96 protein-coding genes, 1 riboswitch and 1 other annotated feature (2 of these 98 cut by a window edge) are annotated in these 115343 nt (G+C 55.2%); of the genes, 36 read left to right on the top strand and 60 right to left on the bottom strand.

Going from position 1 to position 115343, the window contains the following annotated elements:
• The 3 genes in view from HZZ01_RS12370 to HZZ01_RS12360 are tightly spaced (at most 1 nt apart) and all read left to right on the top strand, a layout consistent with a single transcriptional unit that may run on beyond the window.
• Window positions 1–52 carry the 3' portion of a sodium:solute symporter family protein gene (locus HZZ01_RS12370; RefSeq protein WP_179897853.1) on the top strand. It extends 1364 nt beyond the left edge of the window, so 52 of the gene's 1416 nt are visible here — the last part of the coding sequence; the start codon falls outside the window, past its left edge; the stop codon is at window positions 50–52.
• A gap of 1 nt (window position 53) precedes the next feature.
• Window positions 54–1250, top strand: a complete 1197-nt coding sequence (locus tag HZZ01_RS12365; RefSeq protein WP_179897704.1) for an exo-alpha-sialidase — start codon at window positions 54–56, stop codon at window positions 1248–1250.
• Complete coding sequence (locus tag HZZ01_RS12360; protein WP_179897702.1) at window positions 1247–1930, top strand: SDR family oxidoreductase; 684 nt, start codon at window positions 1247–1249, stop codon at window positions 1928–1930. Before HZZ01_RS12365 ends, HZZ01_RS12360 begins: the two co-directional genes overlap by 4 nt.
• A 46-nt stretch (window positions 1931–1976) precedes the next feature.
• Here HZZ01_RS12360 and yacL read toward each other — a convergent pair whose 3' ends face one another.
• From yacL to HZZ01_RS12340, 4 genes are all read right to left on the bottom strand, one after another.
• On the bottom strand, window positions 1977–2354 hold the full coding sequence (yacL, locus tag HZZ01_RS12355) for a protein YacL (RefSeq protein ID WP_179897700.1): 378 nt from the start codon (window positions 2352–2354) through the stop codon (window positions 1977–1979).
• A gap of 188 nt (window positions 2355–2542) precedes the next feature.
• Window positions 2543–5140 (bottom strand): bifunctional aconitate hydratase 2/2-methylisocitrate dehydratase, encoded by a 2598-nt coding sequence (gene acnB / locus HZZ01_RS12350; protein ID WP_136196999.1) that lies wholly within the window; start codon window positions 5138–5140, stop codon window positions 2543–2545.
• A gap of 424 nt (window positions 5141–5564) precedes the next feature.
• A complete protein-coding gene (locus HZZ01_RS12345) occupies window positions 5565–6083 on the bottom strand; it encodes a hypothetical protein (protein WP_179897698.1) in 519 nt (172 codons plus the stop codon).
• A gap of 118 nt (window positions 6084–6201) precedes the next feature.
• Complete coding sequence (locus HZZ01_RS12340) at window positions 6202–6711, bottom strand: phenolic acid decarboxylase (RefSeq protein ID WP_179897696.1); 510 nt, start codon at window positions 6709–6711, stop codon at window positions 6202–6204.
• 105 nt (window positions 6712–6816) lie between these two features.
• Between HZZ01_RS12340 and HZZ01_RS12335 the strand changes: the two genes are divergently transcribed.
• Window positions 6817–7776, top strand: coding sequence for a LysR family transcriptional regulator (locus HZZ01_RS12335; protein ID WP_255434217.1), 960 nt, complete (start codon window positions 6817–6819; stop codon window positions 7774–7776).
• Between the two features lie 144 nt (window positions 7777–7920).
• Here the strand turns inward: HZZ01_RS12335 and lpdA are convergent, their stop codons facing one another.
• The 4 genes from lpdA to pdhR form a co-directional block, all read right to left on the bottom strand.
• A complete protein-coding gene (gene lpdA / locus HZZ01_RS12330; protein WP_010253950.1) occupies window positions 7921–9345 on the bottom strand; it encodes a dihydrolipoyl dehydrogenase in 1425 nt (474 codons plus the stop codon).
• A 160-nt stretch (window positions 9346–9505) separates the two neighbouring features.
• Window positions 9506–11407, bottom strand: coding sequence for a pyruvate dehydrogenase complex dihydrolipoyllysine-residue acetyltransferase (aceF, locus tag HZZ01_RS12325; RefSeq protein ID WP_179897694.1), 1902 nt, complete (start codon window positions 11405–11407; stop codon window positions 9506–9508).
• A 14-nt stretch (window positions 11408–11421) separates the two neighbouring features.
• Complete coding sequence (aceE, locus tag HZZ01_RS12320; protein ID WP_179897692.1) at window positions 11422–14088, bottom strand: pyruvate dehydrogenase (acetyl-transferring), homodimeric type; 2667 nt, start codon at window positions 14086–14088, stop codon at window positions 11422–11424.
• Between the two features lie 101 nt (window positions 14089–14189).
• Window positions 14190–14954, bottom strand: a complete 765-nt coding sequence (gene pdhR / locus HZZ01_RS12315) for a pyruvate dehydrogenase complex transcriptional repressor PdhR (protein ID WP_179897851.1) — start codon at window positions 14952–14954, stop codon at window positions 14190–14192.
• A 515-nt stretch (window positions 14955–15469) separates the two neighbouring features.
• On the opposite strand from pdhR, the gene aroP reads away from it, so the two are divergent.
• The 3 genes from aroP to HZZ01_RS12300 all read left to right on the top strand — a co-directional run bounded on the left by aroP (window position 15470) and on the right by HZZ01_RS12300 (window position 19392).
• Window positions 15470–16825 (top strand): aromatic amino acid transporter AroP, encoded by a 1356-nt coding sequence (gene aroP, locus HZZ01_RS12310; RefSeq protein WP_179897691.1) that lies wholly within the window; start codon window positions 15470–15472, stop codon window positions 16823–16825.
• Window positions 16826–17023: 198 nt separating this feature from the next.
• Entirely contained in the window at window positions 17024–18436 is a 1413-nt protein-coding gene (locus tag HZZ01_RS12305; RefSeq protein WP_179897689.1) for a glycoside-pentoside-hexuronide (GPH):cation symporter, read from the top strand.
• The gene (locus tag HZZ01_RS12300) at window positions 18433–19392 is read left to right on the top strand and encodes a family 43 glycosylhydrolase (protein WP_179897687.1); all 960 of its coding nucleotides are present in this window, start codon (window positions 18433–18435) and stop codon (window positions 19390–19392) included. Before HZZ01_RS12305 ends, HZZ01_RS12300 begins: the two co-directional genes overlap by 4 nt.
• Here the strand turns inward: HZZ01_RS12300 and ampE are convergent.
• Window positions 19374–20228: a beta-lactamase regulator AmpE gene (gene ampE, locus HZZ01_RS12295; RefSeq protein ID WP_179897685.1), complete on the bottom strand. Its 855-nt coding sequence runs from the start codon at window positions 20226–20228 to the stop codon at window positions 19374–19376. The genes HZZ01_RS12300 and ampE overlap by 19 nt on opposite strands.
• 16 nt (window positions 20229–20244) lie before the next feature.
• Window positions 20245–20796, bottom strand: coding sequence for a 1,6-anhydro-N-acetylmuramyl-L-alanine amidase AmpD (gene ampD, locus HZZ01_RS12290; RefSeq protein WP_136196549.1), 552 nt, complete (start codon window positions 20794–20796; stop codon window positions 20245–20247).
• A gap of 196 nt (window positions 20797–20992) precedes the next feature.
• Here ampD and nadC point away from each other — a divergent pair, with 196 nt between their 5' ends.
• The 4 genes from nadC to hofC all read left to right on the top strand — a co-directional run bounded on the left by nadC (window position 20993) and on the right by hofC (window position 25084).
• Window positions 20993–21889: a carboxylating nicotinate-nucleotide diphosphorylase gene (gene nadC / locus HZZ01_RS12285; protein ID WP_179897683.1), complete on the top strand. Its 897-nt coding sequence runs from the start codon at window positions 20993–20995 to the stop codon at window positions 21887–21889.
• Between the two features lie 175 nt (window positions 21890–22064).
• On the top strand, window positions 22065–22520 hold the full coding sequence (gene ppdD, locus HZZ01_RS12280; protein WP_179897682.1) for a prepilin peptidase-dependent pilin: 456 nt from the start codon (window positions 22065–22067) through the stop codon (window positions 22518–22520).
• Complete coding sequence (gene gspE / locus HZZ01_RS12275; RefSeq protein WP_179897680.1) at window positions 22507–23892, top strand: type II secretion system protein GspE; 1386 nt, start codon at window positions 22507–22509, stop codon at window positions 23890–23892. Before ppdD ends, gspE begins: the two co-directional genes overlap by 14 nt.
• On the top strand, window positions 23885–25084 hold the full coding sequence (gene hofC, locus HZZ01_RS12270; RefSeq protein ID WP_179897678.1) for a protein transport protein HofC: 1200 nt from the start codon (window positions 23885–23887) through the stop codon (window positions 25082–25084). The genes gspE and hofC overlap by 8 nt, the downstream gene beginning before the upstream one ends.
• A 25-nt stretch (window positions 25085–25109) precedes the next feature.
• On the opposite strand, the gene HZZ01_RS12265 is transcribed toward hofC, so the two are convergent.
• Entirely contained in the window at window positions 25110–26150 is a 1041-nt protein-coding gene (locus tag HZZ01_RS12265; RefSeq protein ID WP_179897676.1) for a GMP reductase, read from the bottom strand.
• A 233-nt stretch (window positions 26151–26383) separates the two neighbouring features.
• On the opposite strand from HZZ01_RS12265, the gene coaE reads away from it, so the two are divergent.
• The 3 genes from coaE to yacG are packed head-to-tail and all read left to right on the top strand — an operon-like array spanning window position 26384 to window position 27946.
• On the top strand, window positions 26384–26992 hold the full coding sequence (gene coaE, locus HZZ01_RS12260; RefSeq protein ID WP_179897674.1) for a dephospho-CoA kinase: 609 nt from the start codon (window positions 26384–26386) through the stop codon (window positions 26990–26992).
• Window positions 26993–26996: 4 nt separating this feature from the next.
• Window positions 26997–27740, top strand: coding sequence for a cell division protein ZapD (zapD, locus tag HZZ01_RS12255; protein WP_179897672.1), 744 nt, complete (start codon window positions 26997–26999; stop codon window positions 27738–27740).
• A gap of 8 nt (window positions 27741–27748) precedes the next feature.
• Entirely contained in the window at window positions 27749–27946 is a 198-nt protein-coding gene (gene yacG, locus HZZ01_RS12250; RefSeq protein ID WP_136196541.1) for a DNA gyrase inhibitor YacG, read from the top strand.
• A 30-nt stretch (window positions 27947–27976) separates the two neighbouring features.
• On the opposite strand, the gene mutT is transcribed toward yacG, so the two are convergent.
• From mutT to ilvI, 22 genes are all read right to left on the bottom strand, one after another.
• A complete protein-coding gene (gene mutT / locus HZZ01_RS12245) occupies window positions 27977–28372 on the bottom strand; it encodes an 8-oxo-dGTP diphosphatase MutT (protein WP_179897670.1) in 396 nt (131 codons plus the stop codon).
• Between the two features lie 154 nt (window positions 28373–28526).
• Window positions 28527–31232, bottom strand: coding sequence for a preprotein translocase subunit SecA (secA, locus tag HZZ01_RS12240; RefSeq protein ID WP_179897668.1), 2706 nt, complete (start codon window positions 31230–31232; stop codon window positions 28527–28529).
• Between the two features lie 74 nt (window positions 31233–31306).
• Window positions 31307–31813: a secA translation cis-regulator SecM gene (secM, locus tag HZZ01_RS12235; RefSeq protein ID WP_313697536.1), complete on the bottom strand. Its 507-nt coding sequence runs from the start codon at window positions 31811–31813 to the stop codon at window positions 31307–31309.
• Between the two features lie 301 nt (window positions 31814–32114).
• On the bottom strand, window positions 32115–33032 hold the full coding sequence (gene lpxC / locus HZZ01_RS12230; protein ID WP_013356769.1) for a UDP-3-O-acyl-N-acetylglucosamine deacetylase: 918 nt from the start codon (window positions 33030–33032) through the stop codon (window positions 32115–32117).
• 101 nt (window positions 33033–33133) lie between these two features.
• Window positions 33134–34288 carry a cell division protein FtsZ gene (gene ftsZ, locus HZZ01_RS12225; RefSeq protein WP_003854738.1) on the bottom strand — a complete coding sequence of 385 codons (1155 nt, stop codon included), beginning with the start codon at window positions 34286–34288 and terminating at the stop codon, window positions 33134–33136.
• A gap of 71 nt (window positions 34289–34359) precedes the next feature.
• Window positions 34360–35616, bottom strand: a complete 1257-nt coding sequence (gene ftsA, locus HZZ01_RS12220) for a cell division protein FtsA (protein WP_003854739.1) — start codon at window positions 35614–35616, stop codon at window positions 34360–34362.
• Complete coding sequence (gene ftsQ, locus HZZ01_RS12215) at window positions 35613–36452, bottom strand: cell division protein FtsQ (protein ID WP_003854740.1); 840 nt, start codon at window positions 36450–36452, stop codon at window positions 35613–35615. The genes ftsA and ftsQ overlap by 4 nt, the downstream gene beginning before the upstream one ends.
• 1 nt (window position 36453) lies before the next feature.
• On the bottom strand, window positions 36454–37374 hold the full coding sequence (locus tag HZZ01_RS12210; RefSeq protein ID WP_179897664.1) for a D-alanine--D-alanine ligase: 921 nt from the start codon (window positions 37372–37374) through the stop codon (window positions 36454–36456).
• Window positions 37364–38842, bottom strand: coding sequence for a UDP-N-acetylmuramate--L-alanine ligase (gene murC / locus HZZ01_RS12205; protein ID WP_136196535.1), 1479 nt, complete (start codon window positions 38840–38842; stop codon window positions 37364–37366). Before murC ends, HZZ01_RS12210 begins: the two co-directional genes overlap by 11 nt.
• 70 nt (window positions 38843–38912) lie before the next feature.
• The gene (gene murG, locus HZZ01_RS12200; protein ID WP_179897662.1) at window positions 38913–39971 is read right to left on the bottom strand and encodes an undecaprenyldiphospho-muramoylpentapeptide beta-N-acetylglucosaminyltransferase; all 1059 of its coding nucleotides are present in this window, start codon (window positions 39969–39971) and stop codon (window positions 38913–38915) included.
• The gene (ftsW, locus tag HZZ01_RS12195) at window positions 39968–41182 is read right to left on the bottom strand and encodes a cell division protein FtsW (protein ID WP_179897660.1); all 1215 of its coding nucleotides are present in this window, start codon (window positions 41180–41182) and stop codon (window positions 39968–39970) included. The genes murG and ftsW overlap by 4 nt, the downstream gene beginning before the upstream one ends.
• Entirely contained in the window at window positions 41182–42498 is a 1317-nt protein-coding gene (murD, locus tag HZZ01_RS12190; RefSeq protein WP_179897658.1) for a UDP-N-acetylmuramoyl-L-alanine--D-glutamate ligase, read from the bottom strand. Before murD ends, ftsW begins: the two co-directional genes overlap by 1 nt.
• Window positions 42499–42500: 2 nt before the next feature.
• The gene (gene mraY, locus HZZ01_RS12185) at window positions 42501–43583 is read right to left on the bottom strand and encodes a phospho-N-acetylmuramoyl-pentapeptide-transferase (RefSeq protein WP_003854755.1); all 1083 of its coding nucleotides are present in this window, start codon (window positions 43581–43583) and stop codon (window positions 42501–42503) included.
• On the bottom strand, window positions 43577–44935 hold the full coding sequence (gene murF / locus HZZ01_RS12180) for a UDP-N-acetylmuramoyl-tripeptide--D-alanyl-D-alanine ligase (protein ID WP_179897656.1): 1359 nt from the start codon (window positions 44933–44935) through the stop codon (window positions 43577–43579). The genes mraY and murF overlap by 7 nt, the downstream gene beginning before the upstream one ends.
• Window positions 44932–46419, bottom strand: coding sequence for a UDP-N-acetylmuramoyl-L-alanyl-D-glutamate--2,6-diaminopimelate ligase (gene murE / locus HZZ01_RS12175; RefSeq protein ID WP_179897654.1), 1488 nt, complete (start codon window positions 46417–46419; stop codon window positions 44932–44934). Before murE ends, murF begins: the two co-directional genes overlap by 4 nt.
• Entirely contained in the window at window positions 46406–48175 is a 1770-nt protein-coding gene (locus tag HZZ01_RS12170; protein WP_179897652.1) for a peptidoglycan glycosyltransferase FtsI, read from the bottom strand. Before HZZ01_RS12170 ends, murE begins: the two co-directional genes overlap by 14 nt.
• Window positions 48176–48191: 16 nt before the next feature.
• Entirely contained in the window at window positions 48192–48512 is a 321-nt protein-coding gene (gene ftsL, locus HZZ01_RS12165; protein WP_003854764.1) for a cell division protein FtsL, read from the bottom strand.
• Window positions 48509–49450: a 16S rRNA (cytosine(1402)-N(4))-methyltransferase RsmH gene (gene rsmH / locus HZZ01_RS12160; protein ID WP_179897650.1), complete on the bottom strand. Its 942-nt coding sequence runs from the start codon at window positions 49448–49450 to the stop codon at window positions 48509–48511. Before rsmH ends, ftsL begins: the two co-directional genes overlap by 4 nt.
• 2 nt (window positions 49451–49452) lie before the next feature.
• Window positions 49453–49911 carry a division/cell wall cluster transcriptional repressor MraZ gene (gene mraZ, locus HZZ01_RS12155; protein WP_009092149.1) on the bottom strand — a complete coding sequence of 153 codons (459 nt, stop codon included), beginning with the start codon at window positions 49909–49911 and terminating at the stop codon, window positions 49453–49455.
• Window positions 49912–50405: 494 nt separating this feature from the next.
• Entirely contained in the window at window positions 50406–51416 is a 1011-nt protein-coding gene (gene cra, locus HZZ01_RS12150; protein WP_179897648.1) for a catabolite repressor/activator, read from the bottom strand.
• Between the two features lie 196 nt (window positions 51417–51612).
• Complete coding sequence (gene ilvN / locus HZZ01_RS12145) at window positions 51613–52104, bottom strand: acetolactate synthase small subunit (RefSeq protein WP_003854770.1); 492 nt, start codon at window positions 52102–52104, stop codon at window positions 51613–51615.
• A 2-nt stretch (window positions 52105–52106) separates the two neighbouring features.
• Window positions 52107–53831 carry an acetolactate synthase 3 large subunit gene (gene ilvI, locus HZZ01_RS12140; protein ID WP_179897646.1) on the bottom strand — a complete coding sequence of 575 codons (1725 nt, stop codon included), beginning with the start codon at window positions 53829–53831 and terminating at the stop codon, window positions 52107–52109.
• 731 nt (window positions 53832–54562) lie between these two features.
• Between ilvI and leuL the strand changes: the two genes are divergently transcribed.
• The 5 genes from leuL (at window position 54563) to leuD (ending at window position 59412) form a co-directional block, all read left to right on the top strand.
• Entirely contained in the window at window positions 54563–54646 is an 84-nt protein-coding gene (gene leuL, locus HZZ01_RS21185) for a leu operon leader peptide (RefSeq protein ID WP_099257765.1), read from the top strand.
• Between the two features lie 89 nt (window positions 54647–54735).
• Window positions 54736–56298, top strand: coding sequence for a 2-isopropylmalate synthase (gene leuA / locus HZZ01_RS12130; protein ID WP_179897644.1), 1563 nt, complete (start codon window positions 54736–54738; stop codon window positions 56296–56298).
• A 2-nt stretch (window positions 56299–56300) separates the two neighbouring features.
• A complete protein-coding gene (leuB, locus tag HZZ01_RS12125; protein ID WP_179897642.1) occupies window positions 56301–57392 on the top strand; it encodes a 3-isopropylmalate dehydrogenase in 1092 nt (363 codons plus the stop codon).
• Window positions 57393–57396: 4 nt separating this feature from the next.
• Window positions 57397–58803 carry a 3-isopropylmalate dehydratase large subunit gene (gene leuC, locus HZZ01_RS12120; protein ID WP_136196402.1) on the top strand — a complete coding sequence of 469 codons (1407 nt, stop codon included), beginning with the start codon at window positions 57397–57399 and terminating at the stop codon, window positions 58801–58803.
• A 3-nt stretch (window positions 58804–58806) separates the two neighbouring features.
• Complete coding sequence (gene leuD / locus HZZ01_RS12115) at window positions 58807–59412, top strand: 3-isopropylmalate dehydratase small subunit (RefSeq protein ID WP_008925570.1); 606 nt, start codon at window positions 58807–58809, stop codon at window positions 59410–59412.
• 39 nt (window positions 59413–59451) lie between these two features.
• On the opposite strand, the gene HZZ01_RS12110 is transcribed toward leuD, so the two are convergent.
• Complete coding sequence (locus HZZ01_RS12110; protein WP_179897640.1) at window positions 59452–60630, bottom strand: MFS transporter; 1179 nt, start codon at window positions 60628–60630, stop codon at window positions 59452–59454.
• A gap of 253 nt (window positions 60631–60883) precedes the next feature.
• On the opposite strand from HZZ01_RS12110, the gene sgrR reads away from it, so the two are divergent.
• From sgrR to thiQ, 4 genes are all read left to right on the top strand, one after another.
• The gene (gene sgrR, locus HZZ01_RS12105; protein WP_179897639.1) at window positions 60884–62545 is read left to right on the top strand and encodes an HTH-type transcriptional regulator SgrR; all 1662 of its coding nucleotides are present in this window, start codon (window positions 60884–60886) and stop codon (window positions 62543–62545) included.
• 35 nt (window positions 62546–62580) lie between these two features.
• Window positions 62581–62683: riboswitch (TPP riboswitch) on the top strand.
• Window positions 62684–62729: 46 nt separating this feature from the next.
• A complete protein-coding gene (gene thiB, locus HZZ01_RS12100; protein WP_179897637.1) occupies window positions 62730–63716 on the top strand; it encodes a thiamine ABC transporter substrate binding subunit in 987 nt (328 codons plus the stop codon).
• A complete protein-coding gene (thiP, locus tag HZZ01_RS12095; protein WP_179897635.1) occupies window positions 63692–65299 on the top strand; it encodes a thiamine/thiamine pyrophosphate ABC transporter permease ThiP in 1608 nt (535 codons plus the stop codon). Before thiB ends, thiP begins: the two co-directional genes overlap by 25 nt.
• Window positions 65286–65987 carry a thiamine ABC transporter ATP-binding protein ThiQ gene (gene thiQ / locus HZZ01_RS12090; protein ID WP_179897633.1) on the top strand — a complete coding sequence of 234 codons (702 nt, stop codon included), beginning with the start codon at window positions 65286–65288 and terminating at the stop codon, window positions 65985–65987. The genes thiP and thiQ overlap by 14 nt, the downstream gene beginning before the upstream one ends.
• Window positions 65988–65990: 3 nt before the next feature.
• On the opposite strand, the gene HZZ01_RS12085 is transcribed toward thiQ, so the two are convergent.
• On the bottom strand, window positions 65991–66755 hold the full coding sequence (locus HZZ01_RS12085; RefSeq protein ID WP_179897631.1) for a DedA family protein: 765 nt from the start codon (window positions 66753–66755) through the stop codon (window positions 65991–65993).
• A gap of 169 nt (window positions 66756–66924) precedes the next feature.
• Here HZZ01_RS12085 and polB point away from each other — a divergent pair, with 169 nt between their 5' ends.
• The 3 genes from polB to rluA all read left to right on the top strand — a co-directional run bounded on the left by polB (window position 66925) and on the right by rluA (window position 73037).
• Entirely contained in the window at window positions 66925–69285 is a 2361-nt protein-coding gene (gene polB / locus HZZ01_RS12080) for a DNA polymerase II (RefSeq protein ID WP_179897848.1), read from the top strand.
• Window positions 69286–69437: 152 nt separating this feature from the next.
• Window positions 69438–72344 (top strand): RNA polymerase-associated protein RapA, encoded by a 2907-nt coding sequence (gene rapA / locus HZZ01_RS12075; RefSeq protein ID WP_179897630.1) that lies wholly within the window; start codon window positions 69438–69440, stop codon window positions 72342–72344.
• 39 nt (window positions 72345–72383) lie between these two features.
• Window positions 72384–73037 (top strand): bifunctional tRNA pseudouridine(32) synthase/23S rRNA pseudouridine(746) synthase RluA, encoded by a 654-nt coding sequence (rluA, locus tag HZZ01_RS12070; RefSeq protein WP_179897628.1) that lies wholly within the window; start codon window positions 72384–72386, stop codon window positions 73035–73037.
• A gap of 63 nt (window positions 73038–73100) precedes the next feature.
• Here rluA and djlA read toward each other — a convergent pair whose 3' ends face one another.
• Entirely contained in the window at window positions 73101–73910 is an 810-nt protein-coding gene (djlA, locus tag HZZ01_RS12065) for a co-chaperone DjlA (RefSeq protein WP_090964219.1), read from the bottom strand.
• Between the two features lie 182 nt (window positions 73911–74092).
• Between djlA and lptD the strand changes: the two genes are divergently transcribed.
• The 6 genes from lptD to apaH are packed head-to-tail and all read left to right on the top strand — an operon-like array spanning window position 74093 to window position 80921.
• Window positions 74093–76483 (top strand): LPS assembly protein LptD, encoded by a 2391-nt coding sequence (gene lptD / locus HZZ01_RS12060; protein WP_255434216.1) that lies wholly within the window; start codon window positions 74093–74095, stop codon window positions 76481–76483.
• Window positions 76484–76537: 54 nt separating this feature from the next.
• Window positions 76538–77833, top strand: a complete 1296-nt coding sequence (gene surA, locus HZZ01_RS12055; protein ID WP_179897624.1) for a peptidylprolyl isomerase SurA — start codon at window positions 76538–76540, stop codon at window positions 77831–77833.
• Window positions 77823–78815, top strand: a complete 993-nt coding sequence (pdxA, locus tag HZZ01_RS12050) for a 4-hydroxythreonine-4-phosphate dehydrogenase PdxA (protein ID WP_179897622.1) — start codon at window positions 77823–77825, stop codon at window positions 78813–78815. The genes surA and pdxA overlap by 11 nt, the downstream gene beginning before the upstream one ends.
• Window positions 78808–79629 (top strand): 16S rRNA (adenine(1518)-N(6)/adenine(1519)-N(6))-dimethyltransferase RsmA, encoded by an 822-nt coding sequence (rsmA, locus tag HZZ01_RS12045; RefSeq protein WP_179897621.1) that lies wholly within the window; start codon window positions 78808–78810, stop codon window positions 79627–79629. The genes pdxA and rsmA overlap by 8 nt, the downstream gene beginning before the upstream one ends.
• A gap of 3 nt (window positions 79630–79632) precedes the next feature.
• Window positions 79633–80010, top strand: a complete 378-nt coding sequence (apaG, locus tag HZZ01_RS12040) for a Co2+/Mg2+ efflux protein ApaG (RefSeq protein ID WP_179897619.1) — start codon at window positions 79633–79635, stop codon at window positions 80008–80010.
• 53 nt (window positions 80011–80063) lie between these two features.
• Window positions 80064–80921 (top strand): bis(5'-nucleosyl)-tetraphosphatase (symmetrical) ApaH, encoded by an 858-nt coding sequence (apaH, locus tag HZZ01_RS12035; protein ID WP_179897617.1) that lies wholly within the window; start codon window positions 80064–80066, stop codon window positions 80919–80921.
• 34 nt (window positions 80922–80955) lie between these two features.
• On the opposite strand, the gene HZZ01_RS12030 is transcribed toward apaH, so the two are convergent.
• The 11 genes from HZZ01_RS12030 to ribF all read right to left on the bottom strand — a co-directional run bounded on the left by HZZ01_RS12030 (window position 80956) and on the right by ribF (window position 96625).
• The gene (locus HZZ01_RS12030) at window positions 80956–82839 is read right to left on the bottom strand and encodes a PhoX family phosphatase (RefSeq protein ID WP_179897615.1); all 1884 of its coding nucleotides are present in this window, start codon (window positions 82837–82839) and stop codon (window positions 80956–80958) included.
• A 90-nt stretch (window positions 82840–82929) separates the two neighbouring features.
• Window positions 82930–83412: a type 3 dihydrofolate reductase gene (folA, locus tag HZZ01_RS12025; protein ID WP_179897614.1), complete on the bottom strand. Its 483-nt coding sequence runs from the start codon at window positions 83410–83412 to the stop codon at window positions 82930–82932.
• 234 nt (window positions 83413–83646) lie between these two features.
• On the bottom strand, window positions 83647–84786 hold the full coding sequence (locus HZZ01_RS12020) for a porin (protein WP_179897612.1): 1140 nt from the start codon (window positions 84784–84786) through the stop codon (window positions 83647–83649).
• A gap of 251 nt (window positions 84787–85037) precedes the next feature.
• A complete protein-coding gene (gene carB, locus HZZ01_RS12015; protein ID WP_179897610.1) occupies window positions 85038–88265 on the bottom strand; it encodes a carbamoyl-phosphate synthase large subunit in 3228 nt (1075 codons plus the stop codon).
• A gap of 14 nt (window positions 88266–88279) precedes the next feature.
• Window positions 88280–89428 carry a glutamine-hydrolyzing carbamoyl-phosphate synthase small subunit gene (gene carA / locus HZZ01_RS12010; RefSeq protein WP_179897608.1) on the bottom strand — a complete coding sequence of 383 codons (1149 nt, stop codon included), beginning with the start codon at window positions 89426–89428 and terminating at the stop codon, window positions 88280–88282.
• A gap of 469 nt (window positions 89429–89897) precedes the next feature.
• Window positions 89898–90713 (bottom strand): 4-hydroxy-tetrahydrodipicolinate reductase, encoded by an 816-nt coding sequence (gene dapB, locus HZZ01_RS12005; protein WP_179897606.1) that lies wholly within the window; start codon window positions 90711–90713, stop codon window positions 89898–89900.
• Window positions 90714–90935: 222 nt separating this feature from the next.
• Window positions 90936–91889 (bottom strand): 4-hydroxy-3-methylbut-2-enyl diphosphate reductase, encoded by a 954-nt coding sequence (gene ispH, locus HZZ01_RS12000; protein ID WP_179897604.1) that lies wholly within the window; start codon window positions 91887–91889, stop codon window positions 90936–90938.
• Window positions 91870–92340: an FKBP-type peptidyl-prolyl cis-trans isomerase gene (gene fkpB / locus HZZ01_RS11995; RefSeq protein WP_136196733.1), complete on the bottom strand. Its 471-nt coding sequence runs from the start codon at window positions 92338–92340 to the stop codon at window positions 91870–91872. The genes ispH and fkpB overlap by 20 nt, the downstream gene beginning before the upstream one ends.
• A 3-nt stretch (window positions 92341–92343) precedes the next feature.
• Window positions 92344–92850 (bottom strand): signal peptidase II, encoded by a 507-nt coding sequence (gene lspA / locus HZZ01_RS11990; RefSeq protein WP_179897602.1) that lies wholly within the window; start codon window positions 92848–92850, stop codon window positions 92344–92346.
• Window positions 92850–95666, bottom strand: a complete 2817-nt coding sequence (ileS, locus tag HZZ01_RS11985; RefSeq protein ID WP_179897600.1) for an isoleucine--tRNA ligase — start codon at window positions 95664–95666, stop codon at window positions 92850–92852. The genes lspA and ileS overlap by 1 nt, the downstream gene beginning before the upstream one ends.
• 29 nt (window positions 95667–95695) lie before the next feature.
• Window positions 95696–96625: a bifunctional riboflavin kinase/FAD synthetase gene (gene ribF / locus HZZ01_RS11980; RefSeq protein WP_179897598.1), complete on the bottom strand. Its 930-nt coding sequence runs from the start codon at window positions 96623–96625 to the stop codon at window positions 95696–95698.
• Window positions 96626–96931: 306 nt separating this feature from the next.
• Here ribF and rpsT point away from each other — a divergent pair, with 306 nt between their 5' ends.
• Complete coding sequence (gene rpsT / locus HZZ01_RS11975) at window positions 96932–97195, top strand: 30S ribosomal protein S20 (RefSeq protein ID WP_008925553.1); 264 nt, start codon at window positions 96932–96934, stop codon at window positions 97193–97195.
• A gap of 36 nt (window positions 97196–97231) precedes the next feature.
• Here rpsT and nhaR read toward each other — a convergent pair whose 3' ends face one another.
• The 7 genes from nhaR to tal all read right to left on the bottom strand — a co-directional run bounded on the left by nhaR (window position 97232) and on the right by tal (window position 106107).
• The gene (nhaR, locus tag HZZ01_RS11970) at window positions 97232–98140 is read right to left on the bottom strand and encodes a transcriptional activator NhaR (RefSeq protein ID WP_179897596.1); all 909 of its coding nucleotides are present in this window, start codon (window positions 98138–98140) and stop codon (window positions 97232–97234) included.
• A 31-nt stretch (window positions 98141–98171) separates the two neighbouring features.
• Complete coding sequence (gene nhaA / locus HZZ01_RS11965) at window positions 98172–99350, bottom strand: Na+/H+ antiporter NhaA (RefSeq protein WP_179897594.1); 1179 nt, start codon at window positions 99348–99350, stop codon at window positions 98172–98174.
• A gap of 202 nt (window positions 99351–99552) precedes the next feature.
• Window positions 99553–100698 (bottom strand): molecular chaperone DnaJ, encoded by a 1146-nt coding sequence (gene dnaJ / locus HZZ01_RS11960; protein ID WP_179897592.1) that lies wholly within the window; start codon window positions 100696–100698, stop codon window positions 99553–99555.
• A gap of 104 nt (window positions 100699–100802) precedes the next feature.
• Window positions 100803–102713 (bottom strand): molecular chaperone DnaK, encoded by a 1911-nt coding sequence (gene dnaK, locus HZZ01_RS11955; protein WP_179897590.1) that lies wholly within the window; start codon window positions 102711–102713, stop codon window positions 100803–100805.
• Between the two features lie 315 nt (window positions 102714–103028).
• Window positions 103029–104336 (bottom strand): MFS transporter, encoded by a 1308-nt coding sequence (locus tag HZZ01_RS11950; protein ID WP_179897588.1) that lies wholly within the window; start codon window positions 104334–104336, stop codon window positions 103029–103031.
• Between the two features lie 104 nt (window positions 104337–104440).
• Window positions 104441–105028 carry a molybdopterin adenylyltransferase gene (gene mog / locus HZZ01_RS11945; RefSeq protein ID WP_179897586.1) on the bottom strand — a complete coding sequence of 196 codons (588 nt, stop codon included), beginning with the start codon at window positions 105026–105028 and terminating at the stop codon, window positions 104441–104443.
• Between the two features lie 125 nt (window positions 105029–105153).
• On the bottom strand, window positions 105154–106107 hold the full coding sequence (gene tal / locus HZZ01_RS11940) for a transaldolase (protein WP_003854842.1): 954 nt from the start codon (window positions 106105–106107) through the stop codon (window positions 105154–105156).
• Between the two features lie 209 nt (window positions 106108–106316).
• Between tal and yaaA the strand changes: the two genes are divergently transcribed.
• Window positions 106317–107090 (top strand): peroxide stress protein YaaA, encoded by a 774-nt coding sequence (yaaA, locus tag HZZ01_RS11935; RefSeq protein ID WP_179897584.1) that lies wholly within the window; start codon window positions 106317–106319, stop codon window positions 107088–107090.
• Window positions 107091–107159: 69 nt separating this feature from the next.
• Here the strand turns inward: yaaA and thrC are convergent, their stop codons facing one another.
• The 5 genes from thrC to HZZ01_RS11910 form a co-directional block, all read right to left on the bottom strand.
• Window positions 107160–108443 carry a threonine synthase gene (gene thrC, locus HZZ01_RS11930; RefSeq protein WP_179897582.1) on the bottom strand — a complete coding sequence of 428 codons (1284 nt, stop codon included), beginning with the start codon at window positions 108441–108443 and terminating at the stop codon, window positions 107160–107162.
• A 3-nt stretch (window positions 108444–108446) separates the two neighbouring features.
• Window positions 108447–109376, bottom strand: a complete 930-nt coding sequence (gene thrB, locus HZZ01_RS11925; RefSeq protein ID WP_179897580.1) for a homoserine kinase — start codon at window positions 109374–109376, stop codon at window positions 108447–108449.
• 2 nt (window positions 109377–109378) lie between these two features.
• Window positions 109379–111841 (bottom strand): bifunctional aspartate kinase/homoserine dehydrogenase I, encoded by a 2463-nt coding sequence (thrA, locus tag HZZ01_RS11920; protein WP_179897578.1) that lies wholly within the window; start codon window positions 111839–111841, stop codon window positions 109379–109381.
• 26 nt (window positions 111842–111867) lie between these two features.
• Window positions 111868–111986 (bottom strand) — a sequence feature (Thr leader region).
• Window positions 111925–111993 carry a thr operon leader peptide gene (gene thrL / locus HZZ01_RS11915; RefSeq protein ID WP_071591720.1) on the bottom strand — a complete coding sequence of 23 codons (69 nt, stop codon included), beginning with the start codon at window positions 111991–111993 and terminating at the stop codon, window positions 111925–111927. (Overlaps the previous feature by 62 nt.)
• Window positions 111994–112181: 188 nt before the next feature.
• On the bottom strand, window positions 112182–112886 hold the full coding sequence (locus HZZ01_RS11910; RefSeq protein WP_179897576.1) for a tRNA/rRNA methyltransferase: 705 nt from the start codon (window positions 112884–112886) through the stop codon (window positions 112182–112184).
• 611 nt (window positions 112887–113497) lie between these two features.
• Between HZZ01_RS11910 and arcA the strand changes: the two genes are divergently transcribed.
• Window positions 113498–114214: a two-component system response regulator ArcA gene (gene arcA / locus HZZ01_RS11905; RefSeq protein WP_090964164.1), complete on the top strand. Its 717-nt coding sequence runs from the start codon at window positions 113498–113500 to the stop codon at window positions 114212–114214.
• Window positions 114215–114285: 71 nt separating this feature from the next.
• Here arcA and creA read toward each other — a convergent pair whose 3' ends face one another.
• Window positions 114286–114759: a protein CreA gene (gene creA, locus HZZ01_RS11900; RefSeq protein WP_090964162.1), complete on the bottom strand. Its 474-nt coding sequence runs from the start codon at window positions 114757–114759 to the stop codon at window positions 114286–114288.
• A 194-nt stretch (window positions 114760–114953) separates the two neighbouring features.
• On the opposite strand from creA, the gene robA reads away from it, so the two are divergent.
• A protein-coding gene (gene robA, locus HZZ01_RS11895) for an MDR efflux pump AcrAB transcriptional activator RobA (RefSeq protein ID WP_179897574.1) crosses the window boundary here: on the top strand, window positions 114954–115343 show its beginning. The gene runs 492 nt beyond the window's last position; 390 of the gene's 882 nt are visible here — the first part of the coding sequence; the start codon lies at window positions 114954–114956; its stop codon lies off the right edge, out of view.

The raw sequence follows: 115343 nt of genomic DNA, 5'->3' as shown, positions 1-115343 counted from the left end.
ACGCCAGTCTCAGCCTCAATCGCAACACAATGCACAAAACAGTGGAGCCTAATATGACTCAGGAAACCGTCACCGCAGAACGTACCGGCCTGCTTGCGCCTCACCCGCAGGACAGCGCGCAGCAGGTTGCGATGCTGCCCTCTTCCTGCCCGCAAAACCACGCGGCTAACCTGCTCCCGCTGCCCGATGGCGATCTGCTTTGCGTCTGGTTTGGCGGCACGCAGGAAGGGATCGCTGATATCTCTGTCTGGTGTTCACGGCTGCAAAAAGGCCTCGTTCGCTGGAGTGAAGCCCAAAAACTCTCCGACGATCCGGGGCGTTCAGAACAGAATCCGGTGCTGTTTCTCGATCCCGACCAGGTGCTGTGGCTGCTGTGGACGGCGCAGAAAGCGGGCAATCAGGACACCGCGATTGTGCGCTATCGCCAGTCTCACGATCTGGGTAAAAGCTGGGGCGAGATTAAAACCCTGCTGGATAAGCCTGGCACTTTTATTCGCCAGCCGATTGTGGTGCTGCCCAACGGTAACTGGTTACTGCCGGTGTTTTACTGCCTGACACAGCCCGGCGAAAAGTGGGTTGGCAGCTATGACATCAGCGCGGTAAAAATCTCAGAAGATAAAGGCCAGAGCTGGCGCGACGTCAGCGTGCCCGACAGCACCGGCTGCGTCCATATGAACGTTACCCTGCTGGATGATGGTTCGCTGCTGGCGCTCTATCGCAGTCGCTGGGCCGACCACATCTACCAGAGTCGCTCATTTGATCAGGGTGAAAGCTGGAGCGCGCCCGAGCCGCTGTCGCTGCCTAACAATAACTCCTCGATCCAGGTCACGACGCTGCGGAATGGTCATCTGGCGCTGGTGTTCAATGCCATGAGCGCCGAAGGTGCCAGCGAACGTCGGTTGTCGCTGTATGACGAAATTGAAGATGAGGAAGAGGACAGTGACGTTGCGGTCGTCGCCGAACCGGTCGTGCACAACGGTCGCACCGCCTTCTGGGGTGCGCCACGCGCGCCGATGACGCTGGCTATCTCCACGGATGGCGGCAAAAGCTGGCCGCTGCAGCGTAATCTGGACGAAGGCGACGGCTACTGCATGACCAATAACTCCCAGCAGAAATTAAACCGTGAGTTCTCTTATCCCAGCATTAAACAGGGCGTGAACGGCGAACTGCATATCGCCTACACGTGGTATCGCCAGGCGATTAAATATGTGCGGGTCGAGGAGTCATGGGTACAGGGAGGTGATGCGTGATTGAACGCACGGCGCTGGTGACCGGGGCCAGTTCCGGCATCGGTCAGGCGATTGTGGATCGCCTGCTGAATGAAGGCTGGCAGGTTACCGGCCTGAGCCGCTCGGCGATAAACCGGCCAGAAGCGGGCTGGCAGAGCCATCAGATCGATATCAGCGACAGCGCGGCACTGCAGGCTTTACTGGACGAACTGCCGGTGCCGCAGGCCGTGATCCATGCAGCGGGAATGATGCAGGCCGCGCCGCTGGGGGCGCTGGATCTAAGCGCCAGCGCACGTCTGTGGCAACTGCATGTGGCCGCCGCAGAACAGCTGGCGAATCATTTTGCGCCCCGAATGAATGCAGGCGGCAGACTTGTGCTGCTGGGCAGCCGGACATCAGGGGGAGCGGCAGGCCGCAGTCAGTATGTGGCCACCAAATCGGCGATGATCGGCATGGTGCGCAGCTGGGCGGCGGAACTCGCTCCGCGCGGCATTACTGCCAATATTGTGGCGCCAGGCGCCACCGAAACGCCGATGCTGCAACAGCCGGGCCGGGCCAGTTCACCGCCAAAATTGCCGCCGATAGGTCGCTACATTCAGCCACAGGAAGTGGCCGGGCTGGTCGACTTCCTGCTGTCGCCTGCGGCGGCGGCGATTACCGGTCAGCAGCTGGTGATGTGTGGGGGAGCGTCGCTAAGTTAGTAAACTGGCCGGGCGGAGAAAATCGCCCGGCTTTAACCGTAAGGGCTTACCGTACGGGTTTGCCGTACTGGTTCACAAACTGACGCCAGGCGGTGATCACCAGCTGAAAATCTTCAATGCCGCAGAACGAGAGGCTCTCTTCATCGTAATAGTTCATCCCCTCTTCCATGCCGTCATCTTCCAGCGCCAGCAGGTTGGCGCGAATCATCACCTCTTCCTCATCCAGCAGGATGGTATATTCGCTGCCGACGCGCTGCCACTGACGCACGCTACCTTTGACGTCTTCGATTGCGGCTTCAACTTCATCCAGTAATCCCGGATCGTTTTTCACCTCTTCGTTGAACCAGTGGCCGACTACTTCATGACCCATCGACATGCGAACCTTAATCTGTCCGGTCACATCGCGTAAAAATTCATATTCCATCGCCCGTCCTCTCAACGTCGTCGCGTCATCTAATGAGTGTCAGTGCTGCCTGTGCAGCAAAGTGTGACACGTCGCGCATTATTACAGGCTGTCTGCCGAAATCCAGCTTTTGATGGTCTCTCTGCTCAATGCTGAGACGAAAAAAAGGGGCGAATCGTCGCCCCTTTCTGTGACTGCCCGGTGAAAAATCAGACCGCAGTCTGGAAAATCACGCCGTCAGCTTTGTCGGTGTACTGCGTCAGCTGGTCGAAGTTGAGATAGCGATAAGTGTCGCTGGCCGTTTTATCGACCTGCGCCATAAATTGCTGATACTCATCCGGCGTTGGCAGTTTGCCAAGCAGAGACGCGACCGCAGCCAGCTCCGCTGACGCCAGGTAGACATTAGCGCCGTTACCCAGACGGTTCGGGAAGTTACGCGTCGAGGTAGAAACTACCGTCGAACCATCTGCGACACGTGCCTGGTTACCCATGCAGAGTGAACAGCCCGGGATCTCGATACGGGCACCGCTTTTGCCGAACACGCTGTAGTAGCCCTCTTCGGTCAGCTGTGCCGCATCCATCTTGGTTGGCGGCGCCACCCACAGACGGGTTGGCAGCTGGCCTTTGTGGCTATCCAGCAGTTTACCAGCAGCACGGAAGTGACCAATGTTGGTCATGCACGAGCCGATAAACACTTCGTCGATCTTCTCGCCCTGAACGTCAGAGAGCAGACGGGCATCGTCCGGATCGTTTGGCGCACAGAGGATCGGCTCTTTAATGTCGGCCAGATCGATTTCGATCACGGCGGCATATTCAGCATCGGCATCCGGCTCAAGCAGCTGAGGATCGGCCAGCCATTTTTCCATCCCTTCAATGCGGCGCTCCAGCGTACGACGATCGCCGTAGCCTTCTGCGATCATCCACTTCAGCAGCACGATGTTGGAGCTGAGGTATTCGATAATCGGCGCTTTATCCAGCTTGATGGTACAGCCCGCAGCGGAACGTTCTGCTGACGCATCGGACAGCTCAAACGCCTGCTCGACTTTCAGATCCGGCAGACCTTCAATCTCCAGGATACGACCAGAGAAGATGTTTTTCTTACCTTTCTTCTCAACGGTCAGCAGACCCTGTTTGATAGCATACAGCGGAATGGCGTGAACCAGATCGCGCAGCGTAATGCCTGGCTCCATCTTACCTTTGAAGCGCACCAGCACTGATTCCGGCATGTCGAGTGGCATGACGCCCGTCGCTGCCGCAAACGCCACCAGGCCTGAACCCGCCGGGAAAGAGATGCCGATAGGGAAACGGGTATGGGAGTCACCACCGGTGCCGACAGTATCCGGCAGCAGCATACGGTTCAGCCAGCTGTGGATAATGCCGTCACCCGGACGCAGCGATACACCACCACGGTTCATGATGAAGTCTGGCAGCGTGTGGTGCGTGCTCACATCCACGGGCTTAGGATACGCGGCGGTGTGACAGAAGGACTGCATCACCAGATCGGTCGAGAAGCCCAGGCAAGCCAGATCTTTCAGCTCGTCACGGGTCATCGGACCGGTAGTATCCTGCGAGCCAACCGAGGTCATCTTAGGCTCGCAATAGGCACCTGGACGAACACCGGTTACTCCACAGGCACGGCCAACCATTTTCTGCGCCAGTGAGAAGCCACGGGTGCTCTCAGCCACATCTTTCGCCTGACGGAACACGGTGCTGTGCGGCAGACCCAGCGACTCGCGCGCTTTGGTGGTCAGGCCGCGACCAATGATCAGCGGAATACGGCCACCAGCACGCACTTCGTCAATCACCACTTCGGTTTTGAGTTCGAAGCTGGCCAGCAGTTCGTTGGTTTCGTGATTGCGGACTTCGCCTTTGAACGGATAGATGTCGATGACATCGCCCATGTTCAGGTTATTAACGTCCACTTCAATCGGCAGTGCACCCGCATCTTCCATGGTGTTGAAGAAGATTGGCGCAATTTTGCTGCCCAGCACCACGCCGCCGCCTTTTTTATTCGGCACGTTCGGGATGTCGTCGCCCATAAACCACAGCACCGAGTTGGTGGCAGATTTACGTGAAGAACCTGTCCCGACCACGTCACCGACATACGCCAGTGGGAAGCCTTTGGTCTTCAGTGCTTCGATCTGTTTGATCGGGCCGATGTTGCCTGCCTCATCCGGCTCAATGCCTTCGCGGGCATTTTTCAGCATCGCCAGGGCGTGCAGTGGAATGTCCGGACGTGACCAGGCATCCTGGGCGGGAGAGAGATCGTCGGTGTTGGTTTCGCCAGTGACTTTGAACACCGTAACGGTGATTTTTTCAGCCAGTTCAGGGCGTGACAGATACCATTCCGCATCAGCCCAGGATTGCATCACCTGTTTTGCGTATTCATTACCCGCTTTCGCTTTCTCTTCGACATCATAGAAGTTGTCGAACATCAGCAGCGTGTGTGAAAGGGCTTTCACCGCAATGGGGGCAAGCTTGCTATCGTCCAGCGCTTCAATCAGCGGATGAATATTGTAACCGCCCTGCATGGTGCCGAGCAGTTCAACCGCTTTTTCAGGAGATATCAGAGGAGAGGTTGCTTCGCCTTTGGCGACAGCCGCCAGGAAACCGGCTTTGACATACGCCGCTTCATCGACGCCAGGTGGGACACGGTTGACCAATAAATCGGTCAAAAATTCTTCTTCACCCGCAGGTGGATTTTTCAGCAGTTCAACCAGCGCGGCCATCTGGGAAGCCTCTAAAGGCTTAGGTACAATTCCCTGGGCAGCACGCTCGGCAACGTGCTTACGGTATTCTTCTAGCACGACGTTATCCTCGCTCTCATTATGTAGGGCTTTCCGACCACCTTGCTCACTTATGGAGAACAAACTTCCCTTTCTCGTCCAGGTTGAGGTGCCCGGTTTCGCGGAGGGCAGAATAGCAGGATTTCGTCTGTTTGTTAATCTGTTTACAAAAATACAACATAATCCACTACGGCTATTCTGCCCGCTCAGGCTCCCGCATCAGCCAGTCAGGTCAGCTGATCAGGTCTCTCAGCAGCTTACCGCATTCCACTCAGACAGAAGCATGATGGCGTCAGCTTAACCGCGATTTTAACGAAATGATTCAGTGAAATAGATAACTGGCAGGAATAGAAACGGCAGGTGTCTGGCGTACAGCTGAGGGGGATTCAGGAGGAAAACAACACCAGGTCGGATATCAGCCTGGTGATCGTCACGCGTCAGAGGATTACAGCGTCGTTTTCATTTCCCGTAGTGATACCGGCCAGTCCCCCGGCCAGACATAGTGATCTTTCAGAATTCGCGCACTGTAGTCGAGACAGATTTTCACCGGCAGGTTGGGATAGATTCGCTCCATCTCCTGCACCAGCGCTTCACTGTTGTTGACCTTATGCAGCGCCCTGATGAAGTCTTTGATGTAGGTGCGGGTAAAGCCAATCGCCGACGGGCTAAGCGTGGGCGTGGTTCGTGAGTGGCCAGGGATGAGCACTTTTGGCGCCAGCGCTTCCAGCCTGTCCAGGCTTTCCATCCATTTCTCCATGCGCTCCGGCGTGCGCATATCGGCAATCCAGACGTGTACGTCAGCGAAGACTACATCGGAGACGATCAGCGTTTTCGTCGAGGGGATCCAGAGCGGAGTCACCCGGATGCAATCGCCGCTGAGATCGCTCAGAATTTTAATCGCCTGCCCTTCCAGCCAGATCGTGTCCTCTTCCAGTTCAGTAATCGAAAACGTCGTGCTGGTCACTACTGATAAAAACCTTCGTCGATAAATCCATTTTTCGTCCTCGCACGTTACACGTCAGAAGCAACAAGACAGAGATTGCTATTCAGAAGAGGTCGTCATGACCTCTTCTGATTTTTTGTTAATTTTTCAGGTTAGCGGGGAAATCGGCTGGCAGTTCGTTCGGCGGACAATCAATCACGCTTTCGTTATTTTCACCCACATCACGAATCACAGTTAGCGTCGCGAACTCATCAATCACTTCGGTTGGATAAGCCGGGCCTGCTTCACGGTAGCTTGCCATCTCGTCCAGATGATCATTCTGGAAGCAGACGGTTTTTTCCGGGTTGTTCATTACCCAGCGAGGGAAGAAGATGGTGCCGTGGAAGATTTTATCAGCCAGATTGACTGCCAGACTGACATCGGTACCTGTAGGTTCGGTCCAGGATACTTTATAGACATCATGCGCCAGACGAACCACATAGACGTGCTGATTTTTAACCCAGCGATTACCCACCATGCCACTGTGAATACGGTAGTCGATGGTGCTGGCATTTTTAATGTAGAGCTCGTAGTTCCAGCCGTTGTCATAGGTGTAAACCAGATGTTTACCGACGATGCCTGACAGGTCATGTTTATCAAAAGTGCTCATGGTTAATTCCTCATGTGTTTTCCTTGAGGTGATTATTGCGCGTTACAAAAGCGATGAATAACGCTATTTTTAACGCTAAATAATTCATTTTTTAAATGAGTCATCATGTATAAGACAACCCTCGAACAGTGGTATCTGCTGGATGCAGTCGTGAATGAAGGGAGTTTTGCGCTGGCAGCGGAGAAGAACAATCGCAGCCAGTCCTCACTGAGTTATCAGCTGGGCCTGTTACAACAGCGACTGGGTTTGACACTCTTACAGCAGGAGGGCCGCCGCGCTGTCCTGAGCGCAGAGGGACATCAGTTACTCGCGCAGGTGCGTCCGCTGCTGGAGGGATTCGGCGCGCTTGAGGCGCAGGCCAATGCACTGCAACGCGGCGAGCGGTCGCGCATCGATCTGATGGTCGATGCGACGCTGCCTAAACCCTTGCTGTTTGATGTGCTTCAGACCTTTCAGCAACGCTATCCGCATGTGCGTATCTGGTTTAGCGAAATCGTGCGAAGCGAAACGCCTGACAGACTGGCGGAACATCAGGCCGATCTCTGGCTGGTGGCGCAATACGGTGACACTCCATTAGCAGGCGAAAGCCTGATGAGTGTCGATTTCGTCGCCGTCGCCCATCGCGACCATCCGCTGCACCGCGAATCCGCCCCGCTTAATGCTGCTACGCTGGCACGCTGGCCCTGCATTACCATTCTGGATCGTCAGCAACAGCAGCAGTCAGAGGTCAATGGCGATCAGGCAGAGAACTGGTCATTCACGACGCTGTCAGCCGCCATTGAAGCGGTGCAGCATCAGTTAGGGTATGGCTGGCTGCCGGAACAGAATATCGCTGCGCTCTTAGAGAGCGGTGAGCTCCGTCCCCTGCCACTGCTACAGGGCCGCCGACGCAGTAGCTCGCTGGTGATGCATATAAATGAAGAGAGACTGCCCGGCAATAGCGCCATTGCCGCACTGGCGCAGATGTTTATTGAACGGTGGCGTCCTGGGAGGCGCGCGGATAAGCAACAAAACAGCGTGGTTTATGCCCTCTCACGCGGGGAACACTCTAATTTATCGTTCTGATTATTAAATACTTACTGGCACCCAAAAACCCTGCTGAATCTAACGCTCTGATTTTTCCCCACCTCACACCGAATCCCGGCACCAGAATCCAGCCGAAAAAAAAGCCCCCATAATGGGAGCTTTCTTTTTAACAGCGGCAGAAACTTATTTCTTCTTCGCTTTCGCGTTAGGCAGATCGGTGATGCTACCTTCGAAGATTTCTGCAGCCAGACCAACTGACTCATGCAGGGTCGGGTGAGCATGGATGGTGAGCGCGATATCTTCCGCATCACAACCCATCTCAATCGCCAGACCGATTTCGCCTAACAGCTCGCCGCCGTTCGTGCCGACAATCGCGCCACCAATAATACGGTGCGTCTCTTTATCGAAAATTAGTTTGGTCATGCCGTCTGCACAATCAGAAGCGATAGCACGGCCAGAAGCAGCCCACGGGAAGGTGGATGTTTCGTAGCTGATGCCTTTCTCTTTCGCTTCTTTCTCGGTCAGACCGACCCAGGCAACTTCTGGCTCAGTATAGGCAATTGAAGGGATCACTTTCGGATCGAAGTAGTGCTTCAGACCGGAGATCACTTCTGCCGCAACGTGGCCTTCATGCACACCTTTATGCGCCAGCATTGGCTGACCAACGATGTCGCCGATAGCATAGATGTGTGGCACGTTGGTGCGCATCTGCTTGTCGACGCGGATGAAGCCGCGATCGTCCACTTCCACGCCCGCTTTACCGGCATCCAGACCTTTACCGTTTGGCACACGACCGATAGCTACCAGCACCGCGTCATAACGCTGCGCTTCGCCTGGTGCTTTTTTGCCTTCCATTGAAACGTAAATGCCATCGTCTTTTGCTTCAACGGCGGTCACTTTGGTTTCCAGCATCAGGTTAAATTTCTTGCTGATTTTCTTAGTAAAGACTTTCACCACGTCTTTATCTGCAGCCGGGATAACCTGGTCGAACATCTCAACCACATCGATCTCTGAACCCAGCGCATGATAAACCGTCGCCATTTCCAGACCGATGATGCCGCCGCCCATAACCAGCAGACGCTTCGGCACTTCTTTCAGTTCCAGCGCATCGGTAGAATCCCAGACACGTGGATCTTCATGTGGAATGAATGGCAGCTCGATTGGACGTGAACCCGCAGCGATGATGGCGTTATCGAAGTTGATGGTGGTCGCGCCGCCTTCTCCTTCAACCACCAGGGTGTTAGCACCGGTGAATTTGCCGAGGCCATTAACCACGGTGACTTTACGACCTTTTGCCATACCTGACAGGCCGCCAGTCAACTGGTTGATAACCTTCTCTTTCCAGCTGCGAATCTTGTTGATATCAGTAGATGGCTGGCCAAACACAATGCCGTGCTCTTCAAGGGCTTTCGCCTCTTCAATCACTTTAGCAACGTGCAGCAGCGCTTTAGATGGGATACAACCGACGTTCAGACACACACCACCGAGGGTGCTGTAACGCTCTACCAGTACGGTTTCCAGACCTAAATCCGCACAACGGAAGGCTGCAGAGTAACCTGCAGGACCTGCCCCAAGTACCACGACCTGGGTTTTAATCTCTGTACTCATCATGACCTCTTAATTGATATCCGGCGGGTCAGACTTTCTTATAATGCCCTTGTTCCACCGGGACTTTCACCGCAAGAGTTTACAGAATTGTTAACAAACTGCCAACAGCGGCGCGACGAATCGTTGCAGGAAGGCCGGCATACGCCGGCCTTCTTTACATTTACATAACTAAACGACGAATGTCAGACAACATATTGCCGATGATAGTGATGAATCGCGCACCATCAGCACCGTCGATTACGCGGTGGTCGAAGGAGAGAGAAATCGGCATCATCAGACGCGGCGTAAACTCTTTTCCATTCCACACCGGCTCCATCGCCGACTTAGAGACACCCAGAATAGCCACTTCCGGCGCATTAACGATTGGCGCGAAGTGCGTGGTGCCCAGGCCGCCAAGGCTGGATATGGTGAAACATCCGCCCTGCATGTCGCCTGCTGTCAGCTTACCGTCACGCGCTTTCTTCGAAATCGCCATCAGTTCACGCGACAGCTCGGTGATGCCTTTCTTGTTCACGTCCTTGAAGACCGGAACAACCAGACCATTTGGCGTATCAACCGCCACACCGATGTTGATATATTTTTTCAGCGTCAGTTTCTGCGCATCTTCAGACAGTGAGCTGTTGAAGCGTGGCATCTGCTCAAGCGCCGCCGCGACCGCTTTCATGATGAACACCACCGGGGTGTACTTCACATCCAGCTTACGTTTCTCTGCTTCAGCGTTCTGCTGCTTACGGAAAGCTTCCAGATCGGTGATATCGGTTTTGTCGAAATGCGTAACGTGCGGGATCATCACCCAGTTACGGCTCAGGTTCGCGCCCGAAATTTTCTGGATACGACCCAGTTCGACTTCTTCGATTTCCCCAAACTTACTGAAATCAACTTTCGGCCATGGCAGCATGCCAGGCAGACCGCCGCCGCTGGCTGCAGCAGGTGCTGCTTCAGCGCGTTTCACGGCCTCTTTCACGTAAGTCTGCACGTCTTCTTTCAGAATGCGACCTTTACGGCCGGTGCCTTTGACTTTCGCCAGGTTCACACCGAACTCGCGCGCCAGGCGACGGATCACCGGGGTGGCGTGAACGTAAGCATCATTCTCGGCGAACTCACCTTTGCTCTCCGCTTTAGCTGGGGCGGGTGCCGCGGCTTTCGCTTCAGATTTGGCAGCAGGCGCCGGTGCGGCTTCCTGTTTCGCAGCCGCAGGGGCAGCCTGAGCAGCACCTTCAACTTCGAACACCATGATCAGTGAGCCGGTGCTGACTTTATCGCCAGTCGTAACTTTCAGCTCTTTGACAGTCCCCGCAAACGGTGCCGGGACTTCCATTGAGGCTTTGTCGCCTTCCACCACGATCAGTGACTGCTCAGCTTCAACTTTGTCGCCCACTTTGACCAGGATTTCGGTGACTTCAACTTCATCACCACCGATATCCGGGACGTTGACTTCTTTTGCGCCCGCAGCCGCGGCAGGTGCTGATGCCGCTTCTTCTTTCACTTCTGGCTTCGCGTCAGAGGCCGGTGCTGCGCCTTCTGCTTCAAAGACCATGATGGCTGAACCGGTGCTGACTTTGTCGCCGGTCGCAATGGTGATCTCTTTGACCACACCCGCGAACGGTGCCGGGACTTCCATTGAGGCTTTATCCCCTTCCACCACGATCAGTGACTGCTCGGCTTCGACTTTGTCGCCAACCTTAACCAGAATCTCAGTGACTTCAACTTCGTCACCGCCGATATCCGGCACAGCCACTTCTTTGCTGGCAGTGGCCGCAGCAGCCGCTGGCGCAGGTGCCGCGTCCGCTTTTTTCTCTTCGGCGGGTGCAGGTGCCGCTTCAGCAGCACCTTCAGCATCAAACACCATGATCAGCGAGCCGGTCTCAACTTTGTCACCGGTAGAGATTTTAATCTCTTTCACAACGCCAGCCTGTGGCGACGGCACTTCCATTGAGGCTTTGTCGCCTTCCACGGTGATCAGCGACTGCTCGGCTTCCACCTTGTCGCCAACTTTCACCAGAATCTCGGTGACTTCAACTTCGTCAGACCCGATATCCGGAACCTTAATTTCGATAGCCATTACTCTATTACCTCTTAAGCCAGACGCGGGTTAACTTTATCGGCATCGATACTGAATTTGGTGATCGCGTCTGCAACCACTTTCTTCTCGATCTCGCCGCGTTTAGCCAGCTCACCCAGCGCGGCAACCACCACATAAGATGCATCAACTTCAAAGTGATGACGCAGGTTCTCACGGCTGTCAGAGCGACCAAAGCCATCGGTACCCAGTACGCGATAATCGCTGGCCGGGACATAGCTACGAACCTGCTCTGCAAACAGTTTCATGTAGTCGGTTGAAGCAACAGCCGGTGCGTCGTTCATCACCTGAGCGATGTAAGGTACGCGCGCTTCTTCTGTCGGATGCAGCATGTTCCAGCGCTCACAATCCTGGCCATCACGCGCCAGTTCGGTGAACGAGGTCACGCTGTAGACATCAGAGCCGATACCGTAATCTTTCGCCAGGATCTGCGCAGCTTCACGAACGTGACGCAGGATAGAACCTGAGCCCAGCAGCTGCACTTTACCTTTGCTGCCGTCTACCTTTTCCAGCTTATAGATACCCTTACGGATACCCTCTTCAACGCCCTGCGGCATTGCTGGCATATGGTAGTTTTCGTTCAGCGTGGTGATGTAGTAGTAAACGTTCTCCTGCGCTTCGCCATACATACGCACCAGACCATCATGCATGATGACGGCCACTTCATAGGCGTAAGAAGGATCGTAAGAGATACAGTTCGGGATAGTCAGAGACTGAATATGGCTGTGACCATCTTCATGCTGCAGACCTTCGCCGTTCAGGGTCGTACGGCCTGAGGTGCCGCCGACCAGGAAGCCGCGCGCCTGTTGGTCGCCCGCCAGCCACATCAGATCGCCGATACGCTGGAAGCCGAACATCGAATAATAGATGTAGAACGGAATCATCGGCAGGTTGTTCGTACTGTAAGAGGTCGCCGCAGCCAGCCAGGATGAACCTGCGCCCAGCTCGTTGATCCCTTCCTGCAGAATCTGGCCTTTCTCGTCTTCTTTGTAGTAGGCAACCTGCTCGCGGTCCTGCGGGGTGTACTGCTGACCGTTCGGGCTATAAATACCAATCTGACGGAACAGACCTTCCATACCGAAGGTACGCGCTTCATCGGCGAGGATCGGAACCAGACGATCTTTGATCGACTTGTTCTTCAGCATCACGTTCAGGGCACGTACAAAGGCGATGGTGGTAGAGATCTCTTTGTTCTGCTCATCCAGCAGCGCACTGAACTCTTCGAGTGCTGGCATTTCCAGCTTCTCAGTGAACTTCGGCTGACGTGTTGGCAGGTAGCCGCCTAACTTCTCACGCTGACCGTGCAGATAAGCATGCTCTTCTGAGCCTTTTTCAAAGGTCACGTATGGCAGTGATTCAATCTTGTCATCAGCAACCGGCACGTTGAAGCGATCACGGATATAGCGTACGCCATCCATGTTCATCTTCTTCACCTGGTGGGCAATGTTTTTGCCTTCCGCGGTGTCGCCCATACCATAACCTTTGATGGTATGCGCCAGGATCAATACTGGCTTACCTTTGGTGTCCTGCGCTTTTTTCAGCGCCGCGTAGATTTTCTTCGGATCGTGGCCGCCACGGTTCAATGCCCAGATTTCATCATCGGACATATCTTTAACCAGCGCAGCGGTTTCCGGATATTTGCCAAAGAAGTGCTCACGCACATAAGCACCATCACGGGATTTGAAGGTCTGGTAGTCACCATCGACAGTTTCGTTCATCAGCTGAATCAGCTTGCCGCTGGTATCTTTGCGCAGCAGTTCATCCCAGCGTCCGCCCCAGATGACCTTGATCACTTCCCATCCAGCACCAGCAAAGATGCCTTCCAGTTCGTTGATGATCTTGCCATTACCGGTTACCGGTCCATCCAGACGCTGCAGGTTGCAGTTGATGATGAAGACCAGGTTATCCAGTTTTTCACGGGTGGCGATGGTGATCGCACCTTTGGATTCTGGCTCATCCATCTCGCCGTCACCCAGGAAAGCGTAAACGGTCTGAGCAGAAGTGTCTTTCAGGCCACGGTGTTCCAGATACTTCAGGAATTTCGCCTGATAGATCGCCGACAGCGGACCCAGACCCATCGATACGGTCGGGAACTGCCAGAATTCCGGCATTAATTTCGGGTGCGGATAAGAAGAGAGGCCTTTGCCAGCCACTTCCTGACGGAAGTTATTCATCTGATCTTCGGTCAGGCGACCTTCAAGGAACGCACGGGCATAGATGCCTGGAGAGATGTGGCCCTGGAAATAGACCAGATCGCCGCCATCCTTCTCACTGCGCGCGCGGAAGAAGTGGTTGAAGCACACTTCATAAATCGTCGCAGAAGACTGGAAGGAGGACATGTGGCCACCGAGTTCCAGATCTTTCTTGGATGCGCGCAGCACCGACATGATGGCGTTCCAGCGGATTGCGGAACGGATACGACGTTCAAGAGAGGTGTTGCCCGGATAGTCGGGCTCATCTTCAACGGCAATAGAGTTGATGTAGTTGCTGATTGCAGAAGATCCTGCAGCCACTTTTACGCCGCCTTTGCGGGCTGCACCCAGTACCTGATCAATCAGATACTGTGCACGTTCAACACCTTCTTCACGGATGACCGATTCGATCGCCTGTAGCCAGTCACGAGTTTCAATCGGATCCACGTCATTGTGTAAACGTTCTGACATGGGTGTATTCCTTATCTGTGTCTAATACGTTGAATAATCGGGAGCCTGTTAAAGCAGATGCAGGCAGGCTCGTCTGATGTCAGTACGATCTTTGTCGCACATTATTCCTTACGTTGCTGTAAACGACGCAGGGAGCGTTCTCGACGGCTCTGCTCCCGACTTCTGTCCAGCAAGATTTCCTCTATGAACGCCAGGTGACGGTGTGAAGCCTCGCGCGCTTTTTCTGGCTCACGGGCCACAATCGCCTCAAAGATTCTGGCGCGGTGACCGCTCACTTTTGCCAGCATTTCCCGGCGCGAGTAGAGCAATTCGAAATTCTGACGAACGTTTTGTTCCAGCATAGGGCCCATTGAGCGTAGCAAATGTAAAAGCACAACATTATGGGCCGCTTCTGTGACAGCGATCTGATACTGCATCACTGCGTCCGCTTCGGCGTCTAAATCGCCGCTGTCCTGCGCCTGCTGGATATTCAGATGGCAGTCGCGAATGCGCAGCAGGTCTTCCTCTGTGCCGCGCAGTGCCGCGTAATAGGCGGCAATGCCTTCTAAGGCATGACGCGTTTCCAGCAGATCAAACTGTGATTCCGGATGGTCGGCGAGCAGCTCAACGAGTGGATCGCTTAAGCTTTGCCAGAGATTCTCCTGCACGAACGTTCCGCCACCCTGTCGGCGCAGCAGTAATCCTTTGGCTTCTAAGCGCTGGATCGCTTCGCGGAGAGACGGACGTGAGACATCGAATTGTTTGGCGAGTTCGCGCTCAGGCAGCAGCTTCTCTCCCGGACGCAACGTCCCTTCCATAATCAGGGATTCGAGCTGTTGCTCGATAGCATCGGAGAGCTTAGGTTGGCGAATCTTACTGTAAGCCATCATCCCTTCTTATTAAGCCAGGCGTCCGGAGTAAATTGGTAATACCAATTGCAAAGAGGTGCCGGTAAAGTAACAAAGTATTCACCTTGTGTCTATATGGTGTCGGCGACATTCCCCCTGCCCCAAAGCCTGTGCTGGCGCTAACTTGCGGTTAAAAAAATGAAAAAATCGCGTTACCGCAAATGTTAAACAAATGCACTTTTACCAAACCTTACACCTGCTTAGCGCCTGATAAGCACGGCAACCATAAGTGAAAGCTATTCGTCATTACCCGAATTTCATGGCAGAAGTTTTGGGAGGCAGACGTGACCAGGACGGCGTTTTTTCAGTCAAGTCTCAGCACGAAAGGCGAAAGCAGGTGCAAAGCGAATCGCTTATCACTATTCTTGTCGCCAGGGTAGCAAATGGCCGCATTCAGCACGCCAGATACCGTAAAATAATCAATACGTTATTGTAACTCCTTCATTACAGCGAATTCCGCTGCGGACGAAGAATAAAAACATCACGAGGTTTGTATGGAACAACAGCAAGGCGAAGCGCTGAAACGTGGTCTCAAGAACCGCCATATTCAGCTCATCGCGCTGGGTGGTGCAGTGGGAACCGGCCTGTTTCTGGGCAGTGCATCGGTCATTGAATCCGCCGGACCGGCCGTTATTCTGGGTTATGCGATTGCCGGTTTTATTGCCTTTTTAATCATGCGCCAGCTGGGTGAGATGGTCGTGGAAGAGCCGGTTGCTGGCAGCTTTAGCCACTTTGCCTATAAATACTGGGGCAACTTTGCAGGCTTCGCCTCGGGCTGGAACTACTGGGTGCTCTATGTGCTGGTTGCCATGGCGGAACTCACCGCCGTCGGCAAATATGTCCAGTTCTGGTGGCCTGACTTCCCGACCTGGGCGTCGGCCGCCATCTTCTTCGTGATGATCAATGCCATCAACCTGACCAACGTAAAAGTGTTCGGTGAGATGGAATTCTGGTTCGCCATCATTAAAGTGGTTGCGGTCATTGGCATGATCCTGTTCGGCGGCTGGCTGCTGTTCAGCGGTCATGCCGGTCCGCAGGCGACGGTGCGCAACCTGTGGGAACAGGGCGGCTTCTTCCCGCATGGCATCGGCGGTCTGGTCACCGTCATGGCGATTATCATGTTCTCCTTTGGGGGGCTGGAGCTGGTGGGTATCACCGCAGCTGAAGCAGATAATCCGGAAGTAAGCATTCCCAAAGCGACCAACCAGGTGCTGTGGCGAATCCTGATTTTCTACATTGGTTCGCTGGCAGTGCTGCTGTCACTGATGCCCTGGACCCGCGTCACCTCAGAAGTCAGTCCGTTTGTCTTTATCTTCCACGAACTGGGCGATGCCATGGTGGCGAATGCGCTCAACGTGGTGATCCTGACGGCTGCCCTGTCGGTCTATAACAGCTGCGTTTACTGTAACAGCCGCATGCTGTTTGGTCTGGCACAGCAGGGCAATGCGCCGAAAGCGCTGCTGAAAGTCGATCGTCGCGGTGTACCGGTGTTAACGATTCTGGTCTCTGCTGTCGCCACTGCGCTGTGCGTCCTGATCAACTACCTGATGCCAGGCGAAGCGTTTGGCCTGCTGATGTCGCTGGTGGTCTCAGCGCTGGTCATCAACTGGGCAATGATCAGCCTGGCGCATCTTAAGTTCCGTCGTAAGAAAGATCAGCAGGGCGTCACCACCCGCTTTAAAGCGCTGCTCTATCCGGCGGGTAACTGGATTTGCCTGCTCTTCCTGGCAGGGATTCTGGTACTGATGGCGACCACGCCGGGCATGGCGATCTCTGTCTGGCTGATTCCGGTCTGGCTGGTGATTCTGGGTGTGGGTTACTTTATCAAGAACCAGACACAGAAAGCCTGATGCCTGACTACGTGCTGCGACCCTCCAAAGGGGTTGCAGTACGTTCCCGCACCAACCTGCACGCCTTATCTGCCCCGATCCAGTTCACACTTCTCTCCGCGCACCTGTTTTGTCCATCTTCATAACGAATTACTCCCGTTCATCTCGCTGATTTGCTCGCAATAATTCCTGTTCACACTGGATGCGCAGGAGAAAACCATGAAAGGTACAGCCCTCCCGTTTCGGGAAAAACTGGGATATGGCATGGGTGATGCCGGATGCAACATGATTGGCGGTGCCATCATGCTGTTCCTGAACTACTTCTATACCGATGTATTCGGCCTGGCCCCGGCACTGGTGGGCACCCTGCTGCTCTCGGTCAGGGTGGTGGATGCGGTCACCGATCCGATTATGGGCGCTATCGCCGATCGCACCCAGAGTCGCTGGGGCCGTTTTCGTCCCTGGCTGCTGTGGGTTTCCGTTCCGTATGTCTTGTTCAGCGTTCTGATGTTCACTACGCCAGACTGGACCTACCACAATAAGGTGATTTGGGCGTTCGTCACCTACTTCCTGATGTCGCTGACCTACACCGCGATTAACATTCCTTACTGTTCACTGGGTGGTGTGATAACCAACGATCCCGGTGAACGCGTCTCCTGCCAGTCATACCGCTTCGTCATGGTCGGCATCGCCACGCTGATCCTCTCTTTGTCACTACTGCCGATGGCCGAGTGGTTTGGTGGCGAAGACAAAGCGCGTGGCTACCAGATGGCAATGGCTGTGCTGGCAACCATTGGCCTGGCGATGTTTCTGTTCTGCTTTGCCACGGTACGTGAACGTATCCGCCCTGCCGTGCCCAGCAATGATGACCTGAAAAAAGATCTGCGTGACGTCTGGAAGAATGACCAGTGGGTACGCATTCTGCTACTGACCTTCTGCAACGTCTGCCCCGGCTTCATCCGCATGGCGGCCACCATGTATTACGTCACCTGGGTCATGGGACAATCCACTCACTTCGCCACGCTGTTTATCAGCCTGGGTGTGATTGGCATGATGGTCGGCAGCACACTGGCGAAACTGCTCACCGATCGCTGGTGCAAACTCAAAGTCTTCTTCTGGACGAATATCGCGCTGGCGCTCTTCTCCAGCGGCTTCTACTGGATCGATCCTCACGCTACCGTGATGGTAGTGGTCGCCTACTTTGTGCTGAATATCCTGCATCAGATTCCCTCTCCGCTGCACTGGTCTCTGATGGCGGATGTGGATGACTACGGGGAATGGAAAACCGGCAAGCGCATCACGGGTATCAGCTTTTCAGGCAACCTGTTCTTCCTGAAGGTGGGACTGGCAGTAGCCGGTGCGATGGTCGGCTTTCTGCTGTCGATCTATGGCTACAATGCGGGCGCTAAACAGCAATCCCCGGAGGCGATTAACGGCATCATGCTGCTCTTCACCATTATTCCGGGCGTCGGCTATCTGATTACTGCCGGTGTGGTGCGACTGATGAAGGTCGACCGCAAAATGATGATTACCATCCAGCAGGATCTCGCGTTGCGCCGCGAAAACTTCAGGGACTTACAGACTGTTCGCCTGCGCGACGGTGCTGCCACGCCAACAGGAGACCTAAAATGACCGCAATTTTGCCAAATCCTTTTATTGAGCAGCGCGCCGACCCTTTTATTCTGCGCCATGAACAGCACTACTACTTTGTTGCATCCGTACCGGAGTATGATCGGCTGGAGATCCGACGCGCCACAACGCTGGCTGGCCTGCGCAGCGCCGAGCCGGTGGTAGTCTGGCACAAGCCTGATAGCGGCCCCTGCAGCGAGTTAATCTGGGCACCCGAGTTGCACTACATTGACGGCCAGTGGGTTATCTATTTCGCCGCAGCGCCGACGCGGGAGATCAAAGAAGGACTGTTTCAGCATCGGATGTATGCGCTGGTGTGTGAGGCGGCAGATCCGTTGCAGGGCGAATGGCAGCCATGCCGCCGTGTATTCAGTCAGTTTGACAGCTTCTCACTGGATGCCACTCACTTTGTGCATCAGGGCAAAAACTGGTATCTCTGGGCGCAAAAAGATCCAGTGATTCCCGGCAACTCTAATCTCTACCTGGCCGAGTTGCTGAATCCCTGGACGCTGAAAGGCACGCCGGTAATGCTGAGCCGGCCAGAATATGAGTGGGAGTGTGCAGGATTTAGCGTTAATGAAGGTCCGGCGGTCATCCGTCATGGCGAGCGGCTGTTTGTGACCTATTCCGCCAGCGCCACGGATGAAAATTATTGTCTGGGGATATTGTCGATTGCTGCTGACGCTGACCCGCTTGATGTTGCAGCCTGGCAGAAATCTGCCCGGCCGGTGTTTGTGTCCAGCTGGGATAACCATCAGTATGGGCCGGGACACAACAGCTTTACTCAGGATGAGGCGGGCCGCGACGTGCTGGTTTACCACGCACGTAACTACACTGAAATTGAAGGGGATCCGTTGTGGGATCCGAACCGCCACACCCGACTGAAATATTTCAGCTGGCGGGAAGATGGCACGCCCGATTTCGGCGTGCCACCTGCCGATTACACCAGCGTGCCGTAAATCGTCAGCAACGCGACGGCAACCACCAGTACCAGTGAGGTCTTTTTCGCTAACGCCACGGCAACCCGTGGCGTTTCTACTTTATCAGTGTGCGGATCGCGCGACAGGGAGAACTGTGCCAGCGTCGTCAGCACCTGATACTGAGAACGGTGACGATCGGTCAGCGAAGCAAACCACGCGGGCAGCGCCTTTTCGCCGTGGCCCAGCAACGCGTAAGCCACACCCGCCAGCCGCACCGGGATCCAGTCGAGAAGGTGCAGAATCGCATCTACGCCCGATTGCGCACGCGCCATCGGGGTGCCGTGCTTTGCCAGCCAGCCTTGCCAGGCACGCAGAAACGCGTAACCCACCAGCAGCACCGGTCCCCACGGCCCCCCCACCACCAGCCAGAACATCGGGGCGAGATAGAAGCGGAAGTTTATCCAGATGAGCGCATTCTGCAGTTCGCGCAGGAACTCGCGCTCGCTACATTCCACCGGCACGCCATGAATCAACGTCAGCTCAGCCGCCATCGCCTGATGCGCAGCGTCGTCGTCATGACTGGCTGCTTTCAGGTAGCTATGGTAGTGCCTGCGCACTGAACCGGCACCAATGCAGAGCAGTCCGGCAACGATCCAGAACAGGAGTTGCAGCACGCCAAAGAGCAGCCCTTTCAGACTCCAGACCACCAACGCAGTCAGCGCCATCGCCAGCACGGTCATCAGGAGGGTGCGCATCATGGAGAAATGTCGACGATGGCGAAAGATCGGCTCCAGCCGGTGTTCGAGCTGCCAGTGCTCGCCCAGTTTGAACAGGCGCTCCCAGCCTAAAACCAACAACAAGGTAAACAACGTCATACTGACTCCGCAAAAATCAGGATTTTTGCTGCGTTAACAGCTGTTTGTAGTAGTCCCAGTCAAAAGCAGGTCCGGGATCGGTTTTACGTACCGGCGCGATGTCGCTGTGCCCCGTGATACGTGAAGGCGTTACCGGATAGTGTTGCAGCAGCAATCGGGTTACCTGCTGCAGGGCCCGATATTGCGCCTCGCTATATGGCTCGCTGTCAGTTCCTTCCAGCTCAATACCGATGGAAAAATCGTTGCAGTTTTCACGTCCTTCAAACTGCGAAACGCCCGCATGCCAGGCGCGTTTGTCAAAGGGGACATACTGCACGATCTCCCCATCACGGCGAATCAGGCAGTGTGCCGCCACTTTCAGCGCGGCGATATCCGCAAAATAGGGATGGGCATCCGGCGGTAGGGTACCGGTGAACAGTTTGTCGATCCATGGCCCGCCAAATTCACCGGGTGGCAGGCTGATATTGTGAATCACCAGCAGTGAAGGTGCCTCATTATCAGGCCGCTCATTGCAATGCGTTGACGGCACATGACGCACACCGGTCAGCCAGCCCTGTTTAATTTTCATACCGGTTTCCTTGTTTCACCAGGCTGAGAATAGCATGAATAATAAAGGATTCTTGCCTCTTAGTGTGTCAGTCTGATGAGATTAAATCACTGCATGTTAAGGATACTAAACAAAATGCTATTCGTTGCTGGAACCTGACGGCGGTTCAGGCTATTGTGACCGCCTCTGCCATTCCCGTTTCTGGAGTAAAACACCTATGTCATCTCGTGGTTATGATCCCGACAGCCGCCATCAGGCACTGATTAAACGCATTGAAAGCGACATCCCGGATGCCGTTGCACTGGCGTTAAAAGAGGATCTTGGTGGTGAGATTGACGCTGACCGCGATATTACCGCGCAGTTGTTGCCCGCCGATACCCTGGCCCATGCGCAGGTCATCACCCGTGAAGCCGGTGTTTTCTGTGGTAAACGCTGGGTGGAAGAGGTGTTTATTCAGCTCGGCTCACACGTCACTCTGAACTGGCATGTCGAAGATGGCGATCAGATCAAAGCTGACCAGCTGCTGTTTGAAATCAGTGGTCCTGCTCGCCTGCTGCTGACCGCCGAACGTACGGCGCTTAATTTTGTGCAGACGCTCTCGGGGGTTGCCACCGAAGTCAGCCGCTATGTCGCGCTGCTGGCGGGAAGCAAGACGCAACTGCTGGATACGCGCAAAACCCTGCCCGGACTCCGGACTGCGCTGAAATATGCCGTGCTGTGCGGCGGCGGTAACAATCATCGGCTGGGCCTCTCTGACGCTTATCTGATCAAAGAGAACCATATTATTGCCAGCGGATCGATTGCTCAGGCGGTGGAAAGAGCCCAATGGCTGCAGCCCGATGTGCCGGTTGAAGTTGAGGTGGAATCCCTGGAGGAGTTACGTCAGGCGCTGGAGGCCGAAGCCGACATCGTGATGCTGGATAACTTCAGCCTGGAAGCGATGCGTGAAGCTGTCGAACTCAATCAGGGAAGGACGCTGCTGGAGGTTTCCGGCAATGTGACCGAAACCACCCTGCCGCAGATCGCCCTGACCGGCGTGGACTACGTATCGGTTGGCGCGCTGACCAAGCATGTGCGGGCGCTGGACCTCTCGATGCGTTTCAAACAAATGTAGCCTGCCTCGCCGTAGCCTGACACGGCGATTTTGCGATCCCGCTTCCGGCGCAGTTTCGACTGCGCTGCAATGCTGAAATTTCTCCATATCCCGCCTTCCAGTCTGCTGATCTCTGGCTGTCTTTCATTGCCCCCGGTTTTTAACCTGTCGCCTTCTTAAATCAGGAGGCGATGTGATGAATTATCAACGTGGATTTACGCTGGTTGAACTAATGATTGTGGTCGGCATTGTGGCGATATTAAGTGCTATAGGCCTGCCCGCTTATCAAAATTATCTGCAGCGCGCGGCACTCACCGACATGCTGCAAACGATGGTGCCCTATAAAACGGCGGTAGAACTTTGCGCCATGGAGCGCGGCGGCCCGACCCAGTGTCAGGCCGGAGAGGCCGGGATTCCGGCAGCCCGAGGATCGCGTTATGTCTCGGCACTGAGTGTGGCCAGTGGCGTGATTACGCTGACAGGTCAGGAGAGCCTCAATGGCCTGAGCGTTGAAATGCTGCCGATCTGGGACAGCGTCGATGGCGGTATCAGCTGGCAACGCAGCTGCAACAGCAGCAACAATAGCCTGCGCGACAATTGCCTGGCGCAGTTCCGCTTTGCGGATAAAGGAGCCAGCGATGAGCAAGCCTGATGAGGCCATTATGTCATTGTGTCAGCGCTACCGCGCTCTGGTTCTGCACCACGACGTCAGCCAGCTGCGTGTTGCCGTCGCGGAGAGCGTACCACCGGGGCTGGCTGAAGCGCTCCATTTTGCCAGCCAGTGTCAGATTGAGATCGAATGCTGGCCACAGGCCCGGCTCGATCAGCTTCAGCACGCTGACACACCACGGGTGGCGCGTGAAGAGGCACCCGCAGAGTCAGCGATTGAGGCTACACAATTGATCCTGCGTCAGGCAATGGAGAGGCGCGCCTCCGATGTGCATATCGAACCCTGCCGCGATGGCCTGCGCGTGCGACTGCGCATCGACGGCGTACTGCATCCGCTCTCTTCACTGCCTGCCACTCAGCCTGCGGCGCTGCTGGCACGACTGAAGATCCTCGGCGGGCTGGATATCGCCGAACGCCGGTTACCACAGGATGGCCAGTTCAGCATGGAAATCGCCGGTAAACCCGCCTCGTTTCGCCTGGCGACTTTACCCGTCTACGGCGGTGAAAAAGCGGTAGTCCGGCTGCTGCAAAGCGAAAGCGCGGCCCTGTCACTGGATAATCTCGGCTTACCCGCGGCGCAGTTACGCCTGTTCTGCGCCGCGCTGTCCCAGCCGCAGGGTCTGATCCTGGTGACCGGCCCCACCGGCAGCGGCAAGACGTTTACGCTCTACAGCGGACTCAGCGCTCTGAATAAGCCGGAAAAAAATCTGTGCAGCGTTGAAGATCCGATTGAGATCCCGCTGCCCGGCATTAACCAGACGCAGATCCATAGCAAAAACGGCCTCGATTTTAACCGCGTTCTGCGGGCGCTGTTGAGACAGGATCCGGATGTAATCATGGTGGGCGAGATCCGTGATGCCGAAACGGCAGAGATTGCCGTTAAAGCGGCGCAGACAGGGCACCTGGTGCTGTCGACGCTGCACACCAACTCCACCGCTGAAACGCTGACCCGGCTGCGGCAGATGGGGATTCCGGGTTATCTGCTGGGGCCGGCCCTGAAACTGATCGTTGCTCAGCGTTTGGTCCGACGTCTCTGCCCCCATTGCCGTCAGCCTGCCCAGGCGGTGGCGCACTATCCTTCGGAACTCTGGCCCGGAACTCTGCAAACCTGGCGGGCGCCCGGCTGTGACCACTGCTTTTCCGGCTATTTTGGCCGGCTGGCACTGTTTGAACTGCTGCCGATCAATGCCAGGCTGCAAAATGCGATTGCGGCCGAGATGCCGCTGGAGAATTTGCTCACTCTGGCGAAACAGCAGGGATTACGCACCCTGCTGGTTTCCGGCCTCGAGGCGGTAAGCCGGGGCGATACTTCGCTGGAAGAGATGCAACGGGTGATTGGGCTGGACGATGGCTAATGCGGCTTTATTCATCTGGCAGGCGGTCAATAGTCAGGGTCAGTTATGCAGTGGTCAGCTACTGGCTGTCGACAGTGACAACCTGCTGCTGATGCTGGCGCAGCGCGATCTTCTGCCAGTGAGCTGGAAACAGGAGAAAGTCTGGCGTCAGGGTGACTGGAAGTGGCAGCACAAAACCGATCTGATTCGCCAGCTGGCTACCCTGCTCAAAGCGGGCCTGCCGCTGGCAGAGAGCCTGGCTTTGCTGGCGGAGGGCCATCCGCATGCGGGCTGGCGCGCCCTGATGCTTGCTCTGCATCATCGGGTACTCAGCGGTGCATCTTTTTCCCAGGCATTGCGTGAATGGCCGCAGATCTTTCCGGCGCTCTATCCGGCCCTGATGGAGGTAGGTGAACTGACCGGTCAGCTGGACGTCTGTTGCAGCGAGCTTGCCCAGCAGCAGATTCGCCAGCAGCAGTTATGGCATCAGGTGGCAAAGGCGCTGCGCTATCCCTTGTTCATTTTGCTGGTGGCGATGGCAGTCACCTGCGGCATGCTACTGTTCGTGCTGCCGGAGTTCGTTGCGGTTTATGACTCCTTTGACGCGCCCCTGCCCGCTTTTACAGCAGCGGTAATGCAGTTATCAGCGGCGCTTCAGGAATGGGGAGGCGTGTTAGCCTTTGGAGTTTCACTTATGCTGGTTGGCTGGCATCAGCTGCGGCAACGTTCTGCGGACTGGCAACGTCGTGAGCAGGCACTTTTTCTGCGCATCCCACTGCTTTCCGGGTTGTGGCGCGGCACTCAACTGACGCAGATCTATACCATTCTGAATCTCACGCAGCGCGCCGGATTAACCCTGTTACAGGGGCTGGCAGCCGTTGAAGTGACGCTCTCCTCATTGCTGTGGCGGGAAGCGATGGCAGGGCTACAGCAGCACATTGCGCAGGGAAGTCCTCTGCATCAGGCTCTGATGCATCATCCGTTGTTCACACCCTTATGTGGGCAGTTGATTCGGGTCGGGGAAGAGGCGGGCGCTCTGGATTTAATGCTGGCAAGACTGGCGGAATGGCACGAGGCAGAAACGCGAGAGCGCGCTGACGCACTGGCAGCTTCGCTGGAACCGATGATGATGGTGGTGATTGGCGGCATTGTCGGCACGCTGGTGATTGCGATGTATTTACCCGTGTTCGGGCTGGGTGATGCGATGCATTAAAGGGCGCGCGCAGCGCCCCACATGGCTATCGATTGAAAACACGGTTCTCCTGCTCGTTAACCCGGATAAAGGTCGTGCGCTTGGTCAGCTCTTTCAGTCGCTCTGCCCCTACGTAAGTACAGGCAGATCGCAGCCCACCCAGAATATCGCGCGCGGTGTCAGCAACCGGACCCCGCAATGGCAGTTTCACCGTTTTACCTTCTGCGGCACGATATTGGGCAACACCACCGACGTGACGCTTCATCGCTGATTCGGAACTCATGCCGTAAAAGAGCATAAAACTTTCGCCATTCTCTTCAACGACCTGCCCTTCACACTCATCATGCGCCGCCAGCATGCCACCGAGCATCACAAAGTCTGCGCCGCCGCCAAAGGCTTTGGCGATATCGCCCGGCACAGAACAGCCACCATCGCTGACAATCTGCCCGCTTAAGCCATGCGCAGCATCGGCACACTCAATGACGGCAGAAAGTTGCGGATAACCTACGCCGGTTTTTACACGGGTTGTGCAGACCGATCCCGGACCAATGCCGACTTTGACGATATCCGCACCGGAGAGGATCAGCTCTTCCACCATTTCGCCGGTGACCACGTTACCGGCACAGATGGTTTTAGCCGGGAAAGTTTCACGCGCGCGCTGCAGAAAATCGACGAAATGCTGTGAATAACCGTTGGCAACGTCGATACAGATAAACTGCAAATCGTCTGACAGGGCCATAATCGCGACCAGTTTATTAAGATCGGCCTCTGAGGTGCCGGTTGAAACCATCACATGTTTCAGTACCGATGCAGGTATCCGCTGAATAAACGCGCGCCAGTCATCTACGCTGTAATGCTTGTGGACAGCCGTGAGGATATTGAAGCTGGCGAGCGCCTCGGCCATCGAAAATGTGCCGACGGTATCCATGTTGGCGGCGATGATAGGTACGCCGCTCCAGCTCAGGCCCGAGTGTCTGAAGGTAAAGCTGCGTTCCAGCTCAACCTGTGAGCGACTTTGCAGCGTGGAGCGTTTGGGGCGGATTAATACATCTTTAAAGCCCAGTTTCAGATCTTCTTCAATACGCATAAACAGTGTCCTGGTAAGTGGCAACGAATCGTCGTTCACGAAGTAAGCACAGCTCCAGTGGCGTTATGATACGCGCCTTTCGCTGCACGACAAGACTGCGAATTTCACTTTATTTACGCTACAATCCTTTAAATTTAGTTGTGCTTTATCGGTGTGATCTGACGCGCATTTTTGCGTTTTTTAACCAGATCATTACCCTGAACTCATGCCAAAAAAGAAGTCAGGTGAGAAACATGCCCTATATCGTCGCGCTTACAGGGGGAATCGGCAGTGGAAAGAGTACGATTGCCCAGGCATTCGCTGCGTCTGGCGTGGAAATTATTGATGCTGACCTGATCGCCCGTGAAGTTGTTGAACCAGGCACGCCCGCTTTGCAAGCCATTCAGGCGCGCTATGGTGCGTCTATAGTGACAAAACAGGGGATACTTGATCGTGCCCGACTTCGCGACATTATTTTCCAGCAGCCGGAAGAGAAAAGCTGGCTAAACGCGCTGCTCCATCCGCTGATAAACGCCCGGACACGACAACTGATCGCCCAGGCCACCTCACCTTATGTGCTCTGGGTGGTGCCATTACTGGTGGAAAATCAGTTACAGCACCAGGCTGATCGGGTACTGGTGGTGGATGTCGATGAGGCAACGCAGTTAGCGCGGACTCAGCAGCGTGACCATCTTTCCACCGATCAGGCGAAACGTATTCTTGCCGCACAGGCTACGCGCCAGCAGCGCCTCGCCTGTGCCGATGATATTATTGATAACAGTGGTGAGCCCGACGACGCCTTGCCACAGGTTGCCGAACTCCATCAGCGCTATCTCAGGCTGGCGGCAACGAAACAGGATTAATACCATGAGCACACCCGTTCTGTTTGAACACCCACTGAATGAAAAAATGCGAACCTGGTTACGGGTTGAATTTTTGATTAATCAGTTAGATGAAACGACTCCACTGGATAAAACCGTTAATGCGCTGACCTTTTTTCGCCTGATTGGCGAGTTGCTCGATATTTTCGAGCGCGGCGATATGCGGACAGAACTGTTAAAAGAGCTGGAGCGTCAGCAGCAAAAGTTACGCGCCTGGGCTGATGTGCCCGGTGTCGACATGACGCTGGTGGATGCCCTGCGTGATAAACTCAAAATTCAGTCAACGCAGTTAATGAATGCGCCGCGTATGGGCCAGCAACTCCGCGAGGATCGTCTGATTGCTTTGGTGCGCCAGCGGCTGAGCATCCCTGGCGGCTGCTGCAGCTTTGATTTACCGGGCCTGCACATCTGGCTTCACCTGCCGCAGGAAACACGTGATGCGCAGGTCGAGGCCTGGATGTATACGCTGGAGCCAATGCATCATGCGCTGGCGATGATACTGGATTTGATCCGCCAGTCCGGCGCGTTCCACATGCAGACCAGCCTCAATGGTTTTTATCAGGATAATGCCGAGGGTGCCGATCTGTTGCGACTACAGCTGTCGCTGGACGATGCGCTCTATCCACAGGTGTCCGGACATAAAAGCCGCTACGCCATTCGTTTTATGCCACTTGATAGTGAGCGCGGTGAAGTTCCGGCCCGCCTTAACTTCCAACTGGCCTGTTGTTAGAGGTAAACATGCAGCAAGAAGTGATGACCGTTTCCTGTCCGCAGTGCGGCAAAGATGTGATCTGGGATGAGCTCAGCCCGTGGCGCCCCTTTTGCAGCAAGCGCTGTCAGCTTATCGATTTAGGTGAGTGGGCTGCAGAAGAAAAACGTATTCCCAGCAGCGACGATATGAATGACAGTGACAACTGGAGTGAAGAAGATCGTTGATAGCAGGATGGGGCACGCTGCCCCATCCGCTCAGAGTTCGCCAGCGATCAGACGCGCAATCAGCTGATGATTTGCGGGCGGAAACTCTTCTGCCACCAGCGAATGCTGATCAACCCAGCGCTGCGGCTGACCCTCTTTGCCCCAGGGTTCTCCTTTCCACCCTTCAACCAGAAAGAAGTGCAGCGTCACGCGCAGATCGTCATAACTGTGGTCTGCATGACCAATCGGGCGAGCCTCGGTGACGTCAATGCCGGTCTCTTCGTGTAGCTCCCTTATCAGTCCCTGTTCGGCGCTTTCGCCCGCTTCGATCTTACCGCCAGGAAACTCCCACTTATTCGCCATGTAAGAGGTCGCCGCGCGCTGGGCAAGGAAAATTTGTTTATTGGCATTGCGAATGATGCCAACTGCAACCTGCAGGTGCTTCATGGAAACTATCCGGTAGTAATAGATGAATGAAGGCTGATTTTAGAGCATGCAGTCGCGGAAGTTAACCGCTTTAGCTCAGCGCTGGTGCACACACTGCGCTGGCCAGAACCATAAAAAAAGGAGCCAGCGGCTCCTTTTTTATCTGCATTCAGTCTCAGGCGATGCGGCCATGACACTGCTTAAACTTTTTACCGGAACCACATGGGCAGGGATCGTTGCGGCCCACTTTGCGTTCGCCACTCTGCTCCGACACAGGCTCTTCTGCCAGCAGATCTTCTTCTACATGGCTCAGTTGCTGTTGCTGTGCAAGACGTTCAGCTTCTTCACGACGCTGTTGCTCCATCGCTTCAACTTCTTCAGGCATACGCACCTGCACCTTGCTTAGCGTACTGATCACTTCATATTTCAGTGATTCAAGCATTGCAGCGAACATGGCGAAGGATTCACGCTTGTACTCCTGCTTCGGATCTTTCTGCGCATAGCCGCGCAGATGGATGCCCTGACGCAGATAGTCCATCGCTGCCAGATGCTCTTTCCACAACGAATCCAGCGTCTGCAACATCACGCCTTTTTCGAAGTTGCGCATCATTTCCGCGCCAACGATCTCTTCTTTCTCTGCATAGCTTTCCATGGCATGAGTCATGATGCGCTCTCGCAGCACTTCTTCATGCAGGTCAGGCTCTTTATCCAGCCACTCTGCTATCGGCAGGTTCAGATCGAAGTCAGTACGCAGACGCTCTTCAAGGCCTGGCACGTCCCACATTTCTTCCAGCGACTGTGGCGGAATGTAGGTATCGATAGTGGCTTTGTAGACATCGTGGCGAATGCTGTTGATGGTTTCGCTAACGTCAGACACATCCAGCAGCTCATTACGCTGACTGTAGATGGCGCGACGCTGGTCATTAGCCACATCATCATACTCCAGCAGTTGCTTACGAATATCGAAGTTACGGCTTTCAACTTTACGCTGTGCGTTGGCAATTGCTTTCGTCACCCACGGATGCTCAATCGCTTCACCTGGCTTCATGCCCAATTTACGCATCATATTCGACACGCGGTCTGAGGCGAAAATACGCATCAGCGCATCTTCCATTGACAGGTAGAAGCGTGAAGAACCGGCATCACCCTGACGGCCTGCACGACCACGCAGCTGGTTATCGATTCGACGGGATTCGTGACGCTCAGTACCCACGATGTGCAAACCCCCTGACGCCAGAACCGCATCATGACGAATCTGCCAGGCCGCTTTAATCTCCTGGATTTGCGCTTCAGTCGGCTCCTCCAGCTCTTCCACTTCAGCATGCCAGCTACCACCCAGCATAATGTCCGTACCACGTCCTGCCATGTTGGTCGCGATAGTGACCGCGCCTGGCTGACCAGCCTGCGCAACAATATCCGCTTCGCGGGCATGGAATTTGGCGTTCAGGACGTTATGTTTAATACCGGCTCGGGTCAGTTCGTTAGAAACCACTTCTGATTTTTCAATCGAGATGGTCCCCACCAGCACCGGCTGGCCATTGGCTGTGCGGTCGCGGATATCTTCGATAATCGCATCGATCTTCTCTTTCTCAGTCATGTAGACCAGGTCAGCCAGATCTTTACGCACCATTGGACGGTTAGTCGGCACGACAATGGTATCGAGCTTGTAAATAGAGCTGAATTCGAACGCTTCGGTATCCGCAGTACCGGTCATACCGGCCAGCTTCTCGTAAATACGGAAGTAGTTCTGGAAGGTGATAGAGGCCAGCGTCTGGTTCTCATTCTGAATCTCTACGCCTTCTTTGGCTTCAATCGCCTGATGCAGGCCATCTGACCAGCGACGCCCCTGCATGGTACGGCCGGTGTGTTCATCAACGATCACGACTTCGCCATCTTTAACGATGTAATCAACATCGCGGGTAAAGAGTGCGTGCGCACGCAGTGCTGCAGTGACGTGGTGCATCAGCATGATGTTGGTCGGTGAATAGAGTGACTCGCCCGCTTCCATGATGCCCTGGCTGACCAGGAGCTCTTCCACTTTTACCAGACCGCGCTCAGACATGTGCGCCTGACGCGCTTTCTCATCGATCCAGAAGTCACCTTCGCCCTGATGGGTTTCAGTATCTTCTTTATCCTGGCGAACCAGATGAGGGATGATCTTGTTAACTTTGGTGTAGAGATCAGAACTGTCTTCTGCCGGACCGGAGATGATTAAAGGCGTACGCGCTTCATCGATCAGGATGGAGTCTACCTCATCCACCAGCGCATAATGAAGTTTACGCTGTACGCGCTCTTCCGGGCTGAAAGCCATGTTATCGCGCAGGTAGTCGAAGCCATATTCGTTGTTGGTACCGTAGGTGATGTCTGCTGCGTAAGCTTCACGCTTCGCCACAGCCGGCAGGCCCGACATGTTGATACCAATGCTTAAACCCAGGAACTCAAACAGTGGACGGTTATTTTCCGCATCACGCTGTGCCAGATAGTCGTTGACGGTAACCACGTGAACGCCTTTGCCGGACAGCGCATTCAGGTAGGCTGGCAGCGTTGCGGTCAGTGTTTTACCTTCACCGGTACGCATCTCAGCAATGCAGCGGTCGTTCAGCACCATGCCACCGATCAGCTGCACGTCGAAGTGACGCATTCCGAACACACGTTTACTCGCCTCACGCACGGTCGCGAACGCTTCCGGGATCAGACTTTCCAGCGTTTCACCTTTTTTCAGGCGCTCGCGGAACAGGTCGGTTTTGGCTTTCAGTTCATCGTCAGTGAGCTTCTCAAAATCGGGCTCCATCTTATTGATGACGTCCACCACTTTGCGCATACGACGCAGTGTACGATCGTTACTGCTACCAAAAACCTTGGTTAATATTTTGCTAAACATAATAAATATATTCTCAATTCAGCCGGGGCATTCCGGGCTGCGAAATCTAAAAAGAGTGAGTAGAACCAATACTATTAGCAGAACAATCGGGTGGGTCCGGCGCGAATGCCATGCACGCGGGCATGCCATTCTACCCATGAGCGGGTAACGACCATGAAGAGAGGCGGTGTTGTCATCTGCTGCGAAGAGGTATGTTGCGCAGAATGTGATGTCAGTAAATTATGCAGCGAGTCGATCAGCGCCAGCTTTTGGGCCGCCAGCGGTAACTGTTGTTGCTCCGCCTGCGCCTGGGGCGACAACGTGAAAGAGAGGTGACGAATAACGGTGCGGATGGCGTGCTGATGCCAGTAATCCACGCTGAAGCTCGGGCGTCGGGATGCTTCCTGAAGCCGGATTAAGTGATCAAAGCGTGTGGCATTGCCAAGAAAGAGGCTGCTGGCTGGCGATTCAGACGACGCGTTGAGTTCAGAGCTTTGCGCACAGGCCGGCAGGCCAAAGCTGGCCGCTACCATCCCTAACAGGAGATGAGGCCAGAAGTAGCGTCTACCTAATTGTCGCCAGCGCAGAAGAATCCCGATCACAACCTTTCCATCGCGCACGCTCTGTTGCGCTTTTGTTTTCGTGTACCCGCCGCGAGCCGCAACGGATTTCGGCCTGTAAAAGCGCCACAGATAGTAACATTAATGTGGGGCATCCACACCTGGGATTAAAGTGGCGGCGTGAGAAAAGGTGTGTGATTGTTCAGCAATTCAGCAGAACAGACAATGCGTTGCGAGCGAGGTTGCAGTCTTCAGGCGTGTTACTGGAGGCAATAAAAAAACGGCTGGTGCCGCTGACCGGAGAGGGTGTCAGCATAACCAGCCGTTTCACGTTCTGGGGTAGTTAAGCCAGAACCAGATTCGGTGCTTTGAATGCCACTGGCAGTTCAGCTTCGTCTTCGAAGGTTGCCCATTCCCAGGCTTCCTGCTTCGCCAGAACCGCTTGCAGCAGCTTGTTGTTCAGTGCATGGCCTGATTTGAAAGCAGTAAATGCGCCAATGATGTTATGACCACACATAAACAAGTCGCCAATCGCGTCCAGCATTTTGTGACGGACAAACTCGTCTTCAAAACGCAGACCTTCTTCATTCAGTACGCGGAAATCATCCAGGCCGATCGCACAATCTAAACTACCGCCCAGGCACAGGCCTTTAGACTGCAGATATTCGATTTCACGCATAAAGCCAAATGTACGCGCCCGGCTGATTTGACGAACAAACGCGTCAGCAGAGAAGTTCATCGCATAGCGCTGTGAACTGGAATCAATAGCCGGGTGTTTGAAGTCGATGGTGAAATCAAGAGAGAAACCGTTATACGGTTTGATCTCAGCCCATTTGTCACCCTCTTCCACACGCACGGTCTGCTTAACACGCACAAATTTCTTCGCGCTGTTGAGCTGCTCGATACCGGCATCCATCAGCAAATAGATAAACGGTGCTGCGCTACCATCCATGATCGGGATTTCTGGCGCATCAACTTCAACAATAATGTTGTCAATACCCAGACCCGCCAGGGCGGCATTGAGGTGTTCAACCGTTGAAATACGCACGCCTTCATCATTCACCAGGCAGGTACTTAGCATGGTGTCGCGCACGTATTTTGCATCAGCCGGAAAATCTACCGGTGGATTCAAGTCGGTGCGACGATAGATGACCCCGGTATTAGCCGACGCAGGGCGTAATGTCAGCGTGACTTTTTTGCCGGTATGTAAACCGACACCAGTCGCCTGAACAATACGTTTTAATGTCCTTTGTTTGATCATCGCATTATCTCGCAGTATCACCTTTCCGACCGCCAGTATACTTTACCAGCGGACAGACACTTTAGCACAAAGAGCGGACAATCCCAATTATAGGGTTAATCCTAGTCGGCCTGCTTGCGTAAAAAGGCCGGAATATCAAGATAGTCAGGCTCTTTGTTCGACTGCGCAGCCTGGTCGTTAACGACTTTGGCAGCAGGTTTCTGCTCCTGCGGCAGCGGTGACATACCGTGCTGCTGGTAACGATGATCCATCACTGGCTGACTGGCTGGTTTGTTTGTGACCAGCGTGATTTCTGGACGCTTGTCCATGCCGATACCGGTTGCTACCACAGTAACGCGCAGTTCGTCATTCATTTCCGGATCCAGCGAGGTCCCGATAACCACAGTCGCGTTGTCAGAAGCGAAAGCACGGATAGTGTTACCCACGGTCTCAAATTCATCCAGACGCAGATCGAAGCCCGCAGTAATGTTGACCAGCACGCCACGCGCGCCTGACAGGTCGATATCTTCCAGCAGTGGGCTGGAGATCGCCATTTCAGCCGCTTCTTCCGCACGATCTTCACCGCACGCAACGCCTGAACCCATCATCGCATAGCCCATTTCGGACATCACAGTACGCACGTCAGCAAAGTCGACGTTCATCAGGCCCGGACGGGTAATCAGCTCGGCGATACCCTGAACGGCGCCTTTCAGCACGTCGTTAGCAGCACCAAATGCATCCAGCAGGGAGATACCACGGCCCAGCACTTTCAGCAGCTTGTCGTTTGGAATAGTGATCAGTGAATCGACATGCTTAGAGAGTTCAGCGATCCCCTGCTCGGCAAACGCCATGCGCTTTTTGCCTTCGAAGTTGAACGGCTTGGTGACAACCGCCACCGTCAGGATACCAAGATCCTTGGCCACTTCAGCGACCACAGGTGCTGCACCGGTACCGGTACCGCCGCCCATGCCTGCTGCGATGAAGACCATGTCTGCCCCTTCCAGCGCAGCCCGCAGTGCTTCGCGATCTTCTTCTGCAGAGTTACGGCCTACTTCCGGATTCGCACCCGCACCCAGACCTTTGGTAATGTTATTACCGATCTGAATGGTCTGGCCGACAGCTGTTTTACGCAGCGCTTGCGCGTCGGTATTCACAGCAAAGAATTCCACACCTTCGATACGTTCGCGTACCATGTGCTCTACGGCGTTACCGCCGCCGCCACCGACGCCGATGACTTTAATCACCGCGTCGTTGGTTAATTCCATAGGTTCAAACATGATTTCTCTCCGTTATGTGCCTGTCGCCTGGAGATCACTAAAGAAAACAGCATGATCCCCTTTCACAAAAATTAAAACTCTTTTTTTAACCAACTGTTAATACGCTTGAACCAGTTACCTACTGAAACCCGTTTTTCGGTCTCTGCATCACCGTTCATGTGCGACTCTTTGCCGTAATGCAACAGTCCCACGGCAGTGGAGTAGTACGATTCCTGCGCATAGTCAGTCAGGCCGGTAATATTCAGCGGCTGTCCGATACGCACCTGCGTATGGAATACGCGTTGCGCACAGGCCGCCAGTCCTTCGATTTGCGCTGCACCACCAGTCAGGACGATGCCTGCGGCTAAATGATGCTTTACGCCCTGCTGACGCAGTTGTTCCTGTAACTGCAGAATCTCGTCATTGACCAGATTCAAAAGTTCGGTGTAACGCGGCTCGATCACTTCAGCCAGCGTCTGACGCTGCAGGCTGCGCGGAGGACGTCCGCCCACGCTTGGCACCTCAACGTTCTCATCTTTGCCGACAATCGAGCCCAGCGCGCAACCATGGCGTACTTTGATCGCCTCAGCATCCGTTGGCGGTGTGCCAAACGCATAGGCGATATCGCTGGTGACAACGTTACCTGCATACGGAATCACCTTAGTGTGCCGTAAAGCGCCGCCGGTATATACGGCTATGTCCATTGTACCGCCACCAATATCGACAACACACACGCCCAGCTCACGTTCGTCTTCAGTCAACACGGCAAAACTGGAGGCGAGCCCGGCAAAAATCAGCTGATCCACTTTCAGTCCGCAACGCTCAACCGCTTTAACGATGTTCTTCGCCATATCGTTGTGGCAGGTAATGAGGTGCACTTTCGCCTGCATACGCACGCCGGAAAGCCCGACCGGATTTTTAATCCCTTCCTGATAGTCGATGGCATATTCCTGAGGAATCACGTGCAGGATGCGATGCTCGTCACGCACTCTCACCGATTTGGCGGTATGCACGACGTTCTCTACATCATCCTGAGTCACTTCCTCTTCGGAAATCGGAACCATCCCGATTTCGTTCTGACAACTGATATGTTTGCCCGATAAAGCAAGGTAGACAGAGGAGATCTGGCAGTCTGCCATCAACTCAGCCTGATCGATGGCGCGCTGAACGCATTTCACCACCGACTCAAGGTCGTTTACGCCACCTTTATCCATACCGCGGGAAGGACAACTGCCCACCCCAATAATATTGACCATACCATCGGGCAGAATTTCCCCAACCAGGGCGGCAACCTTCGCAGTGCCGATTTCGAGTCCAACTACCAGTTTTCTGTCCGTTGCCTTGATCATTGTTGTTTAGCCTGTGCCTGGTTCTGTTGCTGATTACTGTCCTGTGGCTCCATCACGACCGGCGTCCAGCCAACAGAAGCGCCAGAGTCATATCGCAAATCCACGTAGCTGATACGTTTGCTCTCATTCTGACCTTGCTGCTGCAGCACCGGGTAGAGCTCAATAAAGCGATTCAGTCGTTTCATGGTGTCGCTGCGTCCCAGTTCGATACGTACATCATCGCTGGTGACCAGCTGCCATGAACGACGCGCCGTCATCGACGCCACCTTCAGGGTAAACTTCCGGGCCTTCAGCACATCATCCATGCTGTGATAGCCCGCAAGGACCTCTTTCTCACTCCCTTCAGGCCCGTACAACATCGGCAGTGTCTCCTTGCCGACATGACTGGCGGGTACGCTGAAGGCGTTACCTTCAGCGTCCACCATATGCAAATCGTTCCAGCGCGCCACCGGCGTATATTCCACCAGATGGATCTTCAGTTCGTCCGGCCACTGCTTACGCACGCTGACCTGCTTAATCCACGGCAGCCGCTCAATCTGCTGCTGCAGAATGTCCACGTTCTGAGACATAAATGTCCCCGGCGGACCCAGCGACAAAATCGCCTGACGAATATCGTCATGGGTGGTGTAGTGCGTCTGTCCTGTCACCACCAGCTTTGACAGTGGCAGCCGGGATGCATCGTTCATCCATTTCAGCACCACCAGTCCGCCAGCAACCATAATCCCGATAACGATCAGCAGGAAAAAAATGCCGAACAATCGGGCACCGTTACTGCGCCCGGTGCGAATACGCTCCTGCGGTTCACGGTTTCGAACTCTCATCGCCGCCTGTGACATATCAGACGGCCAGCTCCAGAATATGGGCGACCAACTGCGGGAAACTCATGCCCGCCTGTTTCGCTGCCATAGGAACCAGGCTGTGGCTGGTCATGCCCGGCGAGGTGTTAGCTTCCAGTAACTGAAAGCGCCCTTCCCCGTCGGTCATCACATCAACCCGTCCCCAGCCACGACAGCCCAGTGCACGCCAGGCGGCCAGCACCAGCTGCTGTAATTCAGCTTCACGCTCAGCGCTTAAGTCGGCCGGACACAGGTACTGAGTATCGTCAGAAATGTATTTAGCTTCATAGTCATAGAACTCACTGGCGCTCTTTATTTCAATGGAGGGCAGAATACGATCGCCCACAATCGCGACGGTGTACTCTGCGCCACTGAGAAACGCCTCGACCAGTACGTCATTGTCGAACTTAAACGCCGTCTCCAGTGCCGCTGGCAGCGCGCTCAGATCGTTAACCCGGCTGATGCCTACGCTGGAGCCTTCACAGGCTGGCTTCACAAATAATGGCAGGCCAAGCGCTGCAATCGCCGCGTTGCTCTCCTCATCCAGGCCGGCCTCAAACTGCTGACGCGTCAGCCAGACAAACTTTCCTGACGGTAAACCGCGCCCCTGCCACAGCAGCTTGGTGCGCAACTTATCCATGGTCACCGCCGAGGCCATCACGCCGCTGCCGGTGTAAGGCAGTTGCAGGAACTCCAGCACCGCTTGCATCGTGCCGTCTTCACCGCCCCGGCCATGCAACGCGATAAAGGCTTTGGTGAATCCCTGCTCTTTCAGCGTCATGACGGAGACATCGCGGGTATCGATGCCATGCGCATCAATGCCCATTTCCCGCAATCCGGCAATCACTGCCTGACCCGAGTTGAGTGAAACCTCGCGCTCTGCCGAGGTACCGCCCATTAACACTGCCACTTTATCCACCATGACGATCCTCCGCTTTGCGTTCCGGCTGGAGCTTAGTGTCCGCCAGCTTGCGGGCAACCTTGCCGACGTTACCGGCACCCTGTACCAGAATCAGGTCATTACCCGACAGCAGCGGCGCCAGCATCTCCGGCAGTGCATCATGTTCCGGCACCAGGATCGGATCGACCTTGCCCCGGTTACGAATGGCACGGCAGAGCGATCGACTGTCAGCGCCTGGAATCGCGGTCTCACCGGCGGAGTAAACATCCAGCATCAGTAACACATCGACATGCGACAGCACGTTAGCGAAATCATCAAACAGATCGCGGGTACGGCTATAACGGTGCGGCTGGAACACCATCACCAGTTTTTTATCCGGCCAGCCAGCCCGCGCGGCTTTAATCGTCGCGTCCACTTCGGTGGGGTGATGACCGTAATCATCCACCAGCATCGCGGTGCCCGGCTGTCCGTTGACCGGTTCTGTCGGAAATTCACCCAGCAGATCAAAGCGACGCCCCGTCCCCTGGAAACTCTCCAGCGCAGCCAGGATAGCATTGTCTTCAATGCCCTCTTCAGTGGCGACAGCGACAGCAGCTGCCGCGTTCAGGGCATTGTGGCGACCCGGTGCGTTCAGCGTAATCTGCAGCGGCGCTTTGTCCTGACGGATCAGGGTGAAATGTCCCTGCGCACCGCTCTGCTCGTAGTTTTCAATACGTAAATCCGCATCATCGCTAAAACCGTATGTGGTGATATGACGGCCCACGCGTGGGATCAGGTCACGAATAACCGCATCATCGACACACATCACCGCACGACCGTAAAACGGCAGGTTGTGCAGGAAGTTAATAAACGTCTGTTTCAGGTTTTCGAAATCGCCCTGATAGGTGTCCATATGGTCAGCTTCGATGTTGGTCACAATCGCCACCATTGGCTGCAGATGCAGGAACGATGCATCGCTCTCATCTGCTTCAGCAATCAGATACCGGCTGTTACCCAGACGGGCATGGGTGCCTGCTGCTTTGACGAGTCCGCCGTTAACGAAGGTCGGATCGAGACCCGCTTCCGCATAAATGCTCGACACCATCGCCGTAGTCGTCGTTTTGCCATGCGTACCCGCGACGGCGATGCCGTGACGGAAACGCATCAGTTCAGCCAGCATCTCCGCACGACGGATCACCGGGATACGCTGTTCGCGTGCCGCGACCAGTTCGGGGTTATCCTGCGAAACGGCGCTGGAAACCACCACCACGCTGGCATCGGTCACGTTTTCGGGGCGATGGTTAAAATAAATGGTGGCACCCAGCGCAATCAGGTTCTGCGTCACCGGGTTAGGGGCCAGATCTGAACCGCTGATATGGTAGCCTTCATTTGCTAACACTTCGGCAATACCGCCCATGCCTGCACCGCCGATGCCGACAAAGTGGATGTGCCGGACGCGACGCATCTCGGGCACGATAGAACGCAGTTTTGCCAATTGTTGTGTATTCATCGATCTCTGTTACCTGCTCTTTCAGTTTGTACCCAGTCCGGGTACAGGTCAGACGCGCTGACCGGAATGATTACTTTGCGGCGCGAGCCACTTCCTGAGCGACCCGTTCAGTCGCATCGGGGATCGCCACCTGACGGGCCTGTTCAGCCATCGTCAGCAATGTTGCACGATCCCAGTGGCGTAGCTGATCCGCTACAGCCTCCGCAGTAAATTGCGGCTGCTCAAAAATTCTGGCGGCGCCCGCTTTCTCCAGCGGCAGCGCGTTCCAGTACTGCTGACGATCTTTATGCAGAAACGGCACGAAAATCGCCGGTAAACCGGCAGCAGCGACTTCGCTCACGGTTAATGCGCCGGAGCGGCATACCACTACATCAGCCCAGGCGTAGGCAGCAGCCATATCATCAATAAATTCGGTCACCTTATGCTGCGTCTGACCAACCTGCTGATACGCTTTCTCTGTTTCGGGCAACGCGCCTTTACCGGTCTGATGCCACAGGGTGATCTCATCACCCACCAGCGCCGCAATTTGCGGTAACGTCTGGTTCAGTATCCGTGCGCCCTGACTTCCGCCAATCACCAGCACCCGAATCGGGCCATGACGACCTGCCAGACGTTGCGCGGGTAAAGGCAGTGCCAGAACATCAGTGCGAACCGGATTTCCTACCACGTCGGCGGCAGGAAATGCGCCCGGAAACGCCTGCAAAACTTTGGTGGCGATTTTCGCCAGCCATTTATTGGTCAGACCGGCAATACCGTTCTGCTCATGCAGCACAACCGGAATACCGCAGCTCCAGGCCGCTAAGCCGCCAGGACCGGAAACGTAGCCGCCCATGCCCAGCACGACATCCGGCTTCCACGCTTTCATGATGCGACGCGCCTGACGCCATGCATTGAAGATGCGCAACGGTGCCAGCAGCAACGCTTTCATGCCCTTACCGCGTAGTCCGCTGATGCGGATAAAGTCGATGTCGATGCCATGCTTTGGCACCAGATCGGCTTCCATACGGTCAGCGGTGCCTAACCAGCGAACCTGCCAGCCCTGTTCCATCAGATGATGGGCGACAGCCAGACCGGGAAAGACATGTCCACCGGTTCCGCCTGCCATCACCATCAATCGCTTACCGCTCATCGACCACCTCGGGTAAACGCCTGCGCTTTCGCCAGGCGCGTTTCATAATCTATGCGTAATAAAAAGACGATGGCGGTCGACATAATGATCAGACTCGACCCACCGTAACTAATCAGCGGTAAGGTCAGACCTTTGGTCGGTAACATACCGGCGGCAGCCCCGACGTTAACCAGCGCCTGGAAACTGAACCAGACACCAATCGAACAGGCTAAAAAGCCGGAAAAACGCTGATCCAGTTCCAGAGCACGACGGCCAATCGACATCGCACGAAAAGCGACGAAGAATACCATTAAAAGTGCCATTACCACACCGACGTAGCCGAGTTCTTCCCCGATGATGGCGAAAATAAAGTCGGTATGCGCTTCCGGCAGATATTCCAGCTTTTGCACGGAGTTACCGAGCCCCTGCCCCCAGAATTCACCGCGGCCAAATGCCATCAGTGACTGGGTTAGCTGGTAGCCGCTACCAAAGGGATCTTCCCACGGGTTCCAGAACGACGTCACACGGCGCATACGGTAGGGTTCTGCAATGATCAGCAGAATCACCGCAAAGATACCGGAGCCGATGATGGCCATGAACTGCCACAGCTTGGCGCCCGCCAGGAACAGCATCGCCAGCGTCGTTACGAACAGCACAACTACCGTACCGAGATCCGGCTGCGCCAGCAGTAACACGGCCAGCACGACCATCACGCCCATCGGCTTACAGAAGCCCCAGAAGTTGTTACGCACCTCTTCAACTTTGCGCACCAGGTAGCTGGCGAGGTAGCAGAACAGGGAAAGTTTTGACAACTCCGCAGGCTGGATACGCAGTGGACCCAGTGCAATCCAGCGCGATGCACCGTTTACCGAGCTACCCACCACCAGAACAATCAGCAGCATCGCCACCGTGACCATCAGCATCACGTTGCTGTAGCGCTGCCAGAAATCCATTGGAACCCGTAGCGTGACCAGCGCCATACCCAGAGCCAGCACGATGTAGAAGGCATCACGCTTGGCGAAGTAGAAGAGATCGTCATTCAGACGCTGACCCACCGGCATTGACGCCGACGTCACCATCACAAAACCAATCACCGCCAGGCCCAGCGTGAGCCATAGCAATGTGCGGTCATAAAGCACCAGCGAAGAGTCATCACTTTCGCGTGCGCCCATGACCCAATCCTTCAGGCGTCCTGAGAAATATCCCGCCAGTCCGGCACCAGGAATATGCATCAGCTCAGCTCCTTCGCCAGTTGCGCGAACTGCTCACCGCGCTGCTCAAAGTTACGGAACTGGTCAAGGCTGGCGCAGGCCGGCGACAGCAGAACCATATCGCCTGCTTTAACCTGCGGCGCGATCTGCTCCATCGCCTGTCGCATGGTTTCCGTGCGCACGGCGATGTCAGGACGCAGCGCGGCCAGTTCATCGCCATCGCGGCCAAAGCAATACAGACGCACATTGTCACCCTGCAACCAGGGGATCAGTGGCGTAAAATCGGCTGACTTACCATCACCGCCCATCAGCAGCCACAGTGTTCCCTGAACCTGCAGGCCATTCAGCGCCGCTTCAGTGCTGCCGACGTTGGTGGCTTTGGAGTCATTGATCCAGCGTACGCCCTGATGCTCATGGACCAGCTGGAAGCGATGCGCCAGACCGTTAAAGTGCGTTAAAGCTGCCAGGCTTGAGGCACGTGGCAGACCGACCGCATCGGCCAGCGCCAGCGCCGCCAGCGCGTTGGTATAGTTATGCTGTCCCACCATCTTCATTTCAGCGGTGTTCAGCACTTTCTCGCCCTTCACCCGCAGCCAGATACTGCCCTGCTGCTTGTTGAGATGGTAGTCACCGAAATCGACACCAAAGCTGACACAGCGGGTATCTGCGCCGCGTACCGGCATCGTCAGCGCGTCATCGGCGTTAACGATGCAGATCTGCGCATTCTCATAGACCCGCAGCTTGGCGGCACGATACTGCTGCATACCGAGTGGATAACGATCCATGTGATCTTCGCTGACGTTAAGCACGGTTGCCGCAGCCGCTTTCAGACTGTGCGTCGTCTCAAGCTGGAAACTGGAAAGCTCCAGTACATAAAGTTGCGCCGGTGATTGCAGCAGACTCAGCGCGGGCAGACCAATATTGCCGCCGACACCCACCTGCCAGCCTGCAGCTTTCGCCATCTCACCCACCAGCGTGGTGACGGTGCTTTTACCGTTGGAGCCGGTGATCGCCACGATAGGTGCCTGCGCCTCGCGGCAGAACAGCTCAATGTCACCGACAATTTCAATTCCGGCTTCAACGGCTTCGCTAAGAATCGGATGCGCCAGTGCGACGCCAGGGCTGGCAACAATCAGATCGGCCGCCAGCAGCCAGTCGCCGTTGATGCCGCCCAGGTGGCGTTCAACCTGCCCGGGCAGCTTATCCAGCCCCGGCGGCGAGACACGGGTATCCATTACGCGAGGCGTTACGCCCTGCGCTAAAAAGAAATCAACACAGGAGAGCCCGGTAAGGCCCAGCCCAATGATGACCACTTTTCTACCCCGATAGTCAGCCATGATTAACGCACCTTCAGCGTGGCCAGGCCAATCAGCACCAGCATTAGCGAAATAATCCAGAAGCGCACAATGACGCGCGGTTCCGGCCAGCCCTTGAGTTCATAATGGTGATGGATCGGCGCCATGCGGAAAATACGCTGGCCGCGCAACTTAAACGATCCCACCTGCAGGATCACTGACAGCGTTTCAACCACAAACACACCGCCCATGATCACCAGTAAAAATTCCTGACGCAGTAACACCGCGATGGTGCCCAATGCGCCGCCCAACGCCAGTGAGCCGACATCGCCCATAAAGACCTGAGCCGGATAGGTGTTGAACCACAGGAAACCCAGCCCTGCCCCGACGATGGCGGTACAGACAATCACCAGCTCACCGGCGTGACGCAGATAAGGAATGTGAAGATATTCTGCAAATTTCACGTTACCGGTTGCCCAGGCGACCAGCGCAAAGCCCGCGGCAACAAAGACGGTTGGCATAATCGCCAGGCCATCCAGACCATCAGTCAGGTTGACCGCGTTACCCGTTCCAACAATCACAAAGTAGGCCAGCAGCACATAAAACAGACCTAACTGCGGCATGATGTCTTTGAAAAAGGGCACGACCAGTTGGGTCGCGGGGGTATCTTTGCCTGCGGCATAAAGCCCGAACGCGACACCCAGCGAGATCACCGACATCCAGAAATATTTCCAGCGGGCGATCAGCCCTTTGGTATCTTTACGCACCACTTTGCGGTAGTCATCGACAAAGCCGATGATGCCAAAACCGATTAACACGAACAGCACACACCAGACATACGGATTCGACGGATACGCCCACATCAGTACCGAGATAGTGATGGAGGTCAGGATCATGATGCCGCCCATCGTCGGCGTCCCGCGCTTACTGAAATGCGATTCCGGGCCATCGTTACGGACAACCTGGCCAATCTGTAATTTCTGCAGCCACGCGATCAGACGCGGCCCCATCCAGAGAGAGATAAATAGTGCAGTCAGCAGGCTGACAATGGCGCGAAACGTCAGATAGGAAAAGACGTTGAAGCCTGAATAAAAAGCGACCAGATGCTCGGCCAGCCAAACTAACATGTTCCTTTCTCCTTTAAGCTCAGTACTACCTGCTCCATGGCGGCACTACGTGAGCCTTTAATCAGGACGGTAATTTCTGAGTGTTCGGACAACAACTGACGCAAACGTTCAGTCAGCGCTGTCTTATCGCTGAAATGTTCACCAACTTCGCTGCTTTCACTGATGAGATGGCTGAATTTTCCGCAACTGAGCACGCAATCAATGCCTGCTTCACGTGCCGCCTCACCGATTTCGCGGTGACATCTTTCGGTCTCGTCGCCCAGTTCCGCCATATCCCCCGCGACCAGTACCTGATAACCCGGCATCTCCGACAGGACCTGGACGGCGGCGGTCATCGAACCGACGTTAGCGTTGTAGCTGTCATCCAGCAGCAGCTGATGCGCAGAGAGGCGCACCGGGAACAGACGACCTGGCACCGATTGCAGGTCTTTCAGCCCCTGCTGGACGGCGCTAAGCGGGGCATCTACTGACAGGGCCAGTGCCGCTGCGGCCAGTGCGTTGGCGATGTTATGCCGACCCGGTAATGGCAGCACGATCTCAGCTTCGCCACGCGGTGTCTTCATCACAAAATGGGTGCCGTCCTGCGCAATGCGAATATCACGGGCAGTGAAATCACACTCTTCCGCCTGCGGTGAGAAACGCCACACGGTTTTATCCTGCAGCGTGGTCTGCCAGTTTGGCCAGTCGTTGCTCTCTTCGTTAAGAATCGCAATGCCGTTAGCCGGCAAGCCCTGGAAGATTTCACCTTTAGCTTTAGCGACACCCGCCAGCGAACCAAAGCCTTCCAGATGTGCTGCCGCCAGGTTATTCACCAGCGCACTTTCCGGTTTAACTAAGTCAGTGGTATAGGCAATTTCACCCTGATGATTAGCACCAAGCTCAATAACCGCATACTGATGTTCTGTGGTCAGACGCAGCAGCGTCATCGGCACGCCATAATCGTTGTTGAGATTACCTGCGGTGTAGAGCGTTTCGCCGCACTGACGCAGAATCGCTGCCGTCATCTCTTTCACTGAGGTTTTGCCTGAGGATCCGGTCAGCGCTACGACGCGGGCGGTCGACTGCTGACGGACCCAGCCACCCAGCCTGCCAAAGGCGATACGGGTATCTTCAACCACCACCTGAGGAACCGCGACAGGTAAGTGCTTACTGACCAACAGCGCCTGCGCACCACGGGCAATCGCATCTTCAGCGAAGTCATGGGCATCAAAACGTTCGCCCACCAGCGCGACAAACAGACTGCCCGCCGTTACTTTGCGGGTATCGGTGGTCACGTCACTCAGGGTTAAATCGCTGCCGTGCAGCATACCGCCCGTGATCTCCGCCAGAGTCTTTAATGAAACCGGAATCATGCTGCGCCTCCCATCAGTGCCGCAACCGTGGCACGATCGGAATAGTCGAGACGACGGTTGCCAATAATCTGATAATCTTCGTGACCTTTACCGGCCACCAGCACGATATCGTCGGGCTGCGCCTGCATGATGGTGTTAGTGACCGCTTGCGCACGACCAGCCACCACGCGGGCTCGGCCTGGATCCAGCAGACCGGTCAGAATATCTTTTACAATCGCCTGCGGGTCTTCGCTGCGCGGATTGTCATCTGTAATCACCACCACATCCGCATACTGCTCAGCAATCGCCCCCATTAAGGGACGCTTGCCTTTGTCACGGTCGCCGCCGCAGCCGAACAGGCACCACAGTTTGCCTTTGCAGTGCAGGCGTGCCGCTTCGAGCGCTTTTTCCAGTGCATCCGGCGTGTGGGCATAATCCACCACGACCGTTGGTTTTCCTGCGGCGCTGAACACTTCCATACGCCCATTGACCGGCTGCAACTGCGGTGCAACGCGGATGAGCATCGCCAGTGGATAATCCAGTGACAGCAGTGTTGCCAGCGCCAGCATCAGATTGCTGACGTTGAAGGCGCCCATAAGCGGGCTGTCGATTTCGCCGTTGCCCCAGCTGGAGCTGAAACAGATGTGCGCGCCGTTATCGTGATAGTCCACCGCATCGGCTTTCAGCCAGCGGCCATGGCAGCCCGGCTGAAGGTTATCCTCCATGGTGACGGCAACAGCATCCGGTAAGCGGGCCAGCCAGCGACGGCCAACGTCGTCATCAGCGTTAAGAATTGCCTGCCCGACCTGATGCTCAGAAAACAGCAGCCATTTGGCTGACTCATAGCGCTGCATATCACCGTGATAATCGAGGTGATCGCGGCTGAGATTGGTGAAGACCGCTGCGGCAAACGGCAGCGACGCGACGCGATGCTGAACCAGGCCATGTGACGAGACTTCCATTGCGGTCAGGGTCGCCCCTTTTTCCGCAAGATCGTTCAGCAGATGCTGAACATCAACCGCTGAACCGGTGGTATTTTCTGCAGCGGATAAGTGCCCCACCAGCCCATTGCCAACGGTGCCCATTACCGCGCTGGTTTCACCCAGCAGCGTCGCCCACTGCGCCAGCAACTGGGTCGTGGTGGTTTTACCGTTGGTGCCGGTGACGCCAATCAGCGTCTGCTTCTCGCCCGGTTGCTGGTAAAACCGGCCTGCTAAGGCCGAAAGACGCTGATTCAACTGCGCCAGATAAATAACCGGTACGCCGTGCATTTCACGGATTTCGCCGTCGGCCGCTTCGCCCTCAGCTTCAGCCACCACGGCGGCGACGCCCTGCGCAATAGCCTGCGGAATGAAACGGCGTCCATCGACCTGATGGCCCGCAACCGCAACAAACAGATCGCCAGAAGCCGCAATGCGGCTATCCAGGGTCATGTCGCGTAGTGGGCGCGCCGGCGCACCTGGCACCCAGGGGCCGAGTAAGTCGCGCAGGTTACGATCTGTCACTAGATTCCTCACTTCTGTTAGTCACCAACTCATTCTTGTCATTGGTCGTCGGTAAAGCGTCGGGCTCGATGTTCATGGTACGCAGTACGCCACCCATGATGGCACCAAACACCGGTGCAGAAACCGCACCGCCGTAATACTTGCCAGCCTGGGGATCGTTGATCACCACCACCAGCGCGAATCGGGGATGACTGGCAGGCGCAACGCCTGCGGTGTAGGCAATATATTTGTTGACGTAGCGTCCATCCGGCCCGACTTTTTTCGCCGTACCGGTTTTTATCGCAATGCGATAACCCTTGATGGCCGCTTTGACACCACCGCCACCGGGCAGCGCCACGCTTTCCATCATGTGCATCACGGTTTTCACCAGTGACTCATCGAAAACGCGTTGTCCCGCGACGGGCGGATCCACTTTGGTAATCGACAGTGGGCGATTAATGCCATAGCTGCCAATTGTTGCGTAGACTCGCGCTAACTGTAACGGCGTTACCATTAGCCCGTAGCCGAAAGAGAAGGTGGCCCTCTCTATGTCAGACCACCGTTGTTTTTTAGGGTATAAGCCACTGCTTTCCCCGACCAGCCCCAAATTGGTCGGTTTACCCAGTCCAAAGCGCGCGTAAGTTTCTACCAACGCTGAGGAGGGCATCGCTAACGCCAGACGTGAAACACCGACGTTACTCGACTTCTGTAAAACCCCTGTCAGGGTCAATTCGTTGTAGCGCGCCACATCTTTGATCTCATGACCATTGACGCGGTACGGCACGGTATTCAGAACGCTGTTTTCTTTGACCACGCCGCGCTGCAGCGCCGCCATCACCACCATCGGTTTCACAGTCGAGCCAGGCTCGAAAATGTCGGTAATGGCGCGGTTACGCATCAGATCTTTTGGCGTATTACCCAGATTGTTAGGGTTGTAAGCCGGGCTGTTGGCCATTGCCAGCACTTCACCGGTATTGACATCCACCAGCACCGCCGTACCCGATTCCGCTTTGTTAAAGGCTACGGCGTTATTCAGTTCACGGTAGACCAGGGCCTGTAGCCGCTCATCAATGCTTAGGGTCAGGTTATGGGCGGCGCGGCTGTCCACAGAGGAGATATCTTCGATGACGCGACCGTAGCGATCTTTACGCACCGTACGCTCGCCTGGCGCGCCGGTCAGCCATTTATCAAAGCTTTTCTCTATACCTTCGATGCCCTGCCCGTCGATGTTGGTAAAACCAATCAGATGGGAGGTAACCTGCCCGGCAGGATAGTAACGGCGCGACTCTTCGCGCAGATGAATACCAGGAAGTTTGAGTTTTTTGACGTATTCGCCGATGGCCGGATTGACCTGACGTGCCAGATAGACAAAGCGGCCTTTAGGATTGGCATTCACGCGCGCGGCCAGCTGATCAAGGGGAATAGAGAGTGCATCGGACAGTGCCTTCCAGCGGCTGTCCAGCGTGACGCCGCCACCGGCGTGCAGCTCTTTAGGATCAGCCCAGATGGCATTAACCGGTACACTGACTGCCAGTGGACGTCCGGCGCGATCGCTGATCATCCCGCGCGAGGTCGGCACTGCCTGAACACGCAGCGAGCGTAAATCGCCCTCTTTGACCAGCTTGCCAGGATTGATTACCTGCAGCCAGGCAACACGTGAAAGCAATCCACCCAGCGCCAGTAAAATACAGCCGCACAGCAACGCAAAACGCCAGCTTACAAAGCTGGCTTTATCTTCCGGTTTCTTCAACTTCAGCGTTCTGCCTGTGCCGCTCATTCGCTAACTGAGGTCCTTATTTCTGCACCACGATATTTTCTTGTGAAGGATCAACGTGCTGCAGCTGCAGCTTCTCGGTGGCGATGCGTTCAACACGGCTGTGGTCGCCCAACGCATTCTCTTCCAGAATCAGGTTGCGCCACTCGATATCCAGCGCGTCACGCTCCAGCACCAGTTGTTCGCGCTGCGCGGTTAACAATCGTGTTTTATGGGTGGTAGTCACCACCAGCACGGCAGACACCACCACCGCGATCAGCAACAGCACCGGAATCTTGCCTTTTCTCAGCAGATCCCCGCCGATGACGGCAGGCAGGCTGTGACGCTCATTACCGATCATTCGTCGGTTTTCTCCGCGATACGTAATACCGAGCTGCGCGCGCGTGGGTTTTCAGAGACTTCAGCATCACCCGGCGACATTTTGCCAAGCAACTTCAGTTCACGTCCGCCCAGGGCGCGCAGCTGATGTTCAGTCATGGGAATCCCAGGCGGCACCTGCGGCCCGCGGCTCTGATCGCGCATAAAGCGCTTCACCAGCCGATCTTCCAGTGAATGGAAGCTGATAACAGAGAGACGCCCCTGCGGGGCCAGTACTTCAACAGCCCCTTTCAGTGCAATGTCGATCTCTTCCAGCTCGCTGTTAATCCAGATACGAATCGCCTGGAAGCTGCGCGTGGCCGGATGCTTAAACTTATCTTTCACCGGCATGGCGATGGAGATAACTTCAGCCAGTTCACGGGTGCGGGTCATGGGCTGCTCGCGGTTGCGCTCAACAATGGCCCGGGCAATACGCTTAGCGAAACGCTCTTCACCGTAGGTCTTCAGGACGAAAGCGATATCCGCCTCTTCTGCGTGCAGTAACCATTCTGCGGCGGAGTGACCCCGTGAAGGGTCCATACGCATATCCAGTGGTCCGTCACGCATAAAGGAGAAGCCACGTTCGGCGTCATCCAGCTGCGGCGATGAAACTCCCAGGTCGAGTAAAATGCCGTCAATTTTTCCGACTAATTCCCGTTCAGAGACATACTCTGCCAGCGCGGAAAAAGGGCCATGAATAATTGAAAAACGCGGGTCGGTAATCTCACCAGCAGCAGCGATAGCTTGCGGATCACGATCGATGGCGATCAGTTTTCCCTTCTCTCCCAGTTGCGAAAGAATCAGGCGTGAATGGCCACCACGACCAAATGTGCCGTCGATGTAAATACCGTCTTCCCTGATATTGAGGCCGTTAACCGCCTCATCCAACAGCACGGTGGTATGTTTGAAATTTTCCTGCATAGCTATAGCGACAAGTCCTGCAACCGCTCAGATAAAGGTTCCTGAGCCGACTGTTCTGCGTCAATATCGTCCCTGACTTGTTGATACCAGGTCTGTTCATCCCACAGCTCAAACTTATTGAACTGTCCAACCAGCATCACTTCTTTGGTTAATTTTGCGTGCTGCCGAAGCGTATTTGCCAGCAGCAGGCGGCCTGCATTGTCCATCTGACATTCACTGGCATGCCCCAACAGCAAACGCTGCACGCGGCGCTCAAGTGGATTCATACTGGAAAGGCGTGCCAGCTTTTTTTCAATGATTTCCCATTCGGGCAGGGTATAAAGCAACAGGCATGGCTGGTGGAGGTCGATGGTACAGACCATCTGCCCCTGAGACTCCCCAATCAGCAAATCGCGATATCGCGTGGGTACGGCGAGTCGCCCTTTGCTGTCGAGATTGACTAACGTTGCTCCGCGGAACATGCCAGTCTCTTCTCCTCATTACCCATTTGCGCCACTTTATCCCACTTTTTACCACGAAACGAGTTTAAGGATCCCATGAAATCCTTGTCAAGCCGGAGCGGTAGTTGAATATCACTCTTTACAAGGCGCAGAATTAAAGTCTGGCGACGATATAATCGAATAAAAGAGGGAAGTAAAAATTAAACCAATGAATACCTGAATAAAAAAAACAGCCCGTGGAAAAACGACTAAAAATGAAACAATGTAAAGGGCTAAATATTTATCCTGGTTTCTGAGACAGCGGCGGCATTTTAGGGGATTTCCGAAAGGAAGCCCAGCGGCTTCAGGCCAGACGGGAAAGGAAGTTTGTTGAAGTTGTAAGCAGATAATAAAAATAAGCCTTTCTGCTTTGTTAGATTTGATGAGCAGAATTTACGCTTTTTTACGTCGACCTGTTTATTTAATCAGTTAAATTGCGAAATAAAATGACTGGGCAGTGTAATACTGCCCGTTAATCATTTAACGCGTCGGCTTAATTGCCCGCGACGGTATAAATTACGGCGGATGCGGGTTAATCCCGGTTTCGGTTTTCTGGGTTCGTCCAGCGAGGCTAAAACTAATTCCAGCACGCGCTCGGCCACGTCACGATGACGCTGACCAACCGCCAGAACCGGACACTCAAGAAAGTCCAGTAATTCATGGTCGCCAAAAGTGGCAATCGCCAGCTCGGTCGGCAGACGGCCGTCTCGTTTCAGCGTCACATCCATCACACCCTGCAGCAGACCAAATGAGGTGGTAAACAGTGCCTCGGGCATCGGGTGCTCTTCAAGGTACTTTTCAAAGAGTGCTGCGGCGGCAGTACGTTCGAAACTATTGCAGTAGATATAGTCAATCGGACGGGGATCGTCTTTCCATGCATCGCGGAATCCCATCTCGCGCAGAAAACTTACTGACAACTCAGGTAACGCACCGAGGAACAACACGTTTTTAACTTCAAGCTGACGCAGTTCAGCGGCCAGCGTCTGCGCATCGTCCTGATCGGCACCCACTACGCTGGTGAAATGCTCACGATCCAGCGCGCGGTCTAATGCAATAATTGGCAGAGGATCGTTGATCCAGCGCTGATAGAAAGGATGCTCGGGTGGCAGCGAGGTGGAAACGATGATTGCATCGACCTGCCGCTGCAACAGATGTTCAATGCAGCGCATCTCGTTATCGGGCTGGTCTTCAGAACAGGCGATCAGCAGCTGATAGCCACGCTGACGCGCCTGTCGCTCAAGATAGTTTGCAATACGGGTATAACTGGTATTTTCCAGATCCGGGATCACTAACCCAATTGAGCGTGTACGCCCGGCACGCAGCCCGGCAGCCACCGCATTAGGGTGATAATTATGCTCACGAACCACAGCCATGACTTTTTCAACGGTTTTGTCGCTGACACGATACTGCCGCGCTTTTCCGTTGATCACATAACTGGCCGTGGTGCGCGACACGCCTGCCAAACGCGCAATTTCATCCAGTTTCACGATAACCCCACCATCAAATCCGCTTTTACGGCAGAAATAGCCGCAGTTAAGCTATGGATAACTCATGTCTATCATCTAACAGCAGAAAAGTGCGCGGAGCAACCGCTTTTCTGAATGTAACCCGCCTGGCGCATAAAAAATAAAAAAACCCGGCATTTCGCCGGGTTAGGTGAGGATTTATGATGCCACAGCGTGATTAACGCATGATGCGATCGCCGCGTGAAACGCCCACGATACCGGAACGCGCCACTTCAACAATTTCGGCAACATCGCGGACAGTGCTCAGGAAGGCATCCAGTTTGTCGCTGGTGCCTGCCAGCTGAACCGTGTACAGCGTCGGAGTCACATCGATGATCTGACCACGGAAGATCTCGGCGTTACGCTTCACCTCTTCGCGACCATAACCACTGGCCTGAATCTTCACCAGCATGATTTCGCGTTCAACGTAGGCGCCCTGCCCCAGCTCGGTGACGCGCAGCACATCCACCAGCTTGTGCAGTTGCTTTTCAATCTGCTCCAGCACCTTCTGATCGCCCACCGTCTGAATGGTCATCCGCGACAGCGTCGGATCGTCCGTCGGTGCCACGGTGAGGCTTTCAATGTTGTAGCCGCGCTGTGAGAACAGGCCGACGACACGGGATAATGCGCCGGATTCGTTCTCCAGCAGAACTGATAAAATACGACGCATAATTATGTCCTCTCCGTTTTGCTCAACCACATCTCATCCATGCTGCCACCGCGAATCTGCATCGGGTAAACATGCTCGCTACCGTCAACGGTAACATCCACAAAGACCAGACGCCCCTTCGCCAGCGTTTCCAGCGCCAGCGTCAGCTTCTCTTCCAGTTCAGCCGGATGCTCAATCGCGATCCCGACGTGACCATAGGCTTCCGCCAGACGCACGAAGTCAGGCAGCGACTCCATATAAGACTGGGAGTGACGGCCAGAATAAATCATATCCTGCCACTGTTTCACCATGCCCAGCACCCGGTTATTCAGGTTCAGCACCAGCACCGGCAGGTCGTACTGCAGCGCGGTGGAAAGCTCCTGAATGTTCATCTGGATACTGCCATCGCCCGTTACGCAGATCACGGTTTCTTCCGGGAGCGCCATCTTCACGCCCAGCGCAGCAGGCAGGCCAAAGCCCATGGTGCCCAGACCGCCAGAGTTGATCCAGCGGCGCGGTTTGTCGAAAGGATAATAGAGCGCAGCAAACATCTGGTGCTGACCCACATCTGACGTGACATAGGCATCGCCTTTGGTCAGACGGCTGATGGTTTCAATCACGGCCTGCGGTTTAATTTTGTCGCTGGTGCGATCAAACTCCAGGCAGTGACGACCGCGCCAGCCCTCAATTGCCTGCCACCAGTCGTGCAGGCTCTCCACGCGCGATGGGGTGTCGCTTTGCGCCAGCAACTCCAGCATTTGCTGCAGCACCTGTTTTGCATCACCCACAATCGGGATATCCGCCGACACCGTCTTGGAGATAGAGGTCGGGTCGATATCGATGTGCATCACCGTGGCGTCAGGACAATATTTCGCCAGATTGTTGGTGGTACGGTCATCAAAGCGAACACCGATACCAAAAATCAGGTCGGTGTTGTGCATCGTCATATTGGCTTCATAGGTGCCGTGCATACCCAGCATGCCAACGCACTGACGATGGGTGCCAGGGAACGCGCCCAGTCCCATCAGCGAGGTCGTCACCGGAATATTCAGGCTTTCTGCCAGCTGTAACAGTTCCGCTTCGCAGCCTGCGGTAATGGCACCGCCACCCGCGTAGATCACCGGCTTCTTCGCAGCCAGCAATGTGGTCAGCGCGCGTTTAATCTGCCCTTTATGGCCCTGAATGGTCGGGTTGTAGGAGCGCATGCTCACTGACTCCGGCCAGTGATAAGGCAGTTTGTTGGCCGGGTTGAGAATATCTTTTGGCAGATCGATCACCACCGGTCCCGGACGGCCGGTGGAAGCCAGCCAGAAAGCCTTTTTCAACACGGTTGGAATCTCTTCGGTGTTTTTCACCAGGAAGCTATGCTTCACCACCGGACGAGAGATGCCGACCATGTCGCACTCCTGAAAGGCGTCATAGCCAATCAGGGACGAGGGAACCTGACCCGACAGAATCACCAGCGGAATCGAGTCCATATAGGCGGTGGCGATACCGGTAATCGCATTCGTTGCACCCGGTCCTGAGGTGACCAGCACCACGCCGACTTCGCCAGTGGCGCGCGCCAGGCCGTCAGCCATATGCACTGCGCCCTGCTCATGACGCACCAGAATATGATCGATACCCCCGACGGTTTGCAGCGCATCATAGATATCTAAGACTGCGCCACCCGGATAACCGAATACCTGCTTAACGCCCTGATCGATTAACGAACGGACGACCATCTCGGCTCCTGACAACATCTCCATCTTCTGCCTCCAGGCTTGAGGACCCGACTCTGTAATTACGCCCGTTTGTGCGTATCACGTTGCCCTGGTGCCTGCTTTGCCAATCAAAAACTTATGTTTATGCACGACAGCGGAAACATCTGCCGCTGTCCGGTTACAGAGAAATCTGTTGAGTTTATTTTTCTGAGAGTAGGTCGATTACCATAACCGCTGTTAACCGGGCAGGCAAACCGCAAACCCGCGTAAATTAAAAGGCAGGGACGTAAAGGCTCTGCCCGATAAGAATTGACTGCGCGGATTAAACTAATTACGCGGCAGAACCGCAGAGGAAAATGCTGGGTAAGAAATTATTTTCAGCGTGATCTAAGAAATAACGAAAACTTATTACCGACTGCAATAGCCTACAATCGCCTGACACTTTTCTTTTCTGGCGTAATTAACCAGTAAACCTCTAAAGCGCATTGGATTATGCTAACTAACAGGTGATAAATGTTGTGATAGCGCAAAGTATAAATTCAATAAAATTCATAAATATCAATTAAATACACTAAAAAGTACGTCTCCAGGCATGCATTCAGGGGTGCTGATTGCGACCGCAGCAAGACCATGCTGCTTATTACGCTGCCTGACCGATGAATAACAGAATATCTTCCTCTGGCGCCCCAGAGAATACCCCTGCATTGAAGGTTGACATCCCTGAGTGATTCCAGTACCAATATGTACAGCACAACAATTTTATAAGGTTTGAATCCATGTTTCGTTCTGTTCGCCTTCTCGGTCTACTACTAAACGCACTCAGCTTGCGCGGTAGACTTGTGGGCGGAATCAAACACTGATTCAAACCTGCTGAAAGTTAAAAACCCGCGCCTGTCGCGGGTTTTTTTATGCTCGTTGCCAGGCCAGAAAAAGCATAAGGATGAATACGATGAGCCAGCAAGTCATTATTTTCGATACCACTCTGCGCGACGGTGAGCAGGCATTACAGGCCAGCCTGAGTGTGAAAGAAAAATTGCAGATTGCGTTAGCGCTGGAGCGCATGGGCGTGGATGTAATGGAAGTTGGTTTTCCGGTCTCCTCACCGGGCGACTTTGAGTCTGTACAGACCATTGCGCGGACCATCAAAAACAGCCGTGTCTGCGGACTGGCGCGCTGTGTAGAAAAAGATATCGACGCAGCATATGAATCACTGCGCGTTGCCGAAGCCTTCCGCATTCATACCTTTATCGCCACCTCCCCAATGCACATCGCGACCAAACTGCGCAGCACGCTGCCAGAAGTGATTGAGCGTGCGGTGCAGATGGTGAAGCGTGCGCGTAACTACACCAGTGACGTTGAGTTCTCCTGCGAAGATGGCGGCCGTACCCCGATTGATGACCTGTGCCGGATGGTAGAAGCGACGATTAATGCCGGTGCGACCACCATCAACATCCCGGATACCGTTGGCTACACCCTGCCAGGCGAATATGCTCACATCATCAGTGAACTGATGAACCGCGTTCCCAACATCGATAAAGCGATTATCTCTGTGCATACCCACGATGACCTGGGTATGGCGACCGGTAATGCCCTGGCTGCCGTCCAGGCAGGCGCGCGTCAGGTTGAAGGCACGATGAATGGCTTGGGTGAACGTGCCGGTAACTGTGCGCTGGAAGAGGTGATCATGGCGATTAAAACCCGACAGCAGATCATGAACGTCCACACCAATATCAATCATCAGGAAATTTACCGTACCAGCCAGATGGTCAGCCAGATCTGCAACATGCCAATCCCAGCGAATAAAGCAGTGGTCGGCTCCAATGCTTTCGCCCACTCCTCCGGTATCCATCAGGATGGCGTGCTGAAGAACCGCGAGAATTATGAAATCCTGACGCCTGAATCAATCGGTTTACACAAAATTCAGCTGAACCTGACTTCACGTTCAGGCCGTGCGGCGGTAAAACATCGTATGGAAGAGATGGGCTATGCCGAACAGGATTACAATCTGGATACGCTGTATGACGCCTTCCTGAAGCTGGCCGACAAAAAAGGTCAGGTGTTCGATTACGACCTGGAAGCACTGGCCTTCATCAACAAACAGAATGAAGAACCTGAGCATTTCCAGCTGCACGAATTTAATGTCCAGACCGGTTCCAGCATGACGGCCACCGCCTCGGTTAATCTGGGCTGCGGCGATATCGCCAAATCTGATGCAGCCACCGGTAATGGCCCGGTTGACGCAGTTTACCAGGCGATTAACCGCATCACCCAGTTTGACGCTGAGCTGGTTAACTACAAACTGACCGCGAAAGGCCACGGCGAGAACGCGCTGGGTCAGGTCGATATCGTCGTAAGCTACAACGGTCGCAAATTCCACGGCATTGGTCTGGCGACCGATATTGTGGAGTCCTCCGCTAAAGCGATGGTCAACGCCCTGAACAATATCTGGCGTGCCCGTCAGGTTGAACAAGAATTGCAGCGCAAATTTAAAGACCAGAAGGAAACCGTATAACCATGTCCAGCTCATCTCATATCGCAGTTTTACCCGGTGACGGTATCGGCCCGGAAGTGATGGCGCAGGCGATGAAAGTGCTTGATGCCATTCGTCAGCGCTTTGATATGCAGATCACTACTCAGGAATATGCGGTCGGCGGCATTGCTATCGATCAGCATGGCGAACCCCTGCCACCGGCTACGGTTGCAGGCTGTGAGCAGGCCGACGCGATCCTGTTTGGTTCCGTTGGCGGTCCGAAGTGGGAGCACTTACCGCCCGCATCACAGCCGGAGCGTGGTGCGCTGCTGCCGCTGCGCAAACACTTTCAGCTGTTCAGTAACCTGCGTCCGGCTGCGCTCTACAGCGGTCTGGAAGCATTTTGCCCGTTGCGCGCCGACATTGCTGCCAAAGGCTTCGACATTCTGTGCGTGCGTGAACTGACCGGCGGCATCTATTTTGGCCAACCGAAAGGACGCGAAGGCAGCGGCCCGGAGGAGCGTGCTTTTGATACCGAGGTCTATCACCGTTTCGAAATCGAGCGCATCGCCCGCATCGCGTTTGAATCGGCGCGCAAACGTCGCAACAAAGTCACCTCGGTTGATAAAGCCAACGTACTGCAGACCTCGGTGATGTGGCGTGAAATCGTCAACGAAGTGGCGAAAGAATACCCTGACGTGCAACTGAGTCATATCTACATCGACAACGCGACCATGCAGTTGATCAAAGACCCGTCGCAGTTTGACGTGCTGCTCTGCTCCAACTTGTTTGGTGACATTCTCTCTGATGAGTGCGCCATGATTACCGGCTCGATGGGTATGCTGCCGTCAGCCAGCCTGAATGAAACGGGCTTTGGCCTGTTCGAACCGGCAGGGGGTTCAGCGCCGGATATCGCCGGTCAGAATATTGCTAACCCGGTCGCCCAGATTTTGTCCCTGTCCCTGCTGCTGCGTTACAGCCTGAATGCCGATGCCGCAGCCGACAGTATCGAACGCGCCATCAGTCGTGCGCTGGAACAGGGCTACCGCACCAGAGATTTAGCCGGTGATGGCCCCGCGGTCAGCACAGATGAGATGGGCAGCATCATTGCCCGCTTTATCGCCGAGGAAAAATAAAAAAATGAAAACCTTATACCAGAAGTTATTTGATGCACATGTCGTCCACGAAACGCCAGAAGAAACCCCGTTACTCTATATTGATCGCCATCTGATCCATGAAGTGACGTCACCACAGGCCTTTGATGGTCTGCGTGCGCACGGACGTAAAGTCCGTCAGCCGGGCAAAACCTTTGCCACCATGGACCACAACGTTTCTACGCAGACCAAAGATATTAATGCGTCGGGCGAAATGGCGCGTATTCAGATGCAGGAGCTGATGAAGAACTGCGCAGAGTTTGGCGTACAGCTCTATGACCTGAATCACCCGTTCCAGGGTATCGTCCACGTTATCGGCCCTGAGCAGGGCATGACGCTGCCGGGCATGACCATTGTGTGCGGCGACTCGCACACTGCGACGCACGGCGCATTTGGCTCACTGGCCTTTGGTATCGGCACCTCCGAAGTGGAACATGTGTTTGCCACTCAAACCCTGAAACAGGGTCGGGCGAAAACCATGAAGATTGAAGTGCTGGGCCAGGCATCCACCGGCATTACAGCAAAAGATATCGTGCTGGCGATCATCGGTAAAACCGGCAGCGCAGGCGGCACCGGCTATGTCGTTGAGTTCTGCGGCCCTGCGATTCAGGCGCTGAGCATGGAAGGTCGTATGACGCTGTGCAATATGGCGATTGAGATGGGGGCAAAAGCGGGCCTGGTGGCCCCGGATGAGACCACCTTCAACTATCTGAAAGGTCGTCAGTTCTCACCTGAGGGCGAGAAATGGGAACAGGCAGTCGATTACTGGCGCACCCTGAAATCTGACGAAGGCGCGAAGTATGATGCGGTGGTCACGCTGCATGCTGAAGATATCGCACCGCAGGTCACCTGGGGCACCAACCCGGGTCAGGTCATTGCCGTTGATCAGGTGATCCCGAATCCAGCCTCGTTCGCCGATCCGGTTGAGCGCGCCTCAGCGGAAAAAGCGCTGGCCTACATGAACCTGCAGCCGGGCATCAGACTGACCGATGTCGCAATTGATAAAGTGTTTATCGGCTCCTGCACCAACTCACGCATTGAAGATCTGCGTGCCGCCGCCGCCATCGCCAAAGGCCGTAAAGTCGCGCCTGGCGTGGTTGCCATGGTGGTACCAGGTTCCGGCCCGGTAAAAGCGCAGGCTGAAGCGGAGGGTCTGGATAAAATCTTCCTGGAAGCGGGCTTTGAATGGCGTCTGCCAGGCTGCTCAATGTGTCTGGCGATGAACAATGATCGTCTGAATCCGGGCGAGCGTTGCGCCTCTACCAGCAACCGTAACTTTGAAGGCCGTCAGGGCCGTGGTGGACGTACGCATCTGGTCAGCCCGGCCATGGCCGCGGCGGCTGCCGTGACCGGCCACTTTGCCGACATCCGTGAACTGACGACAGGAGCTTAAGTCATGGCGAATAAATTTACTCAGCATACCGGGATTGTTGCGCCGCTGGATGCCGCGAACGTCGACACGGACGCAATCATTCCTAAGCAGTTTTTGCAGAAGGTCACCCGCACCGGTTTCGGTCAGCACCTGTTCCACGACTGGCGTTTTGAAGATGACGCCGGTACGGTGCCGACGCCTGGCTTTGTGCTGAACAAGCCGGAGTTTAAAGGGACCAGCATCCTGCTGGCGCGCGAGAACTTTGGCTGCGGCTCCTCACGTGAGCATGCGCCCTGGGCACTGACCGATTTCGGTTTCCACGTGGTAATTGCGCCGAGCTTCGCCGATATCTTTTATGGCAACAGTTTCAACAACCAACTGCTGCCGGTGAAATTAAGCGAAGAGGAAGTGGATGAGCTGTTCAGACTGGTTGCAGCCCAGCCAGGCATCAGCTTCACGGTCGATCTGGAAGCACAGACGGTGACGGCAGGCGACAAAGTCTATTCGTTTGAACTCGACAGCTTCCGTCGCCACTGCATGATTAATGGCCTCGACAGCATCGGCCTGACGCTGCAGCATGAAGCCTCTATTTCGCAGTATGAGCAGAATCAGCCCGCCTTCCTGCGCTGATTGCGTTAAAGCAGGGCGACATCGGGTCGCCCTTCTTCTTTATACGTCGCGCACCCGCGCCGACATCACCAGCGCCACTATCGCCAGCCCGAATGCCAGCCAGTAAACCGCCTCATGACCCAGTCGCTCACTCAGCGTTCCCTGAATAACCCCCGCCAGAATCATGCCCGTTGAGATCGAATTGGTGAACATGGTGGTCGCAGCACCCGGTCGTCCTGGCATCAGATCCTGGAACCACAGCATCCCTATGCCCGCTATAATCCCGACAAACACCGCGTTAAACAGCTGTAACACCATCAGCGAGGTGCGGGAATTGAACAGCACCAGCCCCAGATAAAACAGGACGCCCGCCGCCACCGCAATCAGCATTAACCGCCGCTTACCGAAGCGGCGCGCGTAATGACCCGCCAGCAGCATTACCGGGATCTCCAGCCCGGCAGCCGTTCCCATCAGCAGACCGGCCAGCTTCTCCGGCAGACCCAGCGTGGTGCTGATATAGAGCGGCATATCGATGATATACATGGTGTTACAGGTCCACATCGCGACTGAAGCCAGGAACAGCAAACGCACGTCGCGATCGCGCCAGCCGCTCAACGGCAGCCCGCCGCTTTGCATCAGCGGCTGCGAGCGTGGCACCGACGGCAGGGTAAACCAGACCAGCAGAATACAGAGCAGAAACAGTAACGCAGCCACCATAAATAGCGTCACAAAGCCGTAGTTCAGCGCCAGCGCGAACGATAATGGCGGCCCGATCACCCACGCCAGCGACAGCTGCGCACGCATCACCGAACTGAACATCACCGCTTCACGCGCCGACTGATCGGCATACTCTCTCGCCAGCGCAAACAGCTGAGGCATTGAGACGCTGGCCAGCGCCGACAGCAGCACACCGAGCGTCAGCAGGGTCAGATAATCGCGGGTAAAGGCAAACAGCAGCGCATTGATCAGCGCCATCAGACAGCAGAAGAGAATGATATGACGACGATCGCCGACGCTGTCTGAGCGCTTTGCCACCAGCATACTCACTACGATACCGGCCACCGCATTGATGGTGAAAAACAGCCCGACCCAGAAGGGCCGCGCCTGCACCTCGCGCGTCAGAAACAGGCTGAGCGTCGGCGCCTGCAGTGCGCCCGCGATGCCCAGCATGAACGAGGCGACCATAAAGGCGAGGTAAACCGGATTGATACGGCGCTGCCGCGTTAACAGCGATTTCATAGCGAAATCCCTTACAGAACAAACAGAGGGGAAAAAAGAAGGGTAGACGATACCGTGCAACATGAAAAAAGCCAGCAGAGATCATCTGCTGGCGGTGTAAATGCACCCTACTCAGAAAAGCACTCCGCTGAACAGCGCAGTGAGGGTTGAACGCCATTCACTGTGAATGCCTCCCGCTCTTCCCACCGCGTAAAGTTTGCTCTTAAAATAGGGCAGGAAAAACAGAGCGCTTTTCACAGGGAGTTCCCCTTTTATGTCCTCATCACGTCTGAAGCAGCAGTTCATCCGCCTGTGGCAGAGCTGTCAGGGCCAGACGCAGGCGATCACGCTCAGCGAACTGGCTGATCTGCTGCACTGCTCGCGCCGCCATATGCGCAATCTGCTCAACCGGATGCAGGCCGCAGGCTGGCTGACCTGGCAGGCTGAAGCCGGACGCGGCAAGCGATCGCAGCTTATCTTCTGCTACACCGGTCTGGCCCTGCAGCAGCAGCGTGCCGAGGATTTGCTGGAACAGGATCGCATCGATCAGCTGGTCCGGCTGGTAGGCGATAAAAACCAGGTGCGGCAGATGATCAGCGCGCACCTGGGGCGCAGTTTCCGGCAGGGCAAGCATATCCTGCGGGTGCTCTACTATCGTCCGCTGCTCAACCTTTTGCCCGGCTCGCCGCTGCGGCGCTCGGAAACCCACATTGCCCGACAGATTTTCAACGGTCTGACGCGGATAAATGAGGAAAACGGGGAAATCGAACCCGATATTGCGCACCACTGGCAGCAGATCTCCCCGCTTCACTGGCGCTTCTTCCTGCGTCCGGCGATTCGGTTCCATCATGGCAGAGAACTGGAGATGGAGGATGTGCTCGCCACGCTGGAGCGTCAGCGCCCGCATCCGCTCTTTTCCCATATTGCGCAGATCGACTCGCCTGCCCCCTGGACGCTGGATATCCGTTTAAGTCAGCCCGACGAGGGTTTGCCCTGGTTACTGGGCAGCGTCAGTGCAATGATCCTGCCGCGCGAATGGCCCACGCTGCACGACTTTGCCCGCCAGCCAGTTGGCACCGGTCCTTACCGGGTGATCCGCAATCAGGAGAGCCAGCTCAAGATCGAAGCCTTTGATGACTATTTTGGTTTTCGCGCCCTGATTGATGATGTCTCTATCTGGGTACTGCCCGACATCAGTGATGAGCTGGTCTATGCCGGGGTTCGTCTGCAGGGCGACAGCGCCGATGAAGTTCAGGAAGAGAGCCGTCTCGAAGAGGGCTGCTACTATCTGCTGTTCGACCAGCGTTCAGAGCAGGGCTGCAGCGAGGCAGTCCGGCGCTGGGTCAGCTACCTGTTTAACCCCATCGCCCTGCTCAATCACGCGGGTGTGGGCTATCAGCGCTACTGGTTCCCGGCGTATGGCCTGCTGCCACGCTGGCATCATCGCCGTGACCTGACGCCAGTGCAAAAACCGCCTGGCTTAACCCATCTGACGCTGACCTGGTACAGCCAGCACGTGGAGCATGAAGGCATCGCGAATGCGCTGCGTCCCCTGCTGGCAGAGCATGGCGTCACGCTGGAGACCCGTGAGATCAGCTACGAAAGCTGGTATCAGGGCGAAGCGGAGAGTGATATCTGGCTGGGAAGCGTGAACTTTACCCTGCCGCTGAATTATTCACTGTTCGCGCAGCTTTATGAGATCCCGCTGCTGCATCATTGTCTGGCCATCGACTGGCACGGCGATGCGGCCCGCTGGCGCGAGAAAACGCTGCCGCTGGCCGAATGGAGCAAACAGCTGGTCGAAGAAGCCGGTTTGCATCCGCTGTTTCACCACTGGCTGCTGCTTGAAGGACAGCGCAGCATGCGCGGCGTGCGGATGAATACGCTGGGCTGGTTCGATTTTAAATCGGCCTGGTTCGCACCACCGGTGTTGTGATGCTTTCGCCCCGGCGCTGAAATGACTAGAATGTGACGTTCTCAACGGGGTGCGGCCTGCTACAAGCAAGCCGCTGAGAGAGACCCGTCGAACCTGATTCGGTTAATACCGACGTAGGGATTTGAGAGGCCTCTGTGCTCAGATCCTTTGCGACTCATCCCCTATTCTCCTGAAGGAGCGCAAAGTGTTAAACAAAGTTCTGCCGGTGCTGCTGTTACTCTCCGCCCCCGTTCTGGCGGCTAAGCCGGTTCTCACGGTCTACACCTACGACTCCTTCTCCGCCGACTGGGGCCCTGGCCCGGCGGTTAAAAAAGCTTTTGAAGCACAGTGCAACTGCGAGCTGAAATTCGTCACGCTGGAAGATGGCGTGTCGCTGCTGAACCGCGTGCGGATGGAAGGCAAAAACAGTAAAGCCGATGTGGTGCTGGGGCTGGATAACAATCTGGTGCAGGCCGCGCAGAAAACAGGTCTGTTTGCCGAAAGTCAGGTCGACACATCGAAACTAAAGCTGCCCGATGGCTGGCACAACACCACCTTCGTGCCGTTCGATTATGGCTACTTCGCCTTTGTCTATGACAAAACCCGTCTGAAAAATCCGCCAAAAAGCCTGAAAGAGCTGGTCGACAGTCCGGAGAAGTGGCGGGTGATCTACGAAGATCCCCGCACCAGCACGCCCGGCTTAGGTCTGCTGCTCTGGATGCAGAAAGTCTATGGCGATCAGGCTCCGCAGGCGTGGCAAAAGCTGGCGCAGAAAACCGTGACGGTCACCAAAGGCTGGAGTGAAGCCTATGGCCTGTTTCTCAAGGGCGAAGCCGATTTGGTGCTGAGCTACACTACCTCTCCGGCTTACCACATCATCGAAGAGAAGAAAGAGAACTACGCCGCTGCACCCTTTGCTGAGGGTCACTATCTGCAGGTCGAAGTTGCCGCGCAGTTAGCCAGCAGCAAACAGCCGGCGCTGGCACAGCAGTTCATGAAGTTTATGGTCTCACCTGACTTCCAGCGCACCATCCCCACCGGCAACTGGATGTACCCGGTGATCGACACGCCGCTGCCAGCGGGCTTCGCGACGCTCAGCGTGCCTTCTACTGCCCTGCAGTTCTCGCCGGAAGAAGTGGCCAGCCAGCGTTCGAACTGGATTAGCCAGTGGCAACGCGCCGTCAGCCGCTGATGCCGCGCTGGCTGATTCCCGGTTCCCTCGCCACGATATTGTTGACCATTGTGGCATTCATGGCGTTCGGTGCACTCTGGAGCGCCGCGCCGGATACGGACTTACGCGGCGTGCTGCAGGATGACTACCTGCATCACGTTATCGCGTTCTCTTTCGGTCAGGCCCTGCTCTCCGCCCTGCTGTCACTGCTGCCTGCGGTGCCGCTGGCGCGGGCGCTCTATCGACGCCGCTTCCCTGGCCGTCTGCTGCTGCTGCGCCTGTGCGCCATGACGCTGGTGCTGCCGGTGCTGGTCGCGGTGTTCGGCCTGCTGACCGTCTATGGTCGCAATGGCTGGCTGGCGCAATTGTGCCAGCTGGCAGGGATGGGTTATCACTTCTCCCCGTATGGTCTGCCAGGCATCCTGCTGGCGCACGTCTTCTTTAACCTGCCGCTGGCGACCCGCCTGATGCTGCAGGCGCTGGAAAGCATCCCCGCAGAACAACGCCAGCTGGCGGCACAGCTCGGCCTGCGTGGCTGGCATCAATTTCGTCTGCTGGAGTGGCCATGGCTGCGGCGTCAGCTGCTGCCGACCGGTGCGCTGATCTTTATGCTCTGTTTCGCCAGCTTTGCCACTGTACTGTCGCTGGGCGGCGGTCCGCAGGCCACCACCATTGAGCTGGCGATATTCCAGGCGCTGAGTTATGACTACGATCCCGGACGCGCAGCGCTGCTGGCGCTGATCCAGCTCAGCTGCTGTCTGACGCTGGTGCTGCTCAGCCAGCGCTTCAGCAAGGCGATTCCCGCCGGAAGCAGCCAGCTTAACGGCTGGCGTGATCCGCAGGATTCACGCGGGGCACAGCGGGTCGATGCGCTGCTGATCGGGCTGGCGCTGATTCTGCTGCTGCCCCCGCTGGCGGCGGTCATCGTCGATGGTCTGCATGGCGGACTGCGCGGCGCGCTGGCGCAGCCTGCACTGTGGCAGGCCACCTTTACTTCACTGCGCATCGCCATCGGTGCCGGTCTGATCTGTGTGGTGCTGACCATGATGCTGCTGTGGAGCAGTCGGGAACTGCGTCTGCGCCAGCGTCCGGCGGCGGCACAGTTGATCGACACCAGCGGCATGCTGATTCTGGCGATGCCAGGCATTGTGCTCGCCACCGGCTTTTTCCTGCTGTTTAACGCCACTGTTGGCCTGCCTGATTCGGCAGAAGGGCTGGTGATCTTTACCAATGCGCTGATCGCCATTCCCTATGCGCTGAAAGTGCTGGAAAACCCGATGCGGGATGTCGCAGAGCGCTACGGCAGACTCTGCGATTCACTGGACATCCACGGCTGGAACCGGCTGCGCCTGATTGAGTTGCGGGCGCTGAGACGTCCACTGGCCCAGGCGCTGGCCTTTGCCTGCGTGCTGTCGATTGGTGATTTCGGCGTGGTGGCACTGTTTGGCAGTGCCGACTTCCGTACACTGCCGTTCTACCTTTATCAGCAGATTGGCGCCTATCGCGGCGCAGATGGCGCGGTCACCGCCCTGCTATTGCTGTTGCTCTGCTTATTGCTGTTCACGCTAATGGAAAAATTACCAGGCCGCCATGCTGACTCTTGATAACCTCACTTACTTTTATCAGCATCTGCCGATGCGCTTCAGCCTCACTGCCACGCGCGGTGAGCGCATCGCGATTCTTGGCCCAAGCGGGGCGGGTAAAAGCACTCTGCTGAGTCTGATCGCCGGTTTCCTGCCGGTAAAACAGGGCACGCTGATGATTGACGGCCAGGATCACACCCACAGCGTCCCGGCCAGACGACCGGTCTCCATGCTGTTTCAGGAGAACAACCTGTTTCCGCACCTCAGCGTGCAGCAGAACATGGCGCTGGGACTGCATCCGGGATTAAAACTCAGTACTGCACAGCGCCAGCAACTGGCCGAACTGGCCGATCAGATGGGATTAGGCGATCTGCTGGCTCGCCTGCCGGGCGCGCTGTCGGGTGGGCAGCGACAGCGTGTGGCGCTGGCACGTTGCCTGCTGCGTGACCGTCCGGTGCTGCTGCTGGATGAGCCTTTTTCTGCGCTGGATCCCGCCCTGCGTGGCGAGATGCTGCAACTGGTGCGTTCGGTATGCGAAGCGCGCAGCATTACGCTGCTGATGGTGTCGCACAGTCTGGAAGATGCACAGCAGATTGCACCGCGCAGCGTAGTGATTGTGGATGGACGGGTTTACTGGGATGGCGAGACCCGACAACTGCTGTCGGGCGACACGCGGGAGGCCGAAGTGCTCGGCATCCCGCGTCGTTAAGTGTCAGGCGAAGAAAACCTGCCACAGCAGATGACGGAAAATGGGCATCATCGGATGGAACTGAATACCAGCGAACGCCGCGACGGCGATCACCAGCCCCAGCGGTCCTGCCCAGCGCAGGCGCTCAGGTGGCAGCCAGGCGGTGGCCCAGTCGCGACTCTTGCCGCTGCGCCACCAGCGCCAGCATAACCAGCCACCCAGCCAGATCAGCAATGCTGCGCCGAGTAACAGCCATTTAAAGCTGCCGCCCTGCGCGGCTTTCGGCACATCGATCGCCACACCCGCCAGGATACCGGGCAGCAGATAGAGCGGCGGCCAGAGAATGCAGCCGATAAGGTTCGGCGGCAGGAACTTACGCACCGGCAGCTCCAGCATACCGGCCGCCAGCGGGATCAGCGGACGCGTAGGCCCCACAAAGCGTCCGACCAGAATCGTAAACATGCTGTGCTGATGCAGGGCGTGCTCAGTTTTATCCAGCAGACCTTTATACTTTTGCAGATATTTCCAGCGGTGCAGCGGCCCCTGAAATTTCCAGCCGATGCCGTAGGAAACCCAGTCACCAATCAGACAGCCCGCAAATCCTGCCGCCCAGGCAGGATAAAGGCCCAGTTCGCCACTGCCGATCAGTGCGCCCAGGCTGGCCATCATCACTGTACCTGGCAGCAACAGCCCGACCAGCGCCAGCGACTCCAGAAACGTCACCAGTGCAACGGCAAACAGCGCCCACTCCAGGGACTGCGTAATCAGTTGTTGAATCCAGGCTTCCATAATCATCCTAAGTAAAAGCAGAAGGCTGGATTGTCCAGAGCCAGCCACACAGCGTCAAGGCAAGAATTGTAGGACAATGTTGACAAAACGCAGCGGCGGGAACTGTATAAATATCCATGATATACTTAAGCCGTTTTCTCACCCCTGAATTGCTGAGTCCGGAGAACATCTGAATATGCCCCGCGCAGGTTTTCTGCTCACCCGCCACTGGCGCGACAGCCCGCATGGCACCGAAATTATCCTCTGGCTCGCCACTGATGCCGGTGCACAGCGCGTGGTGCTGCCGGTACAGGAGTCCGTCGCGTTTATTCCCGAGGAATTTCAGTCGCAGGTCAGCGAACTCCTCAAAGATGAACGTCAGTTTCGGATTCAGTCCCTGGCGCTAAAAGATTTCCGCCGTCGTCCGGTGTTTGGCCTCTACTGCTCACAGAACCGTCAGCTACAGCGCATCGAAAAACGGCTCCGCGAACAGGGTATTCCGGTTTATGAGGCGGATATCCGCCCGCCGGAGCGCTACCTGATGGAGCGTTTTATTACCGCGCCCGTCTGGTTTGACGGCGAGCAGCACGGCGACAGTGTGGTCAATGCGCGCCTCAAGCCCCATCCCGACTATCGCCCGCCACTGAAGTGGGTCTCGCTGGACATTGAAACCACGCAGCATGGCGAGCTTTACTGCATCGGGCTGGAGGGCTGCGGTCAGCGCCAGGTCTACATGCTTGGCCCCGCCAACGGCGATGCCAGCACGCTGGATTTTGAGCTGATCTATCTCGACAGCCGCCCACAGCTGCTTGAGGCGCTGAACCAGTGGTTTGCCGATCATGATCCGGACGTGTTGATTGGCTGGAACGTGGTGCAGTTTGATCTGCGCGTGCTGCAAAAGCATGCCGATCGCTACGGTATTCCGCTACGTCTTGGCCGTCAGCAGGCCGCACTGGAGTGGCGTGAACATGGCTTCAAGCCCGGCGTTTTTTTCGCTCAGGCCAGCGGCCGGTTGATCATCGACGGCATCGACGCACTGAAATCGGCATTCTGGGATTTCCCGTCGTTCAGCCTGGAAGCGGTGTCGCAACAGCTGCTGGGTGAAGGCAAAGCGATCGATAATCCCTGGCAGCGCATGGAGGAGATTAACTGGCGATTTGCCAACGATAAGCCCGCGCTGGCACGTTATAACCTGAAAGATTGCGAGCTGGTGACGCGCATTTTTCACAAAACGGCGATAATGCCTTTTCTGCTGGAACGCGCAGCGGTCAATGGCCTGGCCGTCGATCGTCACGGCGGTTCGGTAGCGGCCTTTGGTCACCTCTATATTCCGCGGATGCATCGTGCCGGTTTTGTTGCCCCGAACATGGGTGATGTCGCCCCTGAAGCCAGTCCGGGCGGCTATGTGATGGATTCGCGCCCCGGCCTGTATGACTCGGTGCTAGTACTGGATTATAAAAGTCTCTATCCGTCGATTATCCGCACCTTCCTGATCGACCCGGTAGGGCTGGTCGAAGGACTGGCCCATCCTGATGATGCCGATTCGGTTGAAGGTTTTCGCGAAGCGCGTTTCTCCCGGCATACCCACTGCCTGCCTGCGATCGTAGAGCAGATCTGGCTGGGTCGTGAAGCGGCGAAAAAGCAGAAAAACCAGCCGCTGTCACAGGCACTGAAGATCATCATGAACGCCTTTTACGGCGTGCTGGGTACCAGTGCCTGCCGCTTCTTTGATCCGCGTCTCGCCTCCTCGATTACCCTGCGCGGTCACGCCATCATGCAGCAGACCCGCACGCTGATTGAGGCGGAAGGCTATGACGTCATCTATGGCGACACAGACTCCACCTTTGTCTGGCTCAAATCCGCCCACAGCGAAGAACAGGCCGCCGCGATTGGTCAGCAACTGGTGCGGAAAGTGAATGCCTGGTGGCGCGACCTCCTGCAGCAGACACATGGGCTGACCAGTGCACTGGAGCTGGAATATGAAAACCACTTCTGTCGTTTTCTGATGCCGACCATTCGTGGCGCGGAACAGGGCAGCAAAAAACGCTACGCCGGACTGATTCGTGACGCCGCCGGTGAGCGCATGGTCTTTAAGGGGCTGGAGTCGGTGCGGACGGACTGGACGCCGCTGGCAAAAGCGTTTCAGCAGCAGCTCTATCACCGTATCTTCCACCGCGAGCCGTGGCAGGACTACATCCGCACCACCGTGGCGCAGCTGCTGGCGGGTGAACTTGACGATCAGCTGATCTACAAAAAGCGTCTGCGACGTCCGCTGAAGGAATATGAACGAAATGTGCCCCCGCACGTGCGCGCCGCCCGGCTGGCCGATGAGCAGAATCGCAAATTAAACCGGCCTTTACAGTACCAGAATGGTGGCCGGATTCGTTACGTCATTGCTACGGCAGGCCCTGAGCCACTGGAGGCGCGCAGCACACCGCTGGACTATGACCACTACGTGACGAAGCAACTTCAGCCGGTCGCAGAGGGGATTTTGCCCTTTGTCGAAGGGGACTTTGCTACACTGATTACCGGGCAGCTGGGGCTTTTTTGACAGGTGACGAACGCCCTGCCATCCAGTACCATAGCGCCCTTCCTGAAACTCACTGCTCTTACAGCCGCCCCAGACCTTGTTGTCTGGCGGTAACGCTATTGCCTGAGCTTTGGGAACACCTCTAAAAACGTTAAAATTCGAGCAAAAAATATATGGTTTTTACATTAGGTCAGCGCTGGATTAGTGATACGGAAAGTGAACTGGGACTGGGCACCGTGGTGGCGATCGATACCCGCATGATCACCCTGCTGTTTCCGGCCACGGGGGAAAACCGCCTCTACGCCCGCAACGATTCGCCGGTTACCCGCGTCATCTTTAATCCGGGTGATACCATCACCAGCCACGAAGGCTGGCAGATGCGCGTCGATGAAGTACGCAACGAAAATGACCTGATGACCTATATCGGTACGCGTCTGGATACCGAAGCAAGCGAAGTGATGCTGCGCGAAGTGATGCTCGACAGCAAGCTGGTGTTCAGTAAGCCGCAGGATCGTCTGTTTGCCGGCCAGCTCGACCGGATGGATCGTTTTGCCCTGCGCTTCCGCGCCCGTAAATACCAGAGTGAGCAGTACCGCCTGCCGATCAGCGGCTTACGCGGCATGCGCACCAACCTGATTCCTCACCAGCTGCACATCGCCCATGATGTGGGCCGTCGCCATGCGCCGCGCGTGCTGCTGGCAGATGAAGTGGGCCTGGGTAAAACCATTGAAGCCGGGATGATCATCCAGCAGCAGCTGCTGGCTGGCCGTGCTGACCGCGTTTTGATCGTGGTGCCTGAAACCTTACAGCATCAGTGGCTGGTGGAAATGCTGCGTCGCTTCAACCTGCGCTTTGCGCTGTTCGATGATGACCGCTATACCGAAGCGCAGCACGACAGTGATAACCCGTTTGAAACGGAGCAGCTGATTATCTGCTCGCTCGACTTCGTGCGCCGTAACAAGCAGCGTCTTGAGATGCTGGCCGATGCCGAATGGGATCTGCTGGTTGTCGATGAAGCGCACCATCTGGCCTGGTCAGAAGGTGAGCCAAGCCGTGAATATCAGGTTATCGAACAGCTGGCTGAGAAAACCGCCGGCGTTCTGCTGCTGACTGCGACGCCTGAGCAGCTGGGCATGGAGAGTCATTTCGCCCGTCTGCGCCTGCTTGATCCTAATCGCTTCCATGACTTCGCAGCCTTTGTTGAAGAGCAGCAGCATTTCCGTCCGATTGCCGATGCCGTTACCGCGCTGCTGGCGGATAAATCAATCTCCCAGGAGGAGATGAACAGAATCAACGACCTGGTCGGTGAGCAGGACATCGAGCCGCTGCTGCAGGTCGCCAACAGCGACCGCGAAGGCAAGCTGGAAGCGCGTCAGGAACTCATCTCCATGCTGATGGATCGCCACGGCACCAGCCGCGTGCTGTTCCGAAACACCCGTAATGGGGTTAAAGGCTTCCCGAAACGCGAACTGCATCAAATCCGCCTGCCGCTGCCTGCGCAGTATCAGACGGCAATTAAAGTCTCCGGCATTATGGGCGCACGCAAAAGCGCAGAAGAGCGGGCGCGGGACCTGCTCTATCCGGAGCAGATTTATCAGGAATTTGAAGGCGACAGCGGCACCTGGTGGAACTTCGATCCGCGCGTGGAATGGCTGATGGGCTATCTCACGACTAACCGTAAAGAGAAAGTGCTGGTGATCTGCGCCAAAGCAGCCACCGCGCTGCAGCTGGAGCAGGTACTGCGCGAGCGCGAAGGCATCCGCGCTGCGGTGTTCCACGAAGGTCTGTCGATCATTGAACGTGACCGTGCTGCCGCCTGGTTCGCCTCAGAAGAGAACGGCGCGCAGGTGCTGTTGTGCTCTGAGATTGGTTCAGAAGGCCGTAACTTCCAGTTTGCCAGCCGTCTGGTGATGTTCGATCTGCCGTTTAACCCGGACCTGCTGGAGCAGCGTATTGGTCGTCTGGATCGTATCGGTCAGGCGCACGATATTCAGATTCTGGTACCGTGGCTGGAGCAGACCGCACAGGCGGTGCTGCTGCGCTGGTATCACGAAGGGCTGGACGCCTTTGAACACACCTGCCCGACCGGCCGGACAATCTATGACAGCGTCCATTCACAGCTGATCGGCTATCTGGCCGCACCCGAAAACAATGAAGGCTTTGATGCGTTTATCACCGACTGCCGCAAACAGCATGACACGCTAAAACTGCAGCTGGAACAAGGTCGTGACCGCCTGCTGGAGCTGAACTCTAACGGTGGTGAATCGGCTCAGCTGCTGGCTAATGCTATCAGCGAGCAGGATAACGACACCGGCCTGGTGAATTTCGCGCTCAATCTGTTTGATATCGTGGGTATCAATCAGGAAGATCGTAGCGATAACCTGATTGTGCTGACCCCTTCCGATCACATGCTGGTGCCTGATTTCCCTGGCCTGCCGGAAGATGGCTGCACCATCACTTTTAACCGCGATCAGGCGCTGTCACGCGAAGATACCCAATTCATTACCTGGGAACATCCGCTGATTCGCAACGGCCTGGATCTGATTCTGTCGGGCGATACCGGCAGCAGCGCGCTGTCACTGCTGAAAAACAAGGCGCTGCCAGTGGGAACGCTGCTGGTCGAGCTGATCTATGTGGTTGAAGCGCAGGCACCGAAGCATCTGCAACTGACCCGCTTCCTGCCGCCGACGCCAATTCGTCTGCTGATGGATACCAAAGGCACCAACCTGGCGGGCAAAGTGGAGTTCGAAAGCTTTAACCGTCAGCTGAATGCGGTTAACCGTCATACCGCCAGTAAACTGGTGAATGCGGTACAGCAGGATGTGCATGCGATTCTGACCCAGGGTGAACAGAGCGTCGTCAGCGAAGCGCGTGCGGTGATTGATGCGGCGCGTGCCGAAGCGAATGAGAAGCTGGGCGCAGAACTCTCGCGTCTCAACGCGCTGAAGGCCGTTAACCCGAACATCCGTGAAGATGAAATCGAAGCGCTGGAAAGCAATCGTGAACAGGTGCTGGAAAGTCTTGATGAGGCCAACTGGCGTCTCGATGCGCTGCGCCTGATTGTGGTGACACACCAGTAAGCTCAGGGGCCGCATGGCCCCTTATTTTTGGAAAGCCCCATGGAACCTTACAATCCACCGCGTGAACCCTGGCTGCACATCCTTTATCAGGATGCGCACATCATGGTGGTGAACAAACCCAGCGGTCTGCTCTCGGTACCCGGTCGGCTGGAGGAGCACAAAGATAGCGTGATGACGCGGGTTCAGCGTGATTTCCCGCAGGCCGAATCTGTCCACCGACTGGATATGGCGACCAGCGGCGTGATGGTGGTGGCACTGACCAAGGCGGCGGAACGCGAGCTGAAACGACAGTTCCGTGAGCGCGAGCCTTCCAAGACCTACGTGGCCTGCATCTGGGGTCATCCGGAGAAGGAAGAGGGACTGGTTGATCTGCCGCTGATTTGTGACTGGCCAAACCGTCCGAAGCAGAGGGTCTGCTTCGAGACCGGCAAAGCCGCACAGACGGAATATCAGGTGCTGGAATACCGTACAGATAACAGTGCGCGCGTTTCGCTGAAACCGATCACAGGCCGCTCGCACCAGCTGCGCGTGCATATGCTGGCGCTGGGCCATCCGATTCTGGGGGATAACTTCTATGCGCATCCGGAGGCCAAAGCGATGGCACCCCGTTTGCTACTGCATGCGGAGTCACTGACCATTACCCATCCGGCATTTGGTAATGCCATGACGTTTCGCCAGCCCGCCGATTTTTAAGGTTTACTCCAGGACTGTCGCCGTGGCCTCCTCTGTTGCAGAAGAGGCCACAGGGCTGGATGATTACTTGAAGCCTTTTTCTTTGCGAATCAGATCGTAAGCCGCCTGGATTTCCTGCGCTTTCTGCTTCGCCATCTCCATCATCTCTGGCGGTAACCCTTTCGCCACCAGCTTATCCGGATGATGCTCGCTCATGAGTTTACGGTAGGCACGTTTAATCGTGGTGGCGTCATCGCTGCTCTTCACACCCAGCACGCTACAGGCATCTTCCAGCGTTGGGCCGCGTTGCGCCTGCTGGAAACCGCCTGAACTACGCTGCCCCCCGCCAAACTGCTGACCGCCTTCCATCATGCGCAGGAACTGATCGAACTGACCGCGCGAGATACCCAGTTCTTCGGCAATCACATAAAGTACCTGACGCTCATTGGGATGCAGTGAACCGTCGGCAAAGGCGGCCTGAATCTGTATTTCCAGGAACATCCGAATCAGATCGAAGCGGCCAAAGCAGGCGCTGCGCAGTTCACGCAGCTTGCTGCGCAACGGGTAATCCGCCTGCTTACCCTCGCGGAACGCGCGCTGGGCAGCCGTGCGTGAGTCACCGTGCAGCTGCATCCGCTCCATTAACAGCGAAGCAATCTGAATATCCGCTTCCGTGACGCGCCCTTTTGACTTGGTCAGATGGCCCATCACCTGAAAGGTCGTGCTGAAAAACAGTGTCTGTCGGGTCTGATTATTTGAGAAGTAAGCCTTGCCTTGTGCGCCGCGTACTTTGTCAATCATATGGCCAATGATCAAACCGATCACAATACCCCAAAAGCCTGCGCCGGAAAGTAATCCCACCGTCAGACCCACAACTTTTCCCCAGTAGCGCATAAACTCCTCAATTCGCCATGCTTGCGGCTGAAAATTGCATTATCATACCTGTCATTTATCTCAGCGCCTAACGGCAACGCTGACAGACCAGGATTAACACTGGCGCAACGCCGGGCAGTAAGTTAGTCTCTGACCCGATTGTCGGCATGATGCCAGTTTTCATGGAATTCTCGATACCGCGTATGAAAAAACATATACCTACCCTGCTGGCCACACTGATCGGCGCAGCCATTAGCCAGCAAGCCTTTGCCGACGATTTGATGTCGCAGTGTATGTTAGGCGTGCCGAGTTATAACCGCCCGCTGGTGAACGGCGATACCAACCAGATGCCTGTTACTATTCACTCCGACGCCGCCAAAGGGAACTATCCCAATGATGCGGTCTTCACCGGCAATGTGAATATTGAGCAGGGTAACAGCCGTATGCAGGCCGATGAAGTTCAGCTTCATCAGCGTCAGCAAGAGGGCCAGACCGCGCCAGTTCGTACCGTCGATGCCCTGGGTAATGTGCACTACGATGACAATCAGGTCATCCTGAAAGGTCCGAAAGCCTGGTCAAACCTTAACAGCAAAGATACCAACGTCTGGAACGGTCAGTACCAGATGGTGGATCGTCAGGGACGCGGTGACGCCGATCAGATGAAGCTGCGTGGGGATAACCGCTACACCATTCTGGAAAACGGCACCTTTACCTCCTGCCTGCCCGGCTCCAACAGCTGGAGCGTGGTCGGTTCAGAAGTAATTCAGGATCGCGAAGAGGAAGTGGCGGAAATCTGGAACGCCCGCTTTAAGATCGGTTCGGTTCCCGTGTTCTACAGTCCCTATCTGCAATTACCGATTGGCGATCGTCGTCGGTCCGGTTTCCTGATTCCGAATGCAAAATATGGCAGCAACAATGGCTTTGAGTTCATGCTGCCTTATTACTGGAACATCGCGCCGCAGGCCGATGCGACCATCACGCCGCACTACATGAGCAAGCGCGGCATGCAGTTCCAGAACGAATTCCGTTATCTGACGACGCTGGGGGCCGGACTGGTCGAATTCGACTACCTCGGCTCAGATAAACAGTACGATAATGACAAATCAATGCGCGGCATCGCCGAAAGTGCTGACTCCGATCGCTGGCTATTCTACTGGCGTCACGCTGGCGTTTATGACCAGAACTGGCGTTTCAGCGCGGACTACACCAAGGTCAGTGATAAATACTACTTCAACGATCTCGACTCGAAGTATTACAGCTCGACCGACAACTACGCCACGCAGAAATTCAGCATTGGCTATGCGGACACCAACTGGGATGCCACGCTCTCCACCAAAGATTTCCAGGTGTTCGGCGATACCACCAGCAATAACGTCTACCGCGCCATGCCGCAGCTGGACGTCAATCTCTATCAGAACGACATCGGTCCATTTGATGGCCGGGTTTATGCCCAGGCGGTAAAGTTCTCCAACGTTAATAGCCGCTATCCTGAAGCGACACGTTTGCACGTTGAGCCAACGCTGAACCTGCCGCTGTCTAATGGCTGGGCCAGCCTGGATACCGAAGCGAAGTTCCTGGCGACCCACTACCAGCAGACTGACGTTGATTACTACAACAACGCGGCTAATGGTCTCAGGGGAACCAAAAGTGGCGAACTGGATGAGTCCGTCAACCGCACCCTGCCGCAGTTTAAAGTGGATGGCCGGCTGGTGTTCGACCGCGATATGGACTCCGCGGTGGGTTATACCCAGACGCTGGAACCGCGTGTGCAGTACCTTTACATTCCGTATCGCAATCAGAGCAATATCTATCCGTACGACTCTACGCTGCTGCAAACCGACTACACCGGTCTTTTCCGCGATCGCACTTATAGCGGCCTGGATCGCATCGCTTCCGCCAATGAAGTGGCCACCGGTGTCACCTCGCGTATTTATGATACCGATCTGGTTGAACGTTTTAACGTTTCTGTAGGTCAAATCTACTCGTTCACCCCTTCTCGTACTGGTGTGAATGAAACCAGCAAAGAAGATGACACCGGCAGCCTGATCTGGGCTGGCGATACATACTGGAAAATCAGCGATCGCTGGGGCGTCCGGGGTGGGCTGCAATATGACACCAAACTCGACAACGTCTCCCAGGGCAATACCATACTGGAATACCGTCGAGATGCCGACCGCATGGTGCAGTTGAGCTACCGTTACAGTAGCCCGGAATATGTGGCGACTGCACTAGACCAGCTGACTAATGGCAACCCGGTGACGAATCCTATCTACAAAAATGGGATTTCACAGGTGGGCACCACGGCCAGCTGGCCGATTGCCGATGCATGGTCTGTGGTAGGTGCTTACTACTACGATACCCGCAACAAGCGTCCGGCGTCGCAGCTGGTTGGCCTGCAGTACAGCTCATGCTGTTACGCTGTCCGGGTCGGTTACGAGCGCAAAATCAACGGTTTGGAAATCAACAGTAGTGAAAGTAAGTACGACAACCAAATCTCATTCAACATTGAGCTACGTGGTCTGAGTCCGAACTATGGCTTAGGCACCAACGATATGCTGCGTCAGGGCATTATCCCTTACCAGCCTGCTTTCTGATGTTGTGATGTTTGACAGGCAATCCCGCAGTGCGGAACCAACAATGGATAAAGTATGAAGAACTGGAGAATGCTGATTCTTGGTGTGGCAATCAGTGCCAACACCGCGTTCGCAGCACCACAAGTCGTTGATAAAGTTGCAGCCGTGGTCAATAACGGCGTGGTTCTTGAGAGTGACGTGGACGGCATGATGAGCACCGTTAAATCTCAGGCCCAGCAGGCAGGTCAGCAGTTGCCGGATGATAAAACGCTACGCCATCAGATTCTGGAACGTCAGATCATGGACAACATCATTCTGCAAATGGGTGATAAAGCGGGAGTTCAGATCAGCGACGAGCAGCTGGACCAGGCTATTCAGAACATCGCTGCGCAGAACAAGATGAGCCTTGACCAGCTGCGTAGCCGTCTGGCTTATGACGGCATGAACTACAGCGTTTATCGTTCTCAGATCCGCAAAGAGATGGCCATCGCTGAAGTGCGCAACAATGAAGTGCGTCGTCGCGTGACTATTCTGCCGCAGGAAGTTGATACGCTTGCCACTCAGATCGGTTCTCAGAATAGTCAGGGCACCGAGCTGAACGTCAGTCATATCCTGCTGCCGCTGTCGGAAAACCCGACGCAACAACAGGTTGATGAACAGGAAACGCTGGCGAAACAGCTGGTTGGCGAACTAAAAAATGGCGCTGACTTCGGCAAGATGGCCGTGACCTACTCTGCCGACTCCCAGGCGCTGAAAGGCGGCAACATGGGCTGGGGTAAAATCGAAGAGTTACCGACCCTGTTTGCTCAGGCACTGTCGAGCGCCAAAAAAGGCGATATCGTCGGTCCAATCCGCTCTGGTGTGGGCTTCCACATCCTGAAAGTAAACGACCTCCGTGGCGAGAGCAAAAATGTCTCGGTCACCGAAGTTCATTCGCGTCACATTCTGCTGAAGCCATCGCCAATCCTGACAGACGAGCAGGCACGCGCACAGCTGGAGCAGATTGCTAACGATATCCGCAGTGGTAAAACCACTTTTGCGGCGGCGGCTAAGCAATACTCTGATGACCCGGGTTCAGCGAATCAGGGCGGCGATCTTGGCTGGACCTCTCCGGAAGTCTTTGATCCGGCCTTCCGTGACGCGCTGCTGCGCCTGAAAAAAGGCCAGACCAGCCAGCCGGTTCACTCCTCTTTCGGCTGGCATCTGATTCAGTTGCTGGATACCCGTCAGGTCGATAAAACCGATGCTGCTCAGAAAGAGCGTGCTTACCGTATGCTGTTTAATCGTAAGTTCGCGGAAGAAGCACAGACCTGGATGCAGGAACAACGCGCCAGTGCCTACGTGAAGATTCTGGATGGCAATGCGCAGTAGTGCCCGTGTAGTGATCACGCCCGGCGAACCTGCCGGGATTGGTCCCGACCTTACCGTTCAGCTGGCCCAGCAGTCGTGGCCGGTTGAACTGGTGGTCTGCGCCTCGCCAGCCCTGTTGCAGCAGCGTGCGGCGCAACTCGGTCTGCCGCTGACCCTGCGACCCTACCTGCCTGGCGTGGCAGCAGAGCCACAGCAGGCGGGTACGCTGACTATCCTGCCGATTGACACGGCAGCGCCGGTCACGCCCGGCGAGCTTTGCGTCGCTAACAGCGACTATGTGCTGGCCACGCTGGCGCGCGCGTGTGACGGTTGTCTCGACGGTGAATTCGCTGCCCTGATAACCGGCCCGGTGCACAAAGGCGTCATCAATGATGCCGGCATCGCCTTTACCGGCCATACCGAATTCTTCGCCGATCGCGCAGGCGGCCATCGGGTAGTGATGATGCTGGCGACAGAAGCATTACGCGTCGCGCTGGCCACTACCCACTTGCCGCTGAAAGATGTGTCCGCTGCGGTAACGCGCGACTGTCTGCATGAAGTGATTACAATTCTGCATCGTGATCTGCAGCAGAAGTTTGCCATTGCCGAGCCGCATATTTATGTCTGTGGTCTTAACCCTCATGCGGGCGAAAGCGGCCACATGGGTCGCGAAGAGATCGAGACCATCACGCCCGCACTCAATGAACTGCGTCAGCAGGGCATTAAACTGACCGGCCCGCTGCCTGCGGATACCCTTTTCCAGCCTAAATATCTGCAACATGCCGATGCGGTGCTGGCGATGTATCACGACCAGGGCCTGCCAGTACTCAAATTTCAGGGGTTTGGCCGGGCGGTTAATATCACCCTGGGCCTGCCCTTTATCCGGACTTCAGTTGACCACGGCACCGCGCTTGAACTCGCCGGTCTGGGTCAGGCTGAACCGGGCAGCTTCATCACGGCGCTTAACCTCGCCATCACTATGATCAAGAGCAGTAATGAATAATCGCGTCCATCAGGGGCACTACGCCCGTAAACGTTTCGGGCAGAACTTCCTGAACGATCAGTACATTATCGACAGCATTGTCTCCGCCATCCATCCACAGCGCGATGAAGCGCTGGTCGAGATCGGTCCAGGCCTGGGTGCCTTAACCGAGCCGGTTGGCGATCGCCTCGATAAATTAACGGTGATAGAACTGGACCGCGATCTCGCTGCGCGTCTGGAAACCCATCCGTTTCTTGGTCCGAAGCTGACTATCTTCCAGCAGGATGCCATGACTTTCGACTTCGCCGCGCTGGCGCAGGAGAGAGGCCAGCCGCTGCGGGTATTTGGTAACCTGCCGTACAATATTTCGACCCCGCTGATGTTCCACCTTTTCAGCTATACTGGTTCGATCAAAGATATGCACTTCATGCTGCAGAAAGAGGTGGTCAATCGTCTGGTCGCCGGCCCGGGTAACAAAACCTACGGTCGTCTGACGGTAATGGCGCAGTATTATTGCCAGATCATTCCGGTGCTGGAAGTGCCTCCGCACTCCTTTACACCGCCACCGAAAGTGGACTCTGCCGTGGTGCGTCTGGTGCCCTATCCTGAGCCGCCGTACCCGGTCAGTGATGTGCGTATCCTGAGCCGTATTACTACAGAAGCGTTCGGTCAGCGTCGCAAAACGCTGCGCAACAGTCTGAGCCACATGGTGGCTGCCGGTGCGCTGGAAGAGTTATCCATAGATCCAACCCTGCGTGCCGAGAACGTCTCCGTCGCGCAATATTGTCAGCTGGCGAACTGGCTGGCGAATCATCAGGGAAAATCGCAGGAGTAAGTCATGAGTGAAACGGCCCGCGTCTCCGTCCATGTGCAAAGCCAGTACGTTGCTTCACAATCCTCACCGGATGATGATCGCTACGTCTTCGCCTATACCATTACGATTCGCAATCTGGGCCGTTCCTCCGTGCAACTGCTGGGACGTTACTGGCTGATTACCAACGGTAACGGCCGTGAAACGGAAGTTCAGGGTGAAGGTGTCGTCGGTGAACAGCCGCTTATTACACCGGGCAATGAATTTCAGTACACCAGCGGTGCCGTGATCGAAACACCGATGGGCACCATGCAGGGCCACTATGTAATGGTCGACGAACAGGGTGACACCTTCCACGTCGAGATCCCGGTGTTCCGCCTCGCCATTCAGACCCACATTCATTGATTCACACGCTTTCTGCCCGTTAAGTCGGGCACCTTCCTGATGGATAAAACGTTATGAGCACATACCTGATTGGCGACGTTCACGGTTGTTACGACGAATTACGTGCCTTGTTGCAACAGGTTGATTTCAATCCTGAGCAGGACACCCTGTGGCTGACCGGCGACCTGGTGGCGCGGGGTCCGGGCTCACTTGAGGTTCTGCGCTACGTAAAATCGCTGGGCGACGCAGTGCGGCTGGTGCTGGGCAATCACGATTTACACCTGCTGGCGGTCTATGCTGGGATCAGCCGTAATAAGCCCAAAGATCGCCTGACACCCTTGCTGGAAGCAGACGATGCGGATGAGCTGATCAACTGGCTGCGTCGTCAGCCGCTGTTACAGGTTGATGAAGAGAAAAAGCTGGTGATGGGACACGCCGGTATCACGCCGCAATGGGATATCGAGACCGCGAAAAAGTGCGCGCGTGAAGTTGAAGCGGTTCTCGCCAGCGACAGCTATCCGCTGTTTCTGGATGCCATGTATGGCGACATGCCGAACAACTGGAGCGAAGATCTGACCGGCCTGGCACGTCTGCGCTTCAGCACCAACGCCCTGACCCGCATGCGTTACTGCTTCCCCAATGGTCAGCTGGACATGATCTGTAAAGATGCCCCTGAATCTGCCCTTCCGCCGCTGAAACCCTGGTTTAACATTGGGGGGCCGGTCGCACGTGACTACACCATCGTGTTTGGTCACTGGGCCTCGCTGGAAGGCAAAGGGACGCCAGAGGGCATTATCGGTCTTGATACCGGTTGCTGCTGGGGTGGAACGCTGACCCTGCTGCACTGGGAAACGCAGCGCTATGTGGTGCAGCCTTCCAATCGCGAAAAAGCGCTGGCCTCCAGCGAAAGTCTGGCACCACCTGCGCTATAACGGTGATGCTGGCCATTAAGGCCAGCATCCTGTCTTATGCGCCGATAATGCCGCCATCCTCGCGGGTGATCATAACCACCGATGACCGGGGACGCGGACTGTTATTGGGAAAGTGCGAGTCACCCTCCTCGCCGGGATGCTGCACATTCACGAACAGCGTTTTGTAATCGGGCGTGAAGGTGATGCCGGTCAGCTCGCACGATTTGGGGCCGACCATAAACCGGCGGATCTCGCCGCTGTCAGGATCCCCCACCAGCATCTGATTGTTCCCCTGCCCCTGATAATCCTCTTTGTTACTGTATTTACCGTCGGTCAGGATCCATAACCGCCCGTGCGCATCAAACCCCAGACCATCGGGACTGTTAAAGGTGTTTTCAGCGGTGATGTTAGGCGTGCCGCGATAGATTCCCTCAGGATGCGCGATCGGATTGCCGCACAACGCATAGATATCCCACTCAAATGCCTGCGCGGTGGCATCGCCCTTCTCATCCCAGCGGATAATCTGGCCGTAAATATTTTTAGGTCGCGGATTCGCCGCATTGACCGGCATGCCTTCATTACCGCGCTTGTTGTTATTGGTCAGCGTGCAGTAAGCACGGCCATCATGCGGGTTAACGGCAATCCATTCCGGCCGGTCCATCCGCGTGGCGTTAACCACATCAGCCGCCGCTCGCGCATTAATCAGGATATCAGCCTGACTGTTAAACCCCTTTTCAGCGGTGAGTCCATTTTCGCCCCACTTCAGTGCCAGCCAGCGCCCGGAGCCTTTCAGCGGTGTGCCCTGCGTATCGCCATTGAACTGCGCCACATAGAGCGTGCCTTTATCCAGCAGTCCGTGATTGGCTTTGGCATCATCCGGGATGACCTTGTCATCTGAGACATATTTATAGATATATTCGCCGCGCTCATCATCGCCCATGTAAACCACCAGTTGGCCGGTTTTAGCCACCGTAACGGCGGCATTTTCATGCTTAAAGCGGCCCAGCGCGGTACGTTTGATCGGCACTGAGCGTGGATCAAAGGGATCGATTTCGACAATCCAGCCGTGGCGGTTAAATTCATTGGGGTTTCTGGCGATGTCGAAACGGGGATCAAAGTCGGCCCAGTTACGCTCTGGCTCGGCGGCATTCAGGGTATAGCGCTTTTGCTGCGGCGTCGGCGTAAAGTCCGCCTGATGGGTGCCAAAGTAGGTGTCGTAGTTCTCTTCACAGGTGAGATAAGTGCCCCACGGCGTTTTACCGTTGGCGCAGTTACCAAAGGTGCCCAGTACATTCATACCCTGTGGATCGGCGGCGGTCTGCAGCGCTTTATCGCCCGCTGCCGGACCGGAAAAACGCATAGGCGTATTGGCGGTGATGCGGCGGTTGTAGTCAGAAGGACGCACCACCTGCCAGCGGTTGTTCTCACCCCGTTTGACTTCAACGATGGAGATGCCGTGCGCCGCCTGCGACTTTTTCACATCTTCCAGGCTGGTCGCTTTGTTGCCGCCGTGGGCGAACAGCGTCGGCTCATTCACATATTCATTGTTGATCGCCATGACGCCACGATGGTCATCAATCGCGAAGAAGCTCATCCCATCGTTGTTGTCACCGAACTGCTTTTCCTGATCTTCCGCGCTGTTATTGCCCTGGGGATCAAATGCGACTGCGCCATTCACCAGCGGATCTCCCCATGAGATCAACACGTCTGCGCGATAGCCGGGAGCCACCACAACCTCATCGGCGGTGGATGCGGCAATCGCCTGAAAGCCCAGCAATGAGCTGCCCGCTGGCTTCTCCTGCGCCAGTGCGCTTCCTGAGAGCGTGAGGCCACCGCTCAGAAAGCCAGTCAGACCCAGAGCGCCGGAACCGGCAATGAATTTACGACGCAGAGGATCACGCAGACGGTCAGTGCTTAATGCGGAGAGTTCGGTTTTCATTTTTGATTGCTTCCTTTATGACGATCCCAGAAAAGAAGCAATGCTAATGAATAGAGATGACAGCCAGGTTACAACCTGGCAGCGGGAGGATTAGCGACGGCGGTCGAGGATCTCAAAACAGTAGCTGTGGGAGTTCTGCTCATCAGCGTCGTGAAACTCGCTGAACGTGGACTGCCACTCATCCGGCTCGTAGTCCGGGAACTGCGTATCACCTTCAACTTCCGCATCAATGTGCGTCAGATAGAGCCGATCGGCACGCTTCAGCATCTGTTCATAGACGCGTCCACCGCCAATGACCATGATCTCTTCAGCATCACCGGCTGCCTGTATCGCCTCATCCAGTGAAGTAACCCAGGTGACGCCATCCGTGGTGCCAGGCTTACTGCTGACTACGATGTTCAGTCGACCAGGTAACGGGCGACCAATGGATTCAAAGGTCAGTCGACCCATAATGACCGGTTTCTTCAGCGTATTGCGTTTGAACCACGCCAGATCTGCAGGCAGGTCCCACGGCATGGCGTTCTCCATTCCAATAATGCGATCTGTTGCTAATGCCGCGATAAGACTAATCATGTTAACCACTCACTGAAAAAAATTGGCGCCATGATACGTAAAGGTGAAACTTTCGTCGATAGGGGGAAAGGTCTATTTGCGTAAAGCTTTTCATGATGCCGTTTTTCGCGGCCTGTGCAGCGTTTTTCACCGCGTAATCGCGTCAGTTTGCTGCAGCTCGCCAGTGAATGGCCTCTGGCTGGCACAATAAGCATGCGCAAAAGAAAACGGCTCCCACAGGAGCCGTCAGGGTTATCAGAAGTCGTAGCGCACACGCACCAGATTCATATCACCCAGGTTATTAGTGCTGGAGGTGAAGACATGTTCGTAATCAACACGGAAACCATAGTCGAGGAACAGCACTACACCCAGACCGTTGTCGATGCGCTGGTAATCACGGCCTGTCATGACCTCAATGCGATCGCCCATAACATAAGGCTGCACTGCTTTCAGACCATACTGCGCCACCGGGATTTTGTAACCGGCAAAATATTCAACACCCCACGCATCGCCAGCAAAGTAGTCATGCACATCTTTGCGTTTGGTCGTCATGAAGTTCTGATACCAGCCACCACCGGCTGACAACGTCCAGTTGCCTGGTGTCCAGCTTAATGCAGTGCCGTAAATGTTCTGATCGTAGTCGCGGCTGTCGCCATTGTTCGGGTTACGCATCGCCGCGCGGGTGTAGTTCCACGCAGTGCCCCAGCTCAGATCGTCTGTGATGTGGTAATCCACGCCCAGCGAGCCGCCGCCTTTGCGCTTATAGCGCAGACCGTTGCCCGGCAGATACTCGTTATCGTCGAACAGATAAGAAGCGTAGATATCCGCATCGCCGAAGGTGTTTTTGTACTTCAGCTGCTTACGTGAACGGTAAGATCCGTCGTAGTCGCCGTTGATTCCGTTGCCCGGCGCCTGGCCGACCATGTCGTAATCCCAGATATCGGTCTTCGCCCCGACGGTGTCGTAATAGACGCTGTTCTGCTGACCAAAGGTAAGCTGACCCCAGGTTTTGCTTTTCAGACCGGTGTAGAGCTGGCGACGCGTAGTCTTATTGGCACCGTCCGCATAGTGACGATCCCAGCTGAAGACGGCCGGAACGTTAACGCCCAGCTCGTAGTAGCTAATCCAGCTGACATCATCAAAGAGGTAATAGTCAGCGCCGAAACGGAAACGGGTGCCGCCATCAAAACCGTCACGCTTGTAGGATTTGTCATCTACACCAGTCTGATGATTGAACTGAGCACGAACGCTGCCGCCAACCGCAAAGTTAAGACGGCTAAGCGGATCGCCCGCCTGCGGATCCTGTTTTAACAGCGTCACTTCCGCCTGGCTGGCGAAAGGAAGAATAGCCATCAGTGCAGCCACTGCACTCAGAGAAAAAGTACGCATTTTCATTTTTATATATGTCCCGATACGCTCCAGTGATGAGCGGCAGGCATAGTACTGGCGAAAAATCCGCACAGGAAGTGTTTATATTATAAATTTGTGCGAACCGGCCCCATTCGCACCTATAGCTAAAAAATTAAGCCAAATCAGATACTTTAACGCAAACTCCAGACTCTTTCTGGACCTGACTTTCAGATTATCGCCAATGAAGCGGCAAAAAAAACGGCTCCCGAAGGAGCCGTTTTTCGCATCACATCACCTTACATGGCCTTTATCTGGGCATGCATTTCCTGAACGGAGATAACCTGTTCCGTCGGGTCTGCATTCAGCGCCATTGCAGTCGCGAAGCCACCGTTCAGCGTGGTGTCGTAGTGCACTTTATACTGCAGTGCGCTGCGGCGAATCAGCTTAGAATCTTCAATCGCCTGACGACCCGCCGTGGTATTGACGATATAGCTATACTCACCATTCTTCAGACGGTCCTGAATGTGCGGACGACCTTCATGTACCTTGTTCACCAGGCGCGGATTGATACCCGCTTCGCCCAGCACAACCGCCGTGCCGTGAGTCGCATCCAGTTCGAAACCAAACTTCTGCAGCTTAGCGGCCAGGTCAACGATACGTTTCTTGTCGCCTTCACGCACCGACAGCAGCGCGCGGCCCGACTTCTTCATGTTGCTCTGCGCGCCCAGCATCGCTTTAGAGAATGCCTCAGCGAACGTGCGGCCCACACCCATGACTTCACCGGTAGAGCGCATTTCTGGCCCCAGAATCGGGTCAACGCCCTGGAACTTGTTGAACGGCAGCACCACTTCTTTAACAGAGTAGTAAGGCGGAATCACTTCTTCAGTGACGCCCTGCTCTGCCAGCGTTTTACCTGCCATCACGCGCGCGGCCACTTTCGCCAGCGGGACACCGGTCGCTTTAGAGACAAACGGCACGGTACGCGCCGCACGTGGGTTCACTTCGATCAGGTAGACTTCGTTGTCTTTTACCGCGAACTGGACGTTCATCAGACCGCGAACGTTCAGTTCGAACGCCAGTTTCTCAACCTGCTGGCGCATCACATTCTGAATCTCCTGATTCAGGGTGTAGGCCGGCAGTGAACAGGCGGAGTCACCGGAGTGAACGCCAGCCTGCTCGATGTGTTCCATGATGCCACCAATCAGCACCCGCTCCCCGTCGCAAATCGCATCCACATCCACTTCAACCGCATCATCCAGGAAGCGATCCAGCAGCACCGGCGCATCATTGGAAACCGAAACTGCAGTCTGGAAGTAGCGTTTCAGGTCAATCTCATCGTAGACGATTTCCATGGCACGGCCGCCCAGCACATAAGAAGGACGCACCACCAGCGGATAACCCAGGCCAGCCGCTTTCTCCACCGCCTGCTCCAGCGTCGCAACTGTGGCGTTAGCCGGTTGCTTCAGGTTCAGGCGATCGACCGCCTGCTGGAAACGCTCACGGTCTTCAGCACGGTCAATTGAGTCCGGGCTGGTACCGATAACCGGTACGCCTGCGGCTTCCAGCGCACGCGCCAGTTTCAGCGGGGTCTGACCGCCATACTGCACGATGACGCCTTTTGGCTGCTCAATGCGCACAATCTCCAGCACATCTTCCAGCGTGACCGGCTCGAAGTAGAGGCGATCAGAGGTGTCGTAATCGGTCGAGACGGTTTCCGGGTTACAGTTGACCATAATGGTCTGATAACCATCTTCACGCAGCGCCAGGGCAGCGTGAACGCAGCAGTAGTCGAATTCGATACCCTGACCGATACGGTTGGGCCCACCACCCAGAATCATGATTTTTTCGCGATCCTGACTTGGGTTGGCTTCGCACTCCTCTTCATAAGTGGAATACATGTAGGCAGTATCCGTCGCGAATTCTGCAGCACAGGTATCTACGCGCTTATAGACCGGGTGCAGGTTAAACTGCTGACGCAGCTTGCGGATTTCGCTCTCTGCCACACCCGCCAGCGTCGCCAGCCGTGCATCGGCAAAGCCTTTACGCTTCAGCGTGCGCAGGAAGGTCGCATCCAGGCTGTTCACGCCTTCGCGGGCCACCTGATCTTCAAGTTTCACCAGCTCTTCAATCTGCACCAGGAACCAGCGGTCCACATTGGTCAGGTTGAATACGCCATCCACTGACATACCTGCACGGAAAGCGTCTGCGATGTACCAGATGCGGTCTGAACCGGCATCTTTCAGCTCGCGGCGGATGCGGGTTAACGCTTCCGGATCGTCAAGGTGTACTTTCGGGTCGAAGCCATTAGCACCCACTTCCAGGCCGCGCAGCGCTTTCTGCATGGATTCCTGGAATGTGCGCCCAATCGCCATCACTTCACCGACCGACTTCATCTGCGTGGTCAGGCGATCGTTGGCACCGGCAAATTTTTCAAAGTTGAAACGTGGGATCTTGGTGACGACGTAGTCGATTGAAGGCTCGAACGAGGCTGGCGTTAAACCGCCGGTAATATCGTTCATCAGCTCGTCGAGGGTATAGCCGACCGCCAGTTTGGCCGCCACTTTAGCAATCGGGAAGCCGGTCGCTTTTGACGCCAGCGCCGAGGAGCGCGACACGCGTGGGTTCATCTCGATGACAATCAGACGGCCATCTTTCGGGTTAACCGAGAACTGCACGTTGGAGCCGCCGGTTTCAACACCGATTTCACGCAGTACCGCCAGCGAGGCGTTACGCATGATCTGATACTCTTTGTCGGTCAGCGTCTGGGCAGGCGCAACCGTGATGGAGTCACCGGTGTGAATCCCCATCGCGTCGAAGTTCTCAATTGAGCAGACGATGATGCAGTTGTCGTTTTTATCACGCACGACTTCCATCTCATACTCTTTCCAGCCAATCAGCGACTCATCAATCAGTAACTCGTTGGTCGGTGAGAGGTCGAGACCGCGTTCGCAAATCTCCTCAAACTCTTCGCGGTTGTAGGCGATGCCGCCACCGGTGCCGCCCATGGTAAAGGAGGGACGGATAATGCACGGGAAGCCAACATCTTCCGCTACGGCCAGCGCTTCTTCCATGGTGTGTGCAATGCCGGAGCGCGCGGTATCGAGGCCAATGCTTTTCATCGCCACGTCGAAACGACGACGATCTTCTGCTTTATCGATCGCATCAGCAGTCGCGCCAATCATGGTGACGCCAAACTCTTCCAGCACGCCATGACGTTCTAGCTCCAGCGCACAGTTCAGCGCTGTCTGTCCGCCCATCGTTGGCAATACCGCATCCGGACGCTCTTTTTCGATGATTTTACGCACCACTTCCCAGTGAATCGGCTCAATGTAGGTCGCATCAGCCATTTCCGGGTCGGTCATAATGGTCGCCGGGTTGGAGTTCACCAGAATGACGCGGTAACCCTCTTCACGTAGCGCTTTACACGCCTGCGCACCGGAATAATCAAATTCGCAGGCCTGGCCGATCACAATCGGACCGGCACCAAGAATCAGGATGGATTTTAGGTCTGTACGTTTTGGCATGAATTAGCTCCTGATTACTTCGCTTGCAGACGGAATGCGTCAATCAATTCAATAAAGTGGTCAAACAGCGGCGCAGCATCACCGGGACCCGGGCTGGCTTCAGGGTGTCCCTGGAAGCTGAATGCTGGCTTGTCAGTGCGGTGAATGCCCTGAACGGTTTTATCGAACAACGAAATGTGGGTTACACGCAGGTTCGCGGGCAGATTGTTTTCATCCACCGCAAAACCGTGGTTCTGCGCCGTGATCATCACGCGGTTGTTTTCGAGATCTTTCACCGGATGGTTGCCGCCGTGGTGGCCGAGCTTCATCTTTACGGTCTTAGCACCGCTGGCCAGCGCCAGTAGCTGATGACCCAGACAGATACCAAAGACCGGAATCTCTGTCTTCAGGAAGGCCTGAATGGCGCTGATAGCGTAATCGCACGGCTCCGGGTCGCCAGGACCGTTGGAGAGGAAGATACCATCCGGATTCAGCTTCAGTACTTCTTCGGCTGGCGTCTGTGCCGGAACGACGGTCAGACGGCAGCCGCGATCCACCAGCATGCGCAGGATGTTGCGCTTAACGCCGTAATCGTAAGCCACCACGTGGTAAGGCAGCGACGCCGCAGCAGCCTGCTCTGGCAGGCCCGCGTCCAGCGTCCAGCTGCCCTGCTGCCAGCTGTACGTTTCAGTGGTGCAGACCTCTTTCGCCAGATCCATCCCTTTCAGTCCCGGGAACGCCTGCGCTTTTTGCAGCGCCAGCGCGGCATCCGGATTGTCGCCCGCGATGATGCAGCCATTCTGCGCCCCTTTTTCTCGCAGCAGGCGCGTCAGCTTGCGGGTATCGATATCGGCAATCCCCACGATGTTATTTCGCTGCAGGTAAGCAGATAAGCCCTCTTCGCTACGGAAGTTGCTGGCAATCAGCGGCAGGTCACGAATAACCAGGCCTTGCGCATGAATCTGACTGGATTCTTCATCGGCAGCATTGACACCGACATTACCGATATGGGGATAAGTGAGAGTAACGATTTGGCGGGAATAGGAAGGATCAGTGAGGATTTCTTGATAACCGGTCATTGAGGTGTTGAAAACGACTTCCCCCACTGCCGACCCTGTTGCCCCGATGGCCCGACCGTGGAATTGGGTTCCGTCTTCCAGAACCAAAAGTGCTGACTTAATCAAAACATCCTCCAGGGAATAAACAGTCAATATATCTGCATATTAATTCAAAATAGCCGCCTGAATCAATGCAAAAACCGCCTGAATTGTCGATTTTTGGCAAATTGCGCGCATTCTAATGATCGCCCTGGTCATTGTCTACCCTGGAGTGGATTTTTTTCATGGTTATCTGCCTTATGAGGAATAAAACGGGCATAAGCGGCAAAAAGAGGTGAAAACTCGGCGGAATAATCGTTTGCCAGGCAGCGTTAAAACTAAAATGGCGCAACAGGACCTTCATTTTTGACCAAATGGTCAAAAATGGCATTTAGCTGAGCGGATAAAGCAGAAAAACAGATAAAAATAAGAGTTAAAGATAGATTCTAGAACAGAATGACATTTTTCAGATAAAATTAAGGGCAATGAAAACATTGCCCCTTTTCAATCAAGTGATTACCGATTGAAATAACCACATCACGATGGTTCACAACACTTACAACATCGACAAATCCAGCACATCACGCATATCAAAAAGGCCAGATTTTTTATCTTTCAGCCATAAAGCTGACTTAACTGCGCCTTTTGCAAAGGTCATGCGGCTTGAAGCCTTGTGGGTAATCTCTACCCGCTCTCCGATATCTGCAAAAATTGCTGTATGCTCACCGACGATGTCACCCGCGCGTACCGTCGCAAAACCAATAGTCTGCGGCTGGCGTTCGCCGGTGTGACCTTCGCGCGTATAAACTGCATGCTCATCCAGTTTCCACTGCATTGCGTCGGCTATCGCCTCACCCATCGCCAGCGCGGTGCCAGACGGCGCATCCACTTTATGGCGGTGGTGTGCTTCAACAATCTCAATATCCGCGTACTCACCCATCACTTTGGCAGCCTTCTCTAACAGTTTCAGCACCAGGTTAACCCCCACGCTGAAGTTAGCGGCAAACACAATGGCGATATCTTCCGCCGCCGTGCGAATGGCCGCTTTGCCCGCCTCATCAAAACCGGTGGTGCCAATCACCATCGCTTTGCCGTACTCACGGCAGATCGCCATATACGCCAGCGTGCCTTCCGGGCGGGTGAAATCGATCAGCACATCAAAGTCGTTGATCACCGCGCGTAAATCGTCTGCGATGATGATCCCATTTTTTCCGATGCCCGCTAATTCACCAGCGTCGCTGCCGGTCAGCGATGAGCCTGAGCGGACCAGTGCCGCACCCAGTTCTACGCCTTCTGCTTGTTGCGTCGCCTGAATCAGATTACGGCCCATTCGGCCCGGCGCGCCCACAATAGCAATGCGGATAGTGTTCATATTTATTCATTCCTAAAACAAAACTATGCATCCAAAGCGTCATCAGGTTAACGATGAGTTAACATTCACGCCACTATTAATCCGTGATAATAAGAATTTTATGCCAGCCGCCTGTGATTATCAGTAAAAGCAATCATCGCAGCAATTCATGGCATTTCTGGCAGACTACAAAAACAAAAAAGACCGAACAGAGTCGGCCTTTTTATCAATCATATCGAAGCGTTACTGCACGTTGCGTACTTCGACGCGCAACTCTTTAGGCACTTCAAAGACAATATTCTCTTCACGACCAATGAGCTCAATCGCCGCTTCGCCGCCCAGCTCACGCAGACGCTGGATCACCTGCTGCACCAGAATATCGGGGGCTGAGGCACCTGCGGTAACGCCGATGCAGGCCACGCCTTTTACCCACTCTTCCTGAATATCATCCGCAGAATCGATCAGCTTCGCCAGTTTACCGGCACGCTGTGCCAGCTCGGCCAGACGGTTAGAGTTCGAGGAGTTCTTCGAACCGACCACCAGCACCACTTCTGCATCTTTCGCCAGCGTACGAACGGCTTCCTGACGGTTGGTGGTGGCGTAGCAGATATCATCTTTACGCGGCCCGATGATCGCCGGGAAACGCTGACGCAGGGCATCAATGATGTCAGAGGTGTCATCCACAGAAAGCGTGGTCTGCGTCATGAAGCTCAGATTGTTTTCGTCTTTGACGGTCAGTCTGAAGACATCGTCCGGTGATTCCACCAGATACATGCCACCATTGGGGTTGTTGTACTGCCCCATAGTGCCTTCAACTTCCGGATGACCCGCATGACCAATCAGTATTGCTTCAACGCCTTTACGGCTAGCGCGCGCGACTTCCATATGGACTTTAGTCACCAGCGGACAGGTGGCGTCGAACAGCATGGTCAGATTGCGCGCTTTAGCTTCGGCCCGCACCGCCTGTGAAACCCCGTGCGCGGAGAAGATCAGAATTGCGTTATCCGGCACTTCACTGATCTCTTCAATGAAGATGGCACCACGCTCACGCAGGCTGTTCACCACGTAACGGTTATGCACCACTTCGTGACGGACATAGATTGGCGCGCCATACATCTCCAGCGCGCGCTCTACAATACTGATGGCGCGATCAACGCCAGCGCAGAAACCGCGCGGATTAGCTAACAGGATTTGCATCGTTCGCCTCCAGTGCCGGATCGATTTCCAGCACCTCTACATCAAACTGAATACGACGACCTGCCAGCGGATGGTTAAAATCCACGGTGATCGAGTCTCCGGAAACTTCACGGATCACGCCTGGCATTTCACTGCCGCCCATGCCGCTGAACAGCATGATGGCACCCACTTCCGGTTCGCCTGCATCAATAAAGTCCCGACGCGAGAAATACTGGATCAGGTCCGGGCTGACGCCACCAAAGGCGTCTTCCGGCTCGAGGGTGAACTGTTTGGTTTCACCCGCTTTCAGCCCCAGTAGTGCCTGCTCAAGCGCTGCAGAGAGGCTGCCATCACCGAGACGAAACAGCGCGGGCTTGCCGTTTGCACGGGTCGATTCCGCCGTCGAGCCATCTTCCAGCTTCAGCGTAAAATGCACCAACACCGCGCTTTCGCGCTGTACGGACTCAGTCATCACTTACCCTTTCTGTTTAGCTTGTTTGCCGTTCGGGCTGAAAAAGCCCTCCAGCACCACCAGTGCGGCACCAATACAGATGCCGCAGTCAGCGATATTAAATGTAGCGAAGTGCCAGTTACCGACATAGAAATCGATAAAATCGACCACGAAGCCGTGGTAGGAGCGATCGAACAGATTGCCGATCGCGCCACCAATGATCAGAGCATAGGCGATGTTAGCCATCTTCTGACTGGCATGATTACGATACATCATCACCATCAGTGAGATCACGATAGCCAGCGCGATACCCGCAAAGAACCAGCGCTGCCAGCCGCCTTTGTCTGCCAGGAAGCTGAATGCCGCGCCATAGTTGTGCGCGTAGAACAGGTTCAGGTAGGGCATAAGCGGCTGGGTTTCATGCAGCATCATGTTGTTCATCACCCACTGCTTACTGGCGAAGTCGACAACAATCACCACCAGCACCAGCCAAAGCCAGCGCAATCCGGTTGAGAAAATAGGTTTACGCATCAGGCAAATTCACGCTGTTCGCCGTCACCGGCTACGTTAGTGTAACAACGACCACAGACCTCAGCGTGCTCAGGATTCTGCCCGACGTCGGTAGTGTAATGCCAGCAGCGCTGACATTTCTCGCCTTCCGCCTTGTGCAGCGCGATTTTCAGACCTTTCAGCAGTTCACTCTGCTGCGCTTCGTCGTTCGCCAGGGCGTAATCCGCTACCTGTGCGCCAGAAGTCAGCAGCACAAAGCGCAGTTCGTTGCCCAGCGCCTGCAGTTTAGCGGCCAGCTCCGGATCGGCATACAGCGTGACCGTTGCTTCCAGTGCGCCTCCGATACGTTTATCCGCACGTGCCTGCTCGATCACTTTGTTCACTTCGCCACGCACTTTCAGCAGCTCGGCCCAGTAGGCGTCATTCAGTGCTTCATCTTCCGCCAGGCCAAACAGACCCTGATACCACTCTTCGGTGAAGACATACTGCGCACGTTCGCCTGGCAGATAGCCCCAGATCTCATCCGCAGTAAAGGACATGATCGGTGCCATCCAGCGCACCAGCGCTTCGACGATATGCCATAGCGCGGTCTGGCAGCTGCGACGCGCCAGGCCATCGCCTTTCGCGGTGTACTGACGATCCTTGATAATATCGAGATAGAAGCTGCCCATCTCAATCGAACAGAACTGCATCAGACGCTGGATCACTTCGTGGAAATCGTAGTTCTCGTATGAGGCAACGATATCAGCCTGTGCCGCCTGTGCACGACCCACTGCCCAACGATCCACTACGACCATCTCTTCTGGTTTCACCAGATCGGTGGCCGGGTTGAAGCCGCTGAGGTTAGCCAGCAGGAAACGCGCGGTGTTACGGATGCGACGATAAGCATCGGCAGAGCGCTTAAGGATCTCATCAGAGACCGCCATTTCACCCGAGTAATCGGTTGAGGCCACCCACAGACGCAGAATATCGGCACCAAGTTTGTTCATCACATCCTGCGGCGCGACCGTATTGCCGATTGATTTCGACATCTTACGGCCCTGACCGTCCACGGTGAAACCGTGCGTCAGTACCTGACGATAAGGCGCTTTGCCCTTCATTGCCGTGGAGATCATCAGCGAGGACATAAACCAGCCGCGATGCTGATCGGATCCTTCCAGATAGAGGTCAGGAGCATGTCCGCCAAATTCCGGACGCGCATCAACCACGGAATAGCTGGTTGAACCAGAGTCAAACCAGACATCCAGCGTATCCGGCACTTTGACGTAATGATCGGCGTCGTCGCCCATCAGTTCGCGCGGGTCGAGATCCCACCAGGCCTGAATACCCTCCTGCTCAACACGCTGCGCCACTTTCTCCATCAGCGCCAGTGTGTCCGGATGCAGCTCTTCGCTCTCTTTATGAACGAACAGTGCCATCGGTACGCCCCAGGTACGCTGACGAGAGATGCACCAGTCAGGACGGTTCGCCACCATGGATTCGATACGCGCCTGGCCCCAGTCCGGGATCCACTGCACGCCTTTGATCTCTTTCAGTGACTGCGCACGCAATCCTTTCTGATCCATGCTGATGAACCACTGCGGCGTAGCGCGGAAGATGATCGGCGTTTTATGACGCCAGCAGTGCGGATAGCTGTGCAGCAGTTTCTCAACGTGCAGCAGCGCGCCCTTCTCTTTCAGCAGTTCAACGATCAGGTCGTTGGCTTTAAAGACGTTGACCCCATCCAGCGTCGGATAAGTGCCTGGCAGATAGCTGCCATCCGGTCCGACCGGGTTAGCCGTTTCGATGCCATATTTCTGACCGATGACATAGTCATCCGGGCCGTGGCCTGGCGCGGTGTGAACGGCACCGGTACCCGCGTCTAGGGTCACGTGCTCGCCCAGTACGACCAGCGACTCAATCGCCAGGAACGGATGCTGGAACTTCTGCAGCTCCAGTGCAGCGCCCTGACATTCGCCCAGTACCTGCCATTCGCTGACACCGGCGCGCTTCATGACGCTTTCCACCAGCTCTTTCGCCAGGATCAGGGCACGGCCCTCGATCTGGATCAGCTGATACTCAAATTCAGGATGCAGGGAGATGGCGCGGTTAGCCGGTAATGTCCACGGCGTTGTCGTCCAGATCACCAGTGAGATCGGGCCATTGACCTGGGATACGCCAAACGCCCCACGCACCGCATCGGTATCGATGGCGTTAAACATCACATCAATCGACGGAGACGTTTTGTCGTAATACTCCACTTCCGCTTCTGCCAGGGCAGAACGGCAATCCAGGCACCAGTGCACCGGCTTCGCGCCTTTGTGCAGATGGCCGTTGCCGATGATTTTACCCAGCGCACGAATGATGTTGGCTTCGGTTCCGAAATCCATGGTCAGGTAAGGACGATCCCAGTCGCCCAGCACGCCGAGACGAATAAAGTCCGCCTTCTGGCCTTCAACCTGTTCAGCGGCGTATTTGCGGCACGCTGCACGGAATTCAGCGGCGGTGACTTTCTCGCCTGGCTTGCCGATCATCTGCTCAACTTTGTGTTCAATTGGCAGACCGTGACAATCCCAGCCCGGCACATACGGCGAGTCGTAACCCGCCATGCCTTTCGACTTAACGATAATGTCTTTCAGAATCTTGTTAACGGAGTGACCAATATGAATGCTGCCGTTCGCATACGGAGGGCCATCATGCAGGATAAAGGTTTTTTTCCCTTTTTTGGCTTCGCGGATGATGCCGTACAGGTTGTCGGCATTCCAGCGTTGCAACATTCCCGGTTCGCGTTTGGCCAGATCGCCACGCATCGGGAATCCCGTTTCCGGCAAATTCAGGGTAGATTTATAGTCACTCATCAGATTCTCGATTCCGTTTTTCGCTCAGGTTAAAGCAGCCCAAAGAACTGCCGGGCCGTTACCACATCGTTCGCAATTTGTTCTTTCAACGCCTCCAGTGAGGCAAAGCGCTGCTCGTTTCGTATTTTCTGTTTCAGCACCACATCAATGTGACGACCATAGAGATCCATATTGATGTCGAGCAGGTGAACTTCAAGCTGCTGGCGTAAACCTTTTACGGTCGGACGGGTGCCGATATTAGCAACACCCGGCAGTGGCTCGGGCGTCAGACCCTGTACCTCCACGGCATAAACCCCTTTCACCGGCGTGACGCTGCGGCGTAAAGGAAGATTCGCAGTCGGGAAACCCAGCGTACGTCCCAGTGCATCACCGTGCACGACGCGGCCGGAAATAGTGAAGGGATGACCTAACAGCGACTGTGCCAGCGCTAAATCATCCGCAGCCAGCGCCTGACGCACGGCAGTGCTGCTGATTCGCTTACCGCCATCACAGAAGGTTTCGGTGCTGACGACCTCAAAGCCATACTCCACACCGGCTTTCTGTAATAACAGGAAATCCCCCTGGCGACCAGCGCCGAAGCGGAAATCATCGCCAACCGCAAGGTACTTCACGTCCAGCTTGTCGACTAACAGATCACTGATAAAACGCTGGGCGGACAAGGCCGCAAAGCGAGGGTCGAACCGCACACACAGCACTGTATCCACGCCGGCTTCCGCCATGTACCGCAGCTTTTCACGCAGGCGAGTCAGGCGAGCCGGGGCTTTATCACCGGCAAACAGCTCAAGCGGCTGTGGCTCAAACACCATGACCACGACCGGCAGATTACGCTTACGTCCTTCTTCACACAGACGCGACATCAGCGCCTGATGCCCACGGTGCACGCCATCGAAATTACCAATGGTCAGAACGCAGCCGCGATGCTGCTCGTTAAGATTATGAATACCGCGGATAAACTTCATGGCTGGCCCAAACCGGTGGAAATCGGCGGATTATACCCTTGAAAGCGACTCAGGTTAACCCGTCAGCACGCCTTTCATGCTTTAGGCGCTGCATTTCCTGTTGCGGATGCGCATGTTAAGAATTTTGTCGCGAAATACTGTATTCAGCGAGGGGAAGCTGGTAGAATCTTGCGCCATCAAATACGTAACCGAGTGCCGCTTTTAGGGCGACGCTTATTTGCACAAATCCATTGACAAAATCAGGTTAGAAGGGCATAGTCCTCGGCCTTTGATTTGTCTCTATAGAACACATTTGGGAGTTGGACCTTGGCTAATATCAAATCAGCTAAGAAACGCGCCGTAACATCTGAGAAACGCCGCAAGCATAACGCTAGCCGCCGCTCAATGATGCGTACCTTCGTTAAGAAAGTATACGCGGCGATCGCTTCAGGCGACAAAGCTGCTGCGCAGAACGCATTCAATGAAATGCAACCACTCGTGGATCGTCAGGCCGCTAAAGGTCTGATCCACAAAAACAAAGCTGCACGTTATAAATCTAACCTGACTGCACAGATCAACAAACTGGCTTAATCGCCTGTTGTTTATCACTTTGTTGAAAAAGCCGGCTTACGCCGGTTTTTTTTCGTCTGTACTCTGGTGGGGAAAAAGTCCACTGAAGTCTGCGTGACAGAGACGCTGCACTGCCGGATGCTGAATCATCCGCTCCGCGAAGAGGATGTGATATTCCTCTGACACCGCATCAAGCCGCCCGACTTCATAGACGCCTTCCCGCTCACCCATTTCAAGCGCAGGCGCGACAAAAATCGCCTTCTGCCGCGCACCAAATGCTTTCATCAGTGCTGCATCATCAAACTCGCCGAGAATCTCTACCTGCAGCCCTTGCGTAGTGATCCAGTTGAGGATTTTGCGTCCCAGCATTGAGCGGCGGCCGGGAATCAGGAGTGGGCGCGTTTCCAGACAGGCCGGAAAAGAGGAATCAGAAAGCGGCTGTGTTGACCAGAAGCTGACCATACATTCGCCCAGCTTCACCGAAAAAAGGCCTTCCTGCTGCGTAGGATCAATGGAGCAGTCAGAGATAATCATATCCAGCTTATGCTGACTGAGCTGCTCCAGCAGCATTTCGTGGGTTGACTCAAAACAGCGCAGATGAATCTTCTCTTCTGCAACCACTGCGGTTTCCAGCACCTTGCTGACAAGCTGCTTAGAGAGCGCATCTGCCACGCCGACATCCAGCAGCAGATGGAACTCTTTGCGGTAGTTAACGATATCCAGCATCTCCTGACCCAGCATAAACATGCGGTCCGCATAACGGAACACCAGCTGACCCAGTTCAGTCGGCACCAGGCCCCTTCCCTGCCGCCGGAACAGCTTGCCCTGCAGGCGCTCCTCAAGTGCCTTAATCTGCCCGGAAATAGTCTGTGGTGTCAGAGATAGCACTTCTGCCGCAGCCGCCACAGAGCCGCTTTTGCAGATCTGCCAGAAGTAATAGAGATGGTTGAAATTGAGCTGATTCATCGAAAAAAAGGAGGCTTTCGCCTCCTCTCCATTAACGCAGTTTAATCCGCAGCAGGGTATAGCCAATTACCGCTGACAGCACAGAGCCCGTCAGGATCCCCAGTTTAGAGAAGGTCACAAGCTGCTCATGTGTCGAATCGAAGGCCAGCGAACTGATGAAAATAGACATCGTAAAACCGATGCCGCACAGCACGCCAATCGCCATGATATCGCGGATGGTGGTGCCGTCAGGTAATACCGCCAGCCGCAGTTTTACGGCCAGCCAGCAGAACAGCGTAATGCCTAAGGGCTTACCGATTAACAGGCCGAGGATGATACCTGAAGGCTCCGGTGAAAGGACGTCACGCAGCGTAATACCGGCCAGTGAGATACCGGCGTTAGCGAAGGCAAACAGCGGCAGAATCAACCAGTTCACCCACGGCATCAGACCGTGCGCCAGATGTTCTGCTGGTGAATGCCCTTCTCTCTTTTCCAGCGGTATGAAGAAGCCAACAATGACGCCCGCCAGCGTGGCATGGACCCCTGACTTCAGCACTGCGGTCCAGAGCACGATCCCAACCAGCATATAGACCGAGATTTTACGGACATTAAAGTAATTCAGCACTGCCAGCACAACGATAGCCCCTGCAGCAACGCCCAGGGATAACAATGAGAGGCCACTGGTATAGAACAGGGCGATAATAACGATAGCCCCCAGATCATCGATAATCGCCAGTGCCATCAGGAAAACTTTCAGTGCAGCAGGAACACGACTGCCAAGCAGGGCAAGTACACCCAGAGCAAATGCGATATCGGTCGCCGTAGGGATAGCCCAGCCGTTGCGTGCTATCTCATCACCATGGTTGAAACCGAGGAAGACAAGGGCGGGCAGTGCCATGCCGCCTAATGCCGCTATGACGGGAAAGATCGCCTTGTCACGGCTTGCAAGTTCGCCGACTATCAGCTCGCGCTTCACTTCCAGACCAATCAGCAGGAAAAACAGCGCCATCAGCGCATCGTTAATCCACAACAGCAGATTTTTACTGATATCCAGCGCACCGAAGCGGATTTGCACAGGTTCATTGAGAAACGCCTGATAGCCCTGAGCGGTTTCGGCAGAGTTGGCGAGAATCATGGCAGCCACTGCCGCCATAATTAACACCATGCCATTGCTGGCGTCGCTTTCAATGAAGCTTTTAAGCAGGTTTTTGAGACTACGGGGCTTATTCAACGTGTATCTTCCTGATCAGCGGTAGAAAGATAAAGAGTGTAGCGGCTACTATAGTTCGTTAAAAGCAGCTTATTCCTCACCTTTCCTTCGGTTTAAGCGAAGAGAAGGCGGTTAACGCTAAAGAAGGATGAACTTTTTTTACGCATACCATCAAAACGGCAAAAAAAAACGGAACCTGAGGCTCCGTTTTTTCAGACACTGTTTAGCGTGTCAGGTCGTCAAAGAATTTCTTCACGCCATCGAAAAAGCTCTTAGAACGCGGGCTGTTATGCTCACCGCTTGGGCCGCCAAAACTTTCTTCCAGTTCACGCAACAGCGCTTTCTGTTTTTCGTTCAGGCTGACCGGTGTTTCCACCACGACGCGACATAACAGGTCGCCGACCGCACCGCCACGGACAGATTTGACACCACGTCCGCGCATGCGGAACAGCTTGCCGGTCTGGGTTTCTGACGGCACTTTCAGCTTCACGCGGCCATCCAGTGTTGGTACTTCAATCTCTCCGCCCAGCGCCGCCATCGCAAAATTGATCGGCACTTCACAGTAGAGGTTGTTCTCTTCACGCTCGAAGATCGGGTGTTTCTTCACCGATACCTGAACGTAGAGATCGCCGGCTGGTGCGCCCTGCTCGCCCGCTTCACCTTCGCCACTCAGGCGAATGCGATCGCCGGTGTCCACCCCTGCCGGGATTTTCACTGACAGCGTTTTCGACTTCTCAACACGACCATGACCATGGCAGGCGTTGCACGGATCTTTAATCACCGAGCCACGACCATGACAGGTCGGACAGGCCTGCTGGACGGTGAAGAAGCCCTGGCGCATCTGCACCTGGCCTGCACCGTGACAGGTTGAACAGGTCTGTGGCTGCGTTCCCGCTTTCGCACCGCTGCCGTGGCAGACGTCACACTCTTCCAGCGTTGGAATGCGGATCTCTTTGGTCACGCCGCGTACCGCTTCTTCCAGCGACAGCTCCATGTTGTAGCGTAAATCGGCGCCACGGGATGCGCGCTGACGGCGTCCACCACCAAAGATGTCACCGAACACGTCGCCAAAGATATCGCTGAACTCTGCACCGCCGCCGCCAAAGCCGCCGCCGCCGAATCCACCGCCACCCATACCGCCCTGTTCAAAGGCTGCATGACCATACTGATCGTAAGCCGCACGCTTCTGCGCATCGGTCAGGATTTCGTAAGCTTCCTTGACCTCTTTGAATTTCGCTTCGGCTTCTTTATCACCGGGATTGCGATCCGGGTGGAATTTCATAGCCAGGCGTTTGTAAGCCTTTTTGATTTCACGCTCGTCCGCGGATTTGGCGACGCCTAAAATCTCGTAGTAATCACTCTTCGCCATGTTTATTTAGCCCTTAACATGATCGCACGGGCGTGGAGAGATCTCCTACGCCCGTGCTGGTTTCAACGGCTGTCAGGCCAACCGTCGCGCCCGGTCAGGGGCAATTATTTCTTGTTGTCTTTCACTTCTTCAAATTCAGCATCGACAACGTCGTCATCTTTCTTCGCTGACGCGTCACCGGCATCCGCTGCACCCGCCTGAGACTGCTGCGCTGCTTCCATCAGTTTGCCGGACACTTCCATCAGCGCCTGCATTTTGGCGTCGATTTCCGCTTTGTCTTCGCCTCTCAGCGCAGTTTCCAGCTCGGCCAGCGCAGCTTCAATTGGCGCTTTGTCGTCAGCTGACAGTTTGTCGCCTGCTTCATCCAGCTGCTTACGCGTGCTGTGGGCAATCTGATCACCCTGGTTACGTGTCTGGACCAGCTCTTCGAACTTACGGTCAGATTCAGCGTTCGCTTCCGCATCACGCACCATTTTCTGAATCTCTTCATCGCTCAGACCTGAAGAGGCTTTAATGGTGATTTTCTGCTCTTTACCGCTGTTCTTGTCTTTCGCTGACACGTGCAGGATACCATCCGCATCGATGTCGAAGGTCACTTCGATCTGCGGCAGACCGCGTGGCGCGTTCTGGATACCGTCAAGGTTGAACTGGCCCAGTGACTTGTTGTCATTGGCGCGCTTACGCTCACCCTGCAGCACGTGAATGGTCACGGCTGACTGGTTATCTTCAGCCGTCGAGAAGACCTGGCTGTGCTTGGTTGGGATGGTGGTGTTCTTGCTGATCAGCGAAGTCATCACGCCACCCATTGTTTCGATACCCAGTGACAGCGGGGTAACGTCCAGCAGCAGCACGTCTTTCACGTCGCCACCCAGTACACCACCCTGAACCGCAGCACCGACAGCAACCGCTTCGTCCGGGTTCACGTCTTTACGTGGCTCTTTACCGAAGAACTCAGTCACTTTGGCCTGAACCAGTGGCATACGAGTCTGACCACCGACCAGGATAACGTCGTTGATGTCTGAAACAGACAAGCCGGCATCCTGCAGCGCAACTTTCAGTGGCGCAATTGAACGCGCAACCAGATCTTCAACCAGTGACTCCAGTTTAGAGCGGGTCACTTTAATGTTCAGGTGCTTAGGACCGGTCGCATCTGCCGTGATGTATGGCAGGTTAACGTCGGTCTGCTGTGCAGAAGAGAGTTCGATTTTCGCTTTCTCTGCCGCTTCTTTCAGACGCTGCATCGCCAGCGGATCGTTGTGCAGATCGATACCCTGATCTTTCTTGAATTCAGCAACCAGATAGTTAATCAGGCGGCTATCGAAGTCTTCACCACCCAGGTGGGTGTCACCGTTGGTCGCCAGAACTTCAAAGGTTTTTTCGCCGTCAACTTCGTCAATTTCAATGATTGAAATATCGAAGGTACCGCCACCCAGGTCATAAACCGCGATGGTGCGGTTGCCCTGGCCTTTATCCAGACCGTATGCCAGTGCTGCAGCGGTCGGTTCGTTGATGATACGTTTGACTTCCAGACCCGCGATACGGCCGGCATCTTTGGTCGCCTGACGCTGCGCATCGTTGAAGTAAGCCGGTACAGTGATCACGGCCTCAGTCACTGGCTCACCGAGGTAATCTTCGGCAGTCTTTTTCATTTTCTTCAGCACTTCAGCAGAGATCTGCGGCGGTGCCATTCTCTGGCCTTTCACTTCCAGCCAGGCGTCACCGTTGTCAGCGCCGGTGATTTTGTACGGCATGATTTTAATATCACGCTGTACTTCTTCGTCCTGGAAGCGACGACCGATCAGACGCTTAATTGCGAACAGGGTATTCTGCGGGTTGGTCACTGCCTGACGTTTAGCCGGTTGACCGACCAGAATTTCGCCATCCTGTGTATACGCAATAATTGAAGGCGTGGTGCGATCGCCCTCGGCATTTTCCAGCACGCGTGCTTTGGTGCCATCCATGATCGCAACACAAGAGTTGGTTGTACCCAGGTCAATACCAATAATCTTACCCATCTAAACATCTCCCACTTAAATTCGTTGCCAATTTGGGTTGTGAACCTTTTATGTGGGCGGGTTGTTTGCATTCAACCGCCAGCACATGCTTTTTTTCCAACGTTCACAACGCTCGATGACAAGTAAATGGGGCCGCTTCGATGCGCATCAAGGGCTAAACCAAAAAAAATTTTTTTACCGCTGGCCCTGCCGGGATCAAAGAACACTGCCACAACGCTGAATAGGGAGCATCGCTGTGTTCCCTTCAGTGAGCAGGAGGGAATCCGTTTATTCCATCAACGATCATTTTACTGCCGGGGGACCAGGGCAAATCCATTACAACGACTTAATCTCCTGATTCAGATCCGGCTCGTGGCTGACGTCACGTCGCAGCCAGATCCCCGTCAATAATCCCACCAGCGCCAGCGCCATCACATACCAGCACGGAGCCATCACGGAGACATTCATCAGCAGGGATACACAGATCGGTGTCAGCCCGCCAAAGATTGCGTAGGAGAGGTTGTATGAGAATGAGAGTCCGGTGAAACGCACTTCTGCCGGAAAGGCGCGCACCATCACAAATGGCACCACCCCAACGACACCAACGCTGAGCCCTGCCATGCCATAGAGCAGGAAGAGCTGCTGCGGATAGAGAGCGCTCAGGTGATAAAACTGCCAGCTACAGATCGCCAGCAGCAGACTACCGACACACAAGGTACGACTGGCACCAAAGCGATCGGCAGCGAGTCCGGCAATAATGCAGCCGATGCAGAGCATCACAGTGGCAATGCTGTTGGCCTGCAGGGTCAGCGCGGGCGCGATGCCCTGCTGCTTCTGCAGCCAGACCGGTGACATCAGGATCACCACGACGATGCAGGCGGAGAGCAGCCAGGTCAGCAGCATGGAGATCACAATCGACTTTTTATGCTCCACCAGTACGGTCTTCAGCGGTAACGTTTCCGCCAGCGCTTTGCGCTGCTGCATCTCAATAAAGACCGGTGTTTCATGCAGCCAGCGGCGCAGGAACATTGCGATCAGCCCAAATACGCCGCCAAGGAAGAACGGTATACGCCAGCCACCTTCATGGATCGCCTGCTGAGACATCGAGGTATTGATCAGCGTCGCCACCAGCGACCCCAGTAAAATGCCGATGGTCAGCCCGGCCGTCAGCGTGCCACAGGCGATGCCGATACGTTTATAGGGTACGTGCTCAGCAACAAACACCCAGGCGCCCGGTACTTCGCCACCAATCGCCGCCCCCTGCAACATCCGCATCAGCAGCATCAACAGAGGCGCAGCAATGCCAATCGTCTGCCAGGTGGGCAGAGCCCCCATCATCAGGGTCGGTAGCGCCATCAGCAGAATACTCAGGCTGAACATCTTTTTACGGCCAAGCTTATCGCCAAAGTGCGCCATAACGATGCCACCGAGCGGTCGTGCCAGATAGCCGGCGGCAAAAATGGCAAACGTCTGCAGCTGACGCAGCCATTCAGGGATATCTGAGGGGAAGAAGAGTTCGCCGATCACGGTGGCGAAGAAGACAAATATGATGAAGTCGTAAAATTCCAGCGCGCCGCCCAGCGCGGCCAGCGCCAGCGTTTTGTAATCCTTACCGGTCAGACGCGGTGTATGAGTCGGATTCATAATATTCCAGAGGCAAAAGACAATTTTGTAAAGATACTCTTACTATACCGTCAATCTTTTGCCACACCAGCAAGGCTATAGCTTATGCCTGAAATGGGGAATATTTAGTTATTTATCTCACGCATCGCGCTTTTAGGCCGAAATGCTGCTACCACATCTGCATGCGTTTCGACGTAAGGGCCTTCCAGCAACTGTAAACAATAGGGTACAGATGCGAAAATGCCATGGACTTTAACGTTGTCCTGCTCATCCTTCAGCCCTTCCAGCGTCTCTTTGATCGACTTCGGCTGACCGGGAAGATTGAGGATCAGCGACTGTTTGCGGATCACGCCGACCTGACGCGACAAAATGGCGGTCGGCACGAACTGCAGGCTGATCTGGCGCATCTGCTCACCAAAACCGGGCATTTCCCGATCGGAAACCGCCAGGGTGGCATCGGGTGTGACATCGCGTCGGGCCGGACCGGTGCCGCCGGTGGTTAACACCAGATGGCAAAAGCGTTCATCGACCAGCTCGCAGATCGCGTGCTCAATCATCGGCTGCTCGTCGGGTACCAGACGGGACTCAATCTCAAACGGGCTGCTGATTGCGCGACTCAGCCAGCTCTCCAGCGCGGGAATACCCTCATCCTGATAGATACCGTTGGCGGCGCGATCGGAGACCGATATCAGGCCAATGCGTAATGTATTCATGATTAGCTTCGCTGTGATTTACCGCGGTGCGGTGGAGTAAAAGGGGAATAGCAGAGAGGATAATATAAAGTGAAAGGGTCGGAAAAGGGAAAACCGTGGCAGCCTGCGCCGCCACGGTCAGCCGATTACAGCAGTTCTGCCAGCATCTTCTCAAGTTTGCCCTGATCAACGGCAAAATTGCGGATACCTTCTGCCAGCTTAGCAACGGCCATAGGATCCTGGTTGTGCTGCCACAGGAACTCAGACTCGGTCATGCGGGCCGGACGGGCTTTCACTTCGCCGCTGTAGCTCAGTTTACGCTCCAGGGTACCTTCGCTCTCTGCCAGCTCTTTCAGCAACGCAGGAGAAATGGTCAGACGGTCACAGCCAGCCAGTTCGATGATTTCGCCGACGTTACGGAAGCTCGCGCCCATCACCACGGTTTCATAGCCGTGCTGCTTGTAGTAGTTGTAGATTTCAGAAACAGAAACCACGCCTGGATCTTCGTGCGCGGCATACTCTTTCTTATCGGTGTTGGCTTTATACCAGTCAAGGATACGGCCAACAAACGGCGAGATCAGGAACACGCCCGCTTCGGCACAGGCACGCGCCTGAGCAAAGGAGAACAGCAGGGTCAGGTTACAGTTGATACCCTCTTTTTCCAGCTGCTCTGCAGCACGGATGCCCTGCCAGGTAGAGGCCAGTTTGATCAGGATGCGGTCATTGCTGATACCGGCATCATTGTAGAGTTTGATCAGGCTGCGGGCTTTAGCAATGCTGCCTTCAGTGTCGTAAGAGAGGCGCGCATCGACTTCAGTCGAGATACGGCCTGGGATCAGTTTCAGAATTTCCAGACCAATGTTAACGGCCAGCTTGTCAGAAACCAGCTGCAGCTGCTCTTCTTTGTTGCTGCTCTGCTCACGCGCCCAGCTAATCGCTTCATCGATCAGTTTACGGTATTCAGGGATTTGTGCGGCGTTGAGAATCAGAGAAGGGTTGGTGGTGGCGTCTTGTGGCTGATACAGCTTCATAGCTGCGATATCACCCGTGTCGGCGACGACGGTAGTGAGCTGACGCAGGGAGGTAAGTTTGTCCGTCATGTTCTTTTCTCTTAGTTAACTGTCAGTGTGAAAAAAGGCTGTTGCGATAATATCACGCGGCAACGGTGGCGCAAGGTCAGGGAATGCCGTTTACGATAGCGCGAACAAATAGGTGTGATTCGTCATTCTTTGCGGCTTTTTTGGTACACTGCGTAGCCTGATAAGCCGCCAATGCCCTGTTAAACCAGGCATTAACCGAGGAAGCAACTATGTTGATGGTGATCTCTCCCGCCAAGACGCTGGATTATGAAAGCCCGCTGGCGACAACGCGTTTCACCCAGCCTGCGCTGTTAGAAAAGTCACAACAGCTGATTGAGATTGCGCGCGATCTGTCACCCGCCAGCATCGCCTCGTTAATGGGCATCAGCGACAAACTGGCGCACCTCAATGCCGATCGGTTTAACAGCTGGCACCCCGATTTTTCCCCTCAGAATGCCCGTCAGGCGATCCTGACGTTTAAAGGTGATGTCTACACCGGTCTGCAGGCCGACACCTTCAGCGATCAGGATTTCGATTTTGCTCAGCAGCATCTGCGTATGTTGTCTGGCCTGTATGGCGTGCTGCGTCCGCTCGATCTCATGCAACCTTACCGGCTTGAAATGGGCATTCGCCTGGCCAATCCAGCGGGCAAAGACCTTTACACCTTCTGGGGCGATCTCATCACTGAAACGCTGAATACCGCGCTGGCGGAACAGGGTGATGAGGTGCTGATCAACCTCGCCTCGGACGAATATTTCAGGGCGGTTAAGCCGAAGAAGCTGCAGGCACAGATGATTAAGCCGGTGTTCCTCGACGAGAAAAACGGCAGCTATAAAGTGATTAGCTTCTATGCCAAAAAGGCGCGTGGATTAATGAGTCGCTACGTGATTCAGCAGCGCCTGACAAAGCCGGAACAGCTTAAGGCGTTTGATGTGGATGGCTATCGTTTTGACGGGGCAAGCAGCAGCGGGAGTGAACTCGTCTTTAAGCGCGCGGAGCAATAACTCCCCCGCGCGCACTGTGTTTTTCACATCACAAGCAGGCTTCCCGTAACCGGGAAGCCTTTCACCGCACTACTTCAGCAGGAACGCCCGCAGCGAGGCGAAATCACCCTTCATCTTGTGCGACAGCAACGGAAGGTCGGCGCGCTCCGCTAACTCTGGCGGCAGCGTCAGGGTCTGCTCAAGGATCGCTTCCACGCTTTCACGGAATTTCGCCGGATGCGCCGTTCCGAGGAACACACCATACTCCCCTTCCTGCAGCTGATCGCGCAGCAGACGCCAGGCGATGGCAGCATGTGGCTCGGAAACGTAGCCAATCTCTGCCAGTTCACGCATTGCGGCGCGAGTGGTCTCATCAGTGACTGCACCACAGGCCAGATCGGTTAAGCGCCAGGTTTTACGGCGGAACAGCTCTTCCACACGTGGCCAGTTGTTAGGCTGGCTGACGTCCATCGCATTCGACAGCGTAGAGACAGTCAGGTTTGGCTGCCACTCGCCGTTGCCCAGGAAGCGCGGCACCGTGTCGTTGGCGTTGGTGGCAGCGATAAAGCGTTTGATCGGCAGGCCCAGCGATTTCGCCAGCAGACCGGCGGTCAAATCACCAAAGTTGCCACTTGGCACGGAGACAACCAGCTGATTGCGTTTTTCCTGTGGCAGCTGCGCGACCGCTTCAAAGTAGTAGCAGATCTGCGCCAGCAGGCGGCTGATGTTGATGGAGTTAGCCGAGTTCAGGCCAATCGCCCGCTTCAGCTCTTCATCATCAAATGCCTGTTTGACCAGCGACTGGCAGGCATCGAAATCGCCGTCGATAGCGATAGTTTCAATGTTGCCGCCCAGCGTACAAAAGAGTTTCTCCTGCAGCGGACTGATTTTGCCCTGCGGATAGAGGATCACCACGCGCACGTTCTTCATGCCGTAGAAAGCGTGCGCCACGGCCGCACCGGTGTCACCGGAGGTCGCGGTCAGAATGGTGATCTGCTCATCTGAGCCTGAGAAATATGACAGCATCTGCGCCATAAAACGGCCGCCAAAATCTTTAAATGCCAGCGTCGGGCCGTGGAAAAGCTCCAGACAGGCGATATCTTCGCTGACGGCTTTCACCGGGGCCGGGAAGGCAAACGCGGCGTTAACACGCTCATGCAACTGCTGGGCCGGAATCTCGTCACCAATAAAAGCCGAGAGAATTTTGCTGCTGCGGCTGACAAAATCCATCTCCAGCATCGCGTCGATGTCGGTCAGTTCAAACTCTGGCAGTTCCAGCGGAAAGAACAGACCCTGCTGTGATCCCAGACCCTGTTTCACCGCCTGGGCGAAGCTGACCTGCTCGTTGTGATCCTTCAGATTGTAGAGTTTCATGCGTTATCCCAATTGTCGTGCGCCAGCCGTGTCGAGGCGGCAGATATGGACGAAGCCTTCATCATTCTGCAGATAGTGCTGGCTCAGCCAGTCAGCCATCCGCTGTGCCGTTTCAATCTGGTTGCAAACGGCGAAAAGTGTCGGACCAGAGCCTGAGATACCGCACGCCAGTGCGCCAATATCTTTAGCGGCCTGCCGCGCCTCGGCGAAGCCTGGCAGCAGCCGGGTCCGGTAAGGTTCGGCAATCACATCCTGCATAAGTTTAGCTGCCAGCTGCGGCTGACGCGTATGGCAGGCGTGAATGAAGCCAGCCAGCAAGCGGCCATGTTTGATACAGTCCTCTTTGCGGTACTGCGCCGGTAAGATGGCGCGCGCTTCAGCGGTGGACACTTTAATGCCCGGATAAGCCATCACCCACAGCCAGTCATCAAAGCCCGGCACCGCCTGGCTGATGATGTCATTCTCCTGCAGCATCAGCTGAATGCCTCCGAGGAAGCAGGGAGCGACATTATCATAATGTACGCTGCCGGAGATCCGCCCTTCCAGCTCGCCCATCAGCGTTAATAGCTTGCTGTCGCTGAGTGGCTTGCCGCAGAATTCGTTCATCGCCATTAAACCGGCCACCACCGAGCAGGCGCTGGAACCCAGACCGGAGCCGATGGGCATATTCTTCTCCAGGGTCATCGCCACCGGGATCTCTTTGCCCACCGTCTCGCAGAAAAGTTGCCAGCACTGATAAACAATATTCTCTTTGGGATCGGCGGGCAGCTTACTGACAAAACGACCAGCGTTGGTCAGTGAAAACTGCTCAGCTGCTTCCACAGAGACACAGTCACCCAGCAGGGAGCCATCTACCGGCGATACCGCCGCGCCCAGCACATCGAAGCCGACGCTGACGTTACCGATCGAGGCTGGTGCGTAAATTTTTACCATGTTTAAACTCCCAACTTCCATGACAGCGTACGCAGCAGATCGGCAAAGACACCGGCCGCTGTGACATCATTTCCTGCACCGTATCCGCGAAGCACCAGCGGAATCGGTTGATAGTAGCGACTGTAAAACGCCAGGGCGTTTTCGCCGTTTTTCACTTTATAGAGCGGATCGTTGCCGTCAACGGCGTCGATCTTCACTTTACAGACGCCACCCTCTTCGATCACGCCCACGTAACGCAGGACTTTGCCCTCATTCTGCGCTTGTGCAACGCGGTCAGCAAAGGCGTTATCGAGTTCGGGCAGACGCTGCATAAACTGATCAACATCCTGAATTTCGGTCAGGCTGGCGGGCAGCAGCGGTTCGATCTCAATATCACTCAACTCCAGCTGATGACCCGCTTCACGCGCAAGAATGAGCAGCTTACGCGCCACATCGGTGCCAGCCAGATCGTCCCGCGGATCGGGTTCGGTAAAGCCCATCTCACGCGCCATGTTAGTTGCCTGCGACAGCGAAACCCCTTCATCCAGCTTGCCGAAGATAAATGACAGCGAGCCAGAGAGGATACCGGAGAAGCGCAGCAGTTCATCACCCGCGTTCATCAGGTTCTGTAGATTTTCGATGACCGGCAGTCCGGCACCAACGTTGGTATCATAAAGAAATTTACGACGCGATTTGGCCGCGGCGGCGCGCATCTGCTGATAGTAATTCCAGGAGGAGGTGTTGGCCTTTTTGTTCGGCGTCACCACGTGGAAGCCTTCGCTGAGGAAATCCGCATACTGATCGGCAACAGCCTGGCTGGAGGTGCAATCCACAATCACCGGATTGAGCAGATGATACTCTTTCACCAGACGAGTCAGACGGCCCAGATTAAAGGGCTCTTTCGCTTCAGCTAATGCCGACTGCCAGTTGGTTAAATCGATGCCGTGGACGTGGGTTAGCAGCGCATGTGAGTTAGCGATGCCGCACACGCGCAGGTCGATATGCTTTTTCTTCAGCCACGCCTGCTGGCGATGCAACTGATCCAGCAGCGCACCGCCGACACCGCCGACACCAACCACAAACACCTCGATCACCTGATCGGTGGCGAACAGCATCTGATGCACCACGCGCACGCCAGTGATCACTTCGTCATTGTTCACCACGACCGAGATAGAACGCTCTGAAGAGCCCTGCGCAATCGCAACGATGTTGATATTGGCGCGAGCCAGCGCCGAGAAGAATTTCGCCGAGATGCCGCGCAGAGTGCGCATGCCATCGCCTACCACCGAAATCACCGCCAGGTTTTCAATGATATCCAGCGGATCAAGCAGGCCATCTTTCAGCTCCAGGTAGAACTCTTCTTCCAGTACATGACGCGCCCGCGCCAGCTCGCTCTGCGGCACGCAGAAACTGATGCTGTATTCAGAAGAGGATTGGGTGATCAGCACGACTGAGATGCCGGTGCGCGACATGGCCGCAAAGACTCTCGCCGCCATTCCAACCATCCCTTTCATGCCGGGACCGGAGACGTTCACCATCGCCATGTTATTCAGGTTGGTGATGCCTTTTACCGGGCTTTCATCCTGCTCCCCTTCCGCACCAATCAGGGTGCCGGGCGCCTGTGGATTGGCGGTATTTTTGATCAGGCACGGGATCTGGAACTGGGCAATGGGCGCGATGGTGCGGGGATGCAGCACTTTGGCACCGAAATAGGAGAGTTCCATCGCCTCCTGATAGGACATCGACTTCAGCAGACGCGCATCCGGTACCTGACGCGGATCGCAGGTATAGACGCCATCCACATCAGTCCAGATTTCACAGCAGTCGGCGCGCAGACAGGCGGCCAGCACGGCAGCAGAATAGTCTGAACCGTTACGGCCCAGCACCACCAGTTCGCCACGCTCGTTACCGGCAGTAAAGCCAGCCATCAGGATCATGTTCTGCGGGGGGATCTGGCTCGCTTCAATGCGACGGGTCGATTCGGCGATATCAACCGTGGATTCGAGATAGTGACCAATTGCCAGCAACTTCTCCACCGGGTCGATCACGCTGACTTCATGGCCGCGCGCCTGCAGCAGCGCTTCCATGATCGCAATCGAGAGCTTTTCACCACGACAGATAATCGCTGCGTTGACGCTATCCGGGCACTGTCCCAGCAGGCTGATGCCGTGCAGTACCTGCTTCAGCTGCGCAAACTCAAGATCAACACGGGTTTTGAGTCTGTCAAACTCAAAACCCGGCTGAGCGTCAGCCAGTCCCTGCAGCAGCTCGCTGAAGATGCGTTCAGCGTCGCTGATATTCGGCAGAGCATCCTGACCACTGATGGTTTTTTCAATCATCGCCACCAGATGGTTAGTGATCTTTGCTGGCGCAGAGAGCACGGTTGCAACCTGTCCTTGTTGCGCATTACTTTCCAGAATGTCAGCGACGCGAAGAAAACGTTCCGCATTCGCTACCGAGGTCCCGCCGAATTTCAGCACTCGCATGATATAAACTCTCCTGAATTTAAGCCGAAAAAAAAGCCCGCACTGGTTAGGTGCGGGCTTTTTTTCTGTTTTTCCTGTATGCGTCAGCCCGCACCGTTACCTGTGGTAATGGTGGTGGTAATAATTGTGGTGTTCAGGCTGATTTTACGCATTTAGATTTATTTTCTGTCTGTTTTTGTCTGTCCGTCTTGCCTCCAGAAGTAAAGCAAAGCGCACGTTAAGTCAACCCGATTTGTCCGGAGGACAGTTTTTCACCACTGCGCACAGCCACCGGTGAAATCGTAAAACAGTGTTCGATCGTTTGCGATCCAGAAATTCCCTGCGATCTGTGGCTGTAAAATCAGCTTTTTGCCGAGGATTTATCTGTGAGTTTTTTTTCAATGTCGTGCAGCAGACGATGGAGCATCGCACTGTCGCGCTGTTCAAGCAGGCCTGTCCGCTGGTCGATCCAGTCTGACAGCTTCTCATCATCACTGACCCCCAATTGCGCCAGCAGCTGATGAAAACGCTGACGCAGCGCCTGCAACTGCTGCCCATCGGCAGCCGAGGCAACCGGTGCCTCAACCTGGTTCAGCTTCGACAGCTGGTAGCAGTAAACCATCACCGCCTGACCGAGATTCAGTGAAGGATAGTCATTCGCCATCGGGATGCCGGTCAGCAGGTCGACCTGCTCCAGTTCCTCGTTGGTCAGTCCGCTATCTTCACGGCCAAACACCAGCGCCATGCTGTTGACCCACTGGCGTTTCTCCAGCAGCTGCGTTTCAACCTGCTCCGGTGTAGCGTAGTAGCGAAACTTTGCCCGGCTGCGCGCGGTAGTTGCCACCGAAAAATCGATATCCGCTAACGCGTCAGCCAGGGTGGCAAAGGTCTGAACGTTATCGAGGATCTCACCCGCACCATGCGCCACCCGACGCGCAGCGGGATCCTGCCAGGCATCGCTGGCCACAATACGCAGCTGGCTGAATCCCATCGTTTTCATGGCACGCGCCGCAGCGCCGATATTTTCTGGCCGCGCAGGCGAGACGAGAATCAGGGGAAAAAGCATATATGTGGTCCATTGGTCTATTTAGATAACGTCATATTAACATGGCTGTTAATGATTCCGGTGTCAGAAGCTAATAAGAAAATCGTGTGTTAACGATGTTAAAACCGGTTAAAAGTAGTTGCCTGAATCTTTTTAGCATTGAAACCATGATTATTAAAGAAATCGTTATTTATTCATTTAATTTCAATAAGATAATATGTGATTTCCAGCGGGTTTTATTTTGGCTCGCAAGCGCAATAAATGTAACGAAAATGAAGCTTTTTGTGAGCTAAACAGGCAATCTGCTAGAAGTTTTTCACAAAAGTGTTAACGTGCTACAATTGCATTTGATATAAGTCAACGAAGCGTTGTTTTTATGCTTATCGGTTGTAGTTGGTGCTGTTAGGTTGCTGTTAATACAGTTAGGATATGCGCCATAATCATTAACGCCCGGGGCATGCAATTTTCATCCTGACTGGCTGAGCTAATACTGTTGTTGACGTTGATAGATGGCTTATCAAAATATGATTTCGTACAACGGTTCTGCGCGGCCCACCGCTCTCGATGATGGATAACGCCATACCGCTGTACGCCCTGTTTTCAATTTGTTGGCAAATTTTAGGTAGCTAAACATGCAGACCCCGCACATTCTTATCGTTGAAGACGAACTGGTCACGCGTAATACCCTCAAGAGTATTTTTGAGGCGGAAGGTTATGTGGTGTATGAGGCGACTGATGGTGCTGAAATGCATCAGGTGCTGACTGACAATGACGTTAACCTGGTCATCATGGACATCAACCTGCCCGGTAAAAACGGCCTGTTGCTGGCACGTGAACTGCGTGAGCAGGCCAATGTCGCCCTGATGTTCCTGACCGGCCGTGACAACGAAGTCGATAAAATTCTTGGTCTGGAAATTGGCGCCGACGATTACATCACCAAACCGTTTAATCCGCGTGAGCTGACCATTCGAGCCCGTAACCTGCTATCGCGCACCATGAATCTGGCGATGCCAGGCGAAGAGCGACGTCAGGTAGAAAGCTACAAATTCAATGGCTGGGAGCTGGATATCAACAGCCGCTCACTGATTAATCCCAACGGCGAACACTACAAACTGCCACGCAGTGAGTTCCGCGCCATGCTGCACTTCTGTGAAAATCCGGGCAAGATTCAGACCCGTGCCGATCTGCTGAAGAAAATGACCGGCCGCGACCTTAAGCCACACGATCGCACCGTCGATGTCACCATCCGTCGTATCCGCAAGCATTTCGAATCCATGCCGGACACGCCAGAAATCATCGCCACCATTCATGGTGAAGGTTATCGTTTCTGCGGCGACCTGCACGAGTAAACGGAGTCAGGCGCAGCCAATAAAAAAACGCCCCTGCGGGCGTTTTTTTTGTGCTCAGTACCATGGCATTATCAGTGCCAGGGCATAATCGGCACGGCGCTGAGCGCGTTTTTCGGTGAGCCATCGACCACTTTATCGGAGTAGGTCAGGTAAACCAGGGCGTTGCGCTTTTTGTCGAAGAAGCGTACAACCTGCAGCTTCTTGAAAATCAGAGAGGTGCGCTGGCGGAATACCACCTCACCCTCCGCTTTGCCCTGCGCAATTTTATCACTCAGTTCGACCGGACCCACCTGCTGGCAGGAAATCGCGGCATCAGAGGTATCCTCTGCCAGACCCAGTCCGCCTTTAATACCTCCGGTTTTCGCCCGGCTGATATAACAGGTTACATTTTTAACGTCCGGGTCATCGAAAGCTTCAACAACAATCTTATGGTCAGGCCCGAATATCTTGAACACCGTATCAACAGAGCCAATCTGTTCGGCAAAAAGTGGGCTGGAAAAGGTCAGCGTGGTCAGCGCAGCGATCATAAGTCGGGATATTGTCATGGAGTTACCATTGCAAATGGAATAGATGAGAATGTAATGTACTGTTAATCGATACAATGACCAAACCAAAACGGGTTTTAGCCCGTACTGATTTAGCACAATCTTCCCCGAGAAACGGCCCACGTCTTTTGAGCAATGAGTGCTAATATTCTTCGAATGCTTTTAGCTGTACCACCAGAGTATGAGGATGTTTTATGGACCAAGCCGGTATCATTCGCGATTTGCTTGTCTGGCTGGAGAGCCATCTGGATCAACCCCTTTCGCTGGACAATGTTGCCCAGAAAGCGGGTTACTCTAAATGGCATTTACAGAGGATGTTCAAAGACGTGACCGGACACGCAATCGGCGCCTATATCCGTGCCCGTCGTCTGTCTAAAGCCGCCGTGGCGCTGCGCCTGACCAGCCGTCCGATTCTGGATATCGCGCTGCAGTATCGTTTTGATTCACAACAGACTTTTACTCGCGCATTCAAGAAACAGTTTGCTCAGACACCGGCCTGGTATCGTCGTTCTTCCGAATGGAACTCATTCGGTATTCGTCCCCCGATTCGCCTGGACGATGAGACACAGCCGGAACCGGCTTTT

This window comes from Pantoea sp. WMus005, assembly GCF_013415305.1.
Taxonomy (GTDB): Bacteria; Pseudomonadota; Gammaproteobacteria; order Enterobacterales; family Enterobacteriaceae; genus Pantoea; species Pantoea rara.
This window is presented reverse-complemented; position numbering and strand designations above follow the sequence as displayed.

Excerpts from the sequence above, each read along its gene's own strand:
- HZZ01_RS12365 (WP_179897704.1), top strand. The coding sequence starts at position 54 with ATGACTCAGGAAACCGTCACCGCAGAACGTACCGGCCTGCTTGCGCCT.
- yacL (WP_179897700.1), bottom strand. The coding sequence starts at position 2,354 with ATGGAATATGAATTTTTACGCGATGTGACCGGACAGATTAAGGTTCGC.
- HZZ01_RS12340 (WP_179897696.1), bottom strand. The coding sequence starts at position 6,711 with ATGAGCACTTTTGATAAACATGACCTGTCAGGCATCGTCGGTAAACAT.
- HZZ01_RS12335 (WP_255434217.1), top strand. The coding sequence starts at position 6,817 with ATGTATAAGACAACCCTCGAACAGTGGTATCTGCTGGATGCAGTCGTG.
- lpdA (WP_010253950.1), bottom strand. The coding sequence starts at position 9,345 with ATGAGTACAGAGATTAAAACCCAGGTCGTGGTACTTGGGGCAGGTCCT.
- aceF (WP_179897694.1), bottom strand. The coding sequence starts at position 11,407 with ATGGCTATCGAAATTAAGGTTCCGGATATCGGGTCTGACGAAGTTGAA.
- aceE (WP_179897692.1), bottom strand. The coding sequence starts at position 14,088 with ATGTCAGAACGTTTACACAATGACGTGGATCCGATTGAAACTCGTGAC.
- pdhR (WP_179897851.1), bottom strand. The coding sequence starts at position 14,954 with ATGGCTTACAGTAAGATTCGCCAACCTAAGCTCTCCGATGCTATCGAG.
- aroP (WP_179897691.1), top strand. The coding sequence starts at position 15,470 with ATGGAACAACAGCAAGGCGAAGCGCTGAAACGTGGTCTCAAGAACCGC.
- HZZ01_RS12305 (WP_179897689.1), top strand. The coding sequence starts at position 17,024 with ATGAAAGGTACAGCCCTCCCGTTTCGGGAAAAACTGGGATATGGCATG.
- HZZ01_RS12300 (WP_179897687.1), top strand. The coding sequence starts at position 18,433 with ATGACCGCAATTTTGCCAAATCCTTTTATTGAGCAGCGCGCCGACCCT.
- ampE (WP_179897685.1), bottom strand. The coding sequence starts at position 20,228 with ATGACGTTGTTTACCTTGTTGTTGGTTTTAGGCTGGGAGCGCCTGTTC.
- ampD (WP_136196549.1), bottom strand. The coding sequence starts at position 20,796 with ATGAAAATTAAACAGGGCTGGCTGACCGGTGTGCGTCATGTGCCGTCA.
- nadC (WP_179897683.1), top strand. The coding sequence starts at position 20,993 with ATGTCATCTCGTGGTTATGATCCCGACAGCCGCCATCAGGCACTGATT.
- ppdD (WP_179897682.1), top strand. The coding sequence starts at position 22,065 with ATGAATTATCAACGTGGATTTACGCTGGTTGAACTAATGATTGTGGTC.
- gspE (WP_179897680.1), top strand. The coding sequence starts at position 22,507 with ATGAGCAAGCCTGATGAGGCCATTATGTCATTGTGTCAGCGCTACCGC.
- hofC (WP_179897678.1), top strand. The coding sequence starts at position 23,885 with ATGGCTAATGCGGCTTTATTCATCTGGCAGGCGGTCAATAGTCAGGGT.
- HZZ01_RS12265 (WP_179897676.1), bottom strand. The coding sequence starts at position 26,150 with ATGCGTATTGAAGAAGATCTGAAACTGGGCTTTAAAGATGTATTAATC.
- coaE (WP_179897674.1), top strand. The coding sequence starts at position 26,384 with ATGCCCTATATCGTCGCGCTTACAGGGGGAATCGGCAGTGGAAAGAGT.
- zapD (WP_179897672.1), top strand. The coding sequence starts at position 26,997 with ATGAGCACACCCGTTCTGTTTGAACACCCACTGAATGAAAAAATGCGA.
- yacG (WP_136196541.1), top strand. The coding sequence starts at position 27,749 with ATGCAGCAAGAAGTGATGACCGTTTCCTGTCCGCAGTGCGGCAAAGAT.
- mutT (WP_179897670.1), bottom strand. The coding sequence starts at position 28,372 with ATGAAGCACCTGCAGGTTGCAGTTGGCATCATTCGCAATGCCAATAAA.
- secA (WP_179897668.1), bottom strand. The coding sequence starts at position 31,232 with ATGTTTAGCAAAATATTAACCAAGGTTTTTGGTAGCAGTAACGATCGT.
- lpxC (WP_013356769.1), bottom strand. The coding sequence starts at position 33,032 with ATGATCAAACAAAGGACATTAAAACGTATTGTTCAGGCGACTGGTGTC.
- ftsZ (WP_003854738.1), bottom strand. The coding sequence starts at position 34,288 with ATGTTTGAACCTATGGAATTAACCAACGACGCGGTGATTAAAGTCATC.
- ftsA (WP_003854739.1), bottom strand. The coding sequence starts at position 35,616 with ATGATCAAGGCAACGGACAGAAAACTGGTAGTTGGACTCGAAATCGGC.
- ftsQ (WP_003854740.1), bottom strand. The coding sequence starts at position 36,452 with ATGTCACAGGCGGCGATGAGAGTTCGAAACCGTGAACCGCAGGAGCGT.
- HZZ01_RS12210 (WP_179897664.1), bottom strand. The coding sequence starts at position 37,374 with ATGGTGGATAAAGTGGCAGTGTTAATGGGCGGTACCTCGGCAGAGCGC.
- murC (WP_136196535.1), bottom strand. The coding sequence starts at position 38,842 with ATGAATACACAACAATTGGCAAAACTGCGTTCTATCGTGCCCGAGATG.
- murG (WP_179897662.1), bottom strand. The coding sequence starts at position 39,971 with ATGAGCGGTAAGCGATTGATGGTGATGGCAGGCGGAACCGGTGGACAT.
- ftsW (WP_179897660.1), bottom strand. The coding sequence starts at position 41,182 with ATGCATATTCCTGGTGCCGGACTGGCGGGATATTTCTCAGGACGCCTG.
- murD (WP_179897658.1), bottom strand. The coding sequence starts at position 42,498 with ATGGCTGACTATCGGGGTAGAAAAGTGGTCATCATTGGGCTGGGCCTT.
- mraY (WP_003854755.1), bottom strand. The coding sequence starts at position 43,583 with ATGTTAGTTTGGCTGGCCGAGCATCTGGTCGCTTTTTATTCAGGCTTC.
- murF (WP_179897656.1), bottom strand. The coding sequence starts at position 44,935 with ATGATTCCGGTTTCATTAAAGACTCTGGCGGAGATCACGGGCGGTATG.
- HZZ01_RS12170 (WP_179897652.1), bottom strand. The coding sequence starts at position 48,175 with ATGAGCGGCACAGGCAGAACGCTGAAGTTGAAGAAACCGGAAGATAAA.
- ftsL (WP_003854764.1), bottom strand. The coding sequence starts at position 48,512 with ATGATCGGTAATGAGCGTCACAGCCTGCCTGCCGTCATCGGCGGGGAT.
- rsmH (WP_179897650.1), bottom strand. The coding sequence starts at position 49,450 with ATGCAGGAAAATTTCAAACATACCACCGTGCTGTTGGATGAGGCGGTT.
- mraZ (WP_009092149.1), bottom strand. The coding sequence starts at position 49,911 with ATGTTCCGCGGAGCAACGTTAGTCAATCTCGACAGCAAAGGGCGACTC.
- ilvN (WP_003854770.1), bottom strand. The coding sequence starts at position 52,104 with ATGCGTCGTATTTTATCAGTTCTGCTGGAGAACGAATCCGGCGCATTA.
- ilvI (WP_179897646.1), bottom strand. The coding sequence starts at position 53,831 with ATGGAGATGTTGTCAGGAGCCGAGATGGTCGTCCGTTCGTTAATCGAT.
- leuL (WP_099257765.1), top strand. The coding sequence starts at position 54,563 with ATGTTTCGTTCTGTTCGCCTTCTCGGTCTACTACTAAACGCACTCAGC.
- leuA (WP_179897644.1), top strand. The coding sequence starts at position 54,736 with ATGAGCCAGCAAGTCATTATTTTCGATACCACTCTGCGCGACGGTGAG.
- leuB (WP_179897642.1), top strand. The coding sequence starts at position 56,301 with ATGTCCAGCTCATCTCATATCGCAGTTTTACCCGGTGACGGTATCGGC.
- leuC (WP_136196402.1), top strand. The coding sequence starts at position 57,397 with ATGAAAACCTTATACCAGAAGTTATTTGATGCACATGTCGTCCACGAA.
- leuD (WP_008925570.1), top strand. The coding sequence starts at position 58,807 with ATGGCGAATAAATTTACTCAGCATACCGGGATTGTTGCGCCGCTGGAT.
- HZZ01_RS12110 (WP_179897640.1), bottom strand. The coding sequence starts at position 60,630 with ATGAAATCGCTGTTAACGCGGCAGCGCCGTATCAATCCGGTTTACCTC.
- sgrR (WP_179897639.1), top strand. The coding sequence starts at position 60,884 with ATGTCCTCATCACGTCTGAAGCAGCAGTTCATCCGCCTGTGGCAGAGC.
- thiQ (WP_179897633.1), top strand. The coding sequence starts at position 65,286 with ATGCTGACTCTTGATAACCTCACTTACTTTTATCAGCATCTGCCGATG.
- HZZ01_RS12085 (WP_179897631.1), bottom strand. The coding sequence starts at position 66,755 with ATGGAAGCCTGGATTCAACAACTGATTACGCAGTCCCTGGAGTGGGCG.
- rapA (WP_179897630.1), top strand. The coding sequence starts at position 69,438 with ATGGTTTTTACATTAGGTCAGCGCTGGATTAGTGATACGGAAAGTGAA.
- rluA (WP_179897628.1), top strand. The coding sequence starts at position 72,384 with ATGGAACCTTACAATCCACCGCGTGAACCCTGGCTGCACATCCTTTAT.
- djlA (WP_090964219.1), bottom strand. The coding sequence starts at position 73,910 with ATGCGCTACTGGGGAAAAGTTGTGGGTCTGACGGTGGGATTACTTTCC.
- lptD (WP_255434216.1), top strand. The coding sequence starts at position 74,093 with ATGAAAAAACATATACCTACCCTGCTGGCCACACTGATCGGCGCAGCC.
- surA (WP_179897624.1), top strand. The coding sequence starts at position 76,538 with ATGAAGAACTGGAGAATGCTGATTCTTGGTGTGGCAATCAGTGCCAAC.
- pdxA (WP_179897622.1), top strand. The coding sequence starts at position 77,823 with ATGCGCAGTAGTGCCCGTGTAGTGATCACGCCCGGCGAACCTGCCGGG.
- rsmA (WP_179897621.1), top strand. The coding sequence starts at position 78,808 with ATGAATAATCGCGTCCATCAGGGGCACTACGCCCGTAAACGTTTCGGG.
- apaG (WP_179897619.1), top strand. The coding sequence starts at position 79,633 with ATGAGTGAAACGGCCCGCGTCTCCGTCCATGTGCAAAGCCAGTACGTT.
- apaH (WP_179897617.1), top strand. The coding sequence starts at position 80,064 with ATGAGCACATACCTGATTGGCGACGTTCACGGTTGTTACGACGAATTA.
- HZZ01_RS12030 (WP_179897615.1), bottom strand. The coding sequence starts at position 82,839 with ATGAAAACCGAACTCTCCGCATTAAGCACTGACCGTCTGCGTGATCCT.
- folA (WP_179897614.1), bottom strand. The coding sequence starts at position 83,412 with ATGATTAGTCTTATCGCGGCATTAGCAACAGATCGCATTATTGGAATG.
- HZZ01_RS12020 (WP_179897612.1), bottom strand. The coding sequence starts at position 84,786 with ATGAAAATGCGTACTTTTTCTCTGAGTGCAGTGGCTGCACTGATGGCT.
- carB (WP_179897610.1), bottom strand. The coding sequence starts at position 88,265 with ATGCCAAAACGTACAGACCTAAAATCCATCCTGATTCTTGGTGCCGGT.
- dapB (WP_179897606.1), bottom strand. The coding sequence starts at position 90,713 with ATGAACACTATCCGCATTGCTATTGTGGGCGCGCCGGGCCGAATGGGC.
- ispH (WP_179897604.1), bottom strand. The coding sequence starts at position 91,889 with ATGCAAATCCTGTTAGCTAATCCGCGCGGTTTCTGCGCTGGCGTTGAT.
- fkpB (WP_136196733.1), bottom strand. The coding sequence starts at position 92,340 with ATGACTGAGTCCGTACAGCGCGAAAGCGCGGTGTTGGTGCATTTTACG.
- lspA (WP_179897602.1), bottom strand. The coding sequence starts at position 92,850 with ATGCGTAAACCTATTTTCTCAACCGGATTGCGCTGGCTTTGGCTGGTG.
- ileS (WP_179897600.1), bottom strand. The coding sequence starts at position 95,666 with ATGAGTGACTATAAATCTACCCTGAATTTGCCGGAAACGGGATTCCCG.
- ribF (WP_179897598.1), bottom strand. The coding sequence starts at position 96,625 with ATGAAGTTTATCCGCGGTATTCATAATCTTAACGAGCAGCATCGCGGC.
- nhaR (WP_179897596.1), bottom strand. The coding sequence starts at position 98,140 with ATGAATCAGCTCAATTTCAACCATCTCTATTACTTCTGGCAGATCTGC.
- dnaJ (WP_179897592.1), bottom strand. The coding sequence starts at position 100,698 with ATGGCGAAGAGTGATTACTACGAGATTTTAGGCGTCGCCAAATCCGCG.
- dnaK (WP_179897590.1), bottom strand. The coding sequence starts at position 102,713 with ATGGGTAAGATTATTGGTATTGACCTGGGTACAACCAACTCTTGTGTT.
- HZZ01_RS11950 (WP_179897588.1), bottom strand. The coding sequence starts at position 104,336 with ATGAATCCGACTCATACACCGCGTCTGACCGGTAAGGATTACAAAACG.
- mog (WP_179897586.1), bottom strand. The coding sequence starts at position 105,028 with ATGAATACATTACGCATTGGCCTGATATCGGTCTCCGATCGCGCCGCC.
- tal (WP_003854842.1), bottom strand. The coding sequence starts at position 106,107 with ATGACGGACAAACTTACCTCCCTGCGTCAGCTCACTACCGTCGTCGCC.
- yaaA (WP_179897584.1), top strand. The coding sequence starts at position 106,317 with ATGTTGATGGTGATCTCTCCCGCCAAGACGCTGGATTATGAAAGCCCG.
- thrC (WP_179897582.1), bottom strand. The coding sequence starts at position 108,443 with ATGAAACTCTACAATCTGAAGGATCACAACGAGCAGGTCAGCTTCGCC.
- thrB (WP_179897580.1), bottom strand. The coding sequence starts at position 109,376 with ATGGTAAAAATTTACGCACCAGCCTCGATCGGTAACGTCAGCGTCGGC.
- thrA (WP_179897578.1), bottom strand. The coding sequence starts at position 111,841 with ATGCGAGTGCTGAAATTCGGCGGGACCTCGGTAGCGAATGCGGAACGT.
- HZZ01_RS11910 (WP_179897576.1), bottom strand. The coding sequence starts at position 112,886 with ATGCTTTTTCCCCTGATTCTCGTCTCGCCTGCGCGGCCAGAAAATATC.
- arcA (WP_090964164.1), top strand. The coding sequence starts at position 113,498 with ATGCAGACCCCGCACATTCTTATCGTTGAAGACGAACTGGTCACGCGT.
- creA (WP_090964162.1), bottom strand. The coding sequence starts at position 114,759 with ATGACAATATCCCGACTTATGATCGCTGCGCTGACCACGCTGACCTTT.